Source organism: Streptomyces sp. NPDC046909, assembly GCF_040644695.1.
Classification (GTDB): Bacteria; Actinomycetota; Actinomycetes; order Streptomycetales; family Streptomycetaceae; genus Streptomyces.
Genome location: NZ_JBEYXC010000009.1, coordinates 1 through 113,748, shown reverse-complemented (window position 1 = coordinate 113,748; position 113,748 = coordinate 1). Strand labels below are relative to the sequence as shown.

The window sequence follows — 113,748 nt, the reverse complement described above, 5'->3', positions numbered from 1 at the left end:
GCTCTAGGGCAGGCCTGCCTAATCCAACGGGGAACCCTGCCTAGTTCAACACCGCCTTCCGGCACCACTCCAGCAACCGCTCGTCGGTGAAGACGTCCCGCGCCCCGAACCCGTGCGCGGGCGCCGTGTGCCGTCGTGGGGCGGCCAGTTCGGCCCGGAGGAGGTCATGCAGCGGGGCGCCCTCCGGGCCCAGGCCCGCGACGCACTCGGCGATGGGGACACGGGTGTGCGTGTTCTGCGCCCACGTGTCGTGCAGTACGGGAAGGACGGGGTCGGGATCGCCCGTGATCCGCCACAGCGCGCAGGCCGCCGACTGCCGATCCAGCGGGTGGGCCGCCGCGGCCCCGGCCAGTCGTCGCAGCCCCTCCACCGCGGGCCCGGCCGCCGGCCCCATGCGGGCCAGTGCGTCGGCCGCTGCGGAACGCCGGCAGGAACCCTCGTCGGACAACTCCCGCACCAGGACGGGCAGTACGGCCTCGGCGTCCCCGTCCAGGGTCCACAGCGCGTCCGCCGCCGCGACCGCGCTCCCGCCCTCCAGCAGCCCCCGCACCACGGGTATCGCCTCACGCGCCGCGGTCCCGAACGCCCCGAGGGTCCGCAGGGCCTCCTCCGCCAGGACGTCCCTCGACCGGCCCTCCTCCCGCACCCCGAGCAGCAGCCGCAGCACCAGCGGCACGCACTCCGTGTCGCCGAGCGCCCTCAGCGCGACCAGCAGCGGCGCCGCACGGTCGCAGGCGCCCGACGCGTCCGGGGGAACGCTCGCCAGCCGCTCCCGCAGCGCGGGCGCGAGCGGGGCGGCGGCCCGCCCCAGGTACGGGACGACCCGGCCCAGTTCAGGCGGCACGTCGGGGCCCGCGAGCACCTCGCCCAGGACCGGCACCGCCCGCGGATCCCCGCTCCTGGCGAGGGCCTTGAGAGCCCCGCCCAGCCATGAAGCGCCGCGCTCCGAGGGCTGCACCCAGAGATCGGGACGGCCGGTCACCAGCGCGTCCAGGTCGTCGGCGGCGGACAGGGCCAGTTCGAAGAGACCCTCCAGGACGGACGTCGCGCCATCGCGCAACCGGTCGTCATCGGCGCCCAGTTGAGCCCCGATCAGGGCGACGGGCCCGGCGTAGTCACCGCGCCACTCGCCGATCAGCCCCATCGACATCCACACCGCGTTGCACCGGTCGGTCACGTCCGGGCAGCTCAACTGACCGCTCAGCAGGGCGATCCGGTCGTCCACGCGGCCGCCCAGCGCACGGTGCAGGGTGCGCAGCAGCTGGGACCCCTCCTCGTCCGACGGGCGCAGCCGTCGCAACCGGCCGATCAGCGTGTTCGTGTCCGGGCGGTCGGGTTCGCACTCCGGGAGAGGCCGGCGTTCGGACCGCTCCCGGAGCAGCCCGACGACCGTGGCCGCCAGATCCGCCGGGAGCCGGTCGGGGGCGCAGCCGGCCAGCTGTCCCAGCGCGGCCAGCCGCAGCCCGGGACCGAACGGCGGCGCGCTCTGGGCCACCAGGATCTCGACGGCCTCGGCCGCCTGCCCGGGATGGCGGCCGGCGAGGAACCCGAGCCCCTCGGTCAGCGCGAGCAGCACCCGGTCGTCCCGCTCCACCGTGATCCGCTGCCGCAACAGGTCCAGCACGCGCGCCGGTTCGTCGAGGAACCGCACGACGGCCCCCGCGGCCGCCGCGCGCACCCCGGCGTCGGCGTCCCCGGTCAGCCGCGCGAACACCTCGGCGCCCGAGCGCACGGCGGTCCGGGCCATGGCGTACGCGGCGGCCTCGCGTGTCTCGCCGTCGCCGCCGATGCTGACCAGGAGCTCCACGATCCCGTCGCGGTCCCGCACCTCCTGCCGGGCGGCGATGTTGAAAAGGAACGGAACGCAGGCGAGCGTCGAGTCGTACACGTCTCCCTGGTGGTGCACCGCGCTGTACATGCCGTCGAGCGCGATCTCCCGCTCGGCGGTGTCCGCGGAGGCCAGCCCCCTGAGCAGCCCTGGCACGTCCGCCGCGCTGCCGTACGCGTGCCGCATCGAAGCCCAGTCGACCTCGTCCATCCCCGTGAACACGGTGTCCTCCCCCATGAGATGTGCCACTGATCGAAGTCTGCACCACGGCACTGACAACGAAGCGGAATCGCGGGGTGACTGTCCGCCAACGGTCCTACGGTGGCCGGTCGTTGCTCCTCCGTCAGCCCGTCTCCGGCAGCGCGCGGCCCAGGATCGCGCCCAGGTCGGCGGAGTCGGGCAGGGTGCCGAAGGAGTGGCCCCAGTCGCCGGCGAGCCGGGTCGCGCAGAAGGCGTCGGCGACCGCGGGCGGGGCGTGCCGGACCAGCAGGGAGGCCTGGAGGGTCAGCGCCATCTGCTCGACCAGCCGGCGGGCGCCCGTCTCGGAGGCCGAGGCCAGCCGGTCCCGCAGGCCCGTCACGGCCGCGTCCAGGCGGGCGTCCGCGCCCTGCGCCAGGGCGAGTTCGGCGAACAGGGCGTCCGCCGTGCCGGGTTCCTTGACCAACGCCCGCAGCACGTCCAGGGCGTTGACGTTCCCCGATCCCTCCCAGATCGACAGCAGGGGAGCCTCGCGGTAGTGGCGGGGCATGCCCGACTCCTCGACATAGCCGTTGCCGCCCAGGCACTCCAGGGCCTCCGCGGTGAAGGCCGGGCCCCGCTTGGTGACCCAGTACTTGCCGACGGCCGTCGCGATCCGCCGGAACGCCTGCTCGCCCTCGTCCCCGCGCACCGCCCGGTCCGCCGCCCCGGCCAGCCGGAGCGTGAGGGTCGTCGCGGCCTCGGACTCCAGGGCGAGATCGGCCAGTACGTTGCGCATCAGCGGCTGGTCGACCAGCCGGGCGCCGAAGGCGCTGCGGTGACGCGCGTGGTGCCCCGCCTCGACGAGCGTCTTGCGCATCAGCGTCGCCGACATCATCACGCAGTCCAGACGCGTGCAGTTGACCATGTCGATGATGGTCTTCACACCCCGCCCCTCGGGGCCGACCAGCCAGGCGACAGTCCCGTCGAACTCGGGCTCGGAGGACGCGTTCGACCGGTTGCCCAGCTTGTCCTTGAGCCGCTGGATACGGAACGCGTTCCGGCTGCCGTCGGGCAGGACACGCGGCACCAGGAAGCACGAGAGGCCCTCCGGGGCCTGCGCCAGCACCAGGAAGACATCGCACATGGGCGCCGACGTGAACCACTTGTGCCCGCGCAGCGTGTAGACGCCCGGCTCGGCGGTGGGCGTGGCCGTCGTGGTGTTCGTCCGGATGTCGGAGCCGCCCTGCTTCTCGGTCATCCCCATGCCCGCCAGCAGACCGCGCTTCTCGGTGGGAACCCGCAGGCCGGGGTCGTACTCCCGGGCGGTCAGCAGGGGTTCGTAGACCTTGGCGAGCTCCGGCTGGTGGCGCAGGGCCGGGACGGCGGCGTACGTCATCGACGTCGGACAGCCGTGCCCGGCGTCGGTGTGCCCCCAGGCCAGCCCGCCCGCGGTACGGGCCACATGGGCGCCCGGCCGGGCATCGGCCCAGGGCGCGCCGGCCTGCCCCTCGGTGACCGCGACCCGCATCAGGTGGTGCCAGCTCGGATGGAACTCGACCTCGTCGACCCGGTGCCCGTACCGGTCGTGCGTGCGCAGCACGGGCTCGTGACGGTTGGCGAGCTCGGCCCACTCCTGGGCCTCCGCGCTCCCCGCCACCCGCCCGAGCCGCCGGACATCCGCCTCGGCCCACCCGGCGCCCTCGCGACGCAGCCCCTCCAGGAGGGCCGTGTCCTCGGACGCGTCGTAGGGGGCGAGGGGAGCGGGCTGGTTGGTCACGTCGTGCGTCGTCGTCGATTCCATGCGCTGAGTGTTGCAGGATCACGACAGCTGTAGCAATACTGCAATACGACCTACAGTACGTGACCATGCGAACGAACGTGACGGTGCGGCCCGACCAGCTCGAACTGCGTCCGCTGTCCGCGCGCTCGGTCGTCCTGAGCCTGCTCCTCGGAGCGCATCCGCCCGAGCTGCCGGTGAAGGAGCTGGTACGCCGCGTGGAGCCCTTCGGCGTCGGCGGCTCCACCGCGCGGGCCGCGCTCAGCCGGATGGTGGCCGCCGGCGACCTGCGGCGCACGGACGCCGTCTACCGGCTCAGCGACCGGCTCCTTGAGCGTCAGCGGCGCCAGGACGAGGCCGTGCATCCGCGCACGCGCGCGTGGGAGGGCGACTGGGAGATGCTCGTGATCACGGCGACCGGCCGCGGCCCCGCCGAACGCGCCGACCTGCGCGCCCGCTTGACCGCCCTGCGGCTCGCCGAACTGCGCGAGGGCGTCTGGCTGCGCCCCGCGAACCTGAGCCGCCCCCTGCCCGACGACCTCGACCAGGTGGCCGAGCGCTGCACCACCCGCCCGTCCCGCCCCGCGCCCGAACTGGCCGCGGTTCTCTGGCCCTTGGACGCCTGGTCCACCACCGGCCGGGCCCTGCTCGCCCATGCCGCACGCGCGGACGCCCCGGCGGACCGCTTCACGGCCTTCGCGGCCGTCGTACGCCATCTGCTCGCGGACCCGGTGCTGCCCACCGGACTTCTGCCCGCGAACTGGCCGGGAGCCGCGCTGCGCGAGGCCTACGCGGAGTACCGGCGGCAGGTGGACGCATGACCGGGTGCACGGCGAGCGGCATGACCGGGCGCACGATGCGGCGGCCGTGCGAAGCGCCGTGCGGGGACGCTTCGTACGGCCGCCTTCACCGTGGGGGGACTACTTGGGGACTTACTTGTAGGTGATGTCCGACGTCGCGTACTTGCAGTACGTCCCGTCAGGCCCGGAACCGTTGGTGGTCGGCTCCTTGCCCGTGTTGTTGCCGATGTACTTCTGGCACGGAACGATCTTCTTGCTGCTGTCGCCGACGATCGTGATCGCCTTCAGGGTCGCGCTGTCGCCGTAGTTGGTGTTGATGCCGACGAGCTTGTTGCCCGAGTAGGTCGCCTCGATGCCGTTGAGGTTGATCGTCCGCTTGTACTGGGTCGAGCAGTTGCCGCAGGAGCGGACGAAGGTGCCGAAGGTCTGCACCGCGAAGTTGGAGACGTTCAGCGTCCCGGCGCCGTTGAACTGGAACACCTTGTCGCTGGCCGACCGCGCGCCACCGCCGGAGACGGTGTACACGTTCGACGACGAGGAGCCGCGGAACGTGGCCGCGTCCTCGCCGACGTCCTCCCACCAGACGTTCTGCAGCGTGCAGCTGCCCGCGCAGTGGATTCCGTCGGCCGCGGGCGCGCCGATGATGACGTTCTTGAGGACCGTGCCGGCGGCCAGCGAGAGGATCGGCCCCTGGTCCTCGTCCTGGCTGCCGCTGCCCAGGTCGCCGGTGCCGTAGAGGCGCTTCATCCCGTAGTCCTTGGTGCCGGACAGCGAGATGGTGGCGGAGACCGCCTGGCTGCCGGTGGCGGTGGGCCACGTGGCGGCGTTCGCGGGCGAGGCCCCGCTAGTCATGATCATGCCAACCGACAGGCCGAGTGCGGCCAGCGTGCCGGTTAACGCGCGGCGCGGGCCGCGCGGAAGAGCTGCAGAAGTCATGTCCCGATTCCTTCTGTCCGTACAGCGGATGGGGGGTGTCGGAGCGTGTCGACGTGCCCAGCTGATCAGATACATGAATTGCGGCCGCGATTCTGGGCCAGCTGGTCACATCGCTGAACGGAACGTAGGGGGCAAGCGCTTTCTAGTCAACGTTTCGCGCAAAACATCTTCGAGGTGTGGGAGCGCTTCCACGGTGGCCATGTGCATGCCACCATTCCTGTTGCTCCCCTCAGCGATGCCCCCATGAGCCGTCATCACGAAGGGACCCCACCGTGTCCGCCACTGCCGGCACCCCCGTGAGGAGACCACTGCGCGCGCTCCTCACCGCGCTCCACGCAACGCTGGTGGCGCTACTCGCCGCCGCCCTCCTCGCCGCCCCGCAGGCCTCCGCCCGCGAAACGGCCGCACCGACCGCGACACTCACCGAGATCACGAACTTCGGCACGAACCCCAGCAGTCTTCAGATGTACCTGTACGTCCCCGAGACCGTCACGGAGCACCCGGCGATCCTCGTCGCGGTCCACTACTGCACCGGTTCGGGACCGGCGATGTACTCCGGCACCGAGTACGCCTCGCTCGCCGACCAGTACGGGTTCATCGTCGTCTACCCGTCCGTCACCCGCGCCAGCAAGTGCTTCGACGTCGCCTCGCCCCAGGCCCTGCGCCGCGGCGGCGGCAGCGACCCGGTCGGGATCAAGTCGATGGTCGACTGGACGGTGAACACGTACGACGCCGACACCAGCCGGATCTTCGCCACCGGCATCTCCTCCGGCGCGATGATGACCAACGTCCTGCTCGGCGACTACCCCGACGTGTTCGCCGCGGGCGCCGCGTTCTCCGGAGTGCCGTTCGGCTGCTTCGCCACCACCGACGGCTCCGAGTGGAACAGCGCCTGCGCCCAGGGCACCATCACCCACACCGCGCAGGAGTGGGGCGACATCGCCCGCGCCGCTTACCCCGGCTACACGGGCCCCCGCCCGCGCATGCAGCTGTGGCACGGCACCGCGGACGACGTGCTGCGCTACCCCAACTTCGGCGAGGAGATCAAGCAGTGGACGAACGTCCAGGGCGTGAGCCAGACCCCGGCCGCCACGGACACCCCGCGGTCCGGCTGGACCCGCACCCGCTACGGCGGCACCGGTGACCAGGCCCCCGTGGAAGCCATCAGCCTCCAGGACGTCGGCCACAACCTGTACAGCTACGGCGTCATGGGCCCGATGGCGATCGCCTTCTTCGGCCTCGACGAGGGCGGCACCGCCCCCCAGCCCCCGGCCGGCCCCTGCAAGGTGACGGTCGCCACCAACGCCTGGAACACGGGCCTGACCGCCAACGTCACGATCACCAACACCGGTACGACGACCGTGAACGGCTGGCAGCTCGCCTTCACCCTGCCCACGGGGCAGACCATCACCAACGGCTGGAACGCCACGTACGCGCCGAGTTCGGGCGCGGTGACGGCGACGAACGCCTCGTACAACGCCACCCTCGCCCCGAACGCGAGCGTGACGATCGGCTACCAGGCGACCCACACCGGCAACAGCGCGGCGCCGGGCGCCTTCACCCTCAACGGAACGGCCTGCACGACCGGTTGACGCGAGCACGAGGGCGGCCGGGGTCGAACCTCCGGCCGCCCTTCGACGAGTCAATAGGGCAGCAGCCGTCCCGACGGCGTCCTGCGGTCGATCTTCTCGTCCCGGGGCGCGGCGGGCCGCCGGGTGACGCGGATGCGGGTCTGGCGGATCATGGCGTCCTCCTCGTGCCTGATACGACCAGCCTCGCCGCCGGGGCGTCCCGATACATCGTGCCGACGGAGGCTTCGCCATCGGCCTTCGGGGAGTAGCCGCCGGGGGAGTCGTACTCCCCGGGGATGACGCTGACCCTTCCGGGGTGCCGGGGTGGCAGGCCGTCCCAGGGCCGGCAGCCCCGCGCCGCTCAGACCGACCGGTGATACTGCTCCGGCACTCGCACGTCCCCGCCCAGTTCCCGCGCCGCCTGCCGTGCCCACGACGGGCTGCGGAGGAGCTCGCGGCCCAGCAGTACGGCGTCGGCCTCGCCGTTGACCAGGATCTTCTCGGCCTGCTCGGGCTCCGTGATCATGCCGACCGCGGCGACCGGGAGGGAGGTCTCGGCCTTGACCCGGGCGGCGAAGGGGACCTGGTAGCCGGGGCCGGTCGGGATGTGGACGCCCGCGGCGTTGCCGCCGGTGGAGACGTCGAGGAGGTCGATGCCGTGGGCCTGGAGGTCGGAGGCGAGGCGGACCGTGTCGTCGGGCGTCCAGCCGCCCTCGTCCAGCCAGTCGGTCGCCGAGATCCGGAAGAACAGCGGCTTGTCGTCCGGCCACACCTCCCGTACGGCGTCCACGACTTCGAGAGCGAAACGGGTGCGGTTCGCATACGAACCGCCGTACTCGTCGGTCCGCCGATTCGAGTGCGGGGAGAGGAAGTTGGCGATGAGGTAGCCGTGCGCCCCATGGATCTCGGCGACTTCGAACCCGGCGGCGAGCGCCCGGCGAGCCGCGTCCGCGAACTGCCGGACGATCTCCTTGATCTGAGTGACTGTCAGCTCGGTCGGTACCGCATGCCGCTCGTCGAAGGAGACCGGGCTCGGCCCCAGCGGCTGCCAGCCGAGCGCGTCGGGACCGAGCGGCGCACCGCCCTTCCACGGCTGGTCCGTCGACGCCTTGCGGCCGGCGTGGGCGAGCTGGATCCCCGGGACCGTGCCCTGCGCCACCAGGAAGCGGGTGATGCGGCGGAACGCCTCGACCTGGGTGTCGCTCCAGATCCCGAGGTCGTACGGCGAGATCCGGCCCTCGGGGCTGACCCCCGTCGCCTCGACGATGATCAGCCCGGTGCCGCCCGCCGCCCGCGCCCCGTAGTGCGCGAAGTGCCAGTCGTGAGGCGCCCCGACGTCCGGGCCCTCGGGCGCCGCGGAGTACTGGCACATCGGCGGCATCCACACCCGGTTGGGGATCGTCAGATCGCGCAGGGTGAAGGGCTCGAAGAGGGCGCTCACGGCGGGCTCCATTCGTCACGTCGGCACGGGACCGGTGGTCGACTCGTACGATAGGCATCGTAGTACGGTGGATGTCAAACTACGATGTCCTTCGTACAATGAGGGTTCCCGAAGAAGTGGAGCCGCCGTGACCTCCCCCGCCGTCAGCAGCCGTGTCCTCCCGCACCCGGCGCGCGAGGAGATCCGGCTGGAGCCGATCCTGCACGCGCTCTCCGACCCGATGCGGCTCCAGATCGTGCGAGAGCTCGCCGCCGTCGGCGACGAGCTCACGTGTTCGCAGTTCGAGCTGCCGGTCACCAAGTCCACGAGCACGCACCACTTCCGGGTGCTGCGCGAGGCGGGGGTGATCCGGCAGATCTACCGGGGCACGGCCAAGATGAACGGCCTGCGCAAGGACGACCTAGACGACCTCTTCCCGGGACTTCTCGACGCCCTCCTCGGCGCCGCCGGCCGGCAGGACATCCGGCTCGGGAGCGCCTGAACCGGACTTCGAGGGAAGGTGGTTGAACAGCAGGTTCAGCACGATCGCCGTCAGACAGCCCGCGCTGATACCGCTGTTCATCACCGTCTGGAACCAGTCGGGGAACTTCTCGTACACCGTCGGCACCCCGACCGGCAGCATGCCCATCGCCACCGAGACGGCCACCACCGTCAGGTTGTTGTTGCCCTTGAAGTCGACCTGCGCCAGCGTCCGCAGCCCGCTCGCCGCGACCGTCCCGAACATCACCAGACCCGCACCGCCCAGCACCGGCGCCGGAATCGCGGCCACCACCGCGCCCAGCTTCGGCAGCAGGCCGAGCAGCACGAGGATGCCGCCCGCCGTCGCCACGACCCAGCGGCTGCGGACCCGGGTCATCCCGACGAGGCCGACGTTCTGGGCGTACGCCGTGTAGGGGAAGGTGTTGAAGACACCGCCGAGGACGGTGGACAGACCGTCGGCGCGCAGACCGTCCGCGAGCGAGCGCGGCTCGACCTTGCGGTCCGTCATCTCGCCGACCGCGATCAGGTCACCGGTCGTCTCGGTCATCGTCACCAGCGCCACGACCAGCATCGACGCGATCGCCGACGCCTCGAAGGTGGGCGCGCCGAAGTGGAACGGCGTACTGATCCCGAGCCAGTCCGCGTCACCGACCCCGTCGAAGTCCGTGAACCCGAACGGCACGGCCACCGCGAGTCCCACCACGATGCCGATCAGCACCGCGATCCGGCTCAGGAAGGCGGGCGCGAAGCGCTGTACGGCGAGGACGACGACGAGTACGAACCCGGCGAGCCCCAGGTTCTTCGGCTCCCCGAACTCCGGTGAACCGACCCCGCCCGCCGCCCAGTTGCCCGCGACCGGGAGCAGGGAGAGGCCGATGATCAGGATCACGGTGCCGGTGACGAGGGGCGGGAAGAAGCGCAGCAGCTTTCCGAACACCGGTGCAAGCAGCATGATCGCGAGTCCCGCGACGATCACCGAGCCGTAGATCGCGGGGAGTCCGCCGCCGGTGGTACCGATCAGGACCATGGGGGACACGGCGGCGAACGTACAGCCCTGCATGATGGGGAGCCGCACGCCGAAGCGCCAGAAGCCTATGCACTGGATCAGCGTCGCGATGCCGCACACCAGGAGGTCGGCGGTGATGAGGTAGGCGAGGTCGGCGGGCGACAGTTTCATCGCGCTGCCGACGATCAAGGGGACGGCCACGGCTCCGGCGTACATCGCGAGGACGTGTTGGAGGCCGAAGGCTGCCAGTTGGCGAGCGGGTGGGACTTCGTCTACGGGGTGTACCGGAGCGGTTGTCGTCATGTGGGGGACCGTAGGCTCCTTGAACAGTTTGTTGATTTCTGGGGCGTTGCTGCTTCGTTTCCGTGTGCGGCGGTCATCAGGGACTGCCAGTCGGGGAGCTTCACCACCCCTCTGCCCAGTGATGCCCCCAGCTCCGCCTCCGCGCGCTCGATCGCGCGCCAACCCGCCCACTCCACCGGCCTGACCCCATCCGCCCGCAACGCCACCAGCGGATCAGCGGTCAGGCCTTCGCATACGAGACTCCCCGCGTCCTCCAGCAGCGACGTCACCGTCTCCTTCGCGCACGGCCGGTTCGTGCCGATGACGCCCGTAGGGCCCCGCTTGATCCAGCCGGCCACGTACTCACCCGGCGCGACGACCCCCTCGCGCAGCACGCGCCCCGCGAGATTCGGCACCGTACCGGTCGTCTCGTCGAACGGCAGTCCCTCCAGGGGCACCCCGCGATATCCCACCGACCGCAGCACCAGCTGGGCCGGGATGTCCTCGTACTGGCCCGTGCCGGTCACTCCGCCCTGTCCGTCCGGTGCCGTTCGTTCGAAGCGGACCCCGGCCACTCGTCCCTCCGAGGCGAGCAGTTCGGCGGGGCGGAGGAAGAAGCGCAGATGGATGCGGCGCGCGGCGGATCGCCCGGGGGTTTCGGCCCAGCCCCGTAGTACCTCCACATTGCGGCGCTGGGGGGCAGGCAGTCCAGCGGGGTCCAGGTACGCCGGGTCCAGTGCCAACTCCTCCGGATCCACGGTCACTTCGGCATCCGGCAGGCCGCCCAGCTCGCGCAGTTCCTTCGTGGTGAAGCGGGCCTGGGACGGGCCGCGGCGGCCCACCATGTGGACCTCGTTCACCCGGCTCGCCGCCAGGGCGTCGAAGGCCGCCTGGGGCATGTCGGTGGGGCTCAGTTCCGCCGCGCCGCGGGCCAGCATGCGGGCCACGTCGACCGCTACGTTGCCGACGCCGATGACCACCGCCGAGCGGGCGCCGCGTACGAAACCGTCGTCGACGGCGTCGGGGTGGGCGCTGTACCAGGAGACGAACTCGGTCGCCGACCAGCTGCCCGGCAGATCCTCGCCGGGAATGCCCAGGTGGCGGTCGGTGGCGGCGCCGACGCAGTACACGACCGCGTGGTACAGCTCCCGCAGGCGGGCGGCCGGCACTCCGTCCCCGCCGACCCGGACGCCGCCGAGGAAGCGCACCCGTTCGTGTTCCAGCACGGTGCGCAGATTGTTCTGGAGGGACTTGATCTTCTCGTGGTCCGGTGCCACGCCGTAGCGCACGAGTCCGTACGGGCACGGCAGCCGGTCCAGGACGTCGACGCGTACCGAGGGGTCGAGCTGGACGAGGCTCTGGGCGGTGTAGCACCCGCTCGGCCCGGAGCCGACGACGGCGACACGAAGCACGGCGGTGCTCCTTACCCGAGGGGATCAGAGGAGATCGCTGATGTCTCCAGCATCGCACCGTCGCTGCTGCGCTGACAGGGTGCTGTACGCACCCGGGGGCGCGTGTCCGTTGGTATGGAAAGTGATCATGCGGTTACTTTGCGTGTGTGCTAGAAGCATCGTTTCTTAATCTTTCTGATCGTTGCCCGACGGACGGTGCCGTGTCCGTGTGGCCCGCGTGGGAAGTGCAGGAGAGCGAGGGCGCGACCTCGTGGTTCAACGTCCGGCTTGCCTTCACGGACGGCGCCCGGGTCGACGCACTCGCCGTGGTGGCCGACGGGCATGTCTCCCTGGAGGACGTCCGGGCCCAGCCCGCGCTCTGTCTCGACGACCTCGCGGTGCTCGCCGACTGGATCGAGGGGCCGCTCTTCGAGGCCTGCGGTGTGGCGCCCGAGCCCGACGAGGAGGAGCCCGCCGGTGGGCGCCGGGCCCGGCCCGCGTGGCCGCGCGGGGTCGAGGGCCGCTGGCTGGTCGCGCAGGAGTACCGCGCGGCCCAGGAGGACGGCGCGGATCCGGTGCTCGCGGTGATGTGCGCGACCGGGCACAGCCGTCGCAAGTCGCTCAGGATGATCGCGCAGGCCCGCGACGCCGGTTTCCTGGCGCCGCGTCACGCCCGGCGCTGAGCAAGGCGGTTGGCGCCTTTCCCTCGTCTTGCCCTCGCCTCTCCCTCGTCTCTCGCCGATCGATACCGCATGTTCTGCATCCGGCTGATCTCGGCCGTCTGCTGGGCGACCACGTCGTCGGCCATCTCCTCGATCCGGATGTTGTTGCCCTGCCCCTTCACCTCCGTGGCCATGGTGATCGCCCCCTCGTGGTGGGTGATCATCAGGGTGAGGAAGAGCTGGTCGAACGCCTTCCCCTTGGCCGCGCGCAACTTCTCGATCTGCGCCTCGGTGGCCATCCCGGGCATCGAGGCGTGGTCGTGCGCCGCGCCCTCGTCGTCCTCCACGGCCTTGCCGTACGACTTCAGCCAGCTCTCCATGGCCGTGATCTCCGGCCCCTGCGCCGCCGCGATCCGCTCGGCGAGCTTCTTGACCTGAGTGGACTCGGCGCGGTCCGGGGCGAGTTCGGTCAGTTCCAGGGCCTGCTGATGGTGCTGGATCATCTGCCGGGCGTACGACACGTCCGCCGAGTTGGGGGAGTCGTCCTCGGCGCGCTGGTCCGCGGCCTCTTCGGCGGACAGGGTGCGGTTCGCCTCGCCGGGCGCGCCCGGCACGATCACCGACGGTCCGCTCGCCGCCGGTCGGTCCTCCGAGCCCGCGTCGCAGGCCCCAAGTCCCAGCACCGCGACGGTGGTTAGGGCTACCGGGGCGAAAAACTTCATTGCGATCTTGTTGCCCCCTGTTGGTATGTGCATGGTCAAGACAATACTTCGGTGGTGCGTGAACCGTTCTGAGACGAACGGAACTAGGGAGGAAACAGTGATCCTGTTGAGGAATCCCCGAACGCGGCACAGACGACTGGGAGTTGCCACGGCCGCGGCCGGACTCCTGGCCGCACTGCTGTCGGCGGGACCGGCGGCCGCGACCCCCGACCCGGGGGACGGCTCGAACACCGGAAAGGCGGTGTCCGAGAGCACCGAGGCCGAGGTCCGGGCCGCGTTGGCCGACGGCGAGATACCCGGCCAGGACGAGATCGTCCACTCCGCCAACATCGAACACCTCGCCAACTCGCCCAAGGCACTGGCGAGTCTCAACTCCGACCTGGCGTTCCAGGGCAAGTACGCCTTCTCCGGCAACTTCGACGGCTTCGTCATCTACGACATCAGCGACCCGAAGGCACCGAAGACCGTTTCCCAGGTCCTGTGTCCCGGTTCGCAGAACGACATATCGGTCTCCGGCAACCTGCTCTTCCTGTCGACCGACTCCTCGCGCACCGACAACAGCTGCAACAGCACCACGCAGCCCGCGACCGAGAAGTCCTCCTGGGAGGGCATCAAGGTCTTCGACATCAGCGACAAGACGAACCCCAAGTACGTCGCCGCCGTCGAGACCGCGTGCGGCTCGCACACCCACACGCTGGTGCCGGAGCGCAAGAACGTCTACGTCTACGTCTCCTCGTACTCGCCCAACGCCGCCTACCCCGACTGCCAGCCGCCGCACGACGGCATCTCCGTCATCAAGGTGCCGCGCGGCGCCCCCGAGAAGGCCGCGGTCGTGAGCTTCCCGGTGCTCTTCCCCGGTGACGGCCCGGACGGCGGCGGCAACCCGGGCTCGCCCACCAACCCCGGCGTCGCCAAGACCACCGGCTGCCACGACATCACGGTGCTGCCCTCGAAGGACCTGGCGGCGGGCGCCTGCATGGGCGACGGCATCCTGTTCTCCATCAAGGACCCGGAGAACCCGAAGGTCATCGACCGCGTCCAGGACAACGTCAACTTCGCGTTCTGGCACTCGGCGACCTTCAACCAGAAGGCGAACAAGGTCGTGTTCACCGATGAGCTGGGCGGCGGTGTCGGCGCCACCTGCAACGCGGCGACCGGCCCGAACCGGGGCGCCGACGGCATCTACGACATCGTCGGCAAGGGCGACGCGCGCAAGCTCGTCTTCCGCAGCTACTACAAGATCCCCCGCTACCAGGCCGACACCGAGAACTGCGTGGCCCACAACGGCTCGCTGATCCCGGTCAAGGGCAGGGACATCATGGTCCAGGCCTGGTACCAGGGCGGCGTCTCCGTCTGGGAGTTCACCGACTCCTCGAAGCCCAAGGAGATCGCCTACTTCGAGCGCGGCCCGCTGACCACCGACGCCATCACGGTCGGCGGCTCCTGGTCGGCGTACTACTACAACGGCTACATCTACTCGAACGACATCGCCAAGGGCTTCGACGTCCTGAAGATCAAGGACCGGCGCACGGACCCGGCGAAGTGGGTGCGGGCGCACGAACTCAACGTGCAGACGCAGCCGGACTACTTCGACTGACCCTCCGGCACGGTCCCGGTCGCGAAGAACCGCGACAGATCCGTGTCGGCCGTCCCGCCGGACGCCTCCTCGGCGTCCGGCGGGACGCCCAGTTCCCAGTCGAGGCGGTAGCGCTTGAACAGCTCGGCCCGCAGCACCCGGATGGGCATCGGGGCGCCGGGCACCAGAGCGGCGTAGACCGAGCCCATGAGCAGGGCGCGCAGCATCGGATAGTCGGCGTCGACGTCCTCGGAGCCGTAGCGGCCGACGGTGTCCCGCAGCAGCTCGGCCAGCCGCCGCTGCTCCGCGCACGGCATGAACCCCTCGGCCTGGAGCAGCCCCGCCATGTGCTGCCGCATCAGCACGGGCCGGCTGCGCGCCAGCCCCAGGATGGCGTCGATGGCCCGCGCCATCCGCTCCTGGCCGTCCTCGGTGTGCGGCTCCCGCTCCAGCGCCTCCTCCAGCGTGCGGTTCATCAGCCGGTGCACGGCGGACTGCACGAGCTGGCGCTTGCCGGGGAAATAGTACGAGACCAGCCCACGCGCCGAGCCCGCCCGGTCCGCGATGTCGCCGAGCGTCGTCGACTCGTACCCGTGCTCGGAGACCAGCTCGACCGCCGCCTGGAGAAGCCGCTCCCGGGAACGCCGCCGCAACTCTTCATTGACCGAGGCGCTGCGCGGGGACATGCTGTAACTCCTGCGTTGACTGGCTATCAGCCAACTATACTCAACGCGTCCGGACCGGCCGAGGAAAGCCGCTGGTCGGGGCTGCCGTCTGCCCTGGGCGACGCGGGGGATCGTCCAGGGTGGGCGGGTCTTCCCGCCCCGATGGTGGCCTGAGGCTACTGGGCGGCGATGTCCTTCCGTACCCCGTTCACGAGATCCAGCACCGGCAGCAGTCCGTCCGGCCGCTCGGCCACCGGCAGATGCTCCACGAAGTGCACCCCGCACCCGAGCGCGGCCGCACCGCCGTCGGCCCGCCGGTCGTCACCGACCATCAGCGTCCTGGCCGGATCCGCCCGGAGGCTCTCGCAGGCGGCTGCGAACAGCCGCGGGTCGGGCTTCTGCATGCCGTGCTCGTACGACAGCACGTACGCGTCGACATACGGGTCGATCCCGTGCTCCCGGAACACCGGCCGCAGATCCCACCCGATGTTGCTCACGACGCCGACGCGGATCCCGTTCTCCCGCAGGGTCCGCAGCACCTCGGCGGTGTCCGGATAGGGCTGCCACGCGGCGGGGGACCTGTGCCGGTCGTAGAGATGGTCGTGCAGCCGCGGGTCGGGCAGCGGCACCTGCCGGGAGAGCCCGGTGTAGGTCGCCCGGTGCAGCTCGGCGCTCTCGTCCCGGGTCGCCCACAGGCCGGCCAGCTCGTCGGGCACACGCAGCGGATTCGCCCCGCCCGGCAGCGCGCCCGCCGCCTCCAGGGCCTTCGCGGTCCCGGCGATCTCCGCCTCGGACAGGGTGATTCCGGCCTCGGTGAGCGTCCCGCGCAGCCAGGACTCGGTGGACTCGATACGGAACAGGGTCCCGGAGAAGTCGAACAGCACAGCGATCATGCGGAGATCCTACGAGTCGGGTTCCCGGTCGACCGGTGCGTTCCGGTGTCCGTGCACCGCCACCGCCAGGGCCACCACCAGCGCCCCCAGCAGCCACCCGCCCACGACGTCCGAGGTCCAGTGGACGCCGAGCCAGATGCGGGTCAGGCCGACGCCGAGGACGGAGACGGCCGAGACGGCCAGGGCCGTGCGGAAGAGGACGCGGGGGGCGCCGTAGTGGTGGAGCAGCCAGAGGAGGAGGCCGCAGACGACCGTCGCGGTCATGGCGTGGCCCGAGGGGTACGCCGCGAAGTGGGCCGAGTCGACCGGATCCGGCCAGACCGGGCGCTGGCGGTCGACGGCGGCCTTCAGCGACTGCTGGAGGATCGTGCCCACGGCGCAGGTGACCGCCAGCCATGCGGCCGTCCACCAGGCCGAACGCCGCCACAGCAGCCACACCGCGACCACCGCGCACAGCAGTCGCATCGTCCACGGGTCCCACACCCAGTCCGTCAGGATCCGGAACGCGTGGGTGACGCCGTCCTCGTCGACCGCCCAGCGGTGGGTGGTGCGCGCGATGTCCCCGTCGACGCTCATCAGGGGGTGCCACCGGACCGCCACGAGCGTGAGCAGCAGGACGGAGCACAGGGCCAGGACACCGGCCGAGCGGACGGCGGTGCGCTGAGCCTCGGGACGGGGCGGGGCGTCGACGGGCGGGGAGTGCATACTTCGATCCTCGCCGACCGGTGGGGCAGGAGGCGAATCCCGCCCTCCGTTCCCGACTAACCGAGCGCCCGCAGCCCCGGCACGAACGCCACCAGCACCGGAACCACCGGCACCAGCGCCGCCATGGCCGTCAGCCGCAGCCGCCGTGCCGCGGTGAGCCGGTCCGGGGGAGTGAGCAACCGGTGCACCCGAGGCGGCACATGCGCGTGCGGGTCCGCGCCAGGGCCGAACACACCGCGGTCCTCGTTGAGTTCGACCAGCGCGAGCGCCGTCGTGAGGCGTCCGAAGCGGCGGGAGGCCATGTCGTCGGCGGCGAGTTCGACGAGCCGGTGCATCTCGGTACGGAACGCGGCGAACACCGGCACCTGCGGGAACCCGCCCGCGAGCGCCGCCGAGCAGTGCAGCAGCCAGTCGTGCCGGGCCTTGGCGTGCCCCTCCTCGTGCGCCAGCAGCGCGTCCAGCTGCCGCCCCTTGAGGCGCCGCAACGCGGCCGTGGTGACGACCAGTTGGGGCGCTGCCCCCGGCAGCCACCAGGCGTCAGGGCGCTCACCCTCCAGAACCGTCAGCCGCCCGGCACCGCTCTCCTCGCCGGGCAACAGCGGGGCCCGTACGAGGAGTTCGGCCCTGCGCGACCGACGTCGCGCCCGCGCCCGTACGACCTCGCGGACCAGCATCGCGCCGGTCCACACCCCGCCCAGGGCGAGCGTCACCGCGGTCGTCGCGGCCCAAGTGCCGCCCGTGCCCAGCGCGTACGCCTCCACGACCCCGCTCGGTGCCGGGGCGAAGACCTGCCCGCGCACCGCCTGCCAGGCGGCCGCCGCGCTGAGTGTCATCGACAGCGCGCAGCACAGCAGGACGGCCGCCACCGCGCACTGCCACACCCACAGGGCGACCACCGGTTCACGGTCCACCCAGTCGGCCCGGGCGAGCAGCCGTGGGGCGGCGACGGCGGTCAGGGCGCCGAGCAGCAACAGTGCCGCGGGGACCATCATGGGAGCACCCTATGAGCGGCGTACCGCCCAGGGGTACGGGCCGCCGCGGCAAAGTGACGCAGGACACGCGGGCGTTGAGAGCGTCCGCGGAGGCGTTCAGAGGGGCATCAGAGGGTCACCAGCATCGCCACCATCGCGATCCCCATCGACAGCCGGCACGCCCGCGCCAGCTCCGGCCGGTCCCCCCAGCCGACGGTCCCGCCCCCGGCGGTCACGGGCACCAGCCGGACCCCGGACAGCAGGACGTATCCCACGAAGTAGAGGAGCAGGACCCCGGTCAGCGGCGGGATGCCGCCGCCCGCGTGATGCCCGGGCGAGGCCGCCATCACCACCGCCATGTAGACCATGGCCGAAGCTCCCACGAGGTGGTGCAGATGGTGGGCGCTCGCGCGGGCCGCCCACAGGGCCCGTACGGCCGCCGCGCCGAACACGACGGCGTAGAGCGACCAGGCCCACGACGGGGGAGTGAACACCGCCGCCGGTACGGCCATCGCGGCCATCCCGAAGCCCATGAGTGCCTCGCCGCCCGCCGCGCGGCGCTGCTCCTCGACGTCGCTGCGCATCCGCAGCAGGCAGTAGGCCCCGGTCGCCGCACACAGCGCCACCAGCAGCCAGCCGGGCGAAGCCGGTCCGTGCACACGCACCTCCCCGCTCGACGGTCGGTCAGGGATGCGATGCCCCGGCACCGTGGCGCGCACGCAGGCGCAGGGGTGTACACGGGGAGCATTCGACGGAGCACAGCAGGTCATGGAGCGGGTGGAAATATCCTTCACGAGTAAAACACCTGCTAATCTCATAGGTATGAGCAGTGCGACTCCACGACTTCCCCTCGCCGGCGTGCTCCGCGTCGGCCGCCCCTCGGACATCTGGTTCAAGCCCGCCCTGAGCGTGGTCGTCGCCGTCGCCCCGCCCAATCTGACCCTGCTGGCCCTCGGCCGCCTCGACCTGGCGATGTACACGATGGCCGGGTCCCTGTGCGCCCTCTACGCCCACAACCGCCCCTACGCCGCCCGGGCCCGCGCCCTCGCCTGGGTCGTGCTCGGCATGCTCGGGAGCCTCGCCGCGGCCCTCGTAGCCGCCTCGCTCACTACCAGTGCCGTCGCGCTGGTCACCGTCGGCGCCCTCCTCGCCGCGGCCCAGAAGGCGCTGTGCGACGCGACCCGCATCGGCCCGCCCGGCAATGTGATCTTCACCTTCATCAGCTCCGCCGCCCTCTTCGCCCCGCAGGCCCTCGCCCAGGTCCCCGGCCATCTGGACCTCGCCGCCGGGGCCGGTGTCTGGGCCTGGCTCGTCGGCATGGCCCCCGGCCTGGTCCGCCCGCACGGCCCGGAACGCCGGGCCACCGCCCACGCCCTGCGCACCGCCGCCGCGTGCGCCGAGTGGCCCGACGACCCCCGCGCCCGGGCCGCCGCGGCCGCCGCCGTCCAGGCCGCCTGGCAGGCACTGCTCTCCGCCGGCGCCCGCACCGAGGCCCGCCGCGCCCTCGACCGCCTCGTCGTGCGCGCCGAGATCGCCCTCGCCGCCCCCGCCGACACCGACCCGGAACGACTGCGGACCTGGGCGCGCGACCTGCGCGGCAACGGACCGGTCCCGAGGACCGAGGACCACGGCGAACTGCTCGGCATCGACGCCGAACTCAGCCTCGAAAGCGCCCCGTTGTGGCACCGGCTCGGCCCCCTGGCCCCGCTCGCCGCCCGCACCGCCCTCGGTTGCGCCCTCGCCGGATACGCCTCCCTGGCCCTCGGCGTCGGCCGCCCCTACTGGGCCCTGGTCACCGCCGCCTCCCTCTACCAGGCCAACCTCACCCTCACCTGGAGCCGGGGCGTCCAGCGTGTCGTCGGCAATCTCGCCGGCGTCCTTCTCTTCGCCGCCGTGGCCCCGCTCGCCCACCTCGGCCCGGCCGCCCTCGTCCTGTGCTGCCTCGCCTTCAACTTCGGCGCCGAGGCCCTCATCAGCCGCAACTACTGGCTCGGCAGCGTCTGTGTGACCCCGATGGCCCTGCTCATCACCGAGTTCGCCGGTTTCCAGGAGCCCGGCCGGCTGATCACCGAGCGGGTGGTGGACACCGTCGTCGGCGCCCTGGTCGGCTTCGCCGCCGCGATCGCCGTCACCAACCGGCGGGCCGGCGACCGCATCGAACGCGCCCTGACCGCCGCCGACCGCGCCCGCGAACACACCGCCCGTCTCCTCGCCGCACCGCACCCCGCCCCCGCCGCCCTGGAGTCGGCCCACCGCACCCTGGCAGCCGCCCTCGTCGAACTGCGCGCCACCGTGGACGCCGCGTCCGGCGAGTGGTGGCAACGTGCCCTGCCCCAGGAGCGGGTCGTGCTCGCCGAGCAGGCCGGACACCGTACGCTCGCCGCGACGACACGACGACGGACCAGCGCGACGACGGAGGACGTACGGCCATGACGGCGCAGAACAGCGGGGGAGACGGAACGAGGACGGACACCGTCGCGGCCGTCGTCCGGCAGTGGCAGGCCGTCCATCCAGGCCTCGGCACCGGTCCCATGGAGATCATCGGCCGGATCAACCGCTCCGCCGCCCTCCTCCAGCAGGCCGAGGACGCCCCGCTGCGCCGCGCCGGCCTCAGCCGCCCCGAGTTCGACCTGCTCGGCGCGCTCCGCCGCACCGGTCACGAACTCACCCCCGGCGAGCTGGCCCGTGAGACCTTCTCCTCGGGCGCCGCTGTCACCAAGCGCCTCAAGCACCTCACCGAGCGCGGCCTGGTCGAACGGCGCGGCGACACCCGCGACCGCCGGGTGGCCCACCTCCGCCTCACGGACGCGGGGCGCGACCTCGTCGACGGGATCCTGCCCGAGCAACTCGCGTACGAGACCGCCGTGCTGTCCGTCCTGGACGGGGAGAAGCAGGTCGAACTCGCCTCCCTCCTCGGCGAGTTGCTGACCCAGCTGGAGGGCCGGCTCGGCGCGCTCCGCGTCTGATCAGCCGTTTCTGATCAGCCGTTTCGGAAGTTTCGGAAGCGGCTCCGGCATTGACGTGATCGACGCCCGCTCCCTAGGTTCGGTTCGATTCACCGGATCGCGTACGAGATGCCGAACGAAAGTGGGATGCCGTGGCAGTCGAAACGCTCACCGTCGACCTCGGCACCGAGACCGGCCCCTTCCACGGCGGCGCGAGCGGCACGCTCTACGGCCTGTACGGCGACGGTGTGCCCAGCCGTGCCGTCGTCGAGGGCATGTACGTCCGCACGGTCGCCACCAAGGCCCAGGACGGCACCCAGCACCCCGGCGCGGACGCCCTGGAGATCCTGCCGTCCTTCGTCGCGGCGGGCGGCAAGGACGTCTACCTCTACATGCCGGACATCCTGCGCGGCTTCCCGTACGAGTGGCCCGGCGACACCGGCGAGGAACGACTGGCGGGCTTCGTCGACAGCATCCGCAAGCAGGTCGAACAGGTCCTGACGGTAGGTGAGTTGAAGTCCCACGTCGTCTACGTCCCGTTCAACGAACCCGAGGGCAACATGTTCGGCGACGGGGAGTGGAGTTACGACGGCACCTCCTGGCACACCGACCCCCAGCACTACTTCACCGCCTGGCGGGACGTGTACCGGCTGATCAAGGACCTGCACCCGGACGCCCGTATCGCGGGACCCAACACCTGCATCCTGTACCCCGAGGTCAAGGGCTTCCTGGCGTGGGCGAAGGAACACGACGTCCTGCCCGACGTGATCACCTGGCACGAGCTGTCGTCACCGGCCGAGGTCCGTACGAACGTGGCCAAGTACCGGGAGTGGGAACGGGAGTTGGGCATCGGCCCGCTGCCCGTCAACGTCAACGAGTACGCGCACAACTACCACCTCTCCGTCCCCGGCCAGATGATCCAGTGGATCTCCGCGATCGAGGAATCCAAGATCGACGCCGACATGGCGTACTGGAACATCGCCGGAAACCTCAACGACTCGGCGGTCGAGGCCAACAAGGCCAACGGCCAGTGGTGGCTGTTCAACGCGTACGGCCAGATGTCCGGCACCACCGTCGCGGTGACCGCCCCGCACCCCAACGTCCAGTACACGCTCCAGGGCGTGGCCACACTGGACCGGGAGAAGCGGCAGGCCCGGGTGCTCTTCGGCGGATCGAGCGGCTCGGCCGAGATCGTCGTGGAGCAGGCCGGCCTCTTTGGGGCGACCGTCCGCGCCCGGCTCCAGGAGATCTCGTGGACGGGCCAACTGGGCTCCTCCGCGCAGCCTTTGGTCCTGCGGGACGAGGAACTGACGGTCGCGGAAGGCCGGTTGACCCTGCCCCTGGACAACCTCGACGAGATGTCCGCCTACCAGCTGATCCTGTCGCCCGGCGGCGACGGCGTGGTACTGCCGCCATCAGCGGACTGGCGGCGCACGTACGAGGCCGAGGACGCCACCTACACGGGCGGTGGCTACTCGAAGAACGGCCCCGAGGGATCCCCGGCCGACGTCGACAAGTTCGCCACCTCGGGCGGCTATCACGTCGGCGGCCTGCGGACCGGCTCCGACGGCGTGCTCACCTTCGACGTCGAGGTCCCGAGGGACGGGACGTACGACATCCGTGTGTACACCAACTCCCACAACCTGGCCGAAGGCGTGCGCGAACACGGGCCCACCAACGTCTTCCTGCGCGTCGACGGCGAGGACCCGCGCGAGCTGCTCCTGCCGCTCGGCTACAAGTGGGCCGTCTGGGGCCACACCGACACCGAGGCCCAACTCGCCGCGGGGCTGCACCGGATCACCCTCGCGGCCCAGGATCCCGACCTCGGCGCCACCCGGGGCGACGCGGTCATCGACCGACTGGACCTGGTCCTGCGGGACAGGGAGGCGATCGACCGGTACGACGCCGTATACGCGGCCCTCGGTGAGGGCGCCCGCGTGAGTGGCCGCACCGCGGTCCTCCCGCGCGGCGCGACCGCCACCTTCTGGGTCCACGCGTCCGACGACGGAGAAGCCACGGTGACCGTCGCGCACCGAGGCGAAGGCCTGCTGGCGGTCAACGGCGAGGAGACCGGACCGCTTGCGGACACCGAAGTCCCGCTCTTCCTCGCCGCAGGCGTCAACAAGCTCACGGTGACCGCGAGTTCGGAGAATCTAGCCCTCGACCATCTCGCCGTAGGCCCGTCCCTCGGGCTGCTCCCCACCACGACGTACCCGGCGGAGGAGGGACTGCTCACCGGCACCGCGACGGTGGGCGCCTTCTCGTACGCCACCGGCGGCAAGGCCGTCGACGGCATCGGACACGGCCCCGGCAACGCGCTCACCCTGACCGTGACGGCGGACCGCCCCGTTCGCCACGCGCTGACCATCCGCTATTCCAACGGCGAGCAGCCGCCCAGCACCCACTACAATCCGGACCCGGTCTGCCGTCACGCCGACCTCACCGTCAACGGGGACGAGACGCGGCGGGTCCTCTTCCCCACCACCTTCCACTTCAACAACTTCTGGCAACTCGCCGTCCCCGTCACCCTCCAACAGGGCGTCAACACCGTCACGTTCACCTCGGACGAGCTCCCCGACTTCGACGGCACCACCAGGAACACCTACGGTCAGCGCTCCGCCTTCGCCCCGGTCGTCGACTCGGTGACGGTGACACCCCTCGTCTGACGACGGCTTCCCGAACCGGGGCTTCCGGGTCACCATGGCCGCCATGACCGATGGACTGGTGTTGCCGCCGGGAGAAGGCCGCCCCATGGGCGCCTCCGGCATGACGCTCAAGGTCGGGGCCGAACAGTCGGCCCGCTGGTCGGTGTTCGAGGCCCATGTGGGGCCCGGATTCGACGTCGGCGCCCATTTCCACGACGAGGCCGAGGAATTGTTCTACGTCCTCGACGGCGAACTCGACCTGCTCGCCTTCGAACCCCGGGTCCGCACCTCCGGCAACTGGCAGAGCTGGGAGTCCGCGTCAGGGCGCAAGGTCGCCCGGGGCGGGCCCGGCAGCCTGATGTACGTCCCCGCCGGCTGCCCGCACGGCTTCGCCAACCCCGGTACGACCCCTGCCCGCATGCTGTTCCTCGCCGCCCCGGCCGGCCACGAGCTGTACATCATGGAGATCGCCCAGATCCTCGGAGGAGGCGGACCGCCCGACCAGCAGGCCATCGCGGAGGTGCGCCGCAGGCACGGCATCCACCAGCTGACCCAGATGGTTCCGGGAGGCTGATGCGCCCAGGGGCTTAGGACCCCGGCCCTTCGAAGATCGTCCGCAGGCCCGATGTGTCCTTCCGGGAGCGCGAGCCACCATGCCGGTGGACAACTCCCGGAAGGAGTACGCCATGTCGTACCCGGAACACCTTCAGTACCCCGAGCCCCGCTACCACGGCACCGAGGGCGAGGTGAACGCCGTCTTCCGCCCCGCCGACACACCACCGGGCATCTCCTCACCGGGCGGGGCGACCCACTACCTCGCCACGCACGATTCGACCGGCGGTGAATTCGGCCTGTACAAGGCGGAGTTGGGGCCACGGTCCGCCGGCGCCCGGACGCACTTCCACAAGGCGATGTCGGAGTCCTTCTACATCCTCTCCGGCGAACTGGAGCTCTACAACGGCGAGAAGTGGGTCACCGGCCGCGCGGGCGACTTCCTGTACGTGCCGGTCGGCGGCCTGCACGCCTTCAAGAACGTGACCGACGAGCCCATGTCCATGCTGATGCTGTTCTCCCCGGGCGCTTCGCGCGAGGAGTACTTCGAGCAGGTGGCGGAGGTGACGCGGCGCGGCGGCGCGGAGCTCAAGGAGTTCCGCGTCCGCCACGACAGCTACTTCGTGGAGGACTTCGACTAGAGCACGTCGGTGGCGGTACGGCGGTAGCCGGAGCGCCGGTCGTCGATGTCCGTCCAGCGGTCGCCGTAGATCGTCCGGACGACGCCAGGATCCCGTACGAAAGCGTGCGGGAAGCCGAGTTCGACCGCGCTCACCTCGTCCAGGCGGGCGACCGCGTCGGCGTCGAGGCGGACGTCGACGCTGCCGAGGTTGTCGGCGAGCTGGTGCTCCTTGGTGGCCGCGACGATCGGGACGACATTGCCGGGCCGCTGGAGCAGCCAGGCCAGGGCCACTTGGGCCGGGCTCCAGCCGCCCTGCTCGGCGATCTCCAGTACGGCGGTGACGACCTCTTCCTCCTGGGCCTCCGGCTTGCCGCCCCAGGTGTCGAGCCGGCCCGTCTCGCCCCGCCGGTACTTGCCGGTGAGCTTCCCGGCCGCCAGCGGCGCCCACGCGAGCACCGCTTGGCCGAACGCCCGGGCCTGCGGGAGCAGTTCGCGCTCCGGGGTCCGCTCCAGCAGGTTGTAGCGCAGTTGCGAACCGGCGAACGCCGTCCAACCCCGCAGTTCGGCCAGGGTGTTGGCCTGCGCGATCTCCCAGGCGGGCCAGTCCGAGACCCCGATGTACAGCACCTTGCCGGTCCGTACGAGGTCGTCGAGGGCCCGCATCACCTCGTCGACCGGCGTGAAGTTGTCCCGGGCGTGCACCCACAGGACGTCGAGCCGGTCGGTGCGCAGCCGCTCCAGGCTCGCCTCGACCGAGTGCACGAGGTTCTTGCGGTGGTTGCCGGCCGCGTTGACGTCCCCCGTGCGCGTGCCGCATGTGTATTTGCTGGCCAGCACGAATTCCTCGCGCCGCCCCTTCAGCAACTCGCCGAGAATCCGCTCGGATTCGCCGCCCGAGTAGATGTCCGCCGTGTCGACGAAGTTGCCGCCCGCGTCGGCGTACGCGTCGAGCAGCTTGCCGCTGGTCTCCTTGTCGGAGCCGACGCCTGAGTCCTCGCCCATGACCATCGCGCCGAGACTCAGCTCGCTCACGCGCAGACCGGTCCTGCCGAACAGCGTGTACCGCACGATTCAGTTCCCCCTTCGGGACAGTTCGTGCGTACGACGCTATGAGCTGGAGCGTGCTTCAACGCAAGCGCGTTGCGTGAGGGCGGCCCCTCGCGAACCGGGGGTGTCAGTGTTCGGCGCCCGCCAAGTACACCCCGAACATCGCTCCTTGGGGATCCCGCAGTACCGCGATCCGCAGCTCACCCGTCACGGTGGTCGGCTCCATCAGCACCGTGCCGCCCGCCCCGGTCGCCGTCGCCGCGCTCGCGTCGACGTCCGCCACCGCGAAGTACGGCAGCCAGTGCGGCGGCACCTCGGGCGGGAACTTGTCGTCCATCCGCACCATGCCGCCGAAGTCGGCGCCGTCGATGCCCCACTGGGTGTAGTGCTCCGAGGCGTTGACGCTCCAGCCGAACACGGTGGTGTAGAAGTCCACCGCGCGCTCGGGCTGCCGGCTCATCAGCTCCACCCAGCCCAGCGACCCGGGCTCGTTGAGCAGCCCCGCCCCCTCGAACCCCTGCGCCTGCCACAGATGGAACCCGGCGCCCTGCGGATCGGCGACGGACGCGAAGCGCCCCATGCCGGGGACGTCACCCGGCTCCAACACCACACTCCCACCCGCCGACTCGACCTTGCCGACCGTGACATCGAGGTCCGCGACCGCGAACGTCACGAACCAGGCGACCGGCTGCCCCTCCGCCCCCAACGGCACCAGCCCGGCGACCGGGAGATGACCGACGTACGCGATCGTGTACCCGCCCATCTCCGCCCGCTCGTCGGTCTCCGTCCGCCACCCGAAGAGCTCCCCGTAGAACCGCTTGGCATCCGCCATCTCCGGGCTCCCCACCTCGGCCCAGCAGGGTCCACCGGCCACCGGCTTGTCGAGTCGCATGTCACCACGGCCTTCCTGCCGCCACGAGCCCCCTCCCGACGCTAGCCCCGCTCACCCGAGGCTGCCATCCGGCCCGGTGGTGGACTCCCGGGGAACGGGCCCCGCCCCCTCAGATGCCCGGGCGGAAGCGGATCGGGTGGTCCCCGGGTACCTCGACCAGGACGATCTCGCAGCCGTCCGGGTCGGTGATCCACATCTCGATCAGGCCCCAGGGTTCCTTCAGCGGAGCACGGATGATCTCCACTCCCTTCGCGAGCAGCTCCTCGTGTGCGGCGGTCACGTTCTCGACCTGGAGCCAGAGCTGTACGGCCGGGGAGGGCGGGGTGTGCGAGCGGCCGGAGAGCTCCAGGAAGCCGCCGCCGAGGAAGTAGACGGTGCCGCGTTCCGGGCCCGTGCCGAACTCGCGGTAGACGGCGAGGCCCAGCTGCTCGCCGTAGAAGCGCCGGGAGCGCTCGGGGTCGGTGGGGTGGAGGAGGGTCCGGCCGCTCAGTACGTGCACCATGCGGCGGAGCCTAGTGGGAGCGTTACGCTCGTCCGTGCCCGTGACGTGCCCGAGAGTGGAGATACGCCCCATGACCGCTGGACTCACTTTCCGCGATGCCACCGACGCCGATGTGGATGACCTGGTCGCGCTGATCGAGTCGGCGTACCGCGGGGACTCCAGCCGGGCGGGGTGGACCACGGAGGCGGACATCCTGGAGGGGCAGCGGACCGACCCGGACGGGGTCCTTCAGGTCATCAAGTCGCCGGACAGCCGGCTGCTCACCGTGGAGCAGGACGGGCGGATCGTCGCCTGCTGCCAGCTCGAACACCGCGGCACCCACGCCTACTTCGGGATGTTCGCGGTCAGCCCGCAGCTCCAGGGCGGCGGCCTCGGCAAGGTGATCATCGCCGAGGCCGAGCGCACGGTCCGCGAGGAGTGGGGCGCCACGGAGATGCACATGACGGTGATCTCCGTGCGGAACGACCTCATCGCCTGGTACGAGCGCCGCGGCTACCGCCGCACGGGCCGGATGACCCCGTTCCCGTACGGCGACGAGCGCTTCGGTGTCCCGCAGCGGGACGACCTTCAGTTCGAGCTGCTGGTCAAGGCGCTCGCATAATCGTTACGCCGTGAAGCGGGCGGTGCGTTTGATCTCCGGGTAGTCGGTGGTCGCGCCGTCCAGCTGAAGGGCCCGTACGAGGCGCAGATGGTCCTGGGTGTTCACCACCCAGCCGATGAGCCTGAGGTCCGCCTTGCGGGCGTGCTCCACGACCTCCAGGGTGATCCGGCGGATGTTGAGGCAGAGGGTCGCCGCCCCGGCCTCGACGGCACGGTCCACGACATCCGTGCCGTAGCGGCTGGCGATCAGCGCGGTCCGTACGCCCGGGACCAGGCGGGAGATCTCGGCGATCGCCTCGTCGTGGAACGAGGACACCTCGACCCGGCCCACCAGGTCCCGCCTGAGCATGACCTCGGCCAGCGCCCGCGCCGCCTGCATGTCCTTGATCTCGGCCTGGAGCGGCGTCCGTACCGCGTCCAGGACCTCCTCGAAGACGGGGACGCGCTCACCGCGGCCCGCGTCCAGGGCGCGCAGTTCGGCGAGGGTCTTCTCGGCGATCGGACCGGTCCCGTCGGTCGTGCGGTCCACGTCCGTGTCGTGCATGACGACGAGGGCGCCGTCCTTGCTCAGATGCAGGTCGAGTTCGATGACGTCGAAGCCGGCCTGCTCGGCGGCGACGAAGGAGCGGAGGGTGTTCTCGGGTTCGAGACCCATGACCCCGCGATGACCGATGGTAAGGAAGTTCAAGGTTCAACTCGCTTCCGTCGACGGCGGCTCGGCCTCCGCGCGGACCGGAGCGGACGGCCGCGCGGACAGATCCGCAGCCTAGTGGCCCCGGGCGGCGATGAACCCGCGCGTACACGGGGGATCGGGGTGGCGCGCGGGACGGACCTGCCCGGTACGGCTCCGGGTGGTCACCCTGGGGTGGGCGAGTCCTGTGCGCATTGACCGTCCGGGGGGTCCAGGGGTCGACGTATACCCGTCCTCGTGGCATTCATGGCGTCCGGCAGGAAAAAGTTCTGTGACCATGCGAGTGCGCAGGATAATTTCCGGAGTCTCCTCTTGCTAGGAGAAAGCTCCCATGCATACGGTGTCCTTACGCGAGGTTCTCCCGTGGAGGATGGGACATGACGGAAATTCTTGTGCAGGCGACGGCGGGGGAGCAGCTTCCTCCCGCGACCAGGGTGGTGGAGCACCCGGCGTGGCCCGTGCTCAAGGATGCCGTGGAGCGGATCCGGCCCTGGCAGTCCAAGGACGGATCGATCGACTTCACGGCCGAGGGCGCCCCTGAGCGCGCCGCCGCCGAGGCCGCGGTGCGGCAGGTCACCGGCGCCGTCGTGGAGCTGTCCCCGCTGCTCCCGCACGACCGCGCCTACCACCAGGCCCTGGTGAAGGATCTGAACCGGTGGGCCGACGGCGGCTTCGAGGTGCCCGACTTCCTCGACTCGCTGCTCGCCTTCCAGCCCGCCGCGAGCCGCGCGGACGGTCTGCAGCACCTGGTCGTCTTCGCGATGTACACGCAGAACGGCAACCCGGACCGCAACCTCGAAGCGGTCGTGCTGCGCATGGTCTGGCCCGACTGGCTGGCCGAGCTGGAGCGCACCCGCTACGACAACCCGCTGTTCTGCGGCATCAAGTTCGAGGACTTCACGGCCGGTTACGACACCAACTCCGCCGTCCTCTTCCCCGAGACGATCGCCGTGCGCGAGGCGCCGGAACGATTCTCCTGGGGCGGTATCTTCTGCGACCGCGAGGCCGCCCGCTTCCGGCGCGTCACCGACGCCGCCGTCGACATCCTGGGCCTCGACCTGCCCGCCGACATCGCCGCGATGGTCCACGACCAGACCCGCTGCGAGGAGGCCTTCGTCCTGTGGGACATGGTCCACGACCGCACCCACAGCCACGGCGACCTGCCCTTCGACCCCTTCATGATCAAGCAGCGCCAGCCGTTCTGGATGTACGGCCTGGAGGAGCTGCGCTGCGACCTCACCGCCTTCAAGGAGGCCGTGAAGCTGGAGGCCGAAGGCGTCGCACAGGCCCGTGACGTGCAGTTCGCGGTCCTCTTCGACCGTATGTTCCGCTTCCCCGTCACCGGCGAGCGCGTGCGCAACTACGACGGCCTCGGCGGCCAGCTGCTCTTCGCCTACCTGCACAAGCACGACGTCGTCCGCTGGACCGACAACAAACTGCACATCGACTGGCAGCGCGCCCCGCAGGTCACCAACCAGCTCTGCGCCGAGATCGAGGACCTCTACCGGGCGGGCATCGACCGTCCCAAGCTCGTCCACTGGTTCGCCGCGTACGACCTGGTGTCGCAGTACCTCGCCCCGCACCCGGGCTCCAAGTGGGCCAAGGGTCCCGACGCCCTCGACCTGGCGCAGCCGCCGCGGAAACTCGTCGATGACGTGCTTCCGGACGAGTTTCCGCTGAGCATGTTCTATGAGGCCCTCTCCAAGAAGCTGAAGAGCGTGATCGCCGAAACCCGGGGCATCACGGCGGAGAGCGCCGAGCGAGTCGCCGCGTGAGCGACCGCACCACGACTGCTCAGGAGGCGAAGAACATGGCGGGGAACGGAGCTCTCAGCGGTGCGGTGATCGCGGTGGCCGGCGCGGGCGGACCCGCGGGCCGGGCGACGCTGCGCCGGCTGGCCGAGGCGGGCGCGACCGTCGTCGGCGCGGACAACGACCCGGAGCGGCTCGCGGAGGCCGTGGCGCACGCCCGGGACGCGGCGGGCGGGGCCACCGTCATCGGGGAGCCCGTCGACCTGCTCGACCTGGACTCCACCAAGGACTGGGCCGCCGGCATCGAGAAGGAGTTCGGCCACGTCGACGGCGTCGTCCACCTCGTGGGCGGCTGGCGCGGCAGCGAGACCTTCATCAAGACCAGCCTCGACGACTGGGACTTCCTGGAGCTGCTGCTCATCCGCACCGTGCAGCACACCTCCCTGGCCTTCTCCGAGGCGCTCCAGCGCAGCGAGCGCGGCCGTTACGTCCTGATCAGCGCGGCCGGCGCCAGCAACCCCACCGCGGGCAACGCCGCGTACGCCGCCGCCAAGGCCGCCGCCGAGGCGTGGACGCTCGCCATGGCCGACTTCTTCCGCAAGGCGGGGGCCGGTGAGGAGCTGACGTCGGCGGCCACCATCCTGGTGGTGAAGGCGTTGGTGCACGACGCGATGCGCGCCGAGCGTCCCAACGCGAAGTTCGCGGGCTTCACCGACGTCAAGGACCTCGCCCGGGCCATCGCCGACGTCTGGGAGCAGCCCGCCGGAGAAGTGAACGGAAACCGTCTGTGGCTCACCGAGAAGCCGTGAACCCTGCGAAGACCGACGCCCGCCGGCACCACGACCCGGACAGCAGGGGCTTCGCCAGCGACAACTACGCCGGCGTCCACCCGGAGGTGCTCGCCGCCCTGGCCCTGGCCAACGGCGGGCACCAGGTCGCCTATGGCGAGGACGACTACACCGAGAACCTCCAGGCGGTCATCCGCGGCCACTTCGGGGCCACGGCGGAGGCGTTCCCCGTCTTCAACGGCACCGGCGCCAACGTCGTCGCGCTCCAGGCAGTCACCGACCGCTGGGGCGCGGTGATCTGCGCCGAGAGCGCGCACATCAACGTCGACGAGGGCGGCGCCCCCGAGCGCATGGGCGGCCTCAAGCTGCTCACCGTCCCCACGCCCGACGGCAAGCTCACGCCCGAGCTGATCGACCGGCAGGCGTACGGCTGGGACGACGAGCACCGTGCGATGCCGCAGGTCGTCTCGATCACCCAGAGCACCGAGCTCGGCACCCTCTACACGCCGGACGAGATCCGCGCGATCTGCGACCACGCCCACGCGCACGGCATGAAGGTGCACCTGGACGGCTCCCGGATAGCCAACGCGGCGGCCTCCCTCGACGTCCCCATGCGGACGTTCACGAACGCGGTCGGCGTCGACATCCTCTCCCTCGGCGGGACGAAGAACGGCGCGCTGTTCGGCGAGGCGGTCGTGGTGATCAACCAGGACGCCGTCAGCCACATGAAGCATCTGCGCAAGCTGTCGATGCAGCTCGCCTCGAAGATGCGCTTCGTGTCGGTCCAGTTGGAGGCCCTGCTCGCCAAGGACCTGTGGCTGCGCAACGCCCGCCACTCCAACGAGATGGCCCAGCGCCTCGCGGAGGGCGTGCGCGCCGTGCACGGGGTGGAGATCCTCTACCCGGTGCAGGCCAACGGCGTGTTCGCCAAGCTCCCGCACGAGGTGAGCGTGCGGCTCCAGAAGCGGTTCCGCTTCTACTTCTGGGACGAGGCCGCCGGTGTCGTGCGCTGGATGTGCGCGTTCGACACGACCGAGGAGGACGTGGACGCGTTCGTCGCGGCGCTCAAGGAGGAGATGGCGCACTAGCAAGCCACCAGCTTGATGTGCATAGGTATGCAGTCACCCGTAAAGTCATTGACGGTCGGGTGATCGTTTTCCTATGCTCTGGGCCATGGAGCTGATCCAGGACACCCCCGACCTTTCCGCCTACCTGGCTGCCGATGAGGTCGTCGACCATGACCACCCCCTCGTCCGGGAGGTGGCCGCCCGACTGGCCCGGCAGGCCGACGACTCGTATGCCTATGCGCGACTGGCCTTCGAGTTCGTGCGCGACACCATCCCCCACTCGCAGGACTCCGGCGACCTGCGCGTCACCTGGCGCGCCTCCGACGTACTGGAGCAGGGCACCGGCATCTGCTACGCCAAGGCCCACGCGCTCGCCGCGCTGCTGCGCGCCGAGGACATCCCGACGGCGCTGTGCTACCAGCTCCTGGCGGACGACGACGGGAACGGCCACGTCGTGCACGGCCTGGTCGCGCTGCGGTTCAACGGCGCCTGGCACCGCCAGGATCCGCGCGGCAACAAACCCGGGGTGGACGCCCAGTTCTCCCTGGACGGCGAGCGCCTCGCCTGGGTCCCGGACCCTCAGTCCAATGAGGTGGACTATCCGGTGCTGTACGCTGAACCGCACCCGGCCGTCCTGAGCGCCCTCAAGGCTGCCCCGGACCGGCCGACCCTGTGGAAGACGCTTCCCACCGCACTCTGAGGCAGCCGATGACCTTCTCCCTGACCGTGTCCGACGAGGTGCGCGCCCTCGCGCCCGGCTTCACCCACGTGGCCGTCGAGGCGCACGGGCTCGTCAACGGACCCAGCACCGACGCCAGTTCGGCGCTCCTCGACGACGCGGCCCGCCGTCTCGCCGTACGCCTGGACGGGCGCGCCCCGCACGAGGACCCGCACATGGCGGCCTGGCGGTCGGTGTACACGGCGTTCGGCTCGAAGCCGTCGCGTACCCGCAACTCGGCGGAGGCGCTGGCGAAGCGGGCCCTCGCGGACGGCGGGCTGCCCCGGATCAACCTGCTCGTCGACCTCTACAACGCCATCAGCGTCGCCCATCTCATCCCGGTCGGCGGCGAGGACATCGACCGCATCGAGGGCGGGATGCGCCTGGTGCGGGCGACCGGCGCGGAGGACTTCGTGACCGTCGCGGGAGGGGAGGAGGCCGTCGAACACCCCGACGCCGGGGAGGTGGTGTGGTGCGACGACCGGGGCGTGACCTGCCGCCGCTGGAACTGGCGCCAGGGCCCGCGGACCCGGCTCACGGAGGAGACCGTCTCCGGCATCTTCCTGCTGGAGAGCCTCGCGCCGATGCCGGTGGCCGAGGTGGAGGCGGCGGGCGCCGAACTCGCCGAGCTGCTGGAGAAGTTCAGTCCGGGGGCTCGGATCGAGGTGCGGGCGGCGGAGTCGGCGGGCTGAGCGGTCAGGGGCGGCGTACGAAGTCGACCTCGCGGCGGGCCCAGGCGCGCAGGAGGTCGCCTTGGCCCTCGGGGACGGGGAGGTCTGGGAGGGCGACGCCGTTTCCGGTCCGCCTGGCCTGCATGTAAGGGCCGAGGGCGGCGAGCGGGCCGAGCATGTTCACGAGCCGCTCGGTCTCTGGGGGGTCGGCGCAGGCCTCCAGCGTGGTCAGCAGAAGTACGGCGGCGCCCAGGAATCCGTCGGTGTCGAGGACGTCGGGCGGCGCGGGGTCATGGGCCTGCGTCTCCAGGTCTTCGAGCAGATACTCGAAGTAGTGGGACACATCAGAGGGCTGATCCGCCCACGGCGGCCCGGGATGCTCCCGCACCCACGCACCCACCGCCGAGCAGTCGCGCGGGGTGGACTCCCGCAACGGGCGTGAGTCCTCCTCGTACCTGAGGAACTGCACGAGGCAGCGGAAGGCGTACGGCGACCACAGGTGGTCCCCGCTGAAGATGCCGAACCGCCAGACCGCGAAGAGCGAGCTCAGGGTGAGGTCGCCGCTGCGCAGATGGTGGTTCAGGTCGGTGAGTCCGTGCGACATGCAGGCGTCGAGCAGCGAGACATGGTCCCGCGCGGCGGCCCGTAAACGCGCCGCGTGCTCGGCGATGCTCGTCCGTGCGAATCCCCACCAGAATCGCCAGAGTTCCGGTGTGGCCTCCGTGTCCACTGCGGTACCCGCGTATGCGGCCAGGAGCAGACCGGTTCGGCGCCGGCGTCCGTCCTCGGACGCCACCGCGTCGGCGATGGCCTTGGACAACTCGTCGGCGACGACATCCCGGCAGTGCCAGGAGTTCCCGAGGAGGGCGATCGTGGGACCGCTGAACTTCTCATCCGCGGGATCTCCCGCCAACAGGTGGTCCACCGAAGCTCTGGTCAGTCGTCGGGCGGTGCCCGGCGGCGGATCCACATACCCCAGACACCGTCCCAGGAACGCGAGCACGTTCCCGCGAGCCGCCACCGACCTGCGCCGACGGTCGTCCAGGAGCGCCGTGAAGACACGGCCCGCCCCGTCGACGGTCGTGCGTTCCTTGATCTGAACGGCCAGTTGGCCGACGATGTCCCACTCCTGCCGGGCCACCCGGGGTGCGAGCCGACGTGCCAGCGCCTCCGGGGTGTCGCTCAGGGCGGCCAACTGGGCGGCGGCGAAGTACTCCAGGAACGTGCGGTGCGTGAAGGTGTACAGGCCTTCGCCGCGCGCGGTGAGGCCCACCTCCGTGAACACCCAGGCACGGCCCCGGCAGAAGCCGACGAACTGACGCGCCGCCACCTCGGCGTCCTCGCGGGCCTCATAGCCCCGGCCCACCAGGAACTCCGTGACGGTGTCGACCAGTTGGCGTTCCGTCACCGCGTGGCTGTCCTCGTCCTGGGTGAAGAGCGCGTACGCGACGTGGCGCAACGCGGGCTCGACCAGCCGGGACATGGCGAGTTCCACATGGATTCGGCGGCGGACGTCCCACTTCTGGAACAGCAGCGTGGCGCACTGCTCGTACACCTCGGGACGGCTGCGGGGGATGAACCCCGTGCCGCGATAGAGGATGCACATGAGGGCCAGCATCAGCGGGTTGGCCCGCAGGTCGGTCAGGCCCGCGCTCTCGGTCAGGAGCTCCGGGCGCCGGCCCGTGCCTCCTCCGGGTCCGGCCCCTCCTGGGCGAACCACTTCTCGACGTACTCCTCGGCTTGCTGGACGCTGAACGCGCCGAGTCGGAAGCACGCGAAGAGGCGGTCGTCGAGGCGGGCCTCGTCGTAGCCGACGATCCGTGAGGTCACCAGGACCCGCGCCAACGGGTAGCGGGCGCAGAACAGTTCCAGGACCTCGGTCATCTCGCGTCGGCGGGTGCCGTCGACCAGTTCGTCGAGGCCGTCGAAGACCACGGACGCCGCGCCGCTGAGCAGCAGTCGCTCGACGGCGCCGGGGGGTGCGGGGCACTGGTAGTGGGTGCGCAGCCGGTGCTCGATGTGGTCGACGACGGACTGGCGCGGACTGTCTCCGGCCGCGAACTCGCGGAGTACGACGAGGAACGCGACCGGGGTCGTCGGGTCGGTCGCGCGCCGGTGGACGAGTACCTGGGAGGTGGTGGACTTGCCGCAGCCCGGGTCGCCCAGGGGCACGGTCCGGTCCAACGCGCGCTCCAGTTCGGGGAGTTCGAGCGTCGGCCCGTTGGGGTCCTCGTCGCGCTTGAAGCCCGGACTCACGTGCAGCGCCTCGATCGGCACCCTCCTGCGCCGCTCGAAGTCCGGTGGCTCCAGCGACCCGTGGGCGAACGCGGCCTGCCGTCGGTACGCGGCGACGAAGGCCTGATCCGCGGCGAGACTCTCGGAGTCCCGCAGGGACAGGGCCCGCGTGTGGCGTTCGATCGCGCCGAGCACGGCGGTGATACGGGACGAGAAGGCCTGCTGCCGGATCCGATCCACCAACACCGCGTCCGTCGCCGCCAGTTGGCCCACCAGCGTGGCGATCCGCAGATCGCAGTGGTCGAAGAACTCCTCGGCGAGCCCCTCGGCCAGCGCGTCGGGATCCGGCTGCGCGGCGGTGGCGAGCACGGGCGGCAGGGCGGCCCGCGCAGAGGCCGTGTACGCCTGTCGGAGTTGCGCGATCACGGACTCCGGGGCGTCCGTGAGGCGGGCCGCCAGCAACTCGTGCAGTACCGCCTGGCTGTCGTCGCCGCGGAAGAACTCCGCCACGGGCTCTTCGGGCACGCCGTCCGGCAGCGTGGGGCCGCTCTCCGGCGGTGTCAGTTCATAGGTGTCGAACCAGCGGATCAGCGCCTGCTCGGCGGAGTCGCCACGGGCCGACTCCCGGCGCAGCCAACGGGCCGTGCCGGCGATGGCCTCGACGAGCACCCCGGCCGCGACCTCGGCAAGCACGCAGCTCGGTCCCCCCTTCCCGGGCGTCGCCCGGTACGGCGACGGTAGCCACGGGCCGACCGGGCGTCCAGAAGGCCGTTCCGGATGGGCCTTTTGGAACGGGCCCTTTGAGATGGGGCCTTTCCTGACGGCGGTTCCGGACGGCAGGGAAGGGGAGCGCGCCGCCTGCCCGGCGCGGGCCGGAGTCAGCGGGCCTCGGCCGCGCGGACTTCCTCGGGAGTCGGCGCCGTACCGCCCAGGTGCGCCGGCATCCACCAGGTGTCGTTGGCGTCCTTCGGGCGGACCGGGTAGGCGCGCTGGGCGGCCTCCAGCAGCTGCTGGACACTCTCGCGGAGCTGACGGGTGATCGCGCCCGCGTACTTGTCCTTGGGGGCCTCGATCGGCTCGCCGACCCGGATGGTGATCGGGGTGTGGCTGCGCTTGAAGTTGCGCGGGTGGCCCTTGGTCCACAGGCGCTGGGTGCCCCAGAGTGCCATCGGGATCAGCGGGACGCCCGCCTCCTGGGCCATGCGCGCGGCACCGGACTTGAAGGACTTGAGGGTGAACGACTGGGAGATCGTGGCCTCGGGGAAGACACCGACGATCTCACCGGAGCGCAGCGAGCGCAGCGCGTGCTGGTAGGCCGCCTCGCCCTGCTTGCGGTCCACGGGGATGTGCTTCATCCCGCGCATCAGGGGACCGGAGATCTTGTGCCGGAAGACCGACTCCTTCGCCATGAAGCGAACGAGTCGTTTCTGCGGGAGCGCCGCCAGCCCGTCGAAGATGAAGTCCAGGTAGCTGATGTGATTGCTCACCAACACGGCGCCGCCCGAGCGCGGGATGTTCTCCGACCCCTGGCAGTCGATCTTGAGGTCCCACGCCTTGAACAACGTGAGAGCGGCGCCGACGACGGGGCGGTAGACAAGCTCTGCCATGGGACGGGGTGGACCCTTCCTTCTCTGCCTGGGAAAGGAAGCTCCCGGCGTAACAAGTTACGGCGCCGTAGGTTTACGGCATCTCGCAGATCGTGCCCCAAGAACGGACGGGGGGCCAGTCCTGGTGCCGGTGAACGGCGAGATCCTTGTCACGTCGGTTGCTTGATCCACCTCGGGCTTTTACGGCGCCTTTACTGCGCGCGTACCGTCACCCGCCGTACCAGCAGGTACATCTCGCAGCCCAGGCAGTACCCGAACGCGGAGTTGAGGAAGGCGGCCGCCAGCGCGGCCCCGGTGGCGGCGAGTCCCAGCCACTCCGGGCCGAATCCGTAGCCGATCAGTCCCAGGACCGCGAAGACGAGCCCCACCGCCTGCGCGAACCGCGGCGGCTCGGGCGCCTCGAACTCGGTCGGCGGGCCGATCCGGGGCCGTACAACCTTGCGGAACAGCCAGCCGTACGGCGAACGCCCCACCCCGCCCGCGGCGCCCAGCGCGAACGCCAGTGTCTGCCAGGCCAGGAGCCACACGCTGCCGGTGATCAGCACGATCGCCAGCACTAGGGTCGTCACAGCCGCCCCGAAGCGCGGTCCCCTCACATCGATGTCCATGAATCAAGCATTCCGCAGGGGAAACCGTTACGGGAGCCGGGAATCTTTGCAGTCGTGTGAACGCTGGAGCTGGGTGATGGCCGGAGTCGTGGTGTGTGTGGTGGTGCTCGCCCTCGCGAGCGCCTACGGAGTGCTGCACAAGCGGCGGAGCGGGAGAGTGCGGGTGCGCGGGCGGGACGACGGAAAGCGGCTCGGCGGGGCCGAGTTGGGCGGGGAGCTGGGGGAGCGTGCCACGCTCGTCCAGTTCTCCAGTGCCTTCTGCGCGCCCTGCCGGGCCACCAAGCGGATCCTGGGCGAGGTGGCCGAGATGGTCCCCGGTGTCGTCCACATCGAGATCGACGCGGAGGCCCATCTGGACCTCGTCCGCGAACTCGACATCCTCAAGACGCCGACCGTGCTCGTGCTGGACGCCGACGGCCGGGTCGTCCGGCGTGCCGCCGGCCAGCCGCGCAAGGCGGACGTCATCGCGGCGCTGGGGGAGGCGGTTTGACACGGCTCACGCGGACGGTGAGGCATCTCCCATATGCCGGAACGTACTTGACTGTGCACGCCAACTATCGTCAGCCTGACCGTATGCCTTCGGAACTCCTTCTCGTGGGGCGGGTTCATGTGGACCTCGCCCGCAACGCGAGCGCGCGCTGTTTGGGTTGCTGAGCAGCCACGGACCAGCGACCCTCCCCGCAGAAGGACAACCGCATGACCACCACGCCGGACCTCCGCAGCCCGCAGCTCGCCTCCCCCGACCTCCTCCGCTCCGTCTTCCGTCGGCACGCCGCCGGGGTCGCCGTGATCACCGCTCGTGGCGAGAGGGGCCCGGTCGGCTTCACCGCCACCTCGCTGACCTCGGTCTCCGCCGAGCCCCCGCTGCTCTCCTTCGGTGTCGGCACGGGTGCCTCCAGCTGGCCCGCGATATCCGAGACCGAGCACATCGGCGTCCACATACTCGGGGAGCACCAGCAGGAGCTGGCGGCCACCTTCGCCCGCAGCGGCGCCGACCGCTTCGGGGCGCCCACGGCCTGGCGCGAGGGGCCCGAGGGCGTTCCCGTCCTCGATGACGTCCTGGCCTGGCTGGTGTGCCGGATCGTCGCGCGCGTGCCCGCCGGGGACCATCGCATCGTCCTGGCGGAGGTGCTGCTCGGCGACCCCGCCGGCCCCGGCCGTCCGCTCCTCTACCACCAGGGCCGATTCGGCGGTCTGCGCGACTGACGCCGTCTTGCTGTCGCTGCCTGGCTCTTCCGTCTGTTCCGTCTCTTCTGCGGTGCCGTCGAGTTCCGATTACGCTGCGTTGCAAAGGTCACAGTTCAAAGCGCTTGCTTAGCGGGAACGAACTGGGTGTACTGACGAGTAATATTTCGTTCGGAGCGCGGGCCGCCCCGATCGGGATCGGCCGCTTGGGGCGCCTATGCTGCCTGCAAGCAGGCAGTAGAGATAAGTCGACGGAGCAGTAGGAGAGCCGGCGTGAGCTTGAGGATCGTTGTCACCGTGAAGTACGTGCCCGACGCCACTGGCGACCGGCACTTCGCCGATGACCTGACGCTTGACCGCGATGACGTGGACGGTCTGCTCTCCGAGCTGGACGAGTACGCGGTCGAGCAGGCCCTGCAGATCTCGGAGAACTCCGACGACGACGTCGAGGTCACGGTTCTCACCGTCGGCCCCGAGGACGCCAAGGACGCCCTGCGCAAGGCGCTGTCCATGGGTGCCGACAAGGCGATCCACGTCGAGGACGACGACCTGCACGGCACCGACGCCATCGGCACCTCCCTGGTGCTGGCCAAGGCGATCGAGAAGGCCGGCTACGACCTGGTGATCTCCGGCATGGCCTCCACCGACGGCACCGCCGGCATCGTGCCCGCGCTGGTCGCCGAGCGCCTGGGCGTCCCGCAGGTCACCCTGCTCTCCGAGGTCTCGGTCGAGGACGGCACGGTCAAGGGCCGCCGCGACGGCGACGCCGCGAGCGAGCAGCTGGAGGCCTCCCTCCCGGCCGTCGTGTCGGTCACCGACCAGTCGGGCGAGGCGCGTTACCCGTCCTTCAAGGGCATCATGGCCGCCAAGAAGAAGCCGGTGGAGTCCTGGGACCTCTCCGACCTCGACATCGAGGCCGAGGAAGTGGGTCTGGACGGCGCCTGGACCAAGGTCGACACGGCCGCCGAGCGCCCCGCGCGCACCGCGGGCACGATCGTCAAGGACGAGGGCGAGGGCGGCAAGCAGCTCGCCGAGTTCCTCGCGAGCCAGAAGTTCATCTAAGGGTCACCGGCCCGCTGAGGCTCAACCCCCTTCCGCCCCTTAAGACTTCGCAATTCGCAGGAGAGCATTCCCATGGCTGAAGTTCTCGTCTACGTCGACCACGTGGACGGTGCCGTCCGCAAGCCCACCCTGGAGCTGCTGACCCTGGCCCGCCGCATCGGCGAGCCGGTCGCCGTCGCGCTGGGCAACGGCGCCGCCGACACCGCCGCCGCGCTCGCCGAGCACGGCGCCGTCAAGGTCCTCACCCACGAGGCCGCCGAGTACGCCGACTACCTGGTCGTCCCGAAGGTCGACGCCCTCCAGGCCGCGTACGAGGCCGTCTCCCCGGCCGCCGTCCTGGTCCCCTCCTCGGCCGAGGGCAAGGAGATCGCCGCCCGCCTCGCGCTGCGCATCGGCTCCGGCATCATCACCGACGCGACCGACCTGGAGGCCGGTGACGAGGGTCCGGTGGCCACCCAGTCGGTGTTCGCCGCCTCCTTCACCACCAAGTCCCGTGTCATCAAGGGCACCCCGGTCATCACCGTCAAGCCCAACAGCGCGTCCGTGGAGGCCGCCCCGGCCGCCGGCGCGGTCGAGGCCCTGGCCGTCTCCTTCGGCCCCCTGGCCACCGGCACCAAGGTCACCGCGCGCACCCCGCGCGAGTCGACCGGGCGTCCGGAGCTGACCGAGGCCGCGATCGTCGTCTCCGGCGGCCGTGGCGTCAACGGCGCCGAGAACTTCCCGATCATCGAGGCCCTCGCCGACTCCCTCGGCGCGGCCGTGGGTGCCTCGCGTGCCGCGGTGGACGCCGGCTGGTACCCGCACACCAACCAGGTCGGCCAGACCGGCAAGTCCGTGTCACCGCAGCTGTACATCGCCAACGGCATCTCCGGCGCGATCCAGCACCGCGCGGGCATGCAGACCTCGAAGACGATCGTGGCCGTCAACAAGGACGCCGAGGCCCCGATCTTCGACCTCGTCGACTACGGCGTGGTCGGCGACCTCTTCGACGTCGTCCCGCAGCTCACCGAGGAGATCAACGCCCGCAAGGGCTGATCCCGTCCGGGCGTGACGAGGCCCCCACGACCGCTTTCCGAGCGGTCGCGGGGGCCTCGCTCATGGCAGGGTCAGCGAGGCGCGCACCGGCAGATGGTCGCTGGGGAACTGCCCGTCGGCGGCGAAGGTGCTGATCTCGGCACGGTGGACGGTGGCGCCGGAGGAGGCGAGTATCCAGTCGATGCGGTCGCCGCCGGGGGTGAGCGGCCGGTAGCCGTGGAAGGTGGCGTAGAGCGCGCTGCGCTCGGCCGCGGTGTCCCAGGTGTCCACGAGGCCCGCGGCGAGCAGGGTGTCGTAGGCGGGGTTGCGGTGGGCCGCGGCGTTGAAGTCGCCGGTCACCACGACCGGCGCGGAGCGGCCGAGTTCCGTGGCCTTCTCCGCTATGAACCGCGCTCCACGCTCGCGTGCGTACTGGCTGACATGGTCGAGGTGGGTGTTGAGGACGTGCAGCTCCCGCCCGTCGGCGTTGAGGTCCCGGAATCGGACCCAGGTGACGATCCTCGGGAACATCCCGCCCCAGCTGTTCGAGCCGATGACCCTGGGGGTGTCGGAGAGCCAGTAGGTGTCGTGCTCGACGGGGGCCAGGCGCCGGGTGTCGTAGTAGATCGCCGTGGACTCGTCGTGGCTGCCGCCCTCGCGGCCGGTGCCGATCCAGTCGTAGAGCGGTCCGAGGTCGCTGTGGATGTCGCGGAGCTGCTGGTAGAGGCCCTCCTGGGTGCCCAGGATCGTGGGGGCCTCGCGGCGTAACAGCGTGCGCATCACCGGACGCCGCGTGGGCCAGCTGTTGGGTTCGGAGTCGCTCGCGAAGCGCAGGTTGAACGTCATGACGGAGAGCCGGAGATTGCCGGGACCGGCGGCGGATGTCGGCATCGTGGCCAGCAGAGGCAGGGCGAGCCCGGCGGCCACGACGGTTCTCAGCCCCGTGCGACGGGTCATCCTCATGGTGTCCGGCATGAAATCCCCTCCCGACGGGACAGGATGAAGGGTCGAACCGGAGTGCGAAAGGGCGCGTTCCTGTATCCCGGGTGAACTCGGTGGCTCAAGCGGCGGACGGGTGTTGACCGGCGGGAAGGTCGCGGATAACTTCATTCTACGGATTGTTGATTCCGTAGAGCGGAAAACAGGAGGGCAAGGCATGGGTCAGGGCCAGCAGGAGCAGGTGGCGACGAGCCTCGCGGGCGCCGTGAGCGAGGAGATCAGTGCCTCCCTCGCGCCGGTCGACGCCGAGCTGGAGCGCCGCTACCCCGGCGACCCGGGCACCCGGCAGCCCGTCCACACCGTCTACGTCCCCGGCGACGCCTTCGCCGCCGACACCATCCGCTCCTGGGGCGACCGGGCCCTCGCCGCCCTCGACGAACACGCCCCGGACGCCGCCGCCTCCTTCGCCGCCGTCCTCGGCCTGTCCGACGAACTCGCCGAGCCCGTGTACTCCCGCGTCCGCGCCAAGCTGGAGCGCGAGCCCATCGAGGACCTGCGGGTCGACTTCGAGGACGGCTACCAGGGCAAGGAGGAGGACCAGGACGCCGCCCGCGCGGCCCGGCTGATCGCCGAGGCGTACGAGAACGGCACCGCGGCCCCGTACATGGGCATCCGTATGAAGTGCATGGAGACGGCCGTCCGCGACCGCGGCATCCGCACCCTCGACATCTTCCTCACCGGCCTGATGGAGGCCGGCGGCCTGCCCGAGGGACTCGTCCTGACGCTGCCGAAGGTGACGTACGCCGAGCAGGTCACCGCGATGGTGCGCCTCCTTGAGGAGTTCGAGAAGGCGCGCGGCCTGGAGGCGGGCCGGATCGGCTTCGAGATCCAGATCGAGACCAGCCAGTCCATCCTCGCCACCGACGGTACCGCCACCGTCGCCCGGATGATCCAGGCCGCCGAGGGCCGCGCCACCGGACTGCACTACGGCACCTTCGACTACAGCGCCTGCCTCGGCGTCTCCGCCGCCTACCAGGCCAGCGACCACCCCGCCGCCGACCACGCCAAGGCGATCATGCAGGTCGCCGCCGCGGGCACCGGCGTACGCGTCTCCGACGGCTCCACCAACGTCCTGCCGGTCGGCCCGACCGCGAAGGTCCACGACGCCTGGCGCCTGCACTACGGCCTCACGCGCCGGGCGTTGTCCCGCGCGTACTACCAGGGCTGGGACATGCACCCCGGACACATCCCCACCCGCTACGCCGCCGTCTTCGCCTTCTACCGCGAGGGCTTCGAGCAGGCCGCCGCCCGTCTCGCCCGCTACGCCAACCACACCGGCGGCGACGTCATGGACGAGCCCGCCACCGCCAAGGCCCTCAGCGGCTATCTGCTGCGCGGCCTGGACTGCGGTGCCCTCGACATCGCCGAGGTCGCCCGGGTCACCGGTCTGACCAGGGCCGACCTGGAGGGCTTCGCGGCGCCGCGGCGCGGGGACCTGACGATCTCCGGGAAGTAGCGGGTCTGTCACGGCCCTCGCACCGTGACCACCGCTGTCACTGCCGCCCCGTACTCTGTACCGCACACATGGACGGTTCACAGGAACGGGGCAGCGGTGTCTTCGGGGGAGAACGGACGCACGGACGAGACCGGCCGGCTGCTGGCCGGTCGCTATCGCGTCGTGGCGCAGCTCGGCCGCGGCGGCATGGGCGTGGTCTGGAGGGCCGTCGACGATGTCCTCGGGCGTGAGGTCGCGGTCAAGGAGCTGCGCACCTACAACGACGCCGACGGCCCTGAACTCGCCGGCCTGCGGCTGCGGATGCAGCGCGAGGCTCGCGCGGCGGCCCGGGTCCGCCATCCCGGAGTCGTCGCCGTGCACGACGTGACCGAGGTCGACGGCCGCCCCCTGATCGTCATGGAACTGATCGACGGGCCCTCCCTGGACGACGTTCTGCGCGAGCGCGGCACCCTCGACCCGCGCGAGGCGGCCGGCATCGGTGCCAAGGTCATGGACGCGCTGGCCGCCGCCCACCGCGCCGGCGTCCTGCACCGGGACGTGAAGCCCGGCAACATCCTGCTCGACCGGTCGGGCCGGGTCGTCCTCACCGACTTCGGCATCGCCACCATGGAGGACCCGGGCGACGGCTCGGCCACACATCTGACCCGCAGCGGCGAACTCGTGGGCTCCCTCGACTACTTGGCGCCCGAGCGGGCCCAGGGCGCCGACCCGGGTCCCGCCTCGGACATCTGGGCCCTGGGCGCCACCCTGTACGCGGCGGTCGAGGGCTCCTCGCCCTTCCGCCGTACGTCCACCTTCTCCACCCTCACCGCCATCGTCTCCGAGCCCCTCCCGGAACCCGCCCGCGCGGGAACGCTCGGGCCCGTCCTCCAGCGACTGCTCGACAAGCGGCCCGAGGGGCGCCCGGAGGCGGGGGAGGCACGGGAACTGCTCCAGGCCGTCGCGGACTCCGGCGGCGCGGACACACCGACGACGACGCTTCGGGGCACGGCCGGTACGGCGGGTACGGCGCCGGTGGAGACGGAGCGCGCGACGCCGTCCGTTCCGCCGGGGTTCGGGCCGGTGGAGCCGGTCGCGCAGAGCACGCCGGGCACGCCGGGCTTCGGGCCGGTCCAGCCGGTCGCGCACGGCACGCCGGGATTCGGCGCACCCGGACCGTCCGCCACGGCACCGCAGGACCCGGTCGGCACCGGCGTGGTGGACACCCCTCGGCCCGCCCGCCGCAAGGCCCGCGTGCTCCTCGCCGCCGCGGCCGTCGCCGTCGTCCTCGCGTCGGCCGGTGTCACCGTCGCCCTGCTGAACAACGGCGGCGACAAGGAGACCACGGCCCGCCCCACGTCGTCCGCCACCGGTGTCGAGGCCACCGCCTCGGCGAGCCCCAGCGCCGACGCCACCGGCAAGGACAGTGCCGAGCCCACCGAGCAGGGCGACGAGAAGCCCCCGACCACGAGCGCGTCGCCGAGCCGTACCGCGGACGGCGCCCCCAGCGGCCGGGCCACCACCAAGCCCGCCCCGACGCCGAGTTCAGGGGGCGGTGCGACGGGCGGCGGCGGTTCGGCCGGGGGCGGCGACGAGACGACCCCCGCGGCGGCCTGCACCTCCATAGGCGGCGGCAAGTACAACTGCGAGGTCTGGAAGACCGCCGACTCCTACACCGCCTCCGGCACCAAGGTCGGCGTCCTGGGCGCGGGCACCAACTACTTCTACTGCCAGCAGAACCTGGGCCGTCGCGAGACGTACGGCGAGTGGACCAACGTCTGGTGGGCCAAGACCGACGACGACAGCGGCAACACGGACGTCTACGTCAGCGACGTCTACATCAAGGGCGGCGACAACGACGAGCCGGTGCCCGGACTGCCGGTCTGCTGAGCCCGTACGCGGTCCTCCAGACCGGAGGCCGTCACCAGCTTCTCCTCCTTGAAGAGCCGCGTGCCCCGCCGGCACAGCTCCCCATCGGCCCGCGCCCGGGCGCAGAACTCCTCCGGCGTGACCCCGAACAGCTCCCTCAACCGGGCCGATCCGACGAGGAGTTCGGTGATCAGCGCCCGCTGGCCCGGGTGGGTGCGCGGGGCGCCGGTGCCGTCGTGCAGGACGCCGTGGCGGTTGACGTACACATACGCGCCCGGGAGCTGCGTACCGTCCGCGAGCTCGAACCGAACCTCCGGGGCGGGCAGCCAGGCGCGCCGGTAGTTGCCGTCCGAGCGGGGCACCCCCTCGCTCGCGTCGATCACCGCCAGCTGCTCGGCGTCGAGCCAGGTGACGAACAACTCCCGTACCGCGTCCGGTGCTTCGAAGGGCGAGGCGGACACATACCCCAGCAGGCTCACATGCGCGGAGACACCGACGTCGATGCCCGTGACGCGGGTGCGCACCATCGGGATCGGGGAGGTGATCCCGTACTGGGCCATCTTGTGGCGCAGTTGGGCCGGGCTGGCGTTGGAGCCGACCGCGAGGACGGGGACGCGGTCCTCGTGCAGCAGCCGGTCCAGAGGGAGCAGGCGGTCCCCGTCCAGGAGCCCGGAGTCCGTCGGCCACGCGCCCGGGTACAGCAGCGGATGGTCGCGCGGCGCCTCGGCCAGGCCAAGGGTCTCCAGGGTGCGGTCCCGCACGGTCAGTCCGCCGGCGGCAGTTCGCCCGAGCCGCGGGTGATCAACCGGGTGGGCAGCTCGATGCGTTCCGGGGTGACCAGGGTGCCGTCGAGCTGGCGGAAGAGGCGCTCCGCCGCCGTACGGCCGAGGGCCGCCGCGTCCTGGGCGACGACGGTGACACCGGGCTGGAGGAGATCGGCGAGCTCGAAGTCGTCGAAGCCGACCAGGGCGACCCGGCGGCTCTGCTCGGCGAGGACGCGGATCACGGTGACCGTCACGCGGTTGTTGCCCGCGAAGACGGCGGTGACCGGCGCCGGACCGGAGAGCATGGCCTCGGCCGCCCGGCGGACCCGCTCGGGGTCGGTGACACCGAGGGACATCCAGGAGTCCTCGACCGGTATCCCCGCGTCCTCCATGGCGGCCCGGTAGCCGCGCAGCCGCTCGGCGGCGGTGTGGATGCGGGGCATGTCGCCGATGAAGCCGATCCGGCGGTGCCCGTGGGCGATGAGGTGGGCCACGCCGTCGCGGGCGCCGCCGAAGTTGTCGGCGAGGACGACGTCGGCGTCGATCTGCCCGGCCGGACGGTCCACGAACACCGTGGCGACGCCCGCCTTCAGCTCGGGCTCCAGATACCGGTGGTCGTCACCGGCGGGGATGACCACCAGGCCGTCCACCCGGCGGGCGCACAGCGCGAGGACCAACTCCTGTTCGCGGTCCGGGTCCTCCGCGCTGGAGCCGTTGATCAGCAGGGCGCCGTGGGCGCGGGCGACCTCCTCGACCGAGCGGCTCAGCGGGCCGTAGAACGGGTCCGCGAGGTCCTCCAGGACCAGCCCGATGCTGGCGGTGCTGCCCTTGCGCAGCACGCGCGCGCTGTCGTTGCGGCGGAAGCCGAGCGCGTCGATGGCCTCCTGCACCCGGCGCTCGGTCTCCGGGGTGACGCCGGGCTCCCCGTTGACCACGCGGGAGACCGTCTTGAGGCCGACTCCGGCGCGCGCGGCGACGTCCTTCATGGTCGGACGGTTGCCGTAACGCGAGGCGGAGAGGCGGTCAGCGCGGCGGGTGGTGTCGGGCACGATACGGCGTCCTTGTCCTGTCGTCCGAGAAAGGTGCGGCGTTCATGATTTTGTACGAGGATGTGGCGTCGAGCATAGAGCCTGGACAACGTTGTCAGATGCGGGGGAGACTGTCCACCGCAATCTCCGGTTCCGTGCCCCCACCCCGGGATCGGCCCACCACTGCTCATGGTTGACCGGGAGATCAGACACTGATGCACACCGACCTCGTGGCCGCGCTCGACATCGGCGGCACCAAGATCGCCGGGGCGCTGGTCGACGACCACGGCCGGATCCTGGTGCGCGCCCAGCGCGCCACGCCCGCCAAGGAGGACGGCGACACCGTGATGGGCGCCGTCGAGGAGGTGCTCGGCGAGCTCACCGCCTCGCCGCTGTGGGGACGCGCCTCCGCCCTCGGGATCGGCAGCGCGGGCCCCGTGGACGCCTCCGCGGGCACCGTGAGCCCGGTCAACGTGCCCGGCTGGCGCGACTATCCGCTCGTCCGCCGGGTCCGCGCGGCGACGGGCGGGCTGCCCGTCGAGCTGATCGGCGACGGCGTGGCCATCACCGCGGCCGAGCACTGGCAGGGCGCGGCCCGCGGCCATGACAACGCGCTGTGCATGGTCGTCTCGACCGGCGTCGGCGGCGGTCTGGTCCTGGGCGGCCGTCTGCACCCCGGCCCTACGGGCAACGCGGGCCACATCGGGCACATCAGCGTGGACCTCGACGGCGACGCCTGCGCGTGCGGCTCGCGCGGCTGCGTGGAGCGCATCGCGAGCGGTCCCAACATCGCCCGCCGGGCCCTGGAGAACGGCTGGCGGCCGGGCCCGGACGGCGACACCTCCGCCGCCGCGGTGGCCGCCGCCGCCCGGGCCGGGGATCCGGTCGCCGTGGCCTCCTTCGAACGGGCCGCGCAGGCCCTGGCCGCCGGCATCGCCGCCACCGCGACCCTCGTGGAGATCGACATCGCCGTGATCGGCGGGGGCGTCGGCAAGGCGGGCGACGTGCTCCTCGCGCCGCTGCGCAAGGCCCTGACCGAGTACGCCACCCTGTCGTTCGTGCAGCGCCTGGTGGTGACCCCGGCGCAGATGGGCACGGACGCGGGGCTGGTGGGGGCGGCCGCCGCCGCGCTCGCGCTCGCGAAGAGGACGGACGCGGCGACGGTCTGAAGGGCCGGGCCGGTGGGTTTACGGCAGCTCAGCAGGAACGTTCACTCGGCTGCTGGGCCTCTGGGAGGCTCAGCAGCTCAACTCCGCCTCCGCCCAGTCCGCGTGGTCGGAGTCGATGCCGTCGCCGCCGTCGCTGACGACGAGGCGGACCACCTGGGCTCCGGTCACCTCGGCCGTGAGCGGCTGGGCGGGCAGGGCGTTGGTGAGCACACCGGTCGAGGCGGCCTTGCTGCCGTCCGCCCAGATCTCGAAGGCGACGGTGCCGTCGGCGCCCTTCTCGTCGTCGACACCGACCTGCGCGGTGACCGTCTCGCACGCCCCGCCCGTGTAGTAGTCGACGCTGCTCTCGGCATGGACCCCGAGCCCCTTGGCGTACACCACCCCGCCGATGGTGATCGGGTTCCCGTCACCCGCCGCGCTCTCACCGTTGCTGGTGTCCCGCTCGACCGGCCCCCAGCCGCTGACGGCCGACAGCCAGGGCAGATCGGAGAGTCGGGAGGTCCCGGCGGGCGGCGGCGCCACCACGGTGGCCGTCAACGGCAGCACGCTCTCGACGCGCGCGTGGGACGGCGAGCGGTAACTCGCCTTCAGCGTCAGGCCGTACGACCCTGTCGGCGCCGTCGGAGGCGCGGTGACCGTCCAACCGGTGCGCAGCGAGCGGCCGGTGGACAGGGACGAGGCCGTGGTCGGGGATGTCGCGCGGACCGTCCAGCCCTCGGGTCCGGTCAGGGCGACGGAGACCCGGCCGGCCGGGGTGCGGCCGAGGTCGGTGACGACGGATGTGAGGGTGGCGGGGGTGCCGGCCTCCACGAACGGGCTGCCGTCCAGGCCGAGTTCGACGGCGGGCGGGTGCTGTGCCCATGCCGGGTCGGGGGAGACCCGTACGAGAACCGTGCCGTGGGCCGGGACGGTCGCCGCGATGGTGCCCGCGGTGTTGTAGCTGCGGTGCTGCCAGAGGTCGCGCTGGGTGTAGGCGTCTGCGGCGGGCAGGCCGACGGCCGTGACGGTCGTGGCGATGCGCTGGGCGGTGCCGGACTCGTTGAAGAGCGCCACCGTGCGGCTGCCGTCCGCCATCTCCTTGGCGACGACCCAGCGGCCGCCCTCGGACGAGACGACCGTGCCCTGCTCGCCCAGGGGGTCCTGGTCGACGGCGACGACCTCCTTGTTGCCGAGGATCTCGAAGGTCCCGGCGGTGGCGGTGCGCAGGTCGGAGCCGATGAGGAGGGGTGCGGCCATGATCGACCACATCGAGAAGTGCGAGCGGTACTCGGTGTCCGTCATGCCGCCGTTGCCGACCTCCAGCATGTCCGGGTCGTTCCAGTGACCCGGGCCCGCGTACGGGGCGAGCGGCAGGTTCTGCTTGAGGATCGACAGCATCGAGCCCCAGCTGTCGCTGATGTCCCCGGTGGTGCGCCACAGGTGCCCCACGTCGGAGGCCCACTCCCAGGGTTTGTTCTGGCCCCACTCGCAGATGCTGTAGACGATGGGCCGACCGGTCGCCTTGAGCGCGTCGCGCATGGTCGTGTAACGCAGTTTGGCGTCCACGCCCTGGTTGTTGCAGTTGTCGTACTTCAGGTAGTCGACGCCCCAGTCCGCGAACTGCCGGGCGTCGCTGTACTCATGGCCCAGCGCCCCGGGGAACCCGGCGCTGTCGCACGTCTTCGTGCCCGCGCTGGTGTAGATGCCGAACTTCAGCCCCTTGGCGTGCACATAGTCCGCCACCGCCTTGATCCCGTTCGGGAACCGGGCTGGATCCGGCACGAGCTTGCCGTCCGCGTCCCGGGCGGGCAGGGCCCAGCAGTCGTCGAGGTTGACGTACTGGTAACCCGCGTCCTTGAGGCCCTTGTCCACGAAGATGTCCGCGACCGACTTGACCATGCCCTCGTTGAACTCGGCCCGGCAGTGCGTGGAGTTCCAGTTGTTGAAGCCCATGGGCGGGGTGAGGGCGAGGCCGTCGTCCAGGGCCGGGGTCGGGGCGGGTGCCGCGACGGCGGGTGCGGCGAGGCCCGCGGCGCACAGGAGCCCTGCGGTGACTGCTCCGATGACTCTGCTGCGGGTTGTGCGGGTGTGAAGGTGACGCGTCATTACGTTCCTCCGTACCAGCGAAAGGTGGGATGGCTGACTACATGTACACGCCATCGGCACGTTTGCGGTAGGAGGCCGAATTCCGGCCAATTGTGAAAGCGAGTTGGTTGGCAGACGGCATGCGCTAATCGATCACTGAAGATCGATGGATGGTGACCAACTTGATTTAGTTGGTGGAAGTTTGGCTGCCATCTTTTCGAAATCCTCAGGTGGGGCATGGTGTCGGTTGCCGAATGCCGCTTATGGGGAAGTGCCAAGTCGCCCAAGGGTGTTTTTAAGTTGGCTGCCATGTACTGCCAACCGGGGCCAACTTGGTTGGCCGGTAGCGTTTCCTTGGACAGGTTGGTTGAGTGCTCGCGCCAGCGTATCCGGGGCTCCCTAGAGGGGTGTTCCCGCAGATGGGGGCACTGATGCGGCAGTGGGCAAGATACCACTGGCGCCCCGGTGTTGGCCGCCTGAGACGTGCTGTCGGGCGTTCTCCCAGGTCCACGGCCTCCGCTGTCGAGATATGACAGGCACTTCCCGAGCGCGGCGGGAAAATGAAAATGCGGCCCCCCGCTGTCGACGAGGAGCCGCGTGACAATCCGCTCTGCTCAAGGAGGGAATCATCAATACCCAGATTACGGGGCCCGAGCCCCCGGACGAAACCGCACCGTCCGATTCGAGCCGTGCGTCGACGGTTGTGCCGGCCGGTGCCGCCGTCAGTGGCGCGATACTTGCGATCGCATTTCGTGATCACGCCGCGCTCTACATGACCATTTCCGTCGCGGCCGCACTGTTGACCGTGCTCATGGTCGCCGTGGCACCGGCCGTCTGGTCGCGCAGCCCCGAGCGCAGAGCGGCCGCCATGGCCGTGCTCGACAGGCTGCTGGGGCGGCAGCGGTGAAGGCGCGTCCCTGTCCGCGCCCGCGGCGGGGACGCTCGACCGTGACCCCGGGCCGGTTTCGCAGTTGATCCGGTCATGAAGAAGCGCAGCATGCTCGCCATCGCCTCCCTGGCCACCGGATTCGTCGTCGCCGCGATCACTCCCTCGCACGCTCTCGGGGAGGATCTGCCGGATCTCGACGTGGACAAGACCGTCAGTACGCTCGGTGACACCATCGCGAGCGACAGCCTCGCCGTCGACGACACCGCTCTGGGGCAGAACGGCTGACGACGATCGCGGTGCGGCGCCGGTGCCCTCCTGTCGGGGGTGCCGGCGCCGTCGTGTGGGGCCCTCAACTGGGGCTGGTTTCCGTGGCAGGGTGAAGCGGGCAAGCCACAGGGGGTCAGCAGAAGAGGGGGAAACGTGATCGTCTGGATCAACGGCGCGTTCGGTGCGGGGAAGACCACCACCGCACGAGAACTGATCGAACTGATCCCGAACAGCACGCTCTTCGACCCCGAGGTCATCGGCGGAGGGCTCGCACACCTGCTTCCGGCCAAGCACCTCGCCGAGGTCAACGACTTCCAGGACCTGCCGATCTGGCGGCGTCTCGTGATCGACACGGCGGCCGCGCTGCTCGCCGAGCTCGGCGGGACCCTCGTGGTCCCCATGACGCTGCTGCGCCAGGACTACCGCGACGAGATCTTCGGTGGACTCGCCGCCCGCCGGATCACGGTCCGGCATGTCCTCCTCGCTCCGGCCGAAACGATCCTGCGGGAGCGAATAGCCGGGCGGGAGATCCCGCCGGACCTGCCCGACGGCGACATACGGATACGGCAGTGGTCGTACGACCACATCGAGCCGTACCGAGCCGCCCTCGCCTCCTGGCTGACCGCGGACGCCCACCCCGTCGACAGCGGCACCCTCACCCCGTACGAGACGGCCGTCCGTATCGCGGAGGCGATCGGGTCCGGGTCCGTGCCCGTCTGCGACATCGTGCAGACCCCCGAGCCGACCGCCGAGACCCTCGCCGCCGGCGTTCTCCTCTTCGACGAGCAGGACCGCGTGCTGCTCGTCGACCCCACCTACAAGGCCGGCTGGGAGTTCCCCGGCGGCGTCGTCGAACCCGGCGAGGCCCCCGCGCGCGCCGGTGTCCGAGAGGTCGCTGAGGAGACCGGGATACGCCTCGACGGTCTGCCCCGCCTGCTCGTCGTCGACTGGGAGGCACCGGTGCCGCCCGGCTACGGCGGTCTGCGGCTCCTCTTCGACGGCGGCCGTCTCGACTCCACCGAGGCCGGCCGCGTACTGCTGCCCGGGCCCGAACTGCGCGACTGGCGCTTCGCGACCGAACAGGAGGCCGCCGACATGCTCCCTCCGGTCCGCTACGAGCGCCTGCGCTGGGCACTGCGCGCACGCGAACGCGGGGCGGCGATCTATCTGGAGGCGGGTGTTCCCGTCGGCTGATGCCTCGTCAGAGGCGCTGTCGAGTCAGGGGAGTTCGGTCGCCTGTCACTACGCGGAGAGCGTGGAGTTGCTATAGGCGGCGCGGAGTCCGTCGTACGGATACGGCGTCAGCCTGTCCTCCTCGCGGAACCGCCGGACGAAGTCCTCCATGACCGCCGCCGGTCGGGCGTACCGGGTGATGATGTCGGCGGCGGCCCGTGGGATGCCGTCCGTCGGTCGTGTGCCGTCGGCCCAGGCTCGGATGAAGGCCTCGCGCTCCGGTCCGCGATGGCCGTAAAGGGCGGTGACCAGCCAGATCACCAGGTACATGGTGGTGTAGTCGCGGTCGTAGTGCCGGTGCCGGTCGTGGAAGGCGCGCTCCTGCGGGGTGAGGTGGAAGCGGGAGGAGAGGGAGAGCCCGTAGTCGGCTAGGTAGAGCTGACGGCCGTCAGTGAGGATGTTGTTGAAGTGGGCGTCGAAGTGCAGGAGTTCGGTGCCGCCGAGGAAGTCGGTGAGTTCGCGGAGCTGTCCCTCCACCATCGCGCATGCGGCATCGGCGTCGGCGGTGTGGATCCGGGCGTCGAGCCAGTCATGGAGGGTGTGGGGCACGTACTCCAGGAACAGCGTCAGGCTCGCGCTCGCCGTGCGCAGTCCCTCGGCGCGGTCGCGCAGGCCAGGTGATCCGCCCCAGTAGGCGACGGCCCGTTCCACGTCGGCCAGTTCGTCGGGGAGGGGCTGAGGGGAGTCGGGCAGGACGCGCCAGTGGTGCATCAGGGGGAAGCCTGGAAAACGGTCCGACAGGACCCAGTTCGTCGTCATCGTGTGCAGGGCGAGTTCGCGCCAGGCGCCGAAGCCGGGGCCGCCGATGGTGCCGACGCCGTAGTGGCAGTAGGGCGGGAGGCCGAAGAGATTCGCGGTGGAGTGGACGTTCTCCGGCCGTCGTTCGATGTCGGTGAGCGGTATCCGCTTCACGAAGACCCGCCTGCCGTCCACCTCCAACAAGGCTGCCCGGCCGCCGATTCCGGTGTTCAGTGGTGTCCCCGATGCCACGCGTTCGGCGAGTTCGTGGTCGCTGAGGAGGGCGAGGGATGTCGCGATGTCGGTGTGGGTGGTGAGGCGTGTGGTGGGGGACATGGCCTCATGATGAAGGGCCCCCGTCCGTGGACGAGGGCCCTTTGCCGTTGGCTGAGTTGTCAGCCCGCGTAGTTGCGCAGGAACAGTGCCTCCGCGACCGAGAGGCGTTCCAGTTCCTCGGGGGACACGCTTTCGTTTACCGCGTGGATCTGGGCCTCCGGCTCGCTGAGGCCGATGAGGAGGATCTCGGCGTGCGGGTAGAGGGCGGCGAGGGTGTTGCAGAGGGGGATGGAGCCGCCCTGGCCGGCGTACTGCATCTCCTGGCCGGGGTAGGCGACGGACATGGCCTCGGACATGGCCGCGTAGGCGGGGCTGGTGGTGTCGGCGCTGAAGGCCTGGCCCTGGCCGATCTGTTCGGTGCGGACCTGGGCGCCCCACGGGGTGTGCGCCTCCAGGTGGGCCTGGAGCAGCTTGGTCGCCTCGGCGGCGTCGACGCCCGGCGGGACGCGCAGGCTCACCAGGGCGCGGGCGCCGGCCTGGACGGACGGGGTGGCGCCGACGACCGGCGGGCAGTCGATGCCGAGGACCGTGACGGCGGGGCGGGCCCAGATGCGGTCGGCGACCGTGCCGGAGCCGATCAGCTCGACGCCGTCGAGGACCTTGGCGTCCTTGCGGAACTGCTCCTCGTCGTACTGGAGGCCCTCCCAGCCGGTCTCCGGGGCCAGCCCGTCGACCGTCGTCGAGCCGTCCTCCGCGCGCAGCGAGTCCAGCACGCGGATCAGCGCGGCCAGCGCGTCGGGCGCCGCGCCGCCGAACTGGCCGGAGTGCAGGTTGCCCTGGAGGGTGTCGACCTGGACGCGGACGAGGGTCATGCCGCGCAGGGTGGTGGTGACCGTCGGCAGACCGACCCGGAAGTTGCCCGCGTCGCCGATGACGATGGTGTCGGCCTCCAGCAGGTCCGGGTGCTGCTCCGCGTACCGCTCCAGACCGCCCGTGCCCATCTCCTCGGAGCCCTCGGCGATTACCTTGATGTGGACCGGGACGCCGCCGTTCGCCTTGAGCGCGCGCAGGGCGAGCAGGTGCATGATCACGCCGCCCTTGCAGTCGGCGGCGCCGCGTCCGTACCAGCGGCCGTCACGCTCGGTCAGCTCGAACGGCGGAGTCGTCCAGGCGGTTTCGTCGAGCGGGGGCTGCACGTCGTAGTGCGCGTAGAGCAGGACCGTCTTCGCGCCCGCCGGGCCGGGCAGATAGCCGTACACCGACTGGGTGCCGTCGGGGGTGTCGAGCAGGGCGACGTCCTCGAAGCCCTCGGCGGTGAGCGCGTCGGCGACCCAGCGGGCCGCGCCCTCGCTCTCGCTCTTCGGGAACTGGTCGAAGTCCGCCACCGACTTGAACGCCACCAGTTCGGTGAGCTCCGCCCGCGCCCTGGGCATCAGCGAGGCGACGGTCTCGGCGACCGGATTCGACGACATGGGCACGCTCCTTGTAGGTGCGACGTTGTACGTATGGGTAGGGAGATCCTCCCACAGCGGCCTGCGGCGATGACGGCCGTAGGATGCGGGAAACAGCAGCGGCCACCGGCTTGATCGGAGCAGTAGACCATCGTGACCAGCGAGAACTCTTCGGCGGACGACGCGCGGCAGGTGTGGGACGTCGTCGTGGTGGGCGCAGGCCCCGCAGGCGCCTCGGCCGCGTACGCGGCGGCGGTCGCCGGGCGGCGCGTGCTGTTGCTGGAGAAGGCGGAGCTGCCCCGCTACAAGACGTGCGGCGGCGGCATCATCGGGCCTTCGCGGGACTCCCTCCCGCCGGGCTTCGAGCTGCCCTTCCGGGACCGGGTGCACGCGGTGACGTTCTCGCACAACGGCCGCTTCGCCCGCACCCGCCGCTCCAAGCAGATGCTGTTCGGGCTGATCAACCGGCCCGAGTTCGACCAGCAGCTGGTCGAGCACGCCCAGAAGGCGGGCGCCGAGCTGCGCACGGGCGTCACCGTGCAGCGGGTCGAGCAGCACGGGTCGGCGGTGCCGGACCGGCGTACGGTCGCGGTGGTGTTGCAGGGCGGCGAGACGGTGCTCGCGCGGGCCGTCGTCGGCGCGGACGGCAGCGCCAGCCGGATAGGAGCACATGTCGGGGTGAAGCTCGACCAGGTCGATCTCGGTCTGGAGGCGGAGATCCCGGTGCCGGAGACCGTCGCCGAGGACTGGGCGGGGCGGGTGCTCATCGACTGGGGGCCGATGCCCGGGAGTTACGGCTGGGTGTTCCCCAAGGGCGACACGCTCACGGTCGGGGTGATCTCGGCGCGTGGTGAAGGGGCCGCCACCAAGCGGTACTTGGAGGACTTCATCGCGCGGCTCGGCCTCGCCGGGTTCGAACCGAGCATCTCCTCCGGGCACTTGACCCGCTGCCGGGCCGACGACTCGCCGCTGTCCCGGGGCCGGGTGCTGGTGTGCGGGGACGCGGCGGGGCTGCTGGAGCCGTGGACCCGCGAGGGCATCTCGTTCGCGCTGCGCTCGGGGCGGCTCGCTGGGGAGTGGGCGGTGCGGATCGCCGAGGCGAACGACGCCGTGGACACCCGGCGCCAGGCCCTGAACTACGCGTTCGCCATCAAGGCGGGGCTCGGTGTGGAGATGAGCGTCGGCAAGCGGCTGCTGACGGCGTTCGAGCGACGGCCGGGGCTGTTCCACGCGGCGCTGACCGGATTCCGGCCCGCCTGGCGGGCGTTCACGGACATCACCCGCGGCGCCACCTCGCTGGGGGAGATTGTCCGGGGCCGTCCCATGGCCCAGCGCGCCCTGACCGCGCTGGACCGGCGTACGGCGGCCGGCGAGACCGGTTCCTGAGGGTGCCGGTCAGTTGACGGTGCCGGTCAGTTCTGGATCGTGACGAGGAAGACCGGGTGGTCCGGGGCGATGCGGCGCAGGTCGGCGTCGGGGGAGTCCGGGCCGACCCCCTTGAAGAACACGCCGACCTCGGCCTTCCAGCGCTTGAGGTAGGCGCGCAGCAGCGGGACCTTGTCGTCGTCGGCGACCTCCGTCGCGGTGAACGGGTCCACGTGCTTGCCGAGGTGCAGTTCGCCGCCGCCGGCCGCGCGCATGTTGTGCGTCCACTGGACGTGCCCGCGCGGGGCGACCAGGTACTGGCGGCCGTCGACGGTCAGCAGGTTGACCGGGGTGGTCCGCCACTCGCCGCTCTTGCGGCCGCGGACCGCGAGGACCCTGGAGCCCCACACGCTGAGGCCGCGACGGGTCAGCCAGGCCACGAACCGGTTGAAGACGTTGACGGTGAACCAGCCGGGCTTCTGCACGTGCGTGGACATGGGACCCTCCGAAAGTTTTGGTGAGCACCCGCTCCGTTGTGTGAGCGGTGCTCTCATTGTGTCCTCAGTCTGCATCAGGGTGGGGCAGTAAAGCAAGAGCAGTGTTCTCTTTTTTGTTCGCCGCTCTCGTTTGTGTGCACTGATCTGATTTCGTGGGACACTGGACTGCATGAGTCCCGCACAAGGCAGCACCGCACAAGGCGCCCGAGCCCGCGCCCGTATCGAGGTCACCGCGGCCATCAAGGACGCCGCCCGCAGACAGCTCGCCGCCGACGGCGCCGCCAAGCTCTCGCTGCGCGCCGTGGCACGGGAACTCGGCATGGTCTCCTCCGCCCTGTACCGGTACTTCCCCAGCCGCGACGACCTGCTCACCGCTCTCATCATCGACGCCTACAACTCCCTGGGGGAGAGCGCGGAGGCGGCGCACGCCAAGGCCGAGGGCGCCGGACCCGTGCGGCGCTGGACCACGGTGTGCGAGGCGGTGCGCACCTGGGCCCTCGCCCATCCGCACGAGTACGCCCTGATCTACGGGTCCCCGGTCCCCGGCTACAGCGCCCCCGACACCACTGTCCCGGCCGCCGCCCGGGTGGGACTCCTCCTCATCGGCATCGTCCGCGACGCGCACCACGGCCCGGGGCTCGGCGAGCTCCCCCTCCCCGCCGAACTGCGCCCGGAGGCCGAGCGGCTCGCCGCCGACCTCGCGCCCGACCTCCCGCCGGAGACGGCGATGGCACTGGTCACCGCCTGGGCGCAGCTGTTCGGGCTGGTCGGCTTCGAGCTGTTCGGACAGTTCAACCGGGTCGTCGAGGACCGCGAGCCCTTCTTCCGGCACGCGGTGACCCGGCTCGCCCAGGGAGTGGGGCTGACCGAGGACGGCGGCGGCTCCGGATCCTGAGCGGGGGAGCGGCGTACTTCGCGGGGAGTACGCGTGATCACCTCGCCCGGCGGACGCCCCGGGCGGCGCCCGGCGTCTAGCGTGGCGGTCATGGACGAGCAGCGTGTACGGGGAGGCGGCCCACCCCTGTGGTGGCGGCACGGGCCGCCGTGGTGGAACCGCTGGGGCGACGAGGCGGGAACGCCTCGCTGGCCCTGGCCCTCCACCCTGATCATCACGGCCTTCGTGCTCGGTGGGTCCCGCTTCGCGGCCGCGCAGCAGGTGAACGATCGCGCCCCGCTCGACACCTTCGCGCGCGTGCTGCTCGTCGTGGCGGCCGGTCTGCTGCTGTGGCGCCACCGCCATCCGGTCGTCGTCGTGTTCGGCACGGCAGCGGCCACGATGCTCTACCTGGGCGCCGGATACCCGTACGGGCCCGTCTTCGTGACCTTCGCCGTGGGCTGCTTCAGCGCCATCGCCGCCGGACACCGGCGCTCCGCCTGGACGGCGCTCGTCCTCCTGTGGACCGGGCATGTGCTGGTGGCGCACTGGCTCTACCGGTGGCTGCCGCCGTCCGGCGACGACGCGGCCCCCTGGGGCTCGGAGGGCGTGGTCGCCGCCTGGGGCATCGCGATCGTGGCGCTGGCGGAGCTCGCCAGGACCCGCCGTGAGCAGTGGGCGCGGGAGCGGGCCGAGCGGGCGCAGGCCGCGCGGCGGCGCGCCGACGAGGAGCGGCTGCGGATCGCCCGCGAACTGCACGACGTCCTCGCGCACAGCATCTCCGTCATCAACGTCCAGGCCGGCGTCGGCCTCGCGCTCCTCGACAGCGATCCCGAACAGGCGCGCACGGCCCTCACCACCATCAAGGCCGCCAGCAAAGAGGCCCTCGGCGAGGTCCGCCAGGTGCTCGACACCCTGCGCACCCCCGGAGACGCGCCCCGCGCACCGGCCCCCGGCCTCGGCCGGCTGCCGGAACTGGTGACCCAGGCGGCGAGCGCCGGACTGACGGTCGAGGTCGAAGGGACGATCCCGAAACTCGCTCCCGGCACGGACCTCGCCGCGTTCCGCATCGTCCAGGAAGCGCTCACCAATGTCGTACGGCATTCAGGTTCGCGGCACGCGCGTGTACAGGTCGTTCACGACGACGGTGCGACGCTACGGCTCCGTATCGACGACGACGGACCCGCGACCGGAGCCGACGCGGGCGGCAGCGGCAACGGGCTGGCCGGAATGCGGGAGCGGGCCGCCGCACTGGGTGGCACGATCGAGGCGGGACCGCGTCCCGACGGGGGCTTCCGGGTGCTCGCCGAACTGCCGCTCGGCTCGGAGTGAAGGAGAACGGGTGATCCGCGTACTGCTCGCCGACGACCAGTCACTGGTGCGGGCCGGATTCAAGGCGCTGCTCGACGCGCAGCCGGACATCGAGGTGGCCGGGGAGGCCTCCGACGGCGAGGAAGCGGTCCGCATGGTGGGCGAACTGCGCCCGGACGTCGTCCTGATGGACATCCGCATGCCCGTGCTCGACGGCCTCGCCGCGACCCGCCGGATCACCGACGACGAGGGGCTCGCGGGCGTCAAGGTCGTCATGCTCACCACCTTCGAGCTCGACGAGTACGTCTTCGAGGCGATCCGCGCGGGCGCCTCCGGCTTCCTGGTCAAGGACACCGAACCCGAGGAACTCCTGCGCGCCGTAAGAGCGGTGGTGGAGGGCGACGCGCTGCTGTCACCGGGGGTGACGCGGCGGCTGATCGCCGAGTTCGCGGCGCGTTCCAAGGAGCCCGCGGCGGCCGACGCGCTCGCTCAGCTCACCGAGCGGGAGCGGGAGGTGATGGCCCTGGTCGGCATCGGACTGTCCAACGAGGAGATCGCCCGGCGCCTGGTGGTCAGCCCGCTCACGGCGAAGACCCACGTCAGCCGGACGATGGTGAAGCTGGGGGCCCGTGACCGGGCCCAACTCGTCGTACTGGCCTATGAGTCGGGGTTGGTGCGGCCGGGCTGGCTGGGCTGAGGCCCGTTCCGGCCGAAGCGGATCAGCACGCTGACGACCCGGGCGATGAACAGCACCGGTGCCAGCCCGAGGGCCAGTCGTAGCAGTACCTTCTCCAGCGTTTCCGGCAGGTCGAAGAGGAGTGCCGGACCGGCGATCGCCCCGAAGACCACGGCCACCGCGAACGCGGCGCTCACCAGCGCGTATCCGATCTCGACGGTCATGGCGTCCCGCGCGGCCTGATCCCGTCGTCCCCCGTGTGCGGTCATACGGCGAGTCTCACAGGAGTGCGCCCGGCGGAGCAAGCGGGCTCCGCCGGGCGCACGGTGGGGAGGCGTCCCCCTGTCAGTCGCGCACGGACACGCGCTCCGCCTCCTCCAGGGATGTGGACTTCGCGACCACGACCGACTTCCGGCGCGGCCGGACCCGCAGTCCGGTCAGCGAGATCAGCAGGCCCGCGACCGCGATGCCGGTGACCACCGTCAGACCGGGCAGATAGCTGTCGAGTACGTCCTGCCGAGAGGCCCGCTCCCCGGGCGCGTTGGCCGTGAGCACCGCCGTGACCACGGCCAGGAAGAGCGCGCCGCCCACCTGGACCGAGGTGTTGAGCAGACCCGAGACCATGCCCTGCTCGTGTTCGTCGACGCCGTTGGTGGCCTGGACGTTGAGCGAGGGGAAGGTCAGCGCGAAGGCGGCGCCGACCAGCAGCATGGTCGGCAGGATCACCGACGCGTACGCCGGGTCGAGGTCGATGCGCAGGAACAGGAGATAGCCGACGACCATCAGCGCGAAGCCGGCCACGATGAGCCGCGGGGTGCCGAAGCGGTCGATGACCGTGCCCACCTTCGTCGCGGACAGCGCCACCAGCGTGCCGGCCGGGAGGAAGGCGAGCGCGGTGTGCAGGGCCGACCAGCCGAGCAGCTGCTGCATGTAGAGGGTGACCAGGAACTGGAAACCGACGTAACTGCCGAGGAACGTCAACGCGCCCAGCTGGGCCCGGACTTGCGGACCGGAGCGCAGGACGCCGAGCCGGATCAGCGGGCTGGCGCTGCGCCGCTCGACGGCCACGAAGGCGGTCAGCAGGACGGCGACGGCGAGGAAGGACAGGATCGAACGAGCGGATCCCCAGCCCGCTTCCGGCGCCTCGACGACGGTGAACACGAGCAGCAGCATGGAGGCGGTGCCGAGGACGGCGCCCGGGATGTCGTAGCCGCCGGTGTTCTGTTCGCGCTCGCTGCGCGGCAGCAGCTTCAGGCCGGCGATCAGGGCGATCAGCGCGACGGGGGCGGGCAGCAGCATGGTGAACCGCCAACTCGCCTCCGTGAGCAGGCCGGAGAAGACCAGGCCCATCGAGTAGCCGGTGGCACCGCAGGTCGTGTAGATCGCCAACGCGCGGTTGCGCAACGGGCCTTCGGCGAAGGTCGTGGTGATGATGGAGAGACCGGCGGGCGCCGTGAACGCGGCGCTGAGGCCCTTGACGAACCGGCTGGCGATCAGCAGCGGTCCGGAGTCGACGAGCCCGCCGAGCAGCGAGGCGACCGCGAAGACACCGAGGGCGACCAGGAAGACCTGGCGCCGGCCCAGCAGGTCGGCGGCCCGGCCGCCGAGCAGGAGGAGGCCGCCGTACCCGAGGATGTAGCCGCTGACGATCCATTGCAGGGTCGAGGTGGACAGTCCGAGGTCGGCGCCGATCGACGGCAGCGCGACACCGACCATCGACACATCGAGGGCGTCGAGGAACATCGCGGCGCAGAGCACCAGCAGCGTGCCCCACAGTCGGGGAGTCCAGCGTCCGTCGGACGCGGGGGTGTTGAGCGGAGAGGTCATGTCCGAAGACACTACATGCGTATGCATCGAATGCAAGCGCATTTAATTACGGTGCAATAATTCCCGCTCTCTGCTACGGTGCGCCCATGGCGGCGAAGAAGGCCGAGCAGGCACTCGTGGACCAGTGGCGGGACATCCTGGCGCTGCATGCGCGCACCCAGTGCGAACTGGACCGCGCGCTCCATCAACACGGCCTCTGCGCCAGCGACTTCGAGGTGCTCGACGTACTCGCCGACGAGAACCGCGCGCCGGGCGGCGGCTGCTCCTACCGGGTCCAGGAGATCTCCGAGCGGGTCCATCTGAGCCAGAGCGCGCTGTCGCGGCTCATCGCTCGGCTGGAGAAGGACGGACTCGTCGAGCGCGGCATGTGCCCGGAGGACCGGCGGGGCGTCCGGGTGGCGCTCACGGCGAAGGGGCGCACGCTGCACGGCGAGGTGCTGCCGGTGCAGCGTGCGGTGTTGACGAGGACGCTGGGCTCGGACTGAGCCGGCCGCTCAGCCGACCCCGGAGGTCTCGCGCCAGAGCTGGGCGAGCGAGTCGTCGCCGGTCACAGCCGGGAACGGCAGCCGGTTCCACAGCGCCAGGTACAACCGCGGGGCCGGCCCGGCCACTTCGCAGCCGGCGTCCCCGCCATCCCCACGCTCCGTGGCCGGTGGCTCCTGAGACAGCCGTACGGTCCACACCGCGCCGTCCACGTCCGTCGCCCGCACCCGCAGGACGCGCGGAATGTCGGTGCGGACCCTGCTCCTGGGGCGGGCATGGAACCCGGACAGCAGCTCGTCGATGCCGTCCGCGGCGAAGTGACGGCCGATCTCTTCAGGCGTGCCGCCCCGGGCGGCCTCCGCGTCGAACCGGTGCACCGTCGTCTCGTGCGCCTGCCGGCGCGCCCAGAACGCGAGCGGCGAGGGCGCGGGCAGGAAGTACCAGCACTGTGTGTCCGGATCGGCGGCGGTCAGAGTGTCCACGAGCCGCGCATGAGCCTCCCTGTACCAGGCCACGAGTTCGGCGCCGTCGAGATCGGGCTCCTCCCCGAGGGGGCGGGGCGAGGCGTGTCCCTCGGCGACGAACCCCGCCGCCCAACGATGTACCGCTCCCGTGTGCCGCAGCAGGTCCCGCACCTGCCACTCCGGGCACGTCGGCACCTTGGCGCCGGTGCCGGCCTCCTCGGCGGCCGCGGCCAGCAACTGGCCTTCCTGATCGAGGATTCGGACGAACTCGGCAGTCTCCATGGAGGTGAGGATAGGGTGCCGTCGTGAAACGGATCTTGGTGGTGGGGATCACCGGCGCGGGCAAGTCCACGCTCGCCCGCACCCTGAGCAGCCGTCTGGACGTGCCGTACCACGAGATGGACGCGTTGCACTACAACGCCCCCGGCTGGGCCACCAACGACCACCTCACCGAAGACGTCTCCGCGCTCACCGCCGAGCCCCGCTGGATCGTCGACTCCCTCGGCTACCCGGAAGTCCGCGACCTGCTGTGGGACCGGGCCGACACCGTGATCTGGCTGGACTACCCCCGACGCGTCATCATGCCCCGCGTGCTGCGCCGGTCCATCCGGCGCACCGTCACACGTGAGGTCATCTTCGGCGGCAACAGGGAGACCTGGAGGGGCTGGCTGGACCGGGGCCACCCGGTGTGGTGGGCCTGGTCGCAGCACGGCGAGCGCCGGAGGGAGATCGGGCGCCGGGTCCGCGATCCCCGCTTCGCCCCTCTGGAGACGGTGCGCTTCGGCCACCCCGATGAGACGGCGGCCTGGCTGGCGGCCCTGTGATCCGGCGGGGCAGGTCGGCGCCCCTGTGATCCGGCGGGCCGGGTGCCTCGGCCCCGGCCCGTGGTTCCTCAGTTGCTCGGTCAGCCGGCGGCGAGCAGTTCGAGGGTGTCGATCACGCGGTTGGAGAAGCCCCACTCGTTGTCGTACCAGGCGACCACCTTGATGTGACGGCCGTCGACACGGGTGAGGGCCGAGTCGAAGATCGACGACGCGGGGTTGCCCACGATGTCCGCCGACACCAGCGGGTCCTCCGAGTACTCCAGGACACCGGCGAGCGGCCCCTCCGCCGCGGCGCGGTACGCGGCCAGCACCTCGTCGCGGGTCACGTCACGGGCGACGGTCGTGTTGAGCTCGACGATCGAACCCACCGGCACCGGTACGCGGATCGAGTCGCCGGACAGCTTGCCGTCGAGGTTCGGCAGCACCAGGCCGATCGCCTTGGCGGCACCCGTCGTGGTGGGCACGATGTTGACGCCCGCGGCCCGGGCGCGACGGGCGTCGCGGTGCGGACCGTCCTGGAGGTTCTGCTCCTGCGTGTAGGCGTGCACCGTCGTCATGAACCCGTGCTCGATACCGGCGAGATCGTCCAGGACCTTGGCCAGCGGGGCGAGGGCATTGGTGGTGCAGGAGGCGTTCGAGACGATCGTGTGCACGTCCGGGTCGTACGAGTCACTGTTGACCCCGTACGCCAGCGTGACGTCGGCGCCGTCGGACGGCGCGCTGACCAGCACCTTCTTCGCGCCCGCGTCGAGGTGCGCCTGCGCGGCCTTGGCCGAGGTGAAGCGGCCGGTGGCCTCCAGGACGATGTCGACGCCGAGTTCGGCCCACGGCAGCTGCGCGGGCTCACGCTCCGCCAGCACCTTGATCCGACGGCCGTCCACGACGAGGGCGTCCCCGTCCACGGTCACCGGACGCCCGAGCCGGCCGGCCGTGCTGTCGTAGGCGAGGAGCCGGGCGAGCGTGGCGGGCTCGGTGAGGTCGTTGACGGCGACGATCTCCAGGGCGCTGTCGCGTTCGAGCAGCGCGCGCAGCACATTGCGTCCGATGCGGCCGAATCCGTTGATGGCGATGCGAGTCATGGGGGGTGTCCCTTCCCGTTGTCCCTTGCCTGCGCCACCAGGCTCGCTCGCGGGGCGCGCGGCGGACAGTGGCGGGATCGCCATGGTTCAAAAGGATGTCGCCACGTGAATCGTGCCGCGGCTACTCGCCCCGGGTGAAGGTGCGCCGGTACTCGCTCGGAGTGGTGCCGAGGATGCGCTGGAAGTGCAGGCGCAGATTCGCGCCGGTGCCGAGTCCGACGTCGGTGGCGATCTGCTCGACGCTGCGCTGCGACCGCTCCAGCAGTTCGCGCGCCAGGTCGATGCGGGCTCGCATCACCCACTGCATCGGCGTATAGCCGGTCTCCTCGACGAAGCGCCGCGAGAACGTACGCGGCGACACCCCGGCCTGCCGCGCCAGTATGTCGAGGGTGAGGGGCTCGTCCAGCCGGTGCAGCGCCCACTCGCGGGTGGTCCCGAAGCGCTCCCCGAGCGGCTCGGGCACACTGCGCGGCACGTACTGGGCCTGGCCGCCGCTCCGATAGGGGGCCGCGACCAGTCGGCGGGCCGCGTGGTTCGACGCGGCCACTCCCAGGTCGCCGCGCAGGATGTGCAGGCACAGGTCGATCCCGGAGGCGGCACCGGCCGAGGTGAGCACGCTGCCCTCGTCGACGAACAGCACGTTCTCGTCGACCTGGACGAGCGGATGCCTGGCCATGAGCGCCCGTGTGTAGTGCCAGTGCGTCGTGGCGCGCCTGCCGTCGAGCAGCCCGGTGGCGGCGAGCGCGAACGCCCCCGTCGAGATCGCCGCGAGCCGCGCCCCGCGCGCGTGGGCGGCGATCAGCGCGTCGACGACCGCCTCCGGCGGATCGTCCCGGTCCGGGTGCCGGTAGCCGGGCACGAAGACGATGTCCGCCCAGGCGAGCGCGTCGAGACCATGGGCGACGGCGTACGACAGCCCGTCGCCGCCGGTCACGAGCCCGGGCGTCGCCCCGCACACCCGCACCTCGTACGGCATGCTCGCCCGCGTCGTGAAGACCTGCGCGGGGATTCCGACATCGAGCGGCTTCGCCCCTTCGAGGACGAGGACGGCGACGCGATGGAGGCGGGAGGCTGGCACGGGAGAGAGGGTACGTGGGGTGTGCCGTCGCCCTGCCCAGGTCAGGGAGCGCGTGGGCGAGAGCCCACGCGTGAGAGGGAGTCAGCGCGTCGCCGCGTGCCGTGTCGTGAGGCCGATCGCCGCAGCCACCGCCGCGAGGGCCGCCACGCTGGTGAGCGCCGTGGAGAGGGAGAACCAGTCGGCCATGAAGCCGATGGCGGGCGGGCCGAGGAGCATGCCGCCGTAGCCGAGGGTGGAGGCGATGGCGACGCCGGTGGGGCCGGCGAGGGTGCCGGCGCGTTCGACGGCCACCGGGAAGAGGTTGGCGAGGCCGAGCCCCGCGACGCCGAAGCCGAGGAGGGCCGCCCACAGCGAGGGCGCCAGTGAGCCGAGGAGCATGCCGGCGGCCGCGGTGGTGCCGCCCGCGACCACGGTGCGGGTGCGGCCGAGCCGTTCCAGGAGGGTCGTGCCGGTGAGGCGGCCGGCGGTCATGGTGAGGGCGAAGAGGGAGTAGCCGATTGCCGCGACGCCGGGTGAGGCGTCGAGGTCCTCCTGGAGATGCAGCGCGCCCCAGTCGGCCATGGCGCCCTCGCCGTACGCCGTGCAGAGGGCGATCAGGCCGAAGACGATCACCAGGGTGCGGGTGCGCCGGTCCAGGCGCCGTGGGGCGCCCGTCTCCCGCTGTGTCCGCTCGGGCGGGACGGGCGGTTCGAGGCGCAGGAGCTGCCGTCCGGCGACCGCTGTCACGAGCAGTCCGACGACGGTGAGGCCCAGCAGATGCCGGGTGGGCGACAGATGCGCGGCCACGACTCCGCCGAGCCCGGCGCCGACCATGCCGCCGAGGCTGAAGGCGGCGTGGAAGCTGGGCATGATCGGGCGCCGGAGAGCGCGCACCAGATCGACCGCGGCGCTGTTGAAGGCCACGTTGATCCCGCCGTACGCGGCGCCGAAGACCAGCAGCACCATGCCGAGCGTCAGGGCCGAGTGGGTCAGCGGGGGCAGGGCGATGCTGAGGGAGAGCAGTACGGCGCAGGCGACGGTGACCTGGTGGCTGCCGTAGCGGCGGCAGAGGCGGCCGGTGAGCGTCATCGTGATGACCGCGCCCGCGGAGACGCCGAGGAGGGCGAGGCCGAGGGTGCTGGCGGTGGCGTCGGTCTGGTGCTTGATCGCGGGGATACGGACGACCCAGCCGGCGAAGACGAAGCCGTCGAGGGCGAAGAAGGTGGTCAGGAGTATGCGGAGGCGGGTGAGGTCGGATCGGTTGCCCCGCACGGCGTTGTGCTGGATGGCTTTGTTTATTTGCGGCACAAAGTCAGGGTAGGGGCGCGCTCGGTTGTGGGCAAGAGTGTTCGGGTGAGCGCTTCGGGGGTGGGGCCCCGGACCGCGCTGGGTTCGGGGCCCCACCCGCAGGAACGTCAGTCCGGCGCCTGGCACTGGCCGATGTAGCCCTCAGCGGCCACCGAGAAGACGCTGTCGATGGTGACGTCGAACGCCTTCCCGGGCGCGACGAGCTGGCTGTCTCCGTGGCAGTAGCTTTCGGAGTAGACGGTCCAGTAGGCGACGGTGTTGTTGCGCACGCTGTACGCCCCGTTCGGCATTCCCTCCTTGCGCAGGTCGTCCTGGAACCGCTGGAAGCTCTGCCGGGTACCGGTCTCGGAGAGCCCGTCCCAGACGCAGAAGTAGCCGTTCGGGCAAGGGGTCGCCTCGGCCGCCGACGTGGTGGGGGCCGCGATGCCCAGGGAGAGCGTCGCGACGGCGGGGAGTGCGAGGTGCAGGAGCCCGGCTGCGGAGATCCGGCGCTTGATCATGGTGTGGTCCTTTGGTCCGTGGTCCGCGCCCCGTCGGCGTGGACAACGGAACTCTCATGTGCCCGGCGTCCCGGGCACATGAGGCGCCGGTCTCACTCCTGACCCGGATTCCGTCCCTGGTCCTGCCCCTGGCCCTGCCCCTGCTTCTGTCCCGGTGTCTCGCCCAGCCTGGCGTTCCGGGCGCGGGCCACCGCCTCGGCGCGGTCGCGGACGCTGAGCTTGGTGAAGATGTGCGAGACGTGGTTGCGGACCGTCTTCTCGGAGAGGAAAAGGCTCCGGGCGATCCGGTGGTTGTCGTGTCCCCGGGCCAGTAGTTCCAGAACCTCCCTTTCTCTGCCGGTCAGTTCGGGGAACGCGCAGGGGGCGACCGGTCCGGCGGGCCGGGTGAGGAAGGCCATCAGCCGGTCGGCGACACCTCCGCTGAACACGGCACCGCCCGCGGCCACCGTCCGTACGGCGTGCAGGATCTCCGAACGGCCCGCCAGTTTGGCCAGATAGCCCCGGGCCCCGGCCTTGAGGGCGGCGAGGACCGTGGGGTCGTCCTCCGACATGGACAACACGAGGACGGGGACGCCGGGCAGCCGGCGAATGGCGTCGAGGCCGCTCATGTCGGGGAGCCCGAGGTCCATCACCACGAGATCGGGGCGGAGTTCGCCGGCGAGCCGGATCCCTTCCTCTCCGGTGGCGGCCGCGGCGACCACCTCGATGTCCTCGGCGGCGGAGAGGGCGGCGGCGATGCCGTCGAGGAAGAGCGGGTGGTCGTCGCAGAGCAGGACGCGCAGGGTCATCGTCGTACGTCCCCTCAGTCCAGGGTGCGCGGCAGCCGGGCGTGCACCCGCGTGCCCCGCGCCCCGTCGTCGCGCGGCCCCAGCGTCAGCGCACCGCCGATCTCCTCGGCCCGCTCGGCCATGGATCCCAGACCGACCCCGCCACCGCCGGAACGGCCGCCGTCGCCGTCCCCTCCCGAGTCCCTGATTCCGGTCCCGTCGTCCACGACGTCCAGGACGACGTCGTGGTCGTCGACGGACAGGCTCAGTACGGCAGTTGTGGCCCGGGCATGCTTGACCACGTTCGTCAGCGCCTCCGCGGCGATGCGGTACGCGGCGACCTCGCAGGCCGCCGCGAGCTCCGGCACGGCGTCCGGAATACGGGCCTCGACGCGCAGCGCCGGATGCGCGGCCCGCTGCGTCAACCGCCGCAACGCCTCGGGCAGTCCGTGCTCGTCCAGGTCGGGTGGTCGGAGTCCGTCCACGAGCCGGCGTACCTCCGTGATGCTCTGCGCGGTGTCGGCGCCCGCGTCCCGCAGCAGGTCTCTGATCCGCTCCTCCCGCGCGGACCCGACCTGGTCGGCCGCGGTCTCCAGACGGAGTCGTACCGAGGCGAGGGTGGGACCGAGCCCGTCGTGCAGATCGCGGCGGATCCTGCGGCGCTCCTCCTCGCGGGAGGCGACCACGCGCTCCCGGCTGGCGCGCAACTCCTCGCGCAGACCGACCGCTTGGACGAGCGGCGCCAACTGGCCGCCGAGCACGTCGAGTACGGCCTTGTCGTGGGCGTCCAGACTGCGCTGCCCCGGCCGCAGGAGCACCCCGAGCCGGCCCACGGACTCGCCCTGGTGGCGGAGTTCGACGAGGTGGTGCGGCCGTTCCTCGTGCGGCGCGAGGTCCGGCGCGAGGTCCGGGGTGAAGTCGGGTGAGAAGCGCACCCCGGCCCGCGCCAACTCCCGTGGCCCGTGCCGGGTATGGGCCCACAGCACCGCGCCGGGCATGCCCAGCCGGGTCACGACGGTGTCGCACACGGTCCGGGCGACCTCGTCGGCCGGCATCCGCCGGGCCAGTCCGTCGGAGAGGGCGTGCAGCATTTCGTACGGCTTGGCGCGGCGGCCGTAGAAGAGCAGGTCCACGATGCGCAGGAGGAGGGTGGTCGCGGGGCGCAGGGCGAGGACGGCGAGGGCGGAGGCGATGGCGGCGTCGGTGACGGGGGAGCGGCCGGGGAGGGTGGAGAGGATCTCGTAGAGGCCGCGGTAGCAGTAGAACAGCCCCAGGCAGAGCGCGAGGGCGACGAGTACGGGGCGCAGGACGCGGTCGAGGCCGGTCAGGTCGTGCGGCACGACCGCGGTGACCGTGCCCAGGGCGAGCGCGGCGGAGGCCGGGCCGAGCATCAGCAGGTACATCCAGTGCGGCGGGTTGCCGTCCTGGCCGATTTCCTGGGCTTTGTCGGCGATCTGGACGCCCCAGTAGACGCCGTAACACACGGCCATGACCGCGAATTGGCGACGGACGAGACCGTCGGACCGCCACAGCCGCCACACCATGTGCGCCAGTACGGCGACGGCGAAGAGCCGTGGCATCCAGATGACCGGTTCGGTCATCGCGTCCCACCACGGCGCCTGGCGCGCGAGGGTCTTCCCCGACCACGCCGGGTCCGCGGATCGCAGCCCGTACCACGGGATGGGCGCGAGATAGACGACGTACACACAGGCCATGACGGCCGCGGCGACGCGCCAGCCGAGCGCGGGTCTGGCACCGTCCGGGAACCACAGGGGCAGGACGGCGAGGGTGCCGTGCAGGCCGAGGACGGCGATCCCCATGATCAGCCGGAACCAGCCGATGGGGAGGTGCCCGCCCACCCCGTCGAGGCCCTCGAGCGCGGGAGTCGTCCGCTGCAACATCACCGCTACGGTGTACAAGCCGGTGGTGGCGGAGACCGCGAGCAGGCACCTGGCGAGCGGAGCGAGCCGGTCCGAGCGGCGCAGCACCACATAGCCGGAGGCGAGGAAGCAGCAGGCCAGGGCGAGGTTGCGGCCGATCCGCCACTCCATGTGGGCGAACTGGCCGAGGTCGCCCGTCGTGGCGATCAGGACGAGCGTGGCGGCGACGATGGCGAGGCAGACGCCGAGCGCGCACCGGTCGACCAGGGCGCCGCGGCGGGCGACGGCGGGCGCGAGGGGCGGACGTACGGCACGGGCGGCCACGTCGGGTGGGGCGGGCGGACCGCCGGGAGGATTTGCTGACACTCCGTAGTCATGCGTGCGGTCGGCCGCCCCTAATCCACCCTCAAGGCGGACGCGGGAGCAGTACAGGGGCGCGCACCCGGGATCGTCCGCCGGGCGACAACGGGACCGTGCGCTCAGGCGCCCGGGACCGTGGGCGCAGCACCGTGGGCCACGCAGCATCCACCGCGCTCACCACCTCGAGAGCGCCCTCAGTGACCGGAGGTCACCATGCCCACGCTGTACAAGCCCTTCCGGGGCAATTACGGAATCGTCCGGGGATTCACCGGCAGCGACTACCGCCGACACCACACGGGGGTCGACTACCGCACGCCGATGGGCACCCCCATCCTCGCCTCCGCGGCCGGCGCCGTCGTGAGGTCGGTGGACCTCAAGTACTCCTACGGCCGTTTCATCATCGTCGCGCACACCGACAACACGTTCACCCTCTACGCCCACCTGAGCAGGCGGCAGGTGGCGGTGGGGGCCCGGGTCGCGGCCGGGCAGCAGATCGGGCTGTCCGGAAGCACCGGCAACTCCTCAGGACCGCACCTGCACTTCGAGGTCCGCAAGGGCCGCAACAGCTCCGGCGCCACGGTGAACCCGCTGCCGCTGCTGCGGGGCAACCCGCCGGTCGCCCTGGCGGCCGCCGAGCTGCCGGAGGCGGCGGCAGACCTGACGGCCACGGCGGGACCGGTCGGCCTCGCCGATGAGCCCGACACGGCCGAGACCGCCGACGTGCCCGTGGCCGACCTCTGCGGCGGCGAGGACGCCGGGGAGGAGGTGACGGCGCCGGCGCCGACGCCGTAACCGCGTCCGTCGTCGGCCTCGCCAAGGCCCGTGTCCCGGGCCTTGGCCACCGTCTCGGCCCGGGAGGCGACGCCCCGCGGTGAAGGGGCAGGCCTGATCTCGATCGACGTAACCGGGACCGGTCGGGACCGGTGCATCAGGTGCCCGGGACACCGGGCGCGGGAGTCTCTGCTCGGAGCGCGGGACAGGGCGTACCGAGCCCGGCCCCGGAGCCGCTCCGATCACCCGTCAGCCTTCCGTCCGAGGAGACCTGTTCCATGCGACTGCGCGCCGGACTCGCCCGCCTTGCCCTCTCCACGACCGTGACCGCCCTCGCCCTCACGACGACGGCCGCGGCCGTGCCCGGACCGGCGGCCGCCCCCGGGCCGGGCGGTTACGCCGTGCACGGGGTGGACATCTCGGGGTACCAGCACCCCGACGACAAGCCCATCGACTGGGCAGCGTTGAGCCGCGGCGGCCAGAAGTTCGTCTCCGTCAAGGCCACTGAGGGGTCACGCACGGTCAGCCCCTGGTTCGTCCGTGACCTCGCCGGTGCGCGGGGCGTGAAGCTGATCCACACCGCGTACCACTACTTCGAGCACGACCAGGACGGCAAGGTCCAGGCCGACCACTTCCTGAAGACGGTCCGTGCCCAGAAGCTGGACGGCACCCACCCCTACGAACTCCCCTTGGAACTCGACGTGGAACGCCAGCGCCGGGGCAAGCCCGCGTGTGGTGCCGGCCCCGGCGCGCTGACGTCCCGCGTGCTGGCGTTCCTTCAGCGGGTCGAGGAGCGGACGGGTGTCGCGCCGATGGTGTACACCCAGAGGTCGTTCGTGGACCAGTGCATGGGCGGCACGAAGGCCCTCGCCGGCTACTGAGTACGTCTCGCCCGCTACGGCACCACCCCGCCCCTCGTCCTCCCCGGCGGCAACGGCTGGACCTTCTGGCAGTACAGCGAGACCGCGACCGTGCCCGGCATCCCGCACCGGACCGACGCGAACGTCTTCTACGGCACCTACGACGATCTCAAGGGCCTGGCCAACCTCGGCTGAGGCCTGCCTCGCCGTGGTGGGGAGCGCGGGGGATCTCAGGTGATGTGACCCAGCAGCGCGGCGACCGCCGGAGGGGCCTCGCCCGGCGGTCGTACCACCATGATCTGCCAGTTCGGGGCGTGCCGTTCGAAGCGGTACCGGGGCAGGTCGGGGAAGCGGTCCGCGATCGAGCGCGGCATGATGCAGACCGCCAGGTCGTTGCGGACCAACTCGGCCGCCGCGACGATGTCGTTCACCTCGAAGGTCGTGCCGCGGTCGACGCCCGCGGCGCGGAAGGCCCGGTCGACGGCGTCACGGATCGCCCAGCCGGGGGTGAAGTCCACCAGGGGCAGACGGGCGACATCGGCGAGGGCGACGACGCCCTTCGGTGTCGTGCCGGGGACGACTCGGCGGGGTGCCGCCAGCAGCACCATGTCCTCGTGGGACAGGAGCCGGGTGGTGAGTCCTCGCTGCTGACGGCGGTCGAGGGCCACGACGGCCAGATCGACCGTGCCCTCGCGCAGTGCCTGGCGGATGTCGGCCACCGCCGCCTGGCGCAACCTGACCACCACGCCCGGGTGTTCGGCCCGCAGCGCGGCCAGGGCGTGGTGGAGCCCCGCCCACACGCCTTGCATCGTGCCCACTGTCACGGTCCCGCGTAGTTGCCCCTTCACCGCGTCCACCGCCTCCCGGGCGAGTTCGGCGGAGCGCAGGGTCGTCCGGGCGGCGGGCACGAACGCCTCGCCCGCCGGAGTCAGGGCGACGCGGTGGGTCGTACGGTCGAACAGCGGGGTGCCCAGCTCGCGTTCGAGCGCCCGGACCGTGCTGGAAACGGCGGACTGGACGATGTGCAGACGACGCGCCGCCGCCGTGAACCCTCCCGCGTCGGCCACCGCGACGACGACCTCCATCTGCCGCAGATCCATCATCCGCTCCTGCCTGAGCCGCGCCCGGTCCGACGTCGTGCGATCTGCGCCGCATCGTAGGCGAGGGGGTGGGTGCGACCACGGGTGCCGCTCCCGGGCGGGCGCCCTGGAGCAACCGCCGTCACCTGCCCGCCGGTTCCGGCCGCGCCGCCGCCCGCCACGGGCGCTCGGTGAGCCAGTAGAGGAGCGCGATCAGCGGGAGCGCGGCACCCAGGACCGTGAGGCCCGCCCAGCCTCCCGCGTGGTAGACGACCGAACCGAGCTGGGAGCCGGCCGCGCCGCCGAGGAAGAACGTGGCGATGAAGGCGCTGTTGAGGCGGGCGCGGGCGGCGGGGTCCAGCTGGTACACGGTGTGCTGGCCGAGGATGAGCGTGGTCTGCACGGCCATGTCGATCAGGATCGCGGCCGGCGCGATGAGGACGACGCTGTGCCCGCCGAACCCGGCGAGTGCGAAGGCCAGGGCGGCGACCACGAAGGCGGCACCCGTGACCGGGCGCACCAGCCCGCGGTCGGCCCAGCGCCCGGCGAACGGGGCGACGGCCGCACCGGCCGCGCCGACGAGGGCGAAGACCCCGACGGCGAGCGAGGAGTAGTGGAAGCGCGGACCGGTCAGGACGAAGGAGACGGTGGTCCAGAAGGCGCTGAACGCACCGAACATGGCCGCCTGGTAGAGGCCGCGGCGCAGCAACACCGGGTGCCTGCGCAGCAGTTGGGCGGTGGAGCGCAGTACGTGGTGGTACGGCATCGTCGTGGTCGGCGCGTGCTGCGGCAGGGCCTTGCGCAGGGTCACGGCGAGTACGGCCATGAGGACGGCCGAGCCGAGGAACACCGTCCGCCAGCCCGCGAGGCCGGAGACCAGGCTGCTGAGGGTGCGGGAGAGCAGGATGCCGGTGAGCAGCCCGCTCATCACCCGGCCGACGACCCGGCCCCGGGCGTGGTCGGGGGCGAGGCTGGCGGCGAAGGGCACCAGGATCTGGGCGACGACCGAGGTGGCGCCGGCGACCAGCGAGGCGATCAGCAGCACGGGGAAGCTCGGGGCGAGTCCGGCCGTCAGCAGGGCGAGGGTCGTGACCGTCAGCAGGACGGTGACCAGGTTGCGCTTCTCCAGCCGGTCGCCGAGCGGCACCAGGAAGAGCATGCCGATCACATAGCCGACCTGGGTGAGGGTGATCAGCGCTCCGGCGGCGGCCGTGCTGGTGTGGAAGGCGCCGCTCAGCACGGACAGCAGGGGCTGGGCGTAGTAGAGGTTGGCGACCGTCATCCCGGTGGCGACGGCCAGCAGCGCGACCAGCCGGCCCGGTACGCCCTGAGGGGCGCCATGGGCGGCGGACGTGGTCGTAGTCGCGGATGTCGCGGACATGTGCACCTTCTTTCGTCACGCACATCAGCACCGGCCGGGATCACTTCCTTCCCCATCGGATGTGATGGTTCGGGATGTCAGTCATCTCGATACGAGATGAGGCCGGGGGCAGGCGGACGCGGAGGCGATGACCGTCGAACCACGTCGCTTCGGATTCCGAACCCCTATCATGGTGCGTCATGCGAAGCGCGAACGATTCCGGGGCGGACGAGCGGGTCCCGAGGCCCGGTCGGCCCGTGCGCGGGTCGGACACCGGGCGGCCGATGATGGCCGCCCTCGACCTGCTCGGCCGCCGGTGGACCCTGCGGGTGATCTGGGAGCTGCGGCACGGCCCCGTCGGCTTTCGTGAGCTGCGTCTGCGCGCGGACGCGATGTCCTCCAGCGTGCTGGCCGACCGGCTGCGCGAGCTGACCGAGGTGGGCATCGTGACCACCGACGCCGACGGCGTCTACCGCCTCACCGAGTTGGGAGAGGCCCTCCGCCCCTCGCTCGAACCCCTCAGCGCCTGGGCCCAGCGATGGGCGGCCGAACTGTCGACCCGTCAGGAAGACGCCGACTGACGTCAGGCCCGCGCCGGGACCGTCTCTCGACGGACTCCTCGGGCGGGCCGGGCCGGTCAGGGAGTCGTGAGGACGACGAGCTGCTGCGTGGCCCGGGTCATCGCCACATAGTGGTCCACCGCTCCTTCGACACCCTCGCCGAACTTCTCCGGGTCGATCAGGACGACCAGGTCGAACTCGAGCCCCTTGGACAGCTCCGGGGTCAGCGAGCGGACCCGGTCCGTCGCGCGGAACGCCGGATCGCCGATGACACAGGCGACCCCCTCGGCATGGCTCGCGAGCCAGGTGTCGAGGACCGTCTCCAGATCGGCGGCGGAACCGTGGCCGACGGGGATGCCGCCGCTGCGGATGGACGTCGGGACGTTGGCGTCGGGGAGCGCGGCCCGGATGACCGGCTCGGCCTCCGTCATGATCTCCTGCGGCGTCCGGTAGTTGATGCTCAGCGAGGCCATCTCGATCCGGTCGAGGCCGATCCGCTCCAGCCGCTCCTGCCACGACTCCGTGAAGCCGTGCCGGGCCTGGGCGCGGTCCCCGACGATGGTGAAGCTCCGGGACGGACAGCGCAGCAGCAGCATCTGCCACTCCGCGTCGGTGAGTTCCTGCGCCTCGTCGACGACGATGTGCGCGAACGGACCGGCGAGCAGGTCCGGGTCGGCGGCCGTCAGCTCGGACTCGTCGACCAGGCTCACCTGGGCGTCCTGGCCGCGCAGCATCGTCACCAGCCCCTCGCCGTCGTCACCGTCGGCGCCGGACCCGGCCACGGCCTCGATGAGGTTGTCGACGACCCGCTGCATGTTCTCCCGCTGCGCGGCGAGCAGGGCCTCGTTGCGGCGCTTGCGCCGGGCCTCCTCCGGGTCGCCGAGCCGCTGCCGTGCCGCGTCCAGGAGCGGCAGGTCGGACACCGTCCAGGCCTGGGGCTCGGCGCGCTGAAGCTTCCGTACCTCGTCACGGTCCAGCCAGGGAGCGCACATCCGCAGGTAGGCGGGGACCGACCAGAGGTCCGAGACGAGGTCGGCGGCTTCCAGCACCGGCCACGCGCGGTTGAACGCGGTGCGCAGCTCCCTGTTCTGCGACAGCGACCGGCGGAACAGCGCGGGGGTGACCTCCTCGCCGTCGTGCTTGTCCTCCAGGATCGTGACCAGTTCCTCCCAGACCTGGGCACGCGCCTCGTTGTGCGGGGTGCCGGCCTCCGCCGCCGCGAACGCCACGGCCCAGTCGCGGGCGCTGAGATGGATGTCCGACCAGTGGGTCGTGACCGTCATGCCCTCGGTGGGCGGCTCCTCGTAGAACGCGACGGCCTTCTCGATGCCCTTCACCATGTCGGCGGACGACTTCAGCCGGGCCACCTCCGGGTCGCTCTCGACCGCCGCCCCGGCTCCCTCGTCGACGAGGTCCCGCAGCACGCAGGTCTGCACGCCCTCCTCGCCGAGGCTGGGCAGGACGTCGGCGACGTAGTCCAGGTAGGGCCGGTGCGGACCGACGAACAGCACGCCGCCCCGGCGGTGCCCGAGCCGCGGGTCGGAGTAGAGGAGGTGGGCGGTGCGGTGCAGGGCGACGACGGTCTTGCCGGTGCCCGGACCGCCGTCGACGACGAGCGCGCCCCGGGAACCCGCGCGGATGATGGCGTCCTGGTCGGCCTGGATGGTGGCGAGCACATCGCGCATCCGGGACGACCGGTTGCCGCCCAGGCTCGCGATGAACGCGGACTGGTCGTCGAGTGCGGCATGCCCGTCGAGCCCGTCGGCCGTGAACACCTCGTCCCAGTAGTCGCTGATCCGGCCGCCGGTCCAGCGATACCTGCGGCGGCTCGCCAGCCCCATCGGGTCGGCGTGCGTCGCCCCGAAGAACGGCTCGGCCGCGGGGGAGCGCCAGTCGACCAGCAGCCGGCGCCCCGTGCCGTCGGTGAGGCCGAGGCGCCCGATGTACACGGGCTCGGAGCCGTCCGCGCCGACCATGTGGCCGAGGCACAGGTCGAGACCGAAGCGCCGCAGCTGGCGCAGCCGGGAGGTCAGCCGGTGGATCTCCGTGTCCCGGTCCATCGCCTGCCGGCCCAGGCCGCCGGGCGCCCTGCGCTCGGCCTCCAGCTGGGCGGTCAGGTCCGCGATCGTCTGCTCCAGGCACTCCGCGACGGCCGCGAAGTGCCGCTCGTCACCGGCGATCAGCCGCGGGTCGGCCTTGGCGGCGAGCGCGTCGGACAGGGCGAACGCACTGGTGGTCAGGGGGTTCAAAACGATGGGCTCCGATCTGAGGTCGTTCACGACCATGACACGAGGCGAGGAGTATGGAGAAAACGGAGGGCGAGCGGCTCTTATCGGCCGAGGGCGGCCAGCAGCTGCCGTGCGGCCACCGCCGCCCCGTCGGTGCGGATCGTGCCGGCCACGGCGGCGGCCCGGTCCCGGGTCTCCGGCGCGAGGGCCACCGTGAGCGCGGCCGACAGGGAGTCGAAGGTCGGGGTGGGCCCGGCGTGTGCCGCGCCGATGCCCAGCTCGGCGACCCGGTTCGCCCAGTACGGCTGGTCCGCCAGCTGGGGCACGACCACCTGGGGCGCTCCCGCCCGGGCGGCGGTCGTCGTGGTGCCCGCACCGCCATGATGCACGACCGCGGCCACCCGTCCGAACAGCGCCTGCTGGTTGACCTCGCCGACGACGAAGCAGTCGTCCTGGTCGTCGACCAGCCCCAGATCGGCCCAGCCGCGCGCGAACAGCACCCGGCGGCCCTGGGCGCGGACCGCCTCGACGGCCACCCGGGCGACATCCTGCGACTCGCGCATGGGCATGCTGCCGAAGCCCACGTACACCGGTGCCTCCCCGGCCGCCAGGAACTCCGTCAGCCCCTGCGGCAGCGGGCGGTCGTCCGGCAGGATCCACGCCCCGGTCTGTACGACGTCCAGGTCTGCCGGCTGCCGCCACGGGGCCAGCACCGGGTCCGCCGCCAGCCAGGGCCGGTCGGTGAAGACATGGCCGCGGACGTCCTCCACCGTGGCCTGGCCGACCGCCTGCCGGTGCGCGTCGAGCCCGGGGCCGTAGAGCGCGTTGAAGCTCTTGGCGTTGTGGTCCCACAGTTCCCGGTTGTCGGTCATGCCCGGCGGGAACGGCCAGAGCGGCAGCTGGATCGGTGTGTGGTGCGGTGAGGGCAGCATGGTCGGGAAGTAGCTCACGTACGCGAAGTGGATCCCCAGCTTCTCGGCCGCCGACTGCGCGCCCGCCACCGCCGGGACCAGACCGGTCGCCACCACGGCGTCGCACCCTGCGGCGGCCGCGACGACCACCTCGTACTGCGCTGCGGTCAGCGCGGCCGCGCGCTGCGGCAGGCCCTCCGGTGCCAGGGGAGCCGAGCCGGTCACCAGCGTGCGCACCGGCGCGGCGGCCGGCACGAACTCCACGCCCACCTCGGCGAGCAGCTTCGCGAACTCCTCGTCGGACGGGGCGCACACCAGCACCTCCGCGCCGAGCTCCCGCAGTTCGACGGCGAGCGCGGCCATCGGCTGGACGTCCCCGCGCGATCCGTACGTCGACAGCAAAACACGCACTGTGTGGTTCCCCGTTTCCGCAGACTTTTGGCTTAGGCCGGTGATTCTGCGGGACGAGGGGGGCCTTGCCGCAAGCCCCCCGGTGCGCTATAAGTTAAGAGTGGCAAGGAGTGAGTTTCCTCCTTGCCTTTGTTTTTTGCCTCTCCACCAGGCGGCACACGACATAGATCGTGAACGACACCGTCGTGACGTACGGGCTGATCGGAATGCTGCCGCCCAGGGCGAGCAGGATGCCACCCTCGATGGCCAGCACCGCGAAGAGCACGCTGAGCGCGGGCAGCAGCACCGGTGACGCCGTGACGCGGGCGGCGGCCGCGGCCGGGGTGACCACGAGGCTCAACACCAGCAGCGCGCCCACGACTTGCACCGACAGGGCCACCGAGAGCCCGAGCACCAGCATGAACGCGAACGACAGCGTGCGCACCGGTACGCCGCGCGCCTCGGCGACGTCGGGGTCGGCGCTGGCGAAGGACAGCGGCCGCCACATGACGGCCAGCGCGCTCACCACCACCGCCGAAGTGCCCAGCAGCCACGCCATCTGGGGTGTGTCGACGGCGACGATCTGCCCGGTCAGCAGGCCGAACTTGTTGGCCGCCCGGCCTTTGTAGAGGGCGAGGAAGAGCACGCCGAGGCCGAGTCCGAACGGCATGATGATGCCGATCACCGAGTTTCGGTCCCGGGCGCGGGCTCCCAGGATCCCGATCGTGCCGGCCGCGAGCAGCGAACCGAGGATCGAACCCGCCACGATGTCGGTCCCCAGCAGCAGTGCCGCCGAGGCCCCCGCGAAGGACAACTCGCTGATGCCGTGCACCGCGAAGGGCAGGTCGCGCATCATCACGAAGACCCCGGCCAGGCCGCCGACCAGACCGAGGGCGGCTCCGGCGACGAGCGAGTTGCGGACGAGGGCGAGGAGTTCGCCGTAGTCCTGGAAGCTGAAGATCTGGTGCCAGACCCCGTCGGCGAACGTCATGAGCGCACCTCCTCCGCCTCAAGGGCGTGATGGGGAGGGGCCGTTGACTCGTCGGGGGCTCCGACGACCACGACCCGCCCCTGGACCCGGACGACGTCGACCCGGGTGCCGTACAGCCGTGACAGCGACGCGGAGGTCAGGACCTCCTCCGGCGGGCCGACGCGGTGACCGGCCCGGGCCAGGTAGAGCACGCGGTCCGCCATGCCGAGCACCGGGTTGATCTCGTGGGTCACGAAGACCACGGCCGTGCCGTGCGAGCGGCGGCGGGCGTCGACCAGTTCGGTGACGGCGCGCTGGTGGTGCAGGTCGAGGGAGAGCAGCGGTTCGTCGCACAGCAGGAGCCGTGGGTCGGTCGCCAACGCCTGCCCGATGCGCACGCGTTGGCGCTCGCCGCCGGACAGCCTGCCGAGCGGGACGTCGGCGTACGCCGATGCCCCGACCGCTTCGAGGATCTCGTCCACCCGGCGCCGGACGCCGCCCGTGCGCAGCCGTGGTCCGAAGCGGTGTCCGTCGATGCCGAACCGTACGAGGTCGCGGGCGCGCAGCATGGTGTGGGCGGACAACTCCGCCTGCTGGGGCACGTATCCGATCTGCCGGGCGGCCTCGCGGGGCGGGCGGCCCAGGACGGTCAGGGACCCGGCGGAGAGGGGTTGGCGGCCCAGCAGGGCGCGGACGAAGCTGGTCTTGCCGACGCCGTTCGGGCCGAGCACGGCCACGAACTCACCTGGCTGCACGTCGAGTTCGAGGTCGCGCCACACGACACGTTCGCCGTACGACAGGGCGGCGCCGCGCAGGCTGACGACCGCCTCGGCGCCGCTCTGCGCCGGGATGCGGGCCGGGAGCCTCACTGGTCCAGCGCGCTCGCGAGCGCGTCGACGTTGGAGGTCATCCAGCCGAGGTAGTCCTTGCCCTGGGGCAGGGTCTCGGTCACGGGCACGACGGGGACGCGGGCCGCCTTCGCCGCGGCCTCGGCCTTCTCGGTCTGCGGGCCGGAGGTCTGCTGGTTGTAGACCAGCGCCTTGACCTTCTTGCCGGAGAACAGCGCCAGCGCGTCCCGCAGGACCTTGGGGGAGACGTCGCTGCCCTCCTCGATGGCCTCGCTGAACTCGGCGGGCGTCGCGTTCTTCAGACCGCTCGCCTCGATCATGTACAGCGGCACGGGCTCGGTGATGGCGACCGCCTCGCCGCCGTGGGCCTTCTTGATCTGCGCCTCCTTCGCCTCCAGCGGCTGGAGCTTCGTCTTGAAGGTCTCGGCGTTCTTGGTGAAGACGGCGGCGTCGGCGGGGTCGGCCTTGCCGAGGGCGGCGGCGACGCTGTCGGCGATCTTGGCGACGGTCGGGAAGTCGTACCAGACGTGCTCGTTGAGCTCGCCGCCCTTCGGGGCGGTCTTGCCGGAGACCTTGACCGCGTTGATCACGTCGGGGGAGGAGTCGCCGCTCTTCAGCATGCGGTCGACGAAGTCGTCGTAGCCCCCGCCGTTCTCGACGACGACCTTCGCCTTGGACAGGGCGAGCTGGTTCTGGGTGTCGGCCTCGTAGGAGTGCGGGTCCTGGTCCGGGTCGCTGATGATCGAGGTGATGTCGACCTTCGCGCCGCCGATCCGCCCCACGATGTCGCCATAGACATTGGTCGAGGTCACGACCGGTATCACGGACGCGGCGGCCGGGCTCTGCGAGGCGCTCCCGTCACTGCCGGAGTCCGACGAGCAGCCTGCCAGGGCGACCAGCGAGGCGCCGGTGATCAGGGCGGCCAGGCGCCGGGACGGGAACGTGGGCATGGATCCTCCACGGAGGGGTGGAACAAGGGGACGCCCGCCACGCTAGATGAAAATGAAAGTCAGGACGATGGCCGAATCCGTTCCATATGAAAACCATTGCCAATACTTGACGCAGGTCAGATCGGATCGAGGTTGGGTCAGGTCAGGGCCGGGCCGCGTCGGGGGAGCGCGGCGATGCTCCGATCGGTCTCCTCGGCGCGGTCCAGCCGGGGCTTCAGCTCGACGACGTCGTCCCTCGGGTACGCGACGTCCTTGAGGAGAGTCCCGAGGCGCCGCCGGAGCTGCCCGAACCAGGCCCCTGCCGGGCGGAAGAAGGTGCTGAGCAGGAAGAACGCGGCGAACCAGGAGCACGGTCGGCGGTGCGCCCGCCGCATACGCGAAGATCAGTGCCGCGGCCGCCGCCGCTCGGCATGAGTAGGCGTACTCAGAACGGCGCGTGGCGCGGCGACCGCCGTCGCCGCGCCACTGATCTCTGAGCGTTAACTTGAACTACAAGTGACCGTGGGCCAGGTGTAGTTGCCGTTGTGCTGGATGGTGACGCCCCAGTTGTTGCCGCTGCCGTTCGGCTTGGCGGTCAGGACTTGTGAACTGGGGTAGCTGGCCGCGATGTTCCACGTGGAGAGGACCTTCGCGGGGGACGGGACGTTCATCGTCACGGTCCAGTTGCTGGAACCCGACACCGCTACGTTGAGGTTGTAGCGGTCGCTCCACGACTGGCCCGCCGAGAGGGTGGCGGTGCAGCCGGTGCTGCCGGAGCCGGTGTCGGGGGCCACGGCGCGGCCGGTGGCCGGCGAGATCATGCCGGCGCACAGGCCGCGTGCGGCCAGGCCCTGGGCGATCCGGGGGATCGCCGCGAGCGTGTTGGCGGACCAGTCGTGCATCAGGATGACCTGGCCGCTGGTGAGCCGTCCCGCGGCCGCCACGATCGCGTCGGTGCTCGCGCCGTTCCAGTCCTGCGAGTCGATGTCCCAGATGATCTCGGTGAGACCGTACTTGGCCGCGACCGCCTTCACCGTCGCGTTGGTCTCGCCGTACGGCGGCCGGAACAGCTTCGGGGTGCCGCCGCCCGCGCTCGCGATCGCCTGCTGGGTGCGGGAGATCTCCGAGTCGATCTGCGCCTGGCTCAGGGTCGTCAGATGCGGGTGCGTGTAGCTGTGGTTGGCCACCCACATACCGGCGTTGACCTGTGCCCGTACGAGGGACGGGTTGGCGGCGGCGTACTGGCCCTCGTTGAACATGGTGGCCCGCAGACCGTTCTGGGTCAGCGAGTTGAGCAGGGCCGAGGTGTTGCTGGACGGTCCGTCGTCGAAGGTGAGCCCGACGTAGCCGTTGCAAGCGGCTGACTGCGCGGGCGTGGTGCCGAGTGTGAGCGTGCCGGCCACGGCCATGGCGGCGACCACCAGTTTCGCTAGCAGGGGACGGATTCGGATCACGGTCTCCTCCCGTCAGGCCGCTGAGCAGGAGACCGTGGGCCAGGTGTAGTTGCCGTTGTGCTGGATGGTGACGCCCCAGTTGTTGCCGCTGCCGTTGGGTTTGGCGGTCAGGACTTGTGAACTGGGGTAGCTGGCCGCGATATTCCACGTGGAGAGGACCTTCGCGGGGGACGGGACGTTCATCGTCACGGTCCAGTTGCTGGAACCCGACACCGCTACGTTGAGGTTGTAGCGGTCGCTCCACGACTGGCCCGCCGAGAGGGTGGCGGTGCAGCCGCTGCTGCCCCCGCCGCCCGAACTGGTCCCGCCCACCGTGATGTTGGAGTTGCCACTGCTCTGGTAGCCCTCGGTGGCCATGATCATGTAGTAGTTGAAGCTGCCGAGGGGCATTCCGGCGCGGGCCCAGGCGTCGAAATGGTTGCCGGTGGTGATGGTGCCGCCCGTGCGCTTCGACTGGCGGACGCTCCAGTACTGGTTGAAGGTCTTGGTGCCCTCGACGGACGGGGCGTTGTAGCGCGTCGTCTTGTAGATGTCGTACGTGCCGCCGTCACTGGTGACCGTGCCCATGAAGGTGCCGGTGGGCCGGTAGGTGCCCCAGTTGTCGACGATGTAGTACTCGACGAGCGGGTTCGACGTCCATCCGTACAGCGCGAGATAGGCGTTGCCGGACGGGTTGAACGAGCCCGAGTAGGTCACGGTCCGGCGTGAGCCGTTGGCCCAGCCCTTGCCGGCCACGAAGTTGCCGGTGTTGCTCCATCTGGTGCTGTAGTTGCCGGCCGAACCCAGGTTCATGGAGACCGTCCCCTGGGAGTCGGTCCAGAACGAGTAGTAGTAGCCGTTGTTGGTCCCGGTCTGGTTGGTGGTGATCACCGTGTCGGCACTGGCGGTGCCGGGCAGGACCAGCGCGGCCACGGCCGCCAGCAGCAGGGCGCAGGCGCTGCTGATGAGGAGCCTGAAGCGCTGGAACGGTGTGCGTGCGGGTGCGACGTTCATGTGCGTTGTTCCTCCTCGACCTCGATGAGGGCGGTGGGGGCCGGAGGGGGGAGCTCCCGTCAACGCGGAACAGTTTTGGTATGGCCCTGCCAAGTGTCAATGGTTTCGGCAACTCTTTCGAAACATTCGGATACGGCGAAGGGGTGACCAGCTGGAATCTCGCTGGTCACCGGATTTCGAATGTTTCGGAGTACCTCACATCAGGCGCGGTGCTCGCCGAACGCGCCCAGGATCCGCTCGGCGGCCAGCGTGGCCGTCAACGCGCCCTCCCTGACCTGCTGTTCGAGCGTGGGCGCGAGGGCCCGTACCGCCGGATCGGCGTGCAGACGGCCCAGGAGTTCGTCGCGGACCATGCTCCAGGTCCAGTCGACCTGCTGGTCACGGCGCTTGGCGGTGAGCCGGCCGGAGGAGTCCAGCAGGGCGCGGTGCTGTTCCAGGCGCTCCCAGACGGTCTCCAGGCCCGTCGACTCCCGGGCGCTACAGCTCAGCACCGGCGGTGTCCAGGCCGCGTCCTTGCCGTGCATCAGACGCAGCGCGCCCGACAACTCCCTTGCCGCCGCTTGGGCGTCGCGCGCGTGCGGGCCGTCCGCCTTGTTGACGGCGATGACGTCGGCCAGCTCCAGGACGCCCTTCTTGATGCCCTGGAGCTGGTCGCCGGTACGGGCGAGGGAGAGCAGCAGGAAGGAGTCGACCATGTTCGCCACGGCCGTCTCGGACTGGCCGACGCCGACGGTCTCCACCAGGATCACGTCGTAGCCGGCCGCCTCCATCACGACCATCGACTCGCGCGTCGCCTTGGCGACCCCGCCGAGCGTGCCCGCGCTGGGGGAGGGGCGCACGAAGGCCGCCGGATCGACGGCCAGCCGCTCCATGCGGGTCTTGTCCCCGAGAATCGAACCGCCCGTGCGGGTCGAGGACGGGTCGACGGCGAGCACCGCCACCCGGTACCCCAGCGAGGTCAGCATCGTGCCGAACGCGTCGATGAACGTCGACTTGCCGACCCCCGGCACCCCGCTGACGCCGATCCGCCGCGCCCGCCCGCTGTGCGGGAGCAGCGCGGTCAGCAACTCCTGCGCCAGCACCCGGTGCTGGGGACGGGTGGACTCGACGAGCGTGATGGCACGGGCGACGATCGCCCGTTTCCCGTCGAGCACACCCTTCACATAGGCGTCGACATCGATCACAGGTCGTGCCCGAGGTCGTCCGACAACCGCTTCACCAGGTCGTACGCCGCGTCCGGGATCACCGTCCCGGGCGGGAACACGGCCGCGGCACCCATCTCCAGGAGCGTGGGCACGTCCTGCGGCGGGATCACCCCGCCGACCACGATCATGATGTCCTCCCGGCCCTCCGCCGCGAGTTCCTCGCGCAGTGCCGGTACGAGGGTGAGGTGGCCGGCCGCCAGCGACGAGACGCCCACGATGTGCACGTCGGCCTCCACCGCCTGCCGGGCCACCTCACCCGGCGTCTGGAACAGGGGGCCGACGTCGACGTCGAAGCCGAGGTCGGCGAAGGCGGTCGCGATCACCTTCTGGCCGCGGTCGTGGCCGTCCTGGCCCATCTTGGCGACCAGGATGCGCGGCCGACGCCCCTCGGCCTCCTCGAAGGAGTCCACCAGGGTGCGGGTACGGTCCACGGACGGCGACTCCCCTGCCTCGTTGCGGTACACGCCGGAGATCGTACGGATCTGGCTCGCGTGCCGCCCGTACACCTTCTCCAGGGCGTCGGAGATCTCCCCGACCGTCGCCTTCGCGCGCGCCGCGTTCACCGCCAGCTCCAGCAGGTTGCCCTCGCCGCCGGCCGCCCGGGTGAGCGCGTCCAGCGCGTCCTGGCAGGCCCGCTCGTCGCGCTCCGCGCGCAGCCGCCGCAGCTTCTCGATCTGCTGGGCGCGCACCGAGGAGTTGTCGACCTTGAGCACGTCGATCTGCTCGTCACTGTCCACGCGGTACTTGTTGACGCCGATCACCGGCTGACGTCCGGAGTCGATACGGGCCTGCGTACGGGCCGCGGCCTCCTCGATACGGAGCTTGGGGATGCCCGCGTCGATGGCCTTGGCCATGCCGCCCGCCTGCTCGACCTCCTGGATGTGCTGCCAGGCACGGCGCGCCAGGTCGTACGTCAGCTTCTCGACGTACGCGCTGCCGCCCCACGGGTCGATGACCCGGGTCGTGCCGGACTCCTGCTGGATGAGGAGCTGGGTGTTGCGGGCGATGCGCGCCGAGAAGTCGGTGGGCAGCGCGAGCGCCTCGTCGAGCGCGTTGGTGTGCAGCGACTGAGTGTGGCCCTGCGTGGCCGCCATCGCCTCGACGCAGGTGCGCGTGACGTTGTTGAAGACGTCCTGGGCGGTCAGCGACCAGCCCGAGGTCTGCGAATGGGTCCGCAGGGACAGCGACTTGGCGTTCTGCGGGTCGAACTGCCTGACCAGCTTCGCCCACAGCAGACGCGCCGCGCGCAGCTTGGCGATCTCCATGAAGAAGTTCATGCCGATCGCCCAGAAGAAGGACAGCCGGGGCGCGAACGCGTCGACGTCCAGGCCCGCTTCACGGCCCGCCCGGATGTACTCCACGCCGTCGGCGAGGGTGTACGCCAGCTCCAAGTCGGCCGTGGCGCCCGCCTCTTGGATGTGGTAGCCGGAGATCGAGATGGAGTTGTAGCGGGGCATCCGCTGCGAGGTGTACGCGAAGATGTCGGAGATGATCCGCATCGACGGCTTCGGCGGATAGATGTAGGTGTTGCGGACCATGAACTCCTTGAGGATGTCGTTCTGGATGGTCCCGGCCAGCTTCTCGGGCGGTACGCCCTGTTCCTCCGCCGCCACGATGTACAGCGCGAGCACCGGCAGCACGGCGCCGTTCATCGTCATCGACACGGTCATCTTGTCCAGCGGGATGCCGTCGAAGAGCTGACGCATGTCATAGATCGAGTCGATCGCCACGCCCGCCATGCCGACGTCGCCCGTCACACGCGGGTGGTCGCTGTCGTAACCCCGGTGCGTGGGCAGGTCGAAGGCGACCGACAGGCCCTTCTGGCCGGCCGCGAGGTTGCGGCGGTAGAAGGCGTTGGACTCCTCGGCGGTGGAGAAGCCCGCGTACTGGCGGATCGTCCAGGGCTGGTTGACGTACATCGTCGGGTACGGGCCGCGCAGATACGGGGCCGCGCCCGGGTACGTCTCCAGGAAGTCCAGGCCCTCCAGGTCCTGCCCGGTGTACAGCGGCTTGACCGCGATGCCCTCCGGGGTCTCCCAGAGCAGATCGTCGCCGCCCGCCGCCTTCTTGAGGGCCGACTGCCACTCGTCGGCGCCGCCGCTGCCGGCCGCGGGGGTCCCCAGGTCGATCCCGGAGAAGTCGGGGATGGAGGGGGTGGTCATGAGGACACTCCCATGCGGTCGAGGGTGGCGGAGAGAACGGCCACGGCGTCGCAGCCCGCGAAGACGAACGCGTCGACACCGGCGTACTCACCGGGGCGCCCGGCGAGGAACACCTGCGAGGCACCGGCGGCCTTCAGCTCGGCGGCCACGGTCGCCGCCCGCTCCTCGTAGAGGGCGTCGCTGGAGCACAGGCAGGCCTCGGTGGCCCCGCTGTCCTCGAAGGTGCCCTCGGTGACCGGTTCGATGCCGCCCGCCTGGAAGAGGTTCGCGGCGAAGGTGAGCCGGGCGGTGTGCGCGGCGGCCGGGCCGAGCGCGGCCAGGTAGACGCGGGGCCGGCTGCCGGTGGCGGCCAGGTGGGCGTCGGAGCGGGCGCGCAGTTCCTCGAAGGCCTCGTCGCGACGCACCTGCGGCAGCCCGCCCGTCGGTGCGGCGGGCGCGGGCTCGCGGACCACCGGCTTCTCGGCCAGATACGGGAACTCGCTGACGCCGGTGATGGGTTCACGGCGCTTGGCGAGCTTCTTGGAGCGCTCCGCCCAGGTCGTCGCCAGGTCGGTGCGCAGCCGACCCGAGCGCAGTACGGCCGCCTGCCCGCCGTCCCGCTCGATCGTCCGGAAGGACTCCCAGCCCGCGTGGGCGAGTTCGTCGGTCAGCCGCTCCACGTACCAGGAGCCGCCCGCCGGGTCGATGACCCGGGCCAGATGCGACTCCTCGATGAGGATCGTCGAGGTGTTGCGGGCGATCCGGCGCGCGAACGCGTCCGGCAGCCCCAGCGCGTCGTCGAAGGGCAGCACGGTCACGGAGTCCGCCCCGCCCGCACCCGCGGCCAGCGTCGCGATCGTCGCGCGCAGCATGTTCACCCACGGATCGCGACGCGTCATCATCACCGGCGAGGTCACGGCGTGCTGTAGCTGAGCACCCGCCTGCGGGGCGCCGCAGACCTCGGCCACCCGCGCCCACAGCCGGCGCGCGGCCCGCAGCTTGGCGATGGTCAGGAACTGGTCGGCGGTCGCCGCGTACCGGAACTCCAGCTGTGCGCAGGCCTGCTCGACGCTCAGCCCGGCCTCGGTCAGCGCCCGCAGATAGGCGACACCGGTCGCCAGCGAGGCACCGAGCTCCTGCCCGGCCGAGCCACCGGCCTCGTGATAGGGCAGCGCGTCCACGGTGAGCGCCCGCAGCCCGGGGTAGTTCTGGGTCAGCCCGAGAACCGGTGTGACGTCGTACGCCTGTCCGGTCCGCGCCTCGTACCCGAGCGGGTCGGCGCCCAGGTTGCCGCGTACCGCGTCCTCGGCGACGCCGCGCTCCCCGTACAGCCGCAGCAGCTCCCGTGCGGCGGCCTCGGTGTCGGGGCCCGCGTCGAGGACGACCGGTGCCAGGTCGAGGTAGACGCCGTCGAGGACAGCGGAGAGGGAGGACACCGGGATGCCGGCCTCGCCGACGGTCAGCCACAGCGAGGTGACGCCGTTCTCCAGGTCGGCGAGGACCGCGGGGCCGTCGGGCGTGGTGTGGCGCTGCCGTACGTCCCAGCCGCCGATCGTGTTCCCCTCGGCGCGACCCGCGCGGACGAAGGGGGCGAAACCGGGAAAACCCGATGTGGGCGCGGCATCGTGCGCGGTGTACAGAGGCCGGGTGCGCAACCCGTCCTCGAGCGCGGTGGACAGGGCTTCCTCGGCCTCGGGGCCCTCGACGTCCTTGCCCGACTTGCGCAGCACACCCGCCACCAGGCGCTGCCACTGCTCGTGGGACACGTCAGAGAACTCACCGGCCAGCTCAAGCCCGTCGTCAGGCAGGACCGTCATGCTCGGGATGCTAGGGCAGCCACCTTGAGCGGGAGCAGAAGGAGGGCTGTGACCTTGCCCTCCCCGGCGCTGTGACCCAGACCTCGTCGAGCCGCGGGGCGTCCGCTCCGACGGGATCCCGGGCGTCCGCTCCGCAGGGTTCCGGGGCGGATCGTCACCCGGGCCGGCGCGGGGTGTCAATCATCTGCCGGCTGCCGCCTGCCTTCCGTCCCATGCTTCCGGTCTCACACCTCCCGGTGGTCGATCCCCAGCAGGCTCGCCGCCGCCCGGAAGTCCGCGGAGTGATGGCCCACCGCGAGGGACCAGTGATGTCCCACCCCCGTGGCGCTCCACGCGTCGACCCACTCACCGGGATCGCGGCCGAAGTCGACCCGGCTGGTGGTGTTGCCGATCTCCAGGAGCGGGCCGGGGACGACGGTGCCCTCGGAGGTGACGAAGGACAGGCCGCCGTCGGCGTCCTGCCCGAGGCCGAGGAGGGTGACCGGGCCGTGCTGGACGTCGAACTCCACGCTCACCCCCCACCCGCGCTTGCCGTGGTAGACGCCCAGCCCGCGCAGCAGCGGATCACGGGCGCTGACGGCGAGATGGGCGGGCCCGTCGTGGCCCATCTCCACCACCCCGTCCTCGAAGTTGAGGGCCTGGATCTCGGTGAAGGAGCCTCCGGCGCCGATGCTCTGGGACGCCAACTGGGCGACGGACGTGCGCAGTTCGTACTCGCCCGCCGCGGGTGTGCCCCGGGCGGTGAGCAGCGAGGCGCCGAGGATCATGCCGGCGCCGAGCCGTTCGTGCAGTTCGCCGTCGAGGCCGCGGTGGTAGTAGGCGAGGCTGTCGAGACCGAAGTCGGCCACGAGCCGGTCCAGGGCGACGGAGACGGTCGCACCCCACTCGAAGTCCTCGTCCACGACGCTGTCGTCGAGGGTGAACACCTTGCGGGCGAGCGCCATCCGCTCACGCGTCTCCGCCTCGGTCACCTTCTCCACCCGGTGCCGCAGATCGTCGAACTCCAGCACCTCGACATGGGAGCCGAACGTCGCCGGGAGCAGCGTCAGATCGGTCGACACGTCGAGCATCCCTGGATACAGATGCCCCATCAGCCCGTGCCGCGCGTGCCGGAGCGCGGCGCGGACATGGGCGGCGCGGATCCACTGCTCGACGCGCCGCCACGCCGACTCCTGCCGCAGCCAGCCCGACACGGACCGGAAGGGGATCCCGGCCCGCCGGAAGACATTGCCGACCTCCGGCACCGAGCACTGGGAGCAGTACGCCAGCCAGTCACCGGTGTCGAAGTCGGCGTGGTCCATCCGCTCGGACGGCTGGAGGTCGACCACCAGCACCGGGGTGTGCGAACGGCGGGCGATCGGCAGCACCATCGACGAGGTCAGATACGTCGTCAGGAACAGCACGATCAAGTCGCAGTCCGCCCGCCGCAGTTGCTCGGCGGCGGCCGCCCCCTCCTGCGCGTCGGAGATGAACCCGACGTCCGTCACCTCCGCGTCCATCGCCTGGAAACGCTCGGCGACATACGCGGCCGACTCCTTCAACTTCGGCAGGAGTCCCGGGAATTGGGGCCAGTAGGCGCCGAGCCCGCCGGAGACCAGGCCGACGCGGGTGCGGCGGCGGGTCACCGGGGGCAGCAGATCGCGCAGGGCGGCGGCGCGGTCCGCGGTCACGGTCGGGGGGTCGGTGTCGGTACCGGTCGTTGCCATGATCGGTGGTTCCTTCCGAGGTCCGAGGTCCGAGGTCCGGGATCCGGTTCGGGTTCAGGCCCGGGCCACGCCCAGATCCGCCGGGGCGGCCGCGGGATCCGGTGCCCGCCGGACGAGGACCCGGATGACGTACACACCCGCCACCGCCGACAACGCCATGCACAGGGTGATCGACCACAGCAGGAGCGAGGCGCTGTGCTCCATCAGGGCGGGGGTGACGAAGGCGACGCCCGCGAAGACCCCGCGCGCCAGGGCGTAGGTGAGGCCCTGGGTGGTGCCACGGGTGTCCGGGGGCAGCGTGAGCTGCGACCACACCTTGTAGTTGGCCTCGCCCGCGAAGGGATAGGAGATCTGGTAGAGCACGAAGAAGATCAGCATCCCGGTCAGGGCGCCGGCGGTGAGGGAGGCGATGCAGAAGGCGGCGATCTGGATCACCGTGAACACATAGAACAGCCGGTCCCGCAGGGGAGTGTCGGCGATCCGCACGAACACGAAGGTCAGCACCAGCGCGACCGGGAGGAAGGCCAGGTTGATCCCGGTGGCCAGGCTCTGCGAGGCGCCGCTGACGGTGACCAGCAGATAAGTGCCGAACTGGCCGAAGGTGTTGGCGCCGATACCCCAGGTGACGTAGTAGGCGAAGGTCGCGGCCATCGGCAGCAGCGCGGCACGGTTCAGCAGGGTCTTGAGGTCGATCCCGCGCGGCGCCTCCAACGCGGCCGCCTCTTCGGCGAGTTCGGCGTCCGACGGGCCCTCGGCCAGCTTCAGTCGGGAGCGGAGCTGCCAGGTGAGGAACGAGGCGACGCACAGGTGGCCGGTGATGATCCTGGCGCCGGTCATGCCCGTGTCCGACAGGAGGTAGCTCATGAAGATGACGACGACGATGCCCGCCGTCCACATGACCTGGGTGAAGGAGACCACCCGCGCCCGGCCGTGGGCGGGCGCGGCGTCCGAGACCACGGCCAGGGACGTCGGCAGGTCGGCACCGGCCGCGAGCCCCGCCACCAGTACGCCGATGAACAGCACGATGTCGTTCGGCGCGAGCGTGATGACGATCGCGCCGATCGTGTAGCAGAAGATGTCCCAGTTGTAGACGCGACGGCGCCCGAACATGTCGGCGAGCCGCCCGCCGACGAGCGAGCCGACGGCGATGCAGCCGGTGACGATCGCGCTGATCGCACCCGCCATCCACACGCCCATGTCGTAACTGTCGCGGTAGATCGCCAGGTTGACGGCGATGCTCACGATGAGAGCGGCGTCGAGGTAGGAGGCCATGCCCGACAGGGCCGCGACCTTCCACACGTGCTTCGGAATGGGCTGTTCGGTGACGTCCGGGGAAGACGCGAATCGGGCCATGATGAGACTCCGTCGTCTGGGGAATGGCCGAGCGGAGGGGGACGTAGCGGCTCGGAGGGCCGGGTTGCGGTGAATATAGGAGCCAAAAAACGTTCCAACAAGCCCTCCCGCACGGATCCGTGGGTCGCGCCCGTCGAGTCACGCGTCTGGTGCGGCTGTTCCAGGTCACCTACGGTGGACATCGATGTAGAACGTTTTCCCGGGAAGGAGCGCATTCGTGATCTCCCCCGCCCTGCACCGGCTGTTCGAGGATCCGCCCCGGGACTTCGGCCCCACCCCGCTGTGGTGGTGGTCGGGCGCGAAGGTCACCCGGGACCGCCTCGCCTGGCAGCTGCGCAGGTTCTCCGAAGGCGGCGTCCACAACCTCGTCGTCATCAACCTGGCACCGGCGGGCCCGAGTTTCGGCGCCCCGGCCGACGACCCGGCATGGTTCGGCGAGGAGTGGTGGGCCCGCTTCACCGACGCCTGCGAGATCGCCGGGGAGCTGGGCACACGCCTGTGGTTCTACGACCAGATCGGCTTCTCGGGCGCCAACATCCAGGGGAGCATCACCCGCCGGCACCCGGAGGCGAGGGGCCGCGCCCTGCGCACCCGCCCGGCCGTCGTCTCCGGCGGCAGGGTGCCGCTGAGCGGCGCGGAGACCCTGGTGGGGGCGTACGACCCGGAGGGCGCCCGCGTGGACCTCGGCACCGCCCCCGACGGGACCGAGGTACGGCTCGTCCTCGCCGTACCCACCGCCTTCGACTACCTGGACCCGCGAGCCGTCGGTCTCCTCCTGGACCGCGTCCACCACGAGTTCGACCGCCGCGTACCCGAGTACCTGGGCAACGTCGTCGCGGGCAGCTTCCAGGACGAACTGCCCGCCACCAACTCCTGGAGCGACCGCCTCCCCGAGGCATTCCGCGCCCGGCGCGGCTACGACCTCCTCGACCACCTGCCCGCGCTCTTCGGCGACGGCGGCCCCCGCGCACGCGAGATCCGCGCCGACTACTACGCCGTCCGCGCCGAACTCGCCGAAGAGGCCCTGTTCAAGCCGCTCGCCGCCTGGCACGAGGAACGCGGCATGCTCCTGGGCTGCGACCAGAGCCACCCCGCGCGCTCCGGATACCCGGCCCAGTCGACGCAGATCTACACCGACTACTTCCGCACCCACCGCCGGCTCAGCGCCGCCGGCAGCGACCACCACGGCGACTCCAAGGTCCACTCCTCCATGGCCCACCTCCACGGCCACGAGCGCGTCTGGATCGAGGCGTTCCACTCCTCCGGCTGGGGCGGCACCCTGGAGGACACCTACGACTGGCTCCTGCCGTTCCTGCGCAGCGGCGCCAACCTCTACAACCCGCACGCCAGTTACTTCGGCACCGCGGGCGGCTGGTTCGAATGGGCGCCGCCGTCCACCGACTGGCGCCAGCCGTACTGGCCGCAGTACCCGGCCTTCTCCCGGGCCGTCGCCCGGATCTGCTCGATCATGTCCTGGGGCACCTACAGCGCCGACGTCGCGGTCCTGCACCCCACCGCCACCATGCAGGCCCACATCCCGCTGGACGCCCCCGTCAAGCACTTCGGGGACGCCCGACTCGGCGCCCACCACGCCGACGTCGACGAGACCCAGCACCACTACCTCGACCTGTGCGGCACCAACAACTGGCTCCACCCCCGCATCGGCACCCTCGACCGCCACCGCGTCTCCTTCGACGTCATCGACGACACCTCGGTGCAGGGCGCCAAGGCGGCCGACGGCGCCCTGCGGATCAGGGACCTCGCCTACACCACGGTGCTGCTCCCCTCGGCGAGCGTCCTGGAGGAGGAGACGGCACGCCGGCTGACCGAACTCCTCGACACCGGCGGCCGGGTGGTGGTCGTGGGCCGCCCGCCCGAGAGCGCCGCCGGTACGGCCGGCGACGACTCCGTGGTCGCCTCCCTCGCCGCCCACCCACGGCTGGAACGGACGCCGGACGCCGAGACCGCAGCCGCGGCGGTGCCCGCCGGGTACGCGACGGGCGCGGTCCCGCTGCTCGTCCGCCGCAAGGACGACATGGCGGTCGCCCTGGTGACGGGCGCCTTCCCCGACGCCCGCGCCCAACCACCGCGCGGCCACCACGAGATCGACCCCACGCGCTATGCCCGCACCTCCTCCGTGACCGTGCGGGGCGTGGTCGCCGAAGCAGAGATCTGGAACCCGGCGACCGGGGCCCGAAAGCCGGGGTCGGTCACCGTCGCCGATGGCGTCTCGACCATCGAGGTGCCGCTCGAAGGCGCCCCCGCCGCCCTCGTCGTATGGCGCGAAGGCACCCCGCGCCCACGGACGACCACACCGCCACCGACGCCCCTTGAGGAGCCGATCGACGTCTCGACCGGCTGGGAGGGCCGCCTGGTCCCCACCATGGACAACACCTGGGGCGACCTCGCGCTGCCCGCCGGATCCTCCGTGGCCGAGCCGCAGATCTGGACCATGCGCTGGAGCGAGACCACGGAAGACACCTGGGACGAGGCACGCGCGACCTACGGCAACCGGGTACGCGTCCTGCCCCCCGTCCCCGCCGCCGAGGCACCGGTACCCCTGGACGCCGCCGCCGTCGAACAGATCCTGGCCGGTACGAGGTCCCTGGCACCCCCGGACTGGGACATCTCGCTGTACTCGACGAGCCGTGGAATCCCGGACCCGGCAGGCCTGTTGGGCAACAAGGGCCTGGTACCGGAGGAGTTCGTACGAGTCCCGGTCCCCCTGAGCGGAACCGTCGCCCGGATCCGCGCGATCGTCGAGACGGGTCACCTCGGACCCGCCGCACTGCACGTCGGCGCGGCGGCGGCCAAACGGGTCTGGTGGAACGGCGAGGAACTCACCCTCGGAGGCGGCTACTTGGCCTCAGCCCCGGTGGAAGTGGTGCGGCCCCGCAACGTACTTGAATACGAACTGGCGGAGGCCGAGGACCGACCGCGGCTGATCTCCGGCGCGGCGGGCACCCCGCTGGGCAGTTACTTCTGCCTCTCCCGTCCGGCGGAGTTCGCGCCGCGTCCGCAGTTCATGTCGCTCCCCGAGGGCGTACGGCCGAACGGTGCCGTCACCTACCGGGGCCGACTGCGGATCACGCGCGACCACGCGGACGCCGTGCTCGTGGTGGGGGCCGCGGCGGGGGTCACCGTGCTGCTCGACGGGGCTGTCGTGGCGCGGCAGGAGAAGGTGGAGTACTACGAGTCCGACTGGGGCGCGGTCCCGATGTTCTTCCGCCATGAACTGGCGCTGACGGGCGGCGAGCACGTCCTCGACGTCGTGGCCGACGGCGGTGCCGTGTTCGTCGACCTCGTGGCGGCGGGGCCGGAGCCGGCCGCGCTGGTCAGCGGTGCCGGTTGGGAGGCGGAGACCGGCGCGTGGTACGGACGGACCGTCGAACACGAGGGCCGCTGGGGGGAGTTGCAGCACTGCCATGCCGCCGTGCGTCCGCATCCGCTGCCGGAGGCCGAGTGGCTCGCCGGACCTCCGGTGCTCGGTACGGCCGTACTGCCGTCCCGGTCGACCGATGACCTCCGCGAGGCCGCACAGCGGTTCCGCTTCACGGTCCCGGCGGGTGCGGTGTCGGTCGAGCTGCCCTTGGAGCTGCCCGCGCGTGTGCGGGTGGGGGAAGGGCCGGAACAACCGGTCGACGGTGGGGTTCTGACGCTGGATCAACCATTGCCGGAGGCCGCGGAGTTCGATGTGGTCACCGCGCCGACGGCCGTGCTGCGCGGCGGTTCCGCCTGGCGGGGGCCCGTGCGGGTGCGTACCGTTCCGGCGCCGCTTCCGCTGGGGGACTGGCGATCGGTGGGGCTGGGCGGCTGGAGCGGTGGGGTGACCTACGCGCGTGAGGTGGAGGTGCCGGGCGGGACGGACCCCGTACTGGATCTGGGGCGGGTGCGCGGCAGTGTCGCGGTGTCCGTCGACGGGGAGCCCGTCGGGGAGGCGTTCTGCGCGCCGTACCGCTTCGGACTGGGCCGCTTCGCCGGTCGTACCGTGAGGGTCGAGGTGACCGTCCACAACACGCTGGCCCCGTATCTCGCCGAAGCCACCCCGACCGCCTGGGCGTTTCCGTATCAGCTGGGCTCGGGGCTGCTGGGCCCGGTGACGATCGGCCGAGGCGGGTCATGGAACGGCTACGGCAGGCCGTAGGACGGCTGCGGCAGGTCAGACAACCGAAGCCAGCCCCGTCGAGTCCCGCAGGACGAGGCCCGGTGCGAACACCCTTGCCTCGTGGGCGTGTTCCGCGCGGGCCTCGACCTCGTCGAGGAGCATCTCCACGGCCGCCCTGCCCAGATCCTCGACCGGCTGCCGGACCGTCGTCAGGGTCGTGCCCACGAAGCTCGCGATGTCGAGGTCGCCGTACCCGACCACCTGCACGTCCTCGGGGACCTTCACACCTCGCTCGGTCAGCCCCCGGCACAGGCCCGCGGCGAGGAAGTCGTTGGTGCAGAACGCCCCGTCGGGCAGTTCGTCGAGCTCGCGGGCGATCTCCATGCCGTACGCCACCGTCATCTCCTCGGCGACGACCTGGGCCAGCCGCGCGCCCCGCCGGCTGCGTACGGCCTGCCGGGCGCCCTGGTAGCGGTCGGCGCACTGGCGTATCCCGCGCTCGCCGTTGACGACGAGGATGTCGCGGGCCCCGCACTCCAGGAGATGCTGCACGGCGATGCGGCCGCCGGCGACGTCGTCGACGGAGACGGAGCAGCCGTCCTCGGCCGACATCGCGCGGTCGGCGAGGACCAGCGGGATGCCGCGTTCGCGCAGCCGGGTCAGCCGGGTGGGGTCGGCGCTCAGCGGCACCACCACGGCACCGACGGACCGCTGTTCGACGAGCATCGTGAAGTAGCCCTGCTCCCGCTCCGGGTCGTCACCGCTGTCGCACAGCACGAGGGAATAGCCGTGTTCGTAGGCCGCGTCCGCGGCGCCCCGGGCGATGCGCGAGTAGAAGGTGTTGGCCACGTCCGGCAGTACCAGGCCGATCGAGGAGGAGTGCCCGGTGCGCAGGCCCGCGGCTCCCGGATGCGGCACGTAGTCGAGGGCCGCGACCGCGTCACGGACCCGTTGCGCGGTACGGGCGTTGACGCGCTCGGGACGGTTGAGGACGTTCGACACCGTGGACACGGAGACGCCCGCTGCGGCGGCGACGTCCTGGATGCGGGCGGGGCGAACCGGAATGGCGTCCACCCCCCTCACTGTGACCGCCGTGCGACCAGGCACGACGTGGTCCCTCATGGGCGACGCAAGTGTACCTTGGCCGTGCTTAAAACGTTTTTCGCGGAGTCCCGGGTACGCGCCTGGGGGAGCGGGGCCCGCGTGTGCTCCGTGTTGCTGTTGGAATGCCTCAGGGGCGATGTTGTTGTCATTGTCGTCGAGGTGGTGCCATGTGCTGGAGTGCGACGGCCGATCTGGTCGCGGGAACGGGGATCGCCTGCGTCGGCGCGGCCTGTGTCGCGCGGGTGCGCCGGATCGGTGATCTGCCGCTCGCCGCGCTGCCCTTGCTGCTCGGCGCCCACCAGCTGATCGAGGCCCGGGTCTGGCACCTCGGCGGCGGCACCGGCCCGGCCACCGTCGCCTGGGCCGTGATCGCCCTGCCCCTGCTGGCGGTGTGGGTGCCGGTGGCGGTCCTGTGCGCGGCACCCCGCCGGGCCCTCGCCCGGCTGACGATCCCTTTGGCGGCCGGTCTCGCCACGGCCGCCGTGCTCTCCCACAGCCTCGCCACCCGGACCGTACGGGCCGAGATCCGCGGCCACACCGTCGGCTACGGCCTCGGCCTGTCACACGGCGAACTCCTCCTCGCGGGCTACCTCCTCGCCACGGTCGGCGCGCTGCTGCTGTCCGGCGACCGCCGGCTGTGCGCGTTCGGCGTCCTCGCCGGGGCCGGTGCCTCGGTGTGCTTCGTGCTGTGGCGGACGGAGTTCGTCTCCACGTGGTGCGCGGTCGCGGCGGTGTGCTCGCTGACGGTGTGGGGGTGGGTCCGGCGGCGATCGGAGCGGGCGGCTGATCGCGGCGCCGCGGTGTGACCGGTGCCGCCGTCGCTGGAGCGCGCTACTGGTGCGCTCCAGCGCGAGTACGATGATCCCTACCCATATGTCATGTCGGAGCCGGTCGGCGGAGGGTCTCACACGTGGATGCATCGGGCAGGCAGCGGCCCACGATGGCGGACGTCGCCGAGAAGGCGGGCGTCTCGCGGGCGCTCGTCTCGATCGTGTTCCGGAATCAGCCGGGGGCGAGCGAGGAGACCCGGCAGCGGGTGCTGAGGGTCGCCGACGAGATCGGCTACCGGCCCGACAGCGCGGCCCGGCTCCTGGCACGCGGCCGCAGCCGCACGCTCGGCGTGATGTTCAACCTGGAGCAGACCTTCCACACCAACCTCATCGAGGGCATCTACCCCGAGGCCGAGCACCTCGGCTATGAGGTCCTGCTGTCCGGCGCCACGCCCGCCCGCAGCGAGGAGAAGGCCGTGGAGGCGCTGCTCAGCCACCGCTGCGAGGCTGTCATCCTGCTCGGCTCCTTCGCCGAGCCCGCCTTCCTCGACGAGCTCGGGCAGCGCGTGGTCACCGTGTCCGTGAGCCGCCGGGTGCCGAAGGCCCGGGTGGACTTCGTGCACAGCGCGGAGGGCAAGGGCGTCCGGCAGGCCATGGACCATCTCGTCGAGCTGGGCCACCGGCGGATCGTGCACATCGACGGCGGCCGCGGCCCCGGTTCGGTCGACCGGCGCCGCTCCTACCGGGCGGCGATGCGGCGGCACGGGCTTGAGGCCGAGGCGCGGGTCATCCCCGGCGAGCACGACGAGCGGGCCGGCATCGAGGCGGGCCGTCTGCTGGTGGCGGAGCGCGATCAGGGCTTGCCGCTGCCGACCGCGGTTCTCGCGGGCAACGACCGGTGCGCCATGGGCCTGTTGATGGCGCTGACGCGGGCCGGCGTGGAGGTTCCGCGGGACATGTCCGTCGTCGGCTACGACGACAGCCACCTCTCCCATCTGATGCCGATCGGGCTGACGACCGTACGCCAGGACGCCGTGCTGATGGCGGAGCACGCCGTGCGGTTCGCCGTGGAGCGGCTGGAGAAGCCGGAGTCGGAGCCGCGGGAGGCGGTGCTGGATCCCCAGCTGGTGGTGCGGGGGACCAGCGGTCCGGCCCCGGAAACGGCGGCCTGAGCGGCGTACGGCCGATTCCGGGGCGACCGCCGGGCCTGGGCGGTGGCCGGGCGGAGTGGCGCCGGGAGTCGGCTACTCGCTGATGTTCACCATCCACGGGATGCCGAAGCGGTCCGTGCACATGCCGAACACATCGCCCCACATCTGTTTCTCCAGGGGGACGGAGACCGAGCCGCCCGCGGAGAGCTTCTCCCAGTAGCCGCGCAGATCGTCGGCGTCGTCGCCGCTCAGGGACACGGTGATGTTGTTCCCGGGGGTGCTCGGCATACCGGGAGGGGCATCGGCGCCCATGAGGGTGAAGCCGCCGGTCGTCTCCAGCATGCCGTGCATGATCTTGTCGGCCTCGGGAGCGTCGGCGTCGCCGTAGGCGCCGTAGGTGTTGAGTTCGAGCGTGCCGCCGAAGACCTCCTTGTAGAACTCCATCGCCTGCCGGGCGTCACCGCCGAAGCTGATGTACGGATTGAGTCGAGAGCCCATGAAAACCTCCCTGAAAGGGACAGAAACCCGGTTGTGCGGAGATTAGCCCCGGGCACTGACAACGGCACTCCGACTGTGCGGGGCGGGCCCGAGGTGCGAGGCTGGAGGGGAGACATCCGCCGAGGGGACTCGGAGGGCGCGATGGGACGTGATGTGCCGGCCCTGGTGTTCACACGCGAGGACCGTCGACGCTACCGGGACAAGATGCACACCTGCCTCGACGTGCTGGCGCAGATGCTGCGCGAGTCGGGGTTCGAGAGCGAGCGTCCCCAGGTCGGGCTGGAGATCGAGCTCAATCTGGTGGACGAGGGCGGGCTCCCGGCGATGCGGAACACCGAGGTGCTCCAGGCCATCGCCGATCCCGCCTGGTCGACCGAGCTGGGGCGCTTCAACCTGGAGATCAACATCCCGCCCCGGGAGCTGATGGCCGGCGGCCCCGGCGCCTGGGAGCAGGAGATCCGGGACGCGCTCAACCACGCCGAGGAACGCGCCGCGGCCGTGGGCGCGCATCTCATCATGGTCGGGATCCTGCCGACGCTGGCGGAGTCGGACGTCGGCGAGCACGCCCTGTCCGGCGATCCGCGCTACCGGCTGCTGAACGAGCAGATCTTCGCGGCGCGCGGCGAGGACCTGCGGATCCGGGTGGACGGGGTGGAGCGGCTGGCGATGTACGCCGACGCCATCACCCCCGAGGCCGCCTGCACCAGCACCCAGTTCCATCTCCAGGTCGCGCCCAAGGAGTTCGCCGACTACTGGAACGCCGCCCAGGCCGTCACCGGCGTACAGATCGCCCTCGCGGCCAACTCACCCTTCCTCTTCGGCAGGGAACTGTGGCGCGAGACCCGTATCCCGCTGTTCGAGCAGGCCACCGACACCCGCCCCGAGGAGATCAAGGCCCAGGGGGTACGGCCCCGGGTGTGGTTCGGGGAGCGGTGGATCACCAGCGTCTTCGACCTCTTCGAGGAGAACGTGCGCTACTACCCGGCGCTGCTGCCCCTGTGCGACGAGGAGGACCCGCAGGCCACCCTCGACGCCGGCGGGGTTCCCCAACTGGGCGAACTGACCCTGCACAACGGCACGATCTACCGCTGGAACCGGCCCGTCTACGCCGTCACCGACAGCGGTCCGCATCTGCGCATCGAGAACCGGGTCCTGCCCGCCGGACCCACCGTGGCCGACATCATCGCCAACGGCGCCTTCTACTACGGCCTCACCCGCGCCCTGGTCGACGAGGACCGGCCGGTGTGGACCCGGATGTCCTTCGCCGTCGCCGAGGAGAACCTGCACGCCGCCGCCCGTGACGGCATCGACGCCCGTCTGTACTGGCCCGGCGTGGGTGAAGTCCCGGTCACGGAACTGGTGTTGCGGCGGCTGCTGCCCCTGGCCCACCGGGGCCTGGAGCTGGCCGGCATGGACGCGGAGTGGCGCGAACCCCTGCTCGGCATCATCGAGCAGCGCTGTGTCACCGCCCGCAACGGCGCCGTGTGGCAGGCGGAGACGGTGCACCACCTGGAGAAGGCCGGGGTCTCGGAGCGCGGGGAGGCGCTGCGGCGGATGACCATGGCCTACATGGACTACATGCATCTCAACGCCGCCGCACACACCTGGCCCGTGGACTGAGACCGGTCAGCCCCGCCATTCCCGTGCGGTCGTCAGCGGTACGGCGGCGGGCACCTCCGTCGACGTCGTCAGTTCGATGCGGCGGCCCTCGGCCGAGGAGCGCAGGAGGGCGGTCATCGTCTCCAGGAGGTGCAGGGCGAGTTCACCGCCTGCGCGCGGTGCCCGCCCGCCGTCGGCGGCGACGAAGTCGAGGAGGCCGACGCCGCGCGAGCCCTCGACGTATCCGGCCGACGGCGGGAGCGTGCGCCACTGGGGATCGCCCAGCCCGAAGAGCCTTACCTCGCCGTCGAATTGATTGGGATCCGGGACCGTGAGGGTGCCGGTCTCGCCGTGCACCTCGATCGGTGCCGCCGTCGTGGTCACGCCGTCGAAGCTGGTGGTGAGCGTGGTCAGGGTGCCGCCCACATGCTCAAGGACTCCGGAGACATGGCTGTCCACCTCGACGGGGATCCGCTCGCCCGCGCGCGGGCCGGAGCCGATGACCCGCTCGGTGCGCAGCCGGCTGGACGCCCCGGTCACGGCGCGCACCGGACCCAGCAGATGGACGAGCGAGGCCAGGTAGTACGGGCCCATGTCGAACAGCGGTCCGCCGCCGGGGGTGTAGTAGAAGTCCGGGTGGGGGTGCCAGCGTTCGTGCCCGGCGGTGACCATCACGGCCGAGGCGAACAAGGGGCGCCCGATGCGGCCCGCTTCCACCGCCGCCCGCGCGGTCTGGATCCCGGTGCCCAGAACCGTGTCCGGCGCGCACCCTACGCCCACGCCTGCCTTCGCCGCGGCCTCCAACACGGCGTGCGCGTCGGCGAGTTCGGCCGTCAGGGGCTTCTCCCCGTAGACGTGCTTGCCGTGCGCGATCGCGCCGAGGGCGATCTCGGCGTGCGCCGCGGGGACGGTGAGGTTGAGGACGGTGTCCACGTCGGGGCTGCTCAGCAACTCCTCGACGGACAGCGCCCGGACGCCGGGGAACTCGGCGGCGACCGCGGCCGACCGGGAGGCGTCGAGGTCGGCGACCGCGGTGACGCGTACCGAGGGACGGCCGATGAGTGTGTCGAGGTACGCGCGGGAGATGACCCCGAGCCCTACGACGCCGATGCGGTGCGCGTCGCCCACAGCATGCCCCTCTCGATCACGGTACGGACGTTGGGGTTCTCCAGGACGTCGAGGCTGTGCCCCGGCGTCGTCACCACGATCCGTCCGGCGCCCCACTGCCGGGTCCAGACCGCCGGTGCGGTGACCGGCCGGTGCCAGGGGTGCCAACTCCGGGTGGGATGGGTGGTGGTGGCGAGTACGTCGATCAGGTCGTCGTGCAGCACCCAGTACTGCTCGGTCGTGAGCTCGAAGTCCTCGATGCCCTCCGTGATGGGGTGTTTGCGGCCCAGCTCGGTGAACTCGATGGTGTGCGGCAGGAAGTTGTCCGCCTCGCCGCCCTGGCGCTCGCACGGCTCCTTGCCCGGGTGGGTGGCGAACTGGCCGCCCACCAGGTGGAGATAGTCGGAGGAGGCGCGGAAGGAGTCGGCGATCCCGCCGTGCCAGCCGGTGAACCCGGTGCCCGCGACGACCGCCGCGCTCAGCCCCGCCAGCTGCTCGGGGCCGATCTCCGACATCGTCACGCACTGCACGACGAGATCGGTGCCGGCCATCTCGGCACGGTCGGCGTAGACCTCGGTCGACTCCTCGATACGGACGGCGTATCCGTTCTCGCGGAGGAAGGGCACGAACAGCTCCGTCGCCTCGACCGGCCGGTGCCCCTCCCATCCGCCGCGGACCACCAGGGCCTTCTTCTGCGTCATCCCGTTCCTTTGCCCGACGCCGTTGAACAGCTCCTCACTATGCGCCAGCCACCCGGGTTTCCGAAAGAGTTGGTTGATTTCTCGAAACTTTCGAAGGTCACGGCCCTGGTCTGCACCAAGCTATTGACATGTCCATCTCTCACTTCTTAAATCACGCAGTGAACTAAGTCCCCGCCGCCCCCCACCAGAACCGGAGATGACGTGCTCCGACTCCCCAGACCAGCCATCGCCTTCGTCACCGCGGCCACCGTCGCCTCGGTGCTCACCGTCCTCCAGCCCACCGAGGCGGCCGCCGCCCTCCCCACCAGCTGGGCCACGGTGGTCAACACCGGCAGCGGAAAGTGCCTGGACGCCCGCTCGGCCGCGACCGTCAACGGCACCGCGGTGCAGCAGTACACCTGCAACGGCACCACCGCCCAGCAGTGGAGTTTCACCTCGACCAGCGACGGTTATGTGCGGATCAACAACCGCAACGACGCCGCGCAGGTCGTGGACGTCAGCGATGTGTCGACCGCGGACAACGCGGCCGTGCACCTGTGGACGTACGGCGGCGGCACCAACCAGCAGTGGCAGGCCGTCGACGAGGGCGGCGGCGCGTACCACTTCGTCAACCGCAACAGCGGCAAGTGCCTGGACGTCCCGTCCGCCTCGACGGCCGACAGTGTCCAGCTGGTGCAGTACACCTGCAACGGCACGGCCGCCCAGCGCTTCCAGGTCGCCCCGGTGAGCACCGCCCCCGGGGACGTCGACCTCGGCCCGAACGTCGTCGTCTTCGACCCGTCGATGCCGTCGGCCACCATCCAGAGCCGCCTGAACCAGATCTTCCAGCAGCAGGAGACCAACCAGTTCGGCTCCCAGCGCTACGCCGTCATGTTCAAGCCCGGCACCTACAGCAACGACGTCAACGTCGGCTTCTACACGCAGGTCCTGGGCCTCGGCCAGTCACCCGACTCGGTCACCATCAACGGCGCCGTGCACGTGGAGGCCGACTGGTTCCCGCCGCAGAACGCGACCCAGAACTTCTGGCGCGGGGCCGAGAACCTCTCGGTCAACCCCACGGGCGGCACCGACCGTTGGGCCGTCTCGCAGGCCTCCGGCTACCGGCGGATGCATGTCCGCGGCGACCTGGAGCTGAGCGACGGCGGCTGGTCGAGCGGCGGGTTCATGGCCGACACCAAGATCGACGGCCAGGTCCGCTCCGGCAGCCAGCAACAGTGGCTGACCCGCAACTCCCAGCTCGGCAGCTGGTCCGGGTCCAACTGGAACATGGTCTTCGTCGGCAGCCAGGGCGTGCCCGGCAACAGCTTCCCCAACCCGCCCTACACGACGGTGAACCAGACCCCGACGGTCCGCGAGAAGCCTTTCCTGTACGTCGACTCCGCGGGCGCCTACAAGGTGTTCGTCCCGTCCGTGCGGACCAACTCCTCGGCCACCACCTGGGCCAACGGCACCGCGGCGGGCACCTCGCTCGGCATCGACCAGTTCTACGTCGTGAAGCCGGGCGCCACCGCCGCCCAGATCAACGCCGCCCTGGCCGCGGGCAAGAACCTCCTGGTCACCCCGGGTGTCTACCACCTCGACCAGACCCTGCGCGTGACCCGCGCCGACACCGTCGTCCTCGGACTCGGCCTCGCCACCTTCATCCCCGACAACGGCATCACCGCCATGAGCGTCGCCGACGTCGACGGAGTGAAACTCGCGGGCGTCCTCTTCGACGCCGGCACCACCAACTCGCAGACCCTCGTGGAACTCGGCCCGGCCGGCGCCGCCGCCGACCACGCGGCCAACCCGAGCTCCCTGCACGACGTGTACTTCCGCGTCGGCGGAGCGGCCGTGGGCAAGGCGACCACCAGCCTCGTCGTCAACAGCGACGACGTCATCGGCGACCACATGTGGATCTGGCGCGGCGACCACGGCAGTGGCATCGGCTGGAACACCAACACCGCCGACACCGGGCTCGTGGTGAACGGCGACGACGTGACGATGTACGGCCTGTTCGTCGAGCACTACCAGAAGCACCAGACCATCTGGAACGGCAACGGCGGCCGCACGTACTTCTACCAGAACGAGATGCCCTACGACCCGCCCAACCAGGCCGCCTGGATGAACGGCTCCACCCAGGGCTACGCCGCGTACAAGGTCGCGAACTCGGTCACCAGCCACCAGGCCTACGGACTCGGCAGCTACTGCTATTTCAACGTCGACCCGAGCGTCACCGCCGAGCACGCCTTCGAGGTGCCCAACACCCCGAACGTGCGCTTCCAGAACATGGTGACCGTCTCCCTCGGCGGCACCGGCACCATCCGGCACGTCATCAACGACCGGGGAGGCCCGTCCAACTCCTCGACCAATGTGGCGAACCTGGTGAACTACCCGTAGGGCAAAGGGGTGCGCTGTACCGGCCTCAGCCCCGGTAACCCCGCAGCTTCCGGTACAGCGTGGCCCGGCCGATCCCCAGGGCCATCGCCGCACGGGCCTTGTTGCCGCCGTGCAGGCGCAGGGCCTCCAGGATCGCGGTGCGCTCCGCCCGTTCCATCGGGGTCAGCGGGCGGGGCGCGGGTCCCTCGCGTACGGGGTCGGGCAGTTCGGTACGCCGGACCGGCCCCGTCGCCCGCCGATGCTCGGCCAAGGCCCTTACCAGATGGGCGAGTTCGGTGACGTTCCCCGGCCATGGATGCTGCTCAAGGGCGCGCAGCGCGTCCAGCGTCCAGGTCAGCGGCGGCTGTCCCGGCGGCGGACCGGGGCTCAGGGCCGTGAGCAACACCCGTATGTCGTCCGGGCGTTCCCGCAGGGCCGGGAGTGTCACCGAGCGGGCCGCCAGGGTGTCCAGGAGCCGTTGCAGACACGGGCCCGGAGTGGCTCCGGGGGTGTAGGTGGCCAGCAGGGGGACACCGGGACGCGTGTCGAGCAGCGAGTTCAGGGTCGCGGTGTCGGACGGGGTGAGGCGTTCGGCGTGCCGGATCAGGAGCGGGCGGCCGTTCAGCAACGCGTCGAGCTCGGGGCCGAGTTCGGACTCCGCCGCGTCCGTGATCAGCGGGTCCGAGGCCAGCTCCCGGGCTAGGGAGGTCTTCCCGGTGCCCCGCTCGCCCACCAGCAGCAGCGGCTCGGCCGACCCGGCCAACTCCAGCGCCCGGCCGACCGCGTGCCGCCAGGGCACCGACCGTCCGGCCAGCCCTACACCGGTTCGCGGCATCGAGGCCACCGGCGTCCGCTCCACAGGCTCCACCGGCTCCAGCACGGCGACGGCGCCGACGACCGAGCCCAGACGGTGCACGGGGATGAGGGTGGCGGCCCGCCCCGGGCCCTCCGGCAGCCTTACCGGCGTCTGAGTCCCCGCCCGCATCATCGCGACGGCTCGCCGCTCCAGCGCCGCCAGCTCCTCCGGCGACAGCCAGCGCCCGGCGGTCTCGCTCACCAGCCGGTTGCGGCCGTCCAGCGCCACGACCGCCCGTCCGTGCTCCCCGGCCGCCCGCAGATAGGCGTCCAGCAGCACGCGCTCCACCGTCCGCGACCGCGCGAGGAGTTCCGCCTCCACGGCCGTCGCCGCGGCCTCGGCGAGCGGGGCCCCCGGATGCGGACCGCACTCGGCGCACAGCCCCGAGGACACGGTCACCGTGCCCAGCGGCTGCCCGGTCTCCGGCGACCGCACCGGCACGCTGACCGCCGAGATGTCCTGCCACAGGTCGAGGAAGTGCTCGGGCCCGTGCACCTCGGCGCGGCGCCGGGTGTGCAGTGCGAGGGCCGCGCTGTTGTGCCCGACCGCCTGTTCGGAGAGGTCGTGGTGGAGGTGGGCCGGAATGGATCCGGTGGCCCACAGGACGCGCGGCCGGTCATCGGTGAGGAGGAGCGTGCTCTGTCCGCCGCCGAGCGTGGGGGCGATGCGCTCCAGCACGGGCCGGGCCGCGGCGAGGAGAGGCGACTCGGGCGGTGAGACGGCGGGGGCCGATTCCCGTACGTCGTGTCGTACGCCGAAGAACCGGGCACGCTTCCAGGCGGCGACAACGTCCTCCGGCACCCCGTCCGGGAGCCGGTGCCCCCGCAGGAACAGCTCGCGGGCCTGGCGCAGCGAGGTGAGGGTGGGGCGGGTGATGGGGCGCTCTGCGGTGGTCATGGCACCACTCACCCTACGGGGAACGGTTGAATGCGCAACAACCACCGGGTCTGTCTCTTATTGAGACACCCGTGTTCCGACTTCCGGACTCATGATCTTGAACAGTCGGTGCCTTTTCTCATTCCCTGGAGCGTCCCCCGTGCACACCGTCGAGCCCGATGTCGTGACCGACGTACTGATCGTCGGCAGTGGTCCCGCGGGCGCCGCAGCCGCGCTCGCCCTGAGCACCTACGGCGTACCCAACATCGTCGTCACCCGCTACGCGAGCCTCGCCGACACCCCCAGGGCGCACATCACCAACCAGCGCACCATGGAGGTGCTGCGTGACCTCGGCGTCGAGGACGAGGTCGTCGCGAAGGCGACCCCGCAGCACCTCATGGGCAACACGACCTTCTGCACCAGCCTCGCCGGCGAGGAGCTCGGCCGGGTCCGCTCCTGGGGCAACGACCCGCTCGTCCAGGCGGCGCACGAACTCGCCAGCCCGACCCGCATGTGCGACATGCCCCAGCACCTCATGGAGCCGGTGCTCATCGACGCGGCGGTCGCGCGCGGGACGAACCTGCGCTTCAGCACCGTCTACAAGTCCTTCGTCCAGGACGCCTTCGGGGTCACCGTCACGGTCGAGGACCGGCTGCGCGGCGACGAGTACACCATCCGCGCCAAGTACCTGATCGGCGCCGACGGCGGCCGCAGCCAGGTCGCCGAGGACGCCGGGCTGCCGATGGGCGGCCAGATGGGCGTGGCCGGCAGCATCAACATCGTCTTCGACGCGGACCTGAGCAAGTACACCGCCCACCGCCCCTCCACCCTGTACTGGGTGCTCGCCCCCGGCGCCACCGTCGGCGGCATCGGCGCGGGCCTGGTGCGCTGCGTCCGGCCCTGGAACGAGTGGCTCATCGTGTGGGGCTACGACGTCACCGCGGGCGCCCCCGACCTGACCACCGAATACGCCGAGTCGATCGTCCGCCAGCTGGTCGGCGACGACGACATCCCGGTGACCATCAAGTCGTCCTCCGCCTGGACCGTCAACGAGATGTACGCCGAGACCTACTCCAACGGCCGCGTCTTCTGCGCCGGCGACGCCACGCACCGCCACCCGCCGTCCAACGGCCTCGGCTCCAACACCTCCATCCAGGACTCCTACAACCTGGCCTGGAAGCTCAAGCTCGTCCTCGACGGCGCCGCCTCCCCGAAGCTCCTCGACACCTACACCGCCGAACGCGCCCCGATCGGCCGGCAGATCGTCACCCGCGCCAACAAGTCCATCGGCGAGACCGCCCCCATCTTCGAGGCCCTCGACGGCCTCTCCCCGCAGACCCCCGAGCAGCTGTGGGCCAACATCGCCGCCCGCAAGGACGCCACCGAGGCGGCCGAGAAGCAGCGGGCACGCCTGCGCGAGGCCATCGCCTTCAAGACGTACGAGTTCAACGCGCACGGCGTCGACCTCAACCAGCGCTACACCTCCGAGGCGATCGTCCCCGACGGCACCGACGACCCCGGCTTCGACCGCGACCCCGAACTCCATCACCAGCCCACCACCCGCCCCGGCGCCAAACTCCCGCACGCCTGGATCACCTCCGGCACCCGGACCCTCTCCACCCTCGACACCGTCGGACAGGGCCGCTTCACGCTCATCACCGGCATCGGTGGCACCGACTGGCTGCGCGCGGCCGAGGCACAGGACCTGGAGATCGCCGGCGTCGTCATCGGACCCGGGCAGGAGTACGACGACCCGTACGGTGACTGGGCGCGGCTGAGCGAGATCGCCGACGGGGGAGCGCTCCTCGTTCGGCCCGACGGGTACGTCGCCTTCCGGCACGCGACCACGGCCGCCTCCGGGGCGGACGCCGAGCGCGTCCTGACCGAGGCCGTGCGGCGGATCCTCGGGCACGCCTGATGACCGCCGAGCACACCGAGGCCGTCGTCGCCGCCTTCGAGAAGACCGCCGACCCCCGCCTCCGCGAACTCCTCGCCGCCCTCACCCGTCATCTGCACGCCTTCGTCCGCGAGACCGAGCCGACCATGGCGGAGTGGGAGAAGGCCGTCGACTTCCTGACGGCCACCGGGCAGACCTGCACGGACACCCGGCAGGAGTTCATCCTCCTGTCGGACGTGCTCGGCGTCTCGATGCTCGTCGAGACGATCAACAGCGCCGAGGGCGGCACCGAGAGCACGGTCCTGGGCCCCTTCCACATGACCGAGTCCCCGGTCCGTGAACTCGGCGCGAACATCGACCTGGTGGGCGGCGGCGAACCGTGCGTCGTCAGCGGGCGGGTGCTGTCGGCGGACGGCACCCCGCTGCCGGGTGCGGTCATCGACGTCTGGCAGGCCGACGGAAACGGCTTCTACGACGTCCAGCAGCCGGAGATCCAGCCCGCGGGCAACGGACGCGGGCTGTTCACGGCGGACGACGAGGGCCGCTTCCGGTTCCGCACCTGCGTGCCGAGCCCGTATCCCATCCCCACCGACGGCCCGGTCGGGGAACTGCTCCGGGCCACGGGCCGACACCCCTACCGCCCGGCCCACATCCACTTCATCGCCACGGCCGAGGGCCACGCGCCGCTCACCACGCACATCTTCGTGGCGGGCACCGACTACCTCGACTCGGACGCGGTGTTCGCGGTCAAGCACAGCCTCGTCCAGGACTTCACCGAGACCGACGACCCGTCCCTGGCACGGGAGTTCGGCATCCCGAACCCGTTCCGGCACGCACGCTTCGACCTCGTGCTCACCTCGGTGCGCTCGTGAGGGAGTTCGTGCACGAGGCGCAGCCCATGCGGGTCGTCCTGCGGCCCGGCGCCGCGCTGACCGCGGTCCCCGACGAGGCCGAACGGCTCGGGCTGCGCCGGGTGTTGGTGGTCTGCGGACCGCGTGGCGAGGAGGCGGCCCGAGGCGTCGCGGACGCGCTCGGCGCCGCCTGCGCGGGGCTGCACGCCGAGGCGCGGATGCACGTCCCCGTGGAGGTCGCCGAGCGGGCCGTCGAGGTGGCGCGGGACAGCGGGGCCGACGGCTGTGTGGCCGTGGGCGGCGGTTCCGCGATCGGGCTCGGCAAGGCGATCGCGCTGCGCACCGGGCTGCCGCTGCTCGCCGTGCCGTCGACGTACTCAGGCTCCGAGATGACCCCCGTGTGGGGCCTGACCGAGCGGGGCGCCAAGCGCACCGGCCGCGACCCGGCGGTCCTGCCGCGCGCGGTCGTCTACGACCCCGAGCTCACCCTGTCCCTGCCCGTGGCCCTCTCCGTGACCAGCGGTGTCAACGCGATCGCGCACGCGGCCGAGGCCCTCTACGCCCCGGACACCTCCCCGCTCGTGTCGCTGACGGCCGAGGAGGGCGTACGGGCCATGGCGGGCGCCCTGACCGCGCTCGCCGCCGCGCCCCGGGACCTGGACGCCCGCGGCCGGGCCCTCTACGGGGCCTGGCTGTGCGGTGCCGCGCTCGGCGCTACCACCATGGGCCTGCACCACAAGCTGTGCCATGTCCTCGGCGGCACCTTCGGCCTGCCGCACGCCGAGACCCACACCGTGGTCCTGCCGTACGCCCTCGCGTACAACGCGCCCGCCGCCCCCGAGGCCATGGCGGCGCTCGGCCGGGCCCTGGACGCGGACGACGTCCCCGGGGCGGTGCGGGACCTCGCCGCCGGCGCCGGTGTGCCGCGCTCGCTGGCCGAACTCGGCCTGGCCGAGGCCGATCTGGCGGTGGCGGCACGCATGGCGGTCGGACAGGCCTACCCCAATCCCAGGGAGATCACTGAGGAGGGTGTGCTCGACGTGCTCAGAGCCGCGTACGAGGGCGACCGGCCCCAGCTGAACTCCACGATCGAAAGGTGATTTCCATGCCCCTCGGACTGCTCCGGCGGCGACTGAGGAATGCCTCCGGAGGCGCCGCGGGCCTCGCGCTGCCGGTCCCGGCCGGCGCGGGTGTCGTGTGCCGCGAGGTGCTGGACCCGGTGAACCAGCCGCTCGGCGGTGCCGATGTGACGGTGACGGAACTCCGCGGCCACCAGGTCGTGGCACGCGGCACCACGGATCCGTACGGGCTGTTCACGGCGGCGCTGCCGCCGGGCAGTTACAGCGTGATGATCGTGGCCGAGGGCCTTGAGCCGCACCGCGAGACCGTCGACGTCGTCGCCGACGCTGGACTGCTCTCGCAGCGCGTCTGGCTCCAGCCCGCCCGGCAGGCCGAACTCCCGGTCCCCGGCACCTGGCTCTTCGACCCGCCGCACACCGCGATCCGGTTCATCGCCAAGCACGTCGGCATGGCCCATGTGCACGGCCGCTTCGAACGTTTCGAGGGCGGCATCCAGGTCACCCAGGACATCGCCGACTCCCGTGTCCACGTCCGCATCGACGCGTCGAGCATCACCACCGGCAACAACACCCGGGACGCCCATCTGCGGTCCGCGGACTTCCTCGACGTCGAGCACTTCCCGTACATCGACTTCCGCAGCACCCGCTTCGCCTACCGGGGCGGCAGCAAGTGGTCGCTGCTGGGCACCCTCACCATGCACGGCGTGAGCCGTTCCGTGTCGCTGGACACGACCTACCTCGGCATGGTCAACGGCGGCTACGGCGAGGAGCTTCGGTGCGCCGCGCTCGCGAAGGCGGAACTCCATCGCGAGGACTACACCCTCAACTGGCGGTCCATGCTGGCCCGGGGGATCGCGGTGGTCGGTCCCACGGTCCAACTGGAGCTGGACGTACAGGCGATGTACCGCACACATGACACACCGACGCCTCCCGAGTAGTTCACGCGACGTCGGCGGGCGGCACACCCTGCGCACAAATTCTTCACATGGGCGACGGTAAGAAGTTGTCCAAAACTGAAGCATTGGGCGTAGGGTCCGATCATGCACGGCCCGAACAACCGAAATTCCTCCCCCCGCCTCGCTGATCTGGCGCAACTCGTCCGTCTCCCCGCCGCGTTGAGCGTGCCCGGTGACGTTCTGGCAGGCGCCGTCGCGAGCGCCGGGGCACCTCGCCCCCGCGTCCTCGGCACGATGGCCTCGTCCGTCGCCCTCTACTGGGCCGGAATGGCGCTCAACGACTACGCGGACGCCACCGTCGACGCGGTGGAGCGGCCCCAACGCCCCATACCCTCCGGGCGAGTCGCCCGCCGCACCGCGCTGGCCACCGCCTGCGGTCTGACCGCCGCCGGACTGGGCCTCGCCGCCCTGACCGGCGGCCGGCGCGCACTCGGCGTGACCCTGCCCCTGACCGGACTGATCTGGGCGTACGACCTCGGCCTCAAGTCCACCCCCGCCGGCCCCGCCGCGATGGCGGGCGCCCGGGCGCTCAACGTCCTCGCCGGCGCGGAACCCGGACGCAGGTCGGCCGCACTGCCTGCCGCTCTGCTGACCGGGGCGCACATCTACACGGTCACGGCGCTGAGCCGGCATGAGGTCTCGGGTGCGCCGCGCGAGGTGCCCGCCGCCACGCTGGCGGGCAGCACCGCGACCGCCGTGGCCGCCGCGGCACTCCCCGGTGTACGAGGGCGGGGCAGGGCGGCGCGCATCGGTGCTGCCGTCGGGGCGCTCGGATACCTCTCCTCGTACGGCACCGCCCAGGCACGTGCGGCACGTGAGCCGTCCGCGACCAACGTCCAGGACGCCGTCGGCACCGGCATCATGTCGCTCATGCCTCTCCAGGCGGCGCTCACCGCAGGGGGCGGGGGGACGGCCCTCGCCGGTGTACTGGCCGCGGCGCATCCGCTGGCGCGCAGACTGGCACGGAAGGTGTCGCCGACGTGAGCGCGATATCCGAGGACGCGCCCTCCGCTTCCCTCCGCTTCGGGTTCGGCACCAACGGCTTCGCCTGTCACCGTCTCGACGACGTGCTGACCGTCCTCGCCGACCTCGGATACGACTCCGTCGGACTCACCCTCGACCACGGCCACCTCGACCCGTACGCGCCCGACCTGCCCCGCCAAGTCGACCGTCTGGCACGGCGGTTGGACCGGCTCGGACTGGGCGTCATGGTGGAGACCGGGGCGCCGTACCTCCTGGATCCGTGGCAGAAGCACCACCCCACGTTGATGTCCGTCGCCGGTGCCGAGCGCCGTGTCGAGCTGCTGGGGCGGGCGGTGCGGATCGCGGCCGAACTGGGGGCCCCGGCCGTGCATCTGTGCAGTGGCCCGGCGCCTGAGGGGATGCCGGAGGACGAGGCCTGGAAGCGGCTGACCGCCGGCTGCGAAGAGGTGCTGGAGATCGCGCGCGAGCATGGTGTGGCGCTCGGGTTCGAGCCGGAGCCGTACATGTTCGTCGACACGGTGGAGCGCGTACTGGAACTGCGGCGCAGGCTCGGGGAGCCCGAACTGTTCGGTGTCACCCTCGACATCGGGCACGCCCACTGCGTCGAGGAGCTCCCGCTGCTCGACTGTGTCGCGCTCGCGGCACCGCATCTGGTGAACGTCCAGATCGAGGACATGCGGCGCGGCGTCCACGAGCACCTCGAACTCGGCGCGGGCGAGATCGACTTCCCGCCCGTCCT

Annotated in this window: 103 protein-coding genes (1 of these 103 only partly in view); 47 read left to right on the top strand and 56 right to left on the bottom strand. The window is 71.3% G+C overall.

Features of this window, described 5'->3' with window-relative positions; all coding sequences use genetic code 11:
* Window positions 1-7, top strand: partial view of a hypothetical protein gene (locus ABZ928_RS28750; RefSeq protein WP_361524953.1) — the 3' portion only. Its footprint begins 590 nt before the window's first position; the window shows 7 of its 597 coding nt (coding positions 591-597); its start codon lies off the left edge, out of view; its stop codon occupies window positions 5-7.
* 33 nt (window positions 8-40) lie between these two features.
* Here ABZ928_RS28750 and ABZ928_RS28745 read toward each other — a convergent pair whose 3' ends face one another.
* Together ABZ928_RS28745 and ABZ928_RS28740 are read right to left on the bottom strand one after the other, a co-directional pair.
* Entirely contained in the window at window positions 41-2,050 is a 2,010-nt protein-coding gene (locus ABZ928_RS28745; RefSeq protein WP_361525834.1) for a HEAT repeat domain-containing protein, read from the bottom strand.
* 121 nt (window positions 2,051-2,171) lie between these two features.
* Window positions 2,172-3,809, bottom strand: coding sequence for an acyl-CoA dehydrogenase family protein (locus ABZ928_RS28740; protein ID WP_361524950.1), 1,638 nt, complete (start codon window positions 3,807-3,809; stop codon window positions 2,172-2,174).
* Between the two features lie 65 nt (window positions 3,810-3,874).
* Here ABZ928_RS28740 and ABZ928_RS28735 point away from each other — a divergent pair, with 65 nt between their 5' ends.
* A complete protein-coding gene (locus tag ABZ928_RS28735; protein ID WP_361524948.1) occupies window positions 3,875-4,606 on the top strand; it encodes a PaaX family transcriptional regulator C-terminal domain-containing protein in 732 nt (243 codons plus the stop codon).
* Between the two features lie 111 nt (window positions 4,607-4,717).
* On the opposite strand, the gene ABZ928_RS28730 is transcribed toward ABZ928_RS28735, so the two are convergent.
* The gene (locus ABZ928_RS28730; protein WP_361524945.1) at window positions 4,718-5,521 is read right to left on the bottom strand and encodes a pectate lyase; all 804 of its coding nucleotides are present in this window, start codon (window positions 5,519-5,521) and stop codon (window positions 4,718-4,720) included.
* A 272-nt stretch (window positions 5,522-5,793) separates the two neighbouring features.
* On the opposite strand from ABZ928_RS28730, the gene ABZ928_RS28725 reads away from it, so the two are divergent.
* A complete protein-coding gene (locus ABZ928_RS28725; protein WP_361524942.1) occupies window positions 5,794-7,113 on the top strand; it encodes a PHB depolymerase family esterase in 1,320 nt (439 codons plus the stop codon).
* Between the two features lie 340 nt (window positions 7,114-7,453).
* Here the strand turns inward: ABZ928_RS28725 and ABZ928_RS28720 are convergent, their stop codons facing one another.
* Window positions 7,454-8,533: an NADH:flavin oxidoreductase/NADH oxidase gene (locus tag ABZ928_RS28720; protein ID WP_361524939.1), complete on the bottom strand. Its 1,080-nt coding sequence runs from the start codon at window positions 8,531-8,533 to the stop codon at window positions 7,454-7,456.
* A gap of 127 nt (window positions 8,534-8,660) precedes the next feature.
* Between ABZ928_RS28720 and ABZ928_RS28715 the strand changes: the two genes are divergently transcribed.
* The gene (locus tag ABZ928_RS28715; protein ID WP_361524936.1) at window positions 8,661-9,014 is read left to right on the top strand and encodes a helix-turn-helix transcriptional regulator; all 354 of its coding nucleotides are present in this window, start codon (window positions 8,661-8,663) and stop codon (window positions 9,012-9,014) included.
* Here the strand turns inward: ABZ928_RS28715 and ABZ928_RS28710 are convergent.
* On the bottom strand, window positions 8,934-10,322 hold the full coding sequence (locus tag ABZ928_RS28710; protein WP_361524934.1) for a nucleobase:cation symporter-2 family protein: 1,389 nt from the start codon (window positions 10,320-10,322) through the stop codon (window positions 8,934-8,936). The genes ABZ928_RS28715 and ABZ928_RS28710 overlap by 81 nt on opposite strands.
* A complete protein-coding gene (locus tag ABZ928_RS28705; RefSeq protein WP_361524931.1) occupies window positions 10,319-11,713 on the bottom strand; it encodes an FAD-dependent oxidoreductase in 1,395 nt (464 codons plus the stop codon). The genes ABZ928_RS28710 and ABZ928_RS28705 overlap by 4 nt, the downstream gene beginning before the upstream one ends.
* A 200-nt stretch (window positions 11,714-11,913) precedes the next feature.
* On the opposite strand from ABZ928_RS28705, the gene ABZ928_RS28700 reads away from it, so the two are divergent.
* Entirely contained in the window at window positions 11,914-12,375 is a 462-nt protein-coding gene (locus ABZ928_RS28700; protein ID WP_361524928.1) for a DUF6214 family protein, read from the top strand.
* On the opposite strand, the gene ABZ928_RS28695 is transcribed toward ABZ928_RS28700, so the two are convergent.
* The gene (locus ABZ928_RS28695; protein WP_361524926.1) at window positions 12,360-13,076 is read right to left on the bottom strand and encodes a DUF305 domain-containing protein; all 717 of its coding nucleotides are present in this window, start codon (window positions 13,074-13,076) and stop codon (window positions 12,360-12,362) included. The two genes, ABZ928_RS28700 and ABZ928_RS28695, sit on opposite strands and share 16 nt — an antisense overlap.
* A 97-nt stretch (window positions 13,077-13,173) precedes the next feature.
* Here ABZ928_RS28695 and ABZ928_RS28690 point away from each other — a divergent pair, with 97 nt between their 5' ends.
* Complete coding sequence (locus ABZ928_RS28690) at window positions 13,174-14,673, top strand: hypothetical protein (RefSeq protein ID WP_361524923.1); 1,500 nt, start codon at window positions 13,174-13,176, stop codon at window positions 14,671-14,673.
* On the opposite strand, the gene ABZ928_RS28685 is transcribed toward ABZ928_RS28690, so the two are convergent.
* The 5 genes from ABZ928_RS28685 to ABZ928_RS28665 form a co-directional block, all read right to left on the bottom strand.
* Window positions 14,661-15,338 (bottom strand): helix-turn-helix domain-containing protein, encoded by a 678-nt coding sequence (locus tag ABZ928_RS28685; protein ID WP_361524920.1) that lies wholly within the window; start codon window positions 15,336-15,338, stop codon window positions 14,661-14,663. The genes ABZ928_RS28690 and ABZ928_RS28685 overlap by 13 nt on opposite strands.
* A 155-nt stretch (window positions 15,339-15,493) precedes the next feature.
* A complete protein-coding gene (locus ABZ928_RS28680; RefSeq protein WP_361524917.1) occupies window positions 15,494-16,210 on the bottom strand; it encodes an HAD-IA family hydrolase in 717 nt (238 codons plus the stop codon).
* A 9-nt stretch (window positions 16,211-16,219) separates the two neighbouring features.
* Window positions 16,220-16,915, bottom strand: coding sequence for a phosphatase PAP2 family protein (locus ABZ928_RS28675; RefSeq protein WP_361524915.1), 696 nt, complete (start codon window positions 16,913-16,915; stop codon window positions 16,220-16,222).
* 56 nt (window positions 16,916-16,971) lie between these two features.
* The gene (locus ABZ928_RS28670) at window positions 16,972-17,907 is read right to left on the bottom strand and encodes a M56 family metallopeptidase (RefSeq protein ID WP_361524912.1); all 936 of its coding nucleotides are present in this window, start codon (window positions 17,905-17,907) and stop codon (window positions 16,972-16,974) included.
* Window positions 17,908-18,014: 107 nt separating this feature from the next.
* Window positions 18,015-18,545, bottom strand: a complete 531-nt coding sequence (locus ABZ928_RS28665; protein ID WP_361524910.1) for a DUF5134 domain-containing protein — start codon at window positions 18,543-18,545, stop codon at window positions 18,015-18,017.
* Between the two features lie 163 nt (window positions 18,546-18,708).
* Between ABZ928_RS28665 and ABZ928_RS28660 the strand changes: the two genes are divergently transcribed.
* The 5 genes from ABZ928_RS28660 to ABZ928_RS28640 all read left to right on the top strand — a co-directional run bounded on the left by ABZ928_RS28660 (window position 18,709) and on the right by ABZ928_RS28640 (window position 24,669).
* The gene (locus ABZ928_RS28660) at window positions 18,709-20,319 is read left to right on the top strand and encodes an FUSC family protein (RefSeq protein WP_361524907.1); all 1,611 of its coding nucleotides are present in this window, start codon (window positions 18,709-18,711) and stop codon (window positions 20,317-20,319) included.
* The gene (locus tag ABZ928_RS28655) at window positions 20,316-20,852 is read left to right on the top strand and encodes a MarR family transcriptional regulator (RefSeq protein ID WP_361524904.1); all 537 of its coding nucleotides are present in this window, start codon (window positions 20,316-20,318) and stop codon (window positions 20,850-20,852) included. The genes ABZ928_RS28660 and ABZ928_RS28655 overlap by 4 nt, the downstream gene beginning before the upstream one ends.
* Before the next feature lie 131 nt (window positions 20,853-20,983).
* The gene (locus ABZ928_RS28650; protein WP_361524901.1) at window positions 20,984-23,497 is read left to right on the top strand and encodes a cellulosome protein; all 2,514 of its coding nucleotides are present in this window, start codon (window positions 20,984-20,986) and stop codon (window positions 23,495-23,497) included.
* 34 nt (window positions 23,498-23,531) lie between these two features.
* The gene (locus tag ABZ928_RS28645; protein WP_361524898.1) at window positions 23,532-24,050 is read left to right on the top strand and encodes a cupin domain-containing protein; all 519 of its coding nucleotides are present in this window, start codon (window positions 23,532-23,534) and stop codon (window positions 24,048-24,050) included.
* A 112-nt stretch (window positions 24,051-24,162) separates the two neighbouring features.
* Window positions 24,163-24,669: a cupin domain-containing protein gene (locus tag ABZ928_RS28640; protein ID WP_361524896.1), complete on the top strand. Its 507-nt coding sequence runs from the start codon at window positions 24,163-24,165 to the stop codon at window positions 24,667-24,669.
* Here ABZ928_RS28640 and ABZ928_RS28635 read toward each other — a convergent pair.
* From ABZ928_RS28635 to ABZ928_RS28625, 3 genes are all read right to left on the bottom strand, one after another.
* Complete coding sequence (locus tag ABZ928_RS28635) at window positions 24,666-25,718, bottom strand: aldo/keto reductase (protein WP_361524893.1); 1,053 nt, start codon at window positions 25,716-25,718, stop codon at window positions 24,666-24,668. The two genes, ABZ928_RS28640 and ABZ928_RS28635, sit on opposite strands and share 4 nt — an antisense overlap.
* 106 nt (window positions 25,719-25,824) lie before the next feature.
* On the bottom strand, window positions 25,825-26,589 hold the full coding sequence (locus ABZ928_RS28630) for a VOC family protein (protein WP_361524890.1): 765 nt from the start codon (window positions 26,587-26,589) through the stop codon (window positions 25,825-25,827).
* 109 nt (window positions 26,590-26,698) lie between these two features.
* Window positions 26,699-27,091 carry a VOC family protein gene (locus ABZ928_RS28625; protein ID WP_361524887.1) on the bottom strand — a complete coding sequence of 131 codons (393 nt, stop codon included), beginning with the start codon at window positions 27,089-27,091 and terminating at the stop codon, window positions 26,699-26,701.
* A 70-nt stretch (window positions 27,092-27,161) separates the two neighbouring features.
* Here ABZ928_RS28625 and ABZ928_RS28620 point away from each other — a divergent pair, with 70 nt between their 5' ends.
* The gene (locus tag ABZ928_RS28620) at window positions 27,162-27,692 is read left to right on the top strand and encodes a GNAT family N-acetyltransferase (protein ID WP_361524884.1); all 531 of its coding nucleotides are present in this window, start codon (window positions 27,162-27,164) and stop codon (window positions 27,690-27,692) included.
* A gap of 3 nt (window positions 27,693-27,695) precedes the next feature.
* On the opposite strand, the gene ABZ928_RS28615 is transcribed toward ABZ928_RS28620, so the two are convergent.
* Complete coding sequence (locus tag ABZ928_RS28615; RefSeq protein ID WP_361524882.1) at window positions 27,696-28,379, bottom strand: glycerophosphodiester phosphodiesterase family protein; 684 nt, start codon at window positions 28,377-28,379, stop codon at window positions 27,696-27,698.
* A gap of 380 nt (window positions 28,380-28,759) precedes the next feature.
* On the opposite strand from ABZ928_RS28615, the gene ABZ928_RS28610 reads away from it, so the two are divergent.
* From ABZ928_RS28610 to ABZ928_RS28590, 5 genes are all read left to right on the top strand, one after another.
* The gene (locus ABZ928_RS28610) at window positions 28,760-30,157 is read left to right on the top strand and encodes a DUF6421 family protein (protein ID WP_361524879.1); all 1,398 of its coding nucleotides are present in this window, start codon (window positions 28,760-28,762) and stop codon (window positions 30,155-30,157) included.
* 35 nt (window positions 30,158-30,192) lie between these two features.
* Window positions 30,193-30,942 (top strand): SDR family NAD(P)-dependent oxidoreductase, encoded by a 750-nt coding sequence (locus tag ABZ928_RS28605; protein WP_361525831.1) that lies wholly within the window; start codon window positions 30,193-30,195, stop codon window positions 30,940-30,942.
* On the top strand, window positions 30,939-32,009 hold the full coding sequence (locus ABZ928_RS28600) for a low specificity L-threonine aldolase (RefSeq protein WP_361524876.1): 1,071 nt from the start codon (window positions 30,939-30,941) through the stop codon (window positions 32,007-32,009). The genes ABZ928_RS28605 and ABZ928_RS28600 overlap by 4 nt, the downstream gene beginning before the upstream one ends.
* Before the next feature lie 85 nt (window positions 32,010-32,094).
* Window positions 32,095-32,688 (top strand): transglutaminase family protein, encoded by a 594-nt coding sequence (locus tag ABZ928_RS28595; RefSeq protein WP_361524873.1) that lies wholly within the window; start codon window positions 32,095-32,097, stop codon window positions 32,686-32,688.
* A gap of 8 nt (window positions 32,689-32,696) precedes the next feature.
* Window positions 32,697-33,398, top strand: a complete 702-nt coding sequence (locus ABZ928_RS28590) for a phenylalanine--tRNA ligase beta subunit-related protein (RefSeq protein WP_361524871.1) — start codon at window positions 32,697-32,699, stop codon at window positions 33,396-33,398.
* Between the two features lie 4 nt (window positions 33,399-33,402).
* Here the strand turns inward: ABZ928_RS28590 and ABZ928_RS28585 are convergent, their stop codons facing one another.
* The 4 genes from ABZ928_RS28585 to ABZ928_RS28570 form a co-directional block, all read right to left on the bottom strand.
* Complete coding sequence (locus ABZ928_RS28585; protein ID WP_361524868.1) at window positions 33,403-35,097, bottom strand: hypothetical protein; 1,695 nt, start codon at window positions 35,095-35,097, stop codon at window positions 33,403-33,405.
* A complete protein-coding gene (locus ABZ928_RS28580; RefSeq protein WP_361524865.1) occupies window positions 35,037-36,305 on the bottom strand; it encodes an NACHT domain-containing protein in 1,269 nt (422 codons plus the stop codon). The genes ABZ928_RS28585 and ABZ928_RS28580 overlap by 61 nt, the downstream gene beginning before the upstream one ends.
* A gap of 185 nt (window positions 36,306-36,490) precedes the next feature.
* The gene (locus ABZ928_RS28575; protein WP_361524862.1) at window positions 36,491-37,219 is read right to left on the bottom strand and encodes a lysophospholipid acyltransferase family protein; all 729 of its coding nucleotides are present in this window, start codon (window positions 37,217-37,219) and stop codon (window positions 36,491-36,493) included.
* A gap of 191 nt (window positions 37,220-37,410) precedes the next feature.
* Window positions 37,411-37,827, bottom strand: a complete 417-nt coding sequence (locus ABZ928_RS28570; protein WP_361524859.1) for a DUF4395 domain-containing protein — start codon at window positions 37,825-37,827, stop codon at window positions 37,411-37,413.
* Window positions 37,828-37,903: 76 nt separating this feature from the next.
* Here ABZ928_RS28570 and ABZ928_RS28565 point away from each other — a divergent pair, with 76 nt between their 5' ends.
* The 4 genes from ABZ928_RS28565 (at window position 37,904) to ABZ928_RS28550 (ending at window position 41,109) form a co-directional block, all read left to right on the top strand.
* The gene (locus ABZ928_RS28565; protein WP_361524856.1) at window positions 37,904-38,317 is read left to right on the top strand and encodes a thioredoxin family protein; all 414 of its coding nucleotides are present in this window, start codon (window positions 37,904-37,906) and stop codon (window positions 38,315-38,317) included.
* Between the two features lie 206 nt (window positions 38,318-38,523).
* Window positions 38,524-39,033, top strand: coding sequence for a flavin reductase family protein (locus ABZ928_RS28560; protein WP_361524854.1), 510 nt, complete (start codon window positions 38,524-38,526; stop codon window positions 39,031-39,033).
* A 252-nt stretch (window positions 39,034-39,285) separates the two neighbouring features.
* Complete coding sequence (locus ABZ928_RS28555) at window positions 39,286-40,074, top strand: electron transfer flavoprotein subunit beta/FixA family protein (protein WP_361524851.1); 789 nt, start codon at window positions 39,286-39,288, stop codon at window positions 40,072-40,074.
* A 72-nt stretch (window positions 40,075-40,146) separates the two neighbouring features.
* Window positions 40,147-41,109: an electron transfer flavoprotein subunit alpha/FixB family protein gene (locus ABZ928_RS28550; RefSeq protein ID WP_361524849.1), complete on the top strand. Its 963-nt coding sequence runs from the start codon at window positions 40,147-40,149 to the stop codon at window positions 41,107-41,109.
* A gap of 60 nt (window positions 41,110-41,169) precedes the next feature.
* On the opposite strand, the gene ABZ928_RS28545 is transcribed toward ABZ928_RS28550, so the two are convergent.
* Window positions 41,170-42,063, bottom strand: coding sequence for an endonuclease/exonuclease/phosphatase family protein (locus ABZ928_RS28545; RefSeq protein ID WP_361524846.1), 894 nt, complete (start codon window positions 42,061-42,063; stop codon window positions 41,170-41,172).
* A 181-nt stretch (window positions 42,064-42,244) separates the two neighbouring features.
* Here ABZ928_RS28545 and ABZ928_RS28540 point away from each other — a divergent pair, with 181 nt between their 5' ends.
* Both ABZ928_RS28540 and ABZ928_RS28535 read left to right on the top strand, forming a co-directional pair.
* Entirely contained in the window at window positions 42,245-43,543 is a 1,299-nt protein-coding gene (locus ABZ928_RS28540) for an aldolase/citrate lyase family protein (protein WP_361524843.1), read from the top strand.
* A 96-nt stretch (window positions 43,544-43,639) separates the two neighbouring features.
* Window positions 43,640-45,412, top strand: coding sequence for a protein kinase (locus tag ABZ928_RS28535; protein WP_361524840.1), 1,773 nt, complete (start codon window positions 43,640-43,642; stop codon window positions 45,410-45,412).
* Here ABZ928_RS28535 and ABZ928_RS28530 read toward each other — a convergent pair.
* Window positions 45,358-46,152 carry a hypothetical protein gene (locus tag ABZ928_RS28530; protein ID WP_361524837.1) on the bottom strand — a complete coding sequence of 265 codons (795 nt, stop codon included), beginning with the start codon at window positions 46,150-46,152 and terminating at the stop codon, window positions 45,358-45,360. The genes ABZ928_RS28535 and ABZ928_RS28530 overlap by 55 nt on opposite strands.
* Before the next feature lie 2 nt (window positions 46,153-46,154).
* Entirely contained in the window at window positions 46,155-47,204 is a 1,050-nt protein-coding gene (locus ABZ928_RS28525) for a LacI family DNA-binding transcriptional regulator (protein WP_361524835.1), read from the bottom strand.
* Between the two features lie 194 nt (window positions 47,205-47,398).
* On the opposite strand from ABZ928_RS28525, the gene ABZ928_RS28520 reads away from it, so the two are divergent.
* On the top strand, window positions 47,399-48,352 hold the full coding sequence (locus ABZ928_RS28520; RefSeq protein ID WP_361524832.1) for an ROK family protein: 954 nt from the start codon (window positions 47,399-47,401) through the stop codon (window positions 48,350-48,352).
* 69 nt (window positions 48,353-48,421) lie between these two features.
* Here ABZ928_RS28520 and ABZ928_RS28515 read toward each other — a convergent pair whose 3' ends face one another.
* A complete protein-coding gene (locus ABZ928_RS28515) occupies window positions 48,422-50,437 on the bottom strand; it encodes an NPCBM/NEW2 domain-containing protein (RefSeq protein WP_361524830.1) in 2,016 nt (671 codons plus the stop codon).
* 751 nt (window positions 50,438-51,188) lie between these two features.
* On the opposite strand from ABZ928_RS28515, the gene ABZ928_RS28510 reads away from it, so the two are divergent.
* The 3 genes from ABZ928_RS28510 to ABZ928_RS28500 all read left to right on the top strand — a co-directional run bounded on the left by ABZ928_RS28510 (window position 51,189) and on the right by ABZ928_RS28500 (window position 52,766).
* Window positions 51,189-51,323: a hypothetical protein gene (locus ABZ928_RS28510; RefSeq protein WP_361524827.1), complete on the top strand. Its 135-nt coding sequence runs from the start codon at window positions 51,189-51,191 to the stop codon at window positions 51,321-51,323.
* 75 nt (window positions 51,324-51,398) lie between these two features.
* On the top strand, window positions 51,399-51,590 hold the full coding sequence (locus ABZ928_RS28505; protein ID WP_361524824.1) for a hypothetical protein: 192 nt from the start codon (window positions 51,399-51,401) through the stop codon (window positions 51,588-51,590).
* A gap of 135 nt (window positions 51,591-51,725) precedes the next feature.
* Window positions 51,726-52,766: an NUDIX domain-containing protein gene (locus tag ABZ928_RS28500; protein ID WP_361524821.1), complete on the top strand. Its 1,041-nt coding sequence runs from the start codon at window positions 51,726-51,728 to the stop codon at window positions 52,764-52,766.
* A 48-nt stretch (window positions 52,767-52,814) separates the two neighbouring features.
* Here the strand turns inward: ABZ928_RS28500 and ABZ928_RS28495 are convergent, their stop codons facing one another.
* Window positions 52,815-53,879: a protein kinase family protein gene (locus ABZ928_RS28495; RefSeq protein WP_361524819.1), complete on the bottom strand. Its 1,065-nt coding sequence runs from the start codon at window positions 53,877-53,879 to the stop codon at window positions 52,815-52,817.
* 59 nt (window positions 53,880-53,938) lie between these two features.
* Window positions 53,939-55,291 carry a dipeptidase gene (locus tag ABZ928_RS28490; protein WP_361524817.1) on the bottom strand — a complete coding sequence of 451 codons (1,353 nt, stop codon included), beginning with the start codon at window positions 55,289-55,291 and terminating at the stop codon, window positions 53,939-53,941.
* Between the two features lie 132 nt (window positions 55,292-55,423).
* Between ABZ928_RS28490 and ABZ928_RS28485 the strand changes: the two genes are divergently transcribed.
* Window positions 55,424-56,656, top strand: coding sequence for a geranylgeranyl reductase family protein (locus ABZ928_RS28485; protein ID WP_361524814.1), 1,233 nt, complete (start codon window positions 55,424-55,426; stop codon window positions 56,654-56,656).
* A 26-nt stretch (window positions 56,657-56,682) separates the two neighbouring features.
* Here the strand turns inward: ABZ928_RS28485 and ABZ928_RS28480 are convergent, their stop codons facing one another.
* Window positions 56,683-57,132: a nitroreductase family deazaflavin-dependent oxidoreductase gene (locus ABZ928_RS28480; protein WP_361524811.1), complete on the bottom strand. Its 450-nt coding sequence runs from the start codon at window positions 57,130-57,132 to the stop codon at window positions 56,683-56,685.
* A gap of 169 nt (window positions 57,133-57,301) precedes the next feature.
* Between ABZ928_RS28480 and ABZ928_RS28475 the strand changes: the two genes are divergently transcribed.
* From ABZ928_RS28475 to ABZ928_RS28465, 3 genes are all read left to right on the top strand, one after another.
* A complete protein-coding gene (locus tag ABZ928_RS28475; RefSeq protein ID WP_361524808.1) occupies window positions 57,302-58,027 on the top strand; it encodes a TetR/AcrR family transcriptional regulator in 726 nt (241 codons plus the stop codon).
* 90 nt (window positions 58,028-58,117) lie between these two features.
* Entirely contained in the window at window positions 58,118-59,338 is a 1,221-nt protein-coding gene (locus tag ABZ928_RS28470; protein WP_361524805.1) for a sensor histidine kinase, read from the top strand.
* 10 nt (window positions 59,339-59,348) lie between these two features.
* Entirely contained in the window at window positions 59,349-60,014 is a 666-nt protein-coding gene (locus ABZ928_RS28465) for a response regulator transcription factor (protein WP_361524802.1), read from the top strand.
* Here ABZ928_RS28465 and ABZ928_RS28460 read toward each other — a convergent pair.
* A complete protein-coding gene (locus ABZ928_RS28460; protein WP_361524799.1) occupies window positions 59,975-60,262 on the bottom strand; it encodes a DUF6332 family protein in 288 nt (95 codons plus the stop codon). The two genes, ABZ928_RS28465 and ABZ928_RS28460, sit on opposite strands and share 40 nt — an antisense overlap.
* A gap of 76 nt (window positions 60,263-60,338) precedes the next feature.
* On the bottom strand, window positions 60,339-61,820 hold the full coding sequence (locus tag ABZ928_RS28455; RefSeq protein WP_361524796.1) for an MFS transporter: 1,482 nt from the start codon (window positions 61,818-61,820) through the stop codon (window positions 60,339-60,341).
* A gap of 86 nt (window positions 61,821-61,906) precedes the next feature.
* Here ABZ928_RS28455 and ABZ928_RS28450 point away from each other — a divergent pair, with 86 nt between their 5' ends.
* On the top strand, window positions 61,907-62,305 hold the full coding sequence (locus tag ABZ928_RS28450) for a MarR family transcriptional regulator (protein WP_361524794.1): 399 nt from the start codon (window positions 61,907-61,909) through the stop codon (window positions 62,303-62,305).
* Window positions 62,306-62,314: 9 nt separating this feature from the next.
* On the opposite strand, the gene ABZ928_RS28445 is transcribed toward ABZ928_RS28450, so the two are convergent.
* The gene (locus ABZ928_RS28445; RefSeq protein WP_361524791.1) at window positions 62,315-63,049 is read right to left on the bottom strand and encodes a maleylpyruvate isomerase family mycothiol-dependent enzyme; all 735 of its coding nucleotides are present in this window, start codon (window positions 63,047-63,049) and stop codon (window positions 62,315-62,317) included.
* Window positions 63,050-63,072: 23 nt separating this feature from the next.
* On the opposite strand from ABZ928_RS28445, the gene ABZ928_RS28440 reads away from it, so the two are divergent.
* Window positions 63,073-63,591 (top strand): adenylate kinase, encoded by a 519-nt coding sequence (locus ABZ928_RS28440; RefSeq protein ID WP_361524789.1) that lies wholly within the window; start codon window positions 63,073-63,075, stop codon window positions 63,589-63,591.
* An 80-nt stretch (window positions 63,592-63,671) separates the two neighbouring features.
* Here ABZ928_RS28440 and gap read toward each other — a convergent pair whose 3' ends face one another.
* The 6 genes from gap to ABZ928_RS28410 form a co-directional block, all read right to left on the bottom strand.
* Window positions 63,672-64,670 carry a type I glyceraldehyde-3-phosphate dehydrogenase gene (gene gap / locus ABZ928_RS28435; protein ID WP_361524786.1) on the bottom strand — a complete coding sequence of 333 codons (999 nt, stop codon included), beginning with the start codon at window positions 64,668-64,670 and terminating at the stop codon, window positions 63,672-63,674.
* A gap of 121 nt (window positions 64,671-64,791) precedes the next feature.
* Window positions 64,792-65,748, bottom strand: a complete 957-nt coding sequence (locus ABZ928_RS28430) for a helix-turn-helix domain-containing protein (RefSeq protein WP_361524783.1) — start codon at window positions 65,746-65,748, stop codon at window positions 64,792-64,794.
* Window positions 65,749-65,829: 81 nt separating this feature from the next.
* Window positions 65,830-66,999, bottom strand: coding sequence for an MFS transporter (locus ABZ928_RS28425; RefSeq protein ID WP_361525829.1), 1,170 nt, complete (start codon window positions 66,997-66,999; stop codon window positions 65,830-65,832).
* A 143-nt stretch (window positions 67,000-67,142) separates the two neighbouring features.
* Window positions 67,143-67,535: a peptidase inhibitor family I36 protein gene (locus ABZ928_RS28420; protein ID WP_361524780.1), complete on the bottom strand. Its 393-nt coding sequence runs from the start codon at window positions 67,533-67,535 to the stop codon at window positions 67,143-67,145.
* Window positions 67,536-67,627: 92 nt separating this feature from the next.
* The gene (locus ABZ928_RS28415) at window positions 67,628-68,323 is read right to left on the bottom strand and encodes a response regulator transcription factor (protein ID WP_361524778.1); all 696 of its coding nucleotides are present in this window, start codon (window positions 68,321-68,323) and stop codon (window positions 67,628-67,630) included.
* Between the two features lie 14 nt (window positions 68,324-68,337).
* The gene (locus ABZ928_RS28410; RefSeq protein ID WP_361524776.1) at window positions 68,338-70,548 is read right to left on the bottom strand and encodes a histidine kinase; all 2,211 of its coding nucleotides are present in this window, start codon (window positions 70,546-70,548) and stop codon (window positions 68,338-68,340) included.
* A gap of 207 nt (window positions 70,549-70,755) precedes the next feature.
* Here ABZ928_RS28410 and ABZ928_RS28405 point away from each other — a divergent pair, with 207 nt between their 5' ends.
* Both ABZ928_RS28405 and ABZ928_RS28400 read left to right on the top strand, forming a co-directional pair.
* Window positions 70,756-71,334 carry a M23 family metallopeptidase gene (locus tag ABZ928_RS28405; protein WP_361524773.1) on the top strand — a complete coding sequence of 193 codons (579 nt, stop codon included), beginning with the start codon at window positions 70,756-70,758 and terminating at the stop codon, window positions 71,332-71,334.
* A 257-nt stretch (window positions 71,335-71,591) separates the two neighbouring features.
* Window positions 71,592-72,194, top strand: a complete 603-nt coding sequence (locus ABZ928_RS28400) for a glycoside hydrolase family 25 protein (RefSeq protein ID WP_361524770.1) — start codon at window positions 71,592-71,594, stop codon at window positions 72,192-72,194.
* Between the two features lie 209 nt (window positions 72,195-72,403).
* Here the strand turns inward: ABZ928_RS28400 and ABZ928_RS28395 are convergent, their stop codons facing one another.
* Window positions 72,404-73,276, bottom strand: coding sequence for a LysR family transcriptional regulator (locus ABZ928_RS28395; protein WP_361524768.1), 873 nt, complete (start codon window positions 73,274-73,276; stop codon window positions 72,404-72,406).
* Window positions 73,277-73,394: 118 nt separating this feature from the next.
* On the bottom strand, window positions 73,395-74,633 hold the full coding sequence (locus tag ABZ928_RS28390) for an MFS transporter (protein ID WP_361524765.1): 1,239 nt from the start codon (window positions 74,631-74,633) through the stop codon (window positions 73,395-73,397).
* Window positions 74,634-74,812: 179 nt separating this feature from the next.
* Between ABZ928_RS28390 and ABZ928_RS28385 the strand changes: the two genes are divergently transcribed.
* Window positions 74,813-75,193 (top strand): helix-turn-helix domain-containing protein, encoded by a 381-nt coding sequence (locus tag ABZ928_RS28385; RefSeq protein ID WP_361524762.1) that lies wholly within the window; start codon window positions 74,813-74,815, stop codon window positions 75,191-75,193.
* A gap of 56 nt (window positions 75,194-75,249) precedes the next feature.
* On the opposite strand, the gene helR is transcribed toward ABZ928_RS28385, so the two are convergent.
* The 13 genes from helR to ABZ928_RS28320 form a co-directional block, all read right to left on the bottom strand.
* A complete protein-coding gene (gene helR, locus ABZ928_RS28380; protein ID WP_361525826.1) occupies window positions 75,250-77,421 on the bottom strand; it encodes an RNA polymerase recycling motor ATPase HelR in 2,172 nt (723 codons plus the stop codon).
* Between the two features lie 80 nt (window positions 77,422-77,501).
* Entirely contained in the window at window positions 77,502-78,722 is a 1,221-nt protein-coding gene (locus tag ABZ928_RS28375) for a glycosyltransferase (protein ID WP_361524759.1), read from the bottom strand.
* Between the two features lie 94 nt (window positions 78,723-78,816).
* A complete protein-coding gene (locus tag ABZ928_RS28370) occupies window positions 78,817-79,692 on the bottom strand; it encodes a metal ABC transporter permease (protein WP_361524757.1) in 876 nt (291 codons plus the stop codon).
* Window positions 79,689-80,540 carry an ATP-binding cassette domain-containing protein gene (locus ABZ928_RS28365; RefSeq protein ID WP_361524754.1) on the bottom strand — a complete coding sequence of 284 codons (852 nt, stop codon included), beginning with the start codon at window positions 80,538-80,540 and terminating at the stop codon, window positions 79,689-79,691. The genes ABZ928_RS28370 and ABZ928_RS28365 overlap by 4 nt, the downstream gene beginning before the upstream one ends.
* The gene (locus tag ABZ928_RS28360) at window positions 80,537-81,469 is read right to left on the bottom strand and encodes a zinc ABC transporter substrate-binding protein (RefSeq protein ID WP_361524751.1); all 933 of its coding nucleotides are present in this window, start codon (window positions 81,467-81,469) and stop codon (window positions 80,537-80,539) included. The genes ABZ928_RS28365 and ABZ928_RS28360 overlap by 4 nt, the downstream gene beginning before the upstream one ends.
* Window positions 81,470-81,606: 137 nt before the next feature.
* Window positions 81,607-81,843, bottom strand: a complete 237-nt coding sequence (locus ABZ928_RS28355) for a hypothetical protein (protein ID WP_361524748.1) — start codon at window positions 81,841-81,843, stop codon at window positions 81,607-81,609.
* Between the two features lie 105 nt (window positions 81,844-81,948).
* The gene (locus ABZ928_RS28350) at window positions 81,949-82,857 is read right to left on the bottom strand and encodes a polysaccharide deacetylase family protein (RefSeq protein ID WP_361525824.1); all 909 of its coding nucleotides are present in this window, start codon (window positions 82,855-82,857) and stop codon (window positions 81,949-81,951) included.
* A 57-nt stretch (window positions 82,858-82,914) separates the two neighbouring features.
* A complete protein-coding gene (locus ABZ928_RS28345) occupies window positions 82,915-83,895 on the bottom strand; it encodes a glycoside hydrolase family 11 protein (RefSeq protein ID WP_361524745.1) in 981 nt (326 codons plus the stop codon).
* 200 nt (window positions 83,896-84,095) lie between these two features.
* A complete protein-coding gene (gene meaB / locus ABZ928_RS28340) occupies window positions 84,096-85,079 on the bottom strand; it encodes a methylmalonyl Co-A mutase-associated GTPase MeaB (protein ID WP_361524742.1) in 984 nt (327 codons plus the stop codon).
* Window positions 85,076-87,262 carry a methylmalonyl-CoA mutase gene (gene scpA / locus ABZ928_RS28335; protein WP_361524740.1) on the bottom strand — a complete coding sequence of 729 codons (2,187 nt, stop codon included), beginning with the start codon at window positions 87,260-87,262 and terminating at the stop codon, window positions 85,076-85,078. The genes meaB and scpA overlap by 4 nt, the downstream gene beginning before the upstream one ends.
* Entirely contained in the window at window positions 87,259-89,058 is a 1,800-nt protein-coding gene (locus ABZ928_RS28330) for a methylmalonyl-CoA mutase family protein (RefSeq protein WP_361524737.1), read from the bottom strand. The genes scpA and ABZ928_RS28330 overlap by 4 nt, the downstream gene beginning before the upstream one ends.
* A 224-nt stretch (window positions 89,059-89,282) precedes the next feature.
* Complete coding sequence (locus tag ABZ928_RS28325) at window positions 89,283-90,764, bottom strand: L-fucose/L-arabinose isomerase family protein (RefSeq protein ID WP_361524734.1); 1,482 nt, start codon at window positions 90,762-90,764, stop codon at window positions 89,283-89,285.
* A 54-nt stretch (window positions 90,765-90,818) separates the two neighbouring features.
* Window positions 90,819-92,117, bottom strand: coding sequence for an MFS transporter (locus ABZ928_RS28320; RefSeq protein ID WP_361524731.1), 1,299 nt, complete (start codon window positions 92,115-92,117; stop codon window positions 90,819-90,821).
* 217 nt (window positions 92,118-92,334) lie between these two features.
* On the opposite strand from ABZ928_RS28320, the gene ABZ928_RS28315 reads away from it, so the two are divergent.
* Window positions 92,335-96,261, top strand: coding sequence for a glycosyl hydrolase (locus tag ABZ928_RS28315; protein WP_361524728.1), 3,927 nt, complete (start codon window positions 92,335-92,337; stop codon window positions 96,259-96,261).
* Between the two features lie 15 nt (window positions 96,262-96,276).
* Here the strand turns inward: ABZ928_RS28315 and ABZ928_RS28310 are convergent, their stop codons facing one another.
* Window positions 96,277-97,296: a LacI family DNA-binding transcriptional regulator gene (locus ABZ928_RS28310; RefSeq protein ID WP_361524725.1), complete on the bottom strand. Its 1,020-nt coding sequence runs from the start codon at window positions 97,294-97,296 to the stop codon at window positions 96,277-96,279.
* A gap of 197 nt (window positions 97,297-97,493) precedes the next feature.
* Here ABZ928_RS28310 and ABZ928_RS28305 point away from each other — a divergent pair, with 197 nt between their 5' ends.
* The gene (locus tag ABZ928_RS28305) at window positions 97,494-98,132 is read left to right on the top strand and encodes a DUF6629 family protein (RefSeq protein WP_361524723.1); all 639 of its coding nucleotides are present in this window, start codon (window positions 97,494-97,496) and stop codon (window positions 98,130-98,132) included.
* A gap of 134 nt (window positions 98,133-98,266) precedes the next feature.
* Complete coding sequence (locus ABZ928_RS28300; protein WP_361525821.1) at window positions 98,267-99,268, top strand: LacI family DNA-binding transcriptional regulator; 1,002 nt, start codon at window positions 98,267-98,269, stop codon at window positions 99,266-99,268.
* A 72-nt stretch (window positions 99,269-99,340) separates the two neighbouring features.
* Here ABZ928_RS28300 and ABZ928_RS28295 read toward each other — a convergent pair whose 3' ends face one another.
* A complete protein-coding gene (locus ABZ928_RS28295; RefSeq protein ID WP_361524721.1) occupies window positions 99,341-99,745 on the bottom strand; it encodes a VOC family protein in 405 nt (134 codons plus the stop codon).
* Between the two features lie 141 nt (window positions 99,746-99,886).
* Between ABZ928_RS28295 and ABZ928_RS28290 the strand changes: the two genes are divergently transcribed.
* On the top strand, window positions 99,887-101,365 hold the full coding sequence (locus ABZ928_RS28290; RefSeq protein ID WP_361524718.1) for a glutamate--cysteine ligase: 1,479 nt from the start codon (window positions 99,887-99,889) through the stop codon (window positions 101,363-101,365).
* Window positions 101,366-101,371: 6 nt separating this feature from the next.
* On the opposite strand, the gene ABZ928_RS28285 is transcribed toward ABZ928_RS28290, so the two are convergent.
* A complete protein-coding gene (locus ABZ928_RS28285) occupies window positions 101,372-102,472 on the bottom strand; it encodes a Gfo/Idh/MocA family oxidoreductase (protein WP_361524715.1) in 1,101 nt (366 codons plus the stop codon).
* Window positions 102,442-103,152 carry a ThuA domain-containing protein gene (locus tag ABZ928_RS28280; RefSeq protein WP_361524713.1) on the bottom strand — a complete coding sequence of 237 codons (711 nt, stop codon included), beginning with the start codon at window positions 103,150-103,152 and terminating at the stop codon, window positions 102,442-102,444. The genes ABZ928_RS28285 and ABZ928_RS28280 overlap by 31 nt, the downstream gene beginning before the upstream one ends.
* 258 nt (window positions 103,153-103,410) lie before the next feature.
* Between ABZ928_RS28280 and ABZ928_RS28275 the strand changes: the two genes are divergently transcribed.
* Window positions 103,411-105,531 carry an RICIN domain-containing protein gene (locus tag ABZ928_RS28275; protein ID WP_361525818.1) on the top strand — a complete coding sequence of 707 codons (2,121 nt, stop codon included), beginning with the start codon at window positions 103,411-103,413 and terminating at the stop codon, window positions 105,529-105,531.
* A 25-nt stretch (window positions 105,532-105,556) separates the two neighbouring features.
* Here the strand turns inward: ABZ928_RS28275 and ABZ928_RS28270 are convergent, their stop codons facing one another.
* Entirely contained in the window at window positions 105,557-107,263 is a 1,707-nt protein-coding gene (locus ABZ928_RS28270; protein ID WP_361524710.1) for a helix-turn-helix domain-containing protein, read from the bottom strand.
* Between the two features lie 139 nt (window positions 107,264-107,402).
* Between ABZ928_RS28270 and ABZ928_RS28265 the strand changes: the two genes are divergently transcribed.
* The 6 genes from ABZ928_RS28265 to ABZ928_RS28240 form a co-directional block, all read left to right on the top strand.
* Window positions 107,403-109,160 (top strand): FAD-dependent monooxygenase, encoded by a 1,758-nt coding sequence (locus ABZ928_RS28265; protein ID WP_361524707.1) that lies wholly within the window; start codon window positions 107,403-107,405, stop codon window positions 109,158-109,160.
* Window positions 109,160-110,011 (top strand): intradiol ring-cleavage dioxygenase, encoded by an 852-nt coding sequence (locus ABZ928_RS28260; protein WP_361524704.1) that lies wholly within the window; start codon window positions 109,160-109,162, stop codon window positions 110,009-110,011. Before ABZ928_RS28265 ends, ABZ928_RS28260 begins: the two co-directional genes overlap by 1 nt.
* Before the next feature lie 26 nt (window positions 110,012-110,037).
* The gene (locus ABZ928_RS28255; RefSeq protein ID WP_361525815.1) at window positions 110,038-111,090 is read left to right on the top strand and encodes a maleylacetate reductase; all 1,053 of its coding nucleotides are present in this window, start codon (window positions 110,038-110,040) and stop codon (window positions 111,088-111,090) included.
* 5 nt (window positions 111,091-111,095) lie between these two features.
* A complete protein-coding gene (locus tag ABZ928_RS28250) occupies window positions 111,096-112,007 on the top strand; it encodes a YceI family protein (RefSeq protein ID WP_361524701.1) in 912 nt (303 codons plus the stop codon).
* Window positions 112,008-112,109: 102 nt separating this feature from the next.
* Window positions 112,110-113,009 carry an SCO3242 family prenyltransferase gene (locus ABZ928_RS28245; protein WP_361524698.1) on the top strand — a complete coding sequence of 300 codons (900 nt, stop codon included), beginning with the start codon at window positions 112,110-112,112 and terminating at the stop codon, window positions 113,007-113,009.
* The coding region (locus ABZ928_RS28240; RefSeq protein WP_361524695.1) for a sugar phosphate isomerase/epimerase family protein at window positions 113,006-113,748 on the top strand (743 nt) is incomplete at its 3' end. The genes ABZ928_RS28245 and ABZ928_RS28240, both read left to right, overlap by 4 nt.

What these genes read in the sequence shown, in the direction of transcription:
- ABZ928_RS28740 (WP_361524950.1), bottom strand. Translation starts at nt 3,809, where the DNA reads ATGGAATCGACGACGACGCACGACGTGACCAACCAGCCCGCTCCCCTC.
- ABZ928_RS28735 (WP_361524948.1), top strand. Translation starts at nt 3,875, where the DNA reads ATGCGAACGAACGTGACGGTGCGGCCCGACCAGCTCGAACTGCGTCCG.
- ABZ928_RS28730 (WP_361524945.1), bottom strand. Translation starts at nt 5,521, where the DNA reads ATGACTTCTGCAGCTCTTCCGCGCGGCCCGCGCCGCGCGTTAACCGGC.
- ABZ928_RS28710 (WP_361524934.1), bottom strand. Translation starts at nt 10,322, where the DNA reads ATGACGACAACCGCTCCGGTACACCCCGTAGACGAAGTCCCACCCGCT.
- ABZ928_RS28695 (WP_361524926.1), bottom strand. Translation starts at nt 13,076, where the DNA reads ATGAAGTTTTTCGCCCCGGTAGCCCTAACCACCGTCGCGGTGCTGGGA.
- ABZ928_RS28685 (WP_361524920.1), bottom strand. Translation starts at nt 15,338, where the DNA reads ATGTCCCCGCGCAGCGCCTCGGTCAATGAAGAGTTGCGGCGGCGTTCC.
- ABZ928_RS28680 (WP_361524917.1), bottom strand. Translation starts at nt 16,210, where the DNA reads ATGATCGCTGTGCTGTTCGACTTCTCCGGGACCCTGTTCCGTATCGAG.
- ABZ928_RS28675 (WP_361524915.1), bottom strand. Translation starts at nt 16,915, where the DNA reads ATGCACTCCCCGCCCGTCGACGCCCCGCCCCGTCCCGAGGCTCAGCGC.
- ABZ928_RS28670 (WP_361524912.1), bottom strand. Translation starts at nt 17,907, where the DNA reads ATGATGGTCCCCGCGGCACTGTTGCTGCTCGGCGCCCTGACCGCCGTC.
- ABZ928_RS28660 (WP_361524907.1), top strand. Translation starts at nt 18,709, where the DNA reads ATGAGCAGTGCGACTCCACGACTTCCCCTCGCCGGCGTGCTCCGCGTC.
- ABZ928_RS28655 (WP_361524904.1), top strand. Translation starts at nt 20,316, where the DNA reads ATGACGGCGCAGAACAGCGGGGGAGACGGAACGAGGACGGACACCGTC.
- ABZ928_RS28645 (WP_361524898.1), top strand. Translation starts at nt 23,532, where the DNA reads ATGGCCGCCATGACCGATGGACTGGTGTTGCCGCCGGGAGAAGGCCGC.
- ABZ928_RS28640 (WP_361524896.1), top strand. Translation starts at nt 24,163, where the DNA reads ATGTCGTACCCGGAACACCTTCAGTACCCCGAGCCCCGCTACCACGGC.
- ABZ928_RS28630 (WP_361524890.1), bottom strand. Translation starts at nt 26,589, where the DNA reads ATGCGACTCGACAAGCCGGTGGCCGGTGGACCCTGCTGGGCCGAGGTG.
- ABZ928_RS28625 (WP_361524887.1), bottom strand. Translation starts at nt 27,091, where the DNA reads ATGGTGCACGTACTGAGCGGCCGGACCCTCCTCCACCCCACCGACCCC.
- ABZ928_RS28620 (WP_361524884.1), top strand. Translation starts at nt 27,162, where the DNA reads ATGACCGCTGGACTCACTTTCCGCGATGCCACCGACGCCGATGTGGAT.
- ABZ928_RS28610 (WP_361524879.1), top strand. Translation starts at nt 28,760, where the DNA reads ATGACGGAAATTCTTGTGCAGGCGACGGCGGGGGAGCAGCTTCCTCCC.
- ABZ928_RS28605 (WP_361525831.1), top strand. Translation starts at nt 30,193, where the DNA reads ATGGCGGGGAACGGAGCTCTCAGCGGTGCGGTGATCGCGGTGGCCGGC.
- ABZ928_RS28595 (WP_361524873.1), top strand. Translation starts at nt 32,095, where the DNA reads ATGGAGCTGATCCAGGACACCCCCGACCTTTCCGCCTACCTGGCTGCC.
- ABZ928_RS28590 (WP_361524871.1), top strand. Translation starts at nt 32,697, where the DNA reads ATGACCTTCTCCCTGACCGTGTCCGACGAGGTGCGCGCCCTCGCGCCC.
- ABZ928_RS28575 (WP_361524862.1), bottom strand. Translation starts at nt 37,219, where the DNA reads ATGGCAGAGCTTGTCTACCGCCCCGTCGTCGGCGCCGCTCTCACGTTG.
- ABZ928_RS28570 (WP_361524859.1), bottom strand. Translation starts at nt 37,827, where the DNA reads ATGGACATCGATGTGAGGGGACCGCGCTTCGGGGCGGCTGTGACGACC.
- ABZ928_RS28565 (WP_361524856.1), top strand. Translation starts at nt 37,904, where the DNA reads ATGGCCGGAGTCGTGGTGTGTGTGGTGGTGCTCGCCCTCGCGAGCGCC.
- ABZ928_RS28560 (WP_361524854.1), top strand. Translation starts at nt 38,524, where the DNA reads ATGACCACCACGCCGGACCTCCGCAGCCCGCAGCTCGCCTCCCCCGAC.
- ABZ928_RS28550 (WP_361524849.1), top strand. Translation starts at nt 40,147, where the DNA reads ATGGCTGAAGTTCTCGTCTACGTCGACCACGTGGACGGTGCCGTCCGC.
- ABZ928_RS28545 (WP_361524846.1), bottom strand. Translation starts at nt 42,063, where the DNA reads ATGCCGGACACCATGAGGATGACCCGTCGCACGGGGCTGAGAACCGTC.
- ABZ928_RS28540 (WP_361524843.1), top strand. Translation starts at nt 42,245, where the DNA reads ATGGGTCAGGGCCAGCAGGAGCAGGTGGCGACGAGCCTCGCGGGCGCC.
- ABZ928_RS28520 (WP_361524832.1), top strand. Translation starts at nt 47,399, where the DNA reads ATGCACACCGACCTCGTGGCCGCGCTCGACATCGGCGGCACCAAGATC.
- ABZ928_RS28515 (WP_361524830.1), bottom strand. Translation starts at nt 50,437, where the DNA reads ATGACGCGTCACCTTCACACCCGCACAACCCGCAGCAGAGTCATCGGA.
- ABZ928_RS28510 (WP_361524827.1), top strand. Translation starts at nt 51,189, where the DNA reads ATGACCATTTCCGTCGCGGCCGCACTGTTGACCGTGCTCATGGTCGCC.
- ABZ928_RS28505 (WP_361524824.1), top strand. Translation starts at nt 51,399, where the DNA reads ATGAAGAAGCGCAGCATGCTCGCCATCGCCTCCCTGGCCACCGGATTC.
- ABZ928_RS28495 (WP_361524819.1), bottom strand. Translation starts at nt 53,879, where the DNA reads ATGTCCCCCACCACACGCCTCACCACCCACACCGACATCGCGACATCC.
- ABZ928_RS28490 (WP_361524817.1), bottom strand. Translation starts at nt 55,291, where the DNA reads ATGTCGTCGAATCCGGTCGCCGAGACCGTCGCCTCGCTGATGCCCAGG.
- ABZ928_RS28480 (WP_361524811.1), bottom strand. Translation starts at nt 57,132, where the DNA reads ATGTCCACGCACGTGCAGAAGCCCGGCTGGTTCACCGTCAACGTCTTC.
- ABZ928_RS28475 (WP_361524808.1), top strand. Translation starts at nt 57,302, where the DNA reads ATGAGTCCCGCACAAGGCAGCACCGCACAAGGCGCCCGAGCCCGCGCC.
- ABZ928_RS28470 (WP_361524805.1), top strand. Translation starts at nt 58,118, where the DNA reads ATGGACGAGCAGCGTGTACGGGGAGGCGGCCCACCCCTGTGGTGGCGG.
- ABZ928_RS28460 (WP_361524799.1), bottom strand. Translation starts at nt 60,262, where the DNA reads ATGACCGCACACGGGGGACGACGGGATCAGGCCGCGCGGGACGCCATG.
- ABZ928_RS28455 (WP_361524796.1), bottom strand. Translation starts at nt 61,820, where the DNA reads ATGACCTCTCCGCTCAACACCCCCGCGTCCGACGGACGCTGGACTCCC.
- ABZ928_RS28450 (WP_361524794.1), top strand. Translation starts at nt 61,907, where the DNA reads ATGGCGGCGAAGAAGGCCGAGCAGGCACTCGTGGACCAGTGGCGGGAC.
- ABZ928_RS28445 (WP_361524791.1), bottom strand. Translation starts at nt 63,049, where the DNA reads ATGGAGACTGCCGAGTTCGTCCGAATCCTCGATCAGGAAGGCCAGTTG.
- gap (WP_361524786.1), bottom strand. Translation starts at nt 64,670, where the DNA reads ATGACTCGCATCGCCATCAACGGATTCGGCCGCATCGGACGCAATGTG.
- ABZ928_RS28420 (WP_361524780.1), bottom strand. Translation starts at nt 67,535, where the DNA reads ATGATCAAGCGCCGGATCTCCGCAGCCGGGCTCCTGCACCTCGCACTC.
- ABZ928_RS28415 (WP_361524778.1), bottom strand. Translation starts at nt 68,323, where the DNA reads ATGACCCTGCGCGTCCTGCTCTGCGACGACCACCCGCTCTTCCTCGAC.
- ABZ928_RS28405 (WP_361524773.1), top strand. Translation starts at nt 70,756, where the DNA reads ATGCCCACGCTGTACAAGCCCTTCCGGGGCAATTACGGAATCGTCCGG.
- ABZ928_RS28400 (WP_361524770.1), top strand. Translation starts at nt 71,592, where the DNA reads ATGCGACTGCGCGCCGGACTCGCCCGCCTTGCCCTCTCCACGACCGTG.
- ABZ928_RS28395 (WP_361524768.1), bottom strand. Translation starts at nt 73,276, where the DNA reads ATGATGGATCTGCGGCAGATGGAGGTCGTCGTCGCGGTGGCCGACGCG.
- ABZ928_RS28390 (WP_361524765.1), bottom strand. Translation starts at nt 74,633, where the DNA reads ATGTCCGCGACATCCGCGACTACGACCACGTCCGCCGCCCATGGCGCC.
- ABZ928_RS28385 (WP_361524762.1), top strand. Translation starts at nt 74,813, where the DNA reads ATGCGAAGCGCGAACGATTCCGGGGCGGACGAGCGGGTCCCGAGGCCC.
- ABZ928_RS28370 (WP_361524757.1), bottom strand. Translation starts at nt 79,692, where the DNA reads ATGACGTTCGCCGACGGGGTCTGGCACCAGATCTTCAGCTTCCAGGAC.
- ABZ928_RS28360 (WP_361524751.1), bottom strand. Translation starts at nt 81,469, where the DNA reads ATGCCCACGTTCCCGTCCCGGCGCCTGGCCGCCCTGATCACCGGCGCC.
- ABZ928_RS28355 (WP_361524748.1), bottom strand. Translation starts at nt 81,843, where the DNA reads ATGCGGCGGGCGCACCGCCGACCGTGCTCCTGGTTCGCCGCGTTCTTC.
- ABZ928_RS28350 (WP_361525824.1), bottom strand. Translation starts at nt 82,857, where the DNA reads ATGGCCGTGGCCGGCACGCTCACACTCGGCACCACGCCCGCGCAGTCA.
- ABZ928_RS28345 (WP_361524745.1), bottom strand. Translation starts at nt 83,895, where the DNA reads ATGAACGTCGCACCCGCACGCACACCGTTCCAGCGCTTCAGGCTCCTC.
- scpA (WP_361524740.1), bottom strand. Translation starts at nt 87,262, where the DNA reads ATGACCACCCCCTCCATCCCCGACTTCTCCGGGATCGACCTGGGGACC.
- ABZ928_RS28330 (WP_361524737.1), bottom strand. Translation starts at nt 89,058, where the DNA reads ATGACGGTCCTGCCTGACGACGGGCTTGAGCTGGCCGGTGAGTTCTCT.
- ABZ928_RS28325 (WP_361524734.1), bottom strand. Translation starts at nt 90,764, where the DNA reads ATGGCAACGACCGGTACCGACACCGACCCCCCGACCGTGACCGCGGAC.
- ABZ928_RS28320 (WP_361524731.1), bottom strand. Translation starts at nt 92,117, where the DNA reads ATGGCCCGATTCGCGTCTTCCCCGGACGTCACCGAACAGCCCATTCCG.
- ABZ928_RS28305 (WP_361524723.1), top strand. Translation starts at nt 97,494, where the DNA reads ATGTGCTGGAGTGCGACGGCCGATCTGGTCGCGGGAACGGGGATCGCC.
- ABZ928_RS28300 (WP_361525821.1), top strand. Translation starts at nt 98,267, where the DNA reads ATGGCGGACGTCGCCGAGAAGGCGGGCGTCTCGCGGGCGCTCGTCTCG.
- ABZ928_RS28295 (WP_361524721.1), bottom strand. Translation starts at nt 99,745, where the DNA reads ATGGGCTCTCGACTCAATCCGTACATCAGCTTCGGCGGTGACGCCCGG.
- ABZ928_RS28290 (WP_361524718.1), top strand. Translation starts at nt 99,887, where the DNA reads ATGGGACGTGATGTGCCGGCCCTGGTGTTCACACGCGAGGACCGTCGA.
- ABZ928_RS28280 (WP_361524713.1), bottom strand. Translation starts at nt 103,152, where the DNA reads ATGACGCAGAAGAAGGCCCTGGTGGTCCGCGGCGGATGGGAGGGGCAC.
- ABZ928_RS28270 (WP_361524710.1), bottom strand. Translation starts at nt 107,263, where the DNA reads ATGACCACCGCAGAGCGCCCCATCACCCGCCCCACCCTCACCTCGCTG.
- ABZ928_RS28260 (WP_361524704.1), top strand. Translation starts at nt 109,160, where the DNA reads ATGACCGCCGAGCACACCGAGGCCGTCGTCGCCGCCTTCGAGAAGACC.
- ABZ928_RS28255 (WP_361525815.1), top strand. Translation starts at nt 110,038, where the DNA reads ATGCGGGTCGTCCTGCGGCCCGGCGCCGCGCTGACCGCGGTCCCCGAC.
- ABZ928_RS28250 (WP_361524701.1), top strand. Translation starts at nt 111,096, where the DNA reads ATGCCCCTCGGACTGCTCCGGCGGCGACTGAGGAATGCCTCCGGAGGC.
- ABZ928_RS28245 (WP_361524698.1), top strand. Translation starts at nt 112,110, where the DNA reads ATGCACGGCCCGAACAACCGAAATTCCTCCCCCCGCCTCGCTGATCTG.